Below are 115343 nucleotides of genomic sequence, written 5' to 3'. Positions count from 1 at the left end.
CGGTACAGCCACGAACGGCGGTTATGCCCGCGCGGTGCGGTGAACGCGGTGCCCGACAGTTGCTCCGCGTACAAGCCATAGGCCGCGCGTTGCGGCGAATTGCGGCCTTCGGGCAACGCGCCCGGCAAGGCCTCCGTAGCAAATTCGTTCGCAAATCCCGACTGGTAGCCCGGCTCGATTTCGAGCCGCGAGCTGGCGGTATTCGGCGTGCGTGTTTGGGTATCCATGCAAGGTTCTCCGTTGATACTCGATCTTGTCGACGTGATCCGTTCGTCTCAAGCCGTCTGCGGCTCGGATAGGCGGCCGCCATCGCAGCCGCGATGCAATTTACGTATGGTAAAACTAATTACGAATAGTGAAATTAACGTATACCCTGAAAACAAGTCGCGAAAGCGCCGGCAGCCCGTGGCGACAAGCGTTCGGCCGATAACGTTATGAGCATTTTGTTCAAGTGCGCGCGGTGCGGACTGCTACCATCAGTGCATGCGGCAACCGAGTCGCGTTGCCGAGCGCTGAGCGCGCACTTATCGCCATCTACACGCCTACATGATTCCGCCGACCATCCCCAATCTGATTGCACGCGCCGCCGATCACCCATTTCTCGGCGAACATCTGGTGATGGGAACCGGCGTGCATAGCGGGATCGCGCTGGCCCGGTTCGATGGCGTCGAGCTCGGCAGTGCCTATGAGCCGATCTTCGATATCAGCGTGCACGCGCTGGCGCAGTCGTTGTCGTCGGGCGCCGAGGGCGTGGACCGTTTCGGCGATGAGCTTGGGTTTCAGGCAGTCACGCAGCGTCTCGACGGCGCGCCCTTCGATGTCTTCGATCCCTTCGACCGGATCGCCGACGATCAGGAACTGGTCGCGCTTGACCGCATGTCACGCGCGCTGCACGCGATCAATTTCTTCGGTGCGCAACGCCACGGGCTACTGTTTCTGCGCGTGCACGAGCGCCTGCTCAAGAGCGTCAAGTACGACCACGGGCGGCATTTCTCGACCGTGCTGGTGTCGTTCGGACTAAACCCGTCGCGGGTGGTGATCGAGTTGCCGGCGGCAGCGGTCGCGCACAAGACATTCCTCGGCTATCTGACCACGAGCTATCAGCGCTATGGTTTCAAGGTGGCGGGTAATCTGTCGAACGCGGGGCAGATTCTGTCGGTGTCGGAAACGGCGCGGCTCGACTTCATCAAAATGGATGCGGCGGTCGCTTTGCGCGATGCCATGGTGAAGCCGTTAGTCGGCTATGCGAACCGGCTGCGGATTCCGCTGATCTTCAATCGCGTGGTGGATGAGCCGCAGTTCGTCGCGCTGCAGCAGTACGATGTGCGCTTCGTGCAAGGGCCGTTGTTCACCGCGCACTATCATGACCGGACGGTATGATCGGGTTGGCTACCAGGCGCTTAGCCCCTTAGCCGGTATCCCCCAAGCGACGCGCTAGCGCCTTCAGACGCGGCGCCACGGTCTCCCGAAACACCTCCTCCCCCATCGACGACGCCGGCCCGCTGCAACTCAGCACCAGCCAGCGGCCTTCGCGCGGCTCGCGAAACGGCACCGCGACCGCGTTCACGTCGTCATGCCAAGCGCGAAACGAATAGCAGCAACGTTCCTGCGCGAAGGTTTCGATTTCCTTTTCGGCGTCTGCCAGCAACGCAGCGCCCTCCTTGCCCGCAGCCTTCTTAAGCTCGACCAGCAATGCGGTGCGCACGTCCAACGGCTGCACCGCCAGGTACGCGCGCCCCATTGAGCTGGTTAACATCGAGAGTTTCGAACCGGATGCAAGTCCGAGCGTCAGCGCCGTTTCGCTGCGGATTGTCTCCAGGTAAATCATGTCGAGGCCATCGCGACATCCGAGCGACACCGCCGCGCCCACTTCGCGTGCGAAGGTGCGCATGTGCGGACGCGCGAGTTCGAGCGTGTCGGTGCCCGAGAGCAGCGCGAAACCGAGCGAAAGCACGCCCGCGTCCAGCGCATATTTACCCAGGGTTTCGTCGAGCCGCAGATAGCCGAGTACGGTCAGCGTGTAAGCCAGCCGGTTGACGGTCGCCTTCGGTAAACCCGTGCGTTCGACGAAATCGCGATTGCCGAGCATCGTTTCGCCCGGCTTGAACGCGCGCAGCAAATCCAGACCGCGCGCGAGGGCGACAACAAATTTGCGCTCGTCGAGCGGGTCGGAGAGAGTAGATGTAGGCGTCATGGGGTGATACACTCGGGCGTGGTTTGCAAAACATTGTTTCGCATAGCGGAACTTAAGTCAAGCTCAGACACGTTTTAGTCAAGCAGGAAATCAGGAGATACGTCATGGCAGAGGCCGCGCAGTTTCACTGGGAAGACCCGTTGCTGCTGGATCAGCAGCTCACCGAAGACGAGCGCATGGTGCGCGACGCCGCCGCCGCTTACTCGCAAGACAAGCTGCAACCGCGCGTGCTCGAAGCGTTCCGTCACGAGAAGACCGACATCGAAATCTTCCGCGAGATGGGCGAACTCGGCCTGCTTGGCCCGACGATTCCCGAGCAATACGGCGGCCCCGGCCTGAACTACGTGGCGTACGGTCTGATCGCGCGCGAAGTGGAGCGCGTCGATTCCGGCTACCGGTCGATGATGTCGGTGCAGTCGTCGCTGGTCATGGTGCCGATCTACGAATTCGGTTCGGAAGCGCAGAAGCAGAAGTACCTGCCGAAGCTCGTTACCGGCGAGTGGATCGGCTGTTTCGGGCTGACCGAACCGAACCACGGCTCCGATCCGGGCAGCATGATCACGCGGGCGAAGAAGGTCGACGGCGGCTATTCGCTATCGGGCTCGAAGATGTGGATCACCAATTCGCCGATCGCCGACGTGTTCGTCGTGTGGGCGAAACTCGAAGAGGACGGCAAGGATTTGATCCGCGGCTTCATTCTCGAGAAAGGGTGGAAGGGGCTGTCGGCGCCGACCATCCATAGCAAGGTGGGTCTGCGTGCGTCGATCACCGGCGAGATCGTTCTCGACGAAGTGTTCGTGCCGGAAGAAAACCGCTTCCCCGAAGTCAGCGGCTTGCGCGGTCCGTTCACATGCCTGAACTCGGCGCGTTATGGTATTGCCTGGGGCGCGCTCGGCGCGGCTGAAGCGTGCTGGCACACGGCGCGTCAATACGTGCTGGATCGCAAGCAGTTCGGCCGGCCGCTCGCCGCGAACCAGTTGATCCAGAAGAAGCTCGCCGACATGCAAACCGAAATCACGCTCGGCCTGCAAGGCGTGCTGCGCCTCGGCCGGATGAAGGACGAGGGCACTGCCGCCGTCGAGATCACGTCGATCATGAAGCGCAATTCGTGCGGCAAGGCGCTGGACATTGCACGTCTCGCGCGCGACATGCTCGGCGGCAACGGTATCTCGGACGAGTTCGGCATCGCGCGGCATCTGGTCAATCTGGAAGTCGTGAACACGTATGAAGGTACGCACGACATTCACGCGCTGATTCTTGGGCGCGCGCAAACGGGCATTCAGGCGTTTTTCTGATGCGCTGATCGCTTTGACGGCGGCGTTTTGTCCTGGCCGCGGAACAGAAAATTGGAAAGTAGAATTGAAAAAGGCCGGCTCCTTTCGAACCGGCCTTTTTTGTTGCCGCACCGCGTTGAAGCTAACGGCACGCTTCGTAGCGCATCAGCCTCTTACTTGTTCGGCTGTGGCGTCATACGCAAGTACGGACGCAGCGCTTTGTAACCCTTGGGGAATTTCTGCCTGATCACTTCTTCGTCTTTCAACGACGGCACGATCACCACGTCATCGCCCTGCTTCCAGTTGCCAGGCGTGGCGACCGAATGATTGTCGGTGAGTTGCAGCGAGTCGATCACGCGCAGCACTTCATCGAAGTTGCGCCCGGTGCTGGCCGGGTATGTAATGATCAAACGCACCTTCTTCTTCGGATCGATCACGAACAGCGACCGGACCGTGAGCGTTTCATTGGCGTTCGGATGGATCATGTCGTACAACTCAGAGACCTTGCGATCACCGTCAGCAAGAATCGGGAAGCCGACATTGGCGGCTTGCGTCTCGTTGATGTCCTTGATCCATTCCTTGTGCGACTCGGCATTGTCGACCGACAGTGCAATTGTCTTCACATTGCGTTTTTCGAATTCGCCGGCCAGCTTCGCCGTCAAACCCAGCTCGGTCGTGCAGACCGGCGTGAAATCGGCGGGGTGCGAGAACAGCACGCCCCAACTATCGCCCAGCCATTCGTGGAACCTGATGCGGCCGACACTCGACTCCTGTTCGAAATCCGGTGCAATGTCGCCAAGACGTAGACTCATAAAGCAGCTCCTTGATTGTGTTAGTACATTCCGCGTGAGCATTCGCTCGCAACGCCCGCCAAAGCGGGCCTGGCTAAGCGCCCCTGGCAAACCTACAGCATACGGGAGCGACAGTACACAACGAACCAACATTGCGTCACTACCTTATGCGTTTTTGTAATTTTCACCAATTTAGTGGAAACTTTGCGGGACAGATCAACTCCATCTTAGGCAAACTTTGCTGCACGGTGCCGCAAAGGTGGAGTTTTAAGGCTTTGCTTCAACCAGGAACGGTTCATGCGCTCGTTTTCACGAATCGAGCGCTACGCTCGCCAGCGGCCGTTTCTTTGGTTACGATTCACGCGTGGCGTGAGACGAAGGGGAGCTATCAATGTCGGAAGTCAACAAGGAGAGATTGATGTCGGATATCAAAACCGTCCTCGCGGACGCTGAAGATTTGCTGAAACAGGCCGCGAGCGCCACCGGCGAACGCGCTTCGGAACTGCGTGAAACAGCGCTTACGCGCCTTAAGCAGGCTAAGGAAAAGGCGGCTGACGTGCAAGTCGTGGTGGTCGAGAAAGGCAAGAAGGCCGCACGCGCCACCGACGACTACGTGCATGAGCATCCGTGGGCATCCATTGGCATCGCCGCGGGCGCCGGCGTGCTGCTTGGGCTGTTGATCAACCGCAAGTAACACTGGTGACGCTGCCGGGCAAACCACGTCCGGCATACCAGCGAATCGAGTTGACCGGCGCACGTCTGGCCGGTCCGCTTCTCTTGGCGCGCTCGTTTTCACGCGCCGGTTAGGCCTTCACGCGCAACGCCCAAAGCCATGACGATCGAAACACAATCGCAGCACGGCGAACATAGTCCGTTGCGCCGTATCATCGGATCCGTGTTTGCCATGATGCAAACGCGGCTCGAACTGGTCGGCATCGAACTCGCCGAAGAAAAAGACCGTCTGCTCGGCGTGCTGTTCCTCGGCCTCGCGGCCATGATGCTCGCGACGATGGCCTTGATCGCATTGACGGCGCTGATCGCCATCGCGTTCTGGGACACCTACCGGTGGCAAGCGCTCGCCGGCATCACGGTGGTCTATGCAATTGCAGGAATAGCCTGTGCGCTGAAAGCACGCAGCGGTTTGCGCAATGCCCCAATGGTGTTCGAAGCCACCCTTGCCGAGTTCGAAAAAGACCGCGACCTGTTCCGCAAGCCATGACACGGCAGGCGTGACGGGCTCATGGGCGTACCTCAACCGCCCTGCGCCTTTGCAGATACTTCGCAAATACCTCGAGCGATTTGCAGCATAGTTTTAACGCCCCACTTTCACTGCCGCCAACACGCCATGAGCCAGACCCACCCCGACACCGCATTCCGCAACAAACGCTCCCAGCCCAGAGATCTGAGTGCGCCGCATTTGCGAGCGTTGCGCAAGGAATTGCTGCTGGTGCGCGCAGATGTCGAGCGCATGGAACTCGCTCAGGCGACCATCGAATTGCGGCAGGCAGTCACGCACTTCAGTTGGCTCAAATTCATTCTGCCGGGGTTCGGTGGCATGCGCATGGGTAAAGGATCGAAGGCGGGCGTCCTCAATGCTGGGAGCATCGGCGCACTCCTCAAACAGTATCCGCTTATCAGTTCGATCGCTTCGTTGGTATTAGCCAAGCCGCTGCGCGCGACCATTGCAGCGGGTGCAAAACCCGCCCTCAAATGGGGCAGCCTTGCGCTTGCCGGCTGGGAGGCGTATCGAATCTGGAAGCAGATAAAAAGTGATTCCGCCACGTCCACGGGCGACCAGGAAGGGGCTGTTGATAACGGATACTGAAGCGCGGCGCAATGCGGTCTATCTGCATGCCATTGCGTTTCGATTCCCTGGTCGGCGCGCTCCCCAGTAGCACCCTTAGCTCGTATTCCAGCACTCGCCGCTTGCCGGCCCTGTACCGTTTGCAGCGGTTCTATTGCCGCGCAACCCTGTCGCATCCAGAGTGAAGGTGCCGCAAGCATCGTCGCGCATAGGGCCGATTTCGGTCGGCACTGCCTCTACCGAATAGCCACCGTTTGCGTCGTCCGCCGGCAACACTTGCAGCCGGTAGATCGGCCTGCCAAATTGCGGCGCCTGATCCAGACCCGGCGGCAATGTCGCGGTGCCGTCGCTTGCCGCTCCGTCGACGAATTGCGCTGCCCGATAAAGGGCAGACGCCGCGTCGACCCTGTGTGTTCGTGCGACGTGGCTCCGATACGAGGGCACGGCGAACACGACCAGCGTGGCAGCTATTGCCAGCACGATCATCAGTTCCAGTAGCGTAAATGCGGATGCATGGGGCCTCGTCATGATCCTCCCGTCAAAATGGGCGTGCGGCGACGCGACGCCAGTGGCGCTCGATCTGCTCACCTGCGATCACGAGTTCCATCTGCAACCACACCTGCGACTCTTTGGTCTGGCCGAAACCGCGCGAAGTCAGTAGATAGGCTCGGGCATCGGCACGAGTACTCAGACGCCACGGTTCGATCAAACATTGCGGTGCACGCAGCGATCCGGGCCATTGCGCGACAGGCGCGACGGCGCCGGCTTCGAACGCGGCTTCGCGCTTCCATTGCGTCGGCTCGCCGGGTGTGAGCGACGCCACTGGCTGCGGCTCGAAACCTGCGGCGGCGACCACGCTCTGGGCGCATGCGTTCAGCGCCGAATCCGCGGCATGAAATGCCTGCAAATAGTCGCGCACGTTGTTAGCGCCGCGCGCCGCCGCAAGCGATGTTTCGAACCAGCCCGCAGAGGTGGTCAACATCATCGCGGAAATCAGCAGAACGATCGGCAAGACGGTGCCGCTATTGCGAACGCGTGATCTACGACCTGTACGGATAAGACGAGCCAACTGTTTCGATTGCTCGCGGCGCAATGAGTGTTCCTTGCAGATGAAGCGTCGCCAGCACACTCCGTGAGTCAAGCGCACGAGACGGAAGCGTGATTTCGACACCCCTCGGCGTTTTAGTTGCGTGATGTGCTCTCCACGTCCGTCTACTGTCGCGGAACTAACATCTGGATTTCTCCGAGCCGCTCCCGCGCGGATCGTTGCATTGCAAAGTTCTCCGGTCAATGGGAATCCTCCGCGTGATTGCGTATCGCCACCCGTCGCCAGAAGGCCTGCCGCGCCCGCATGTCGGTACCAAGAGCGCTCACGCCGTCGCAATCGATATAGCGCACACGCCGTCCTTGCGGAGCTCCGCGGACGAGCACGCAGAGATCGACGGCGACGATCTTTGCCCATTGACTGGCCGTCACCGCAGTCGCATCTATTGCGGTCACCCCGCCGGCCAGCCAGTACTTGAGCCGCAAGCGCTCGATGCCTTCGACCAGTGGCTGCGCAGAACCCGCCTTGCCATTGCCTTCGCAGTAGAGTTCCGGCTCGCCCGTCGAGCCGCTGACCCTGGCGAAGTATCGGTTGACCACCAGCACGCCCTGCCCGCCGAGTGCCGCACTGTTGTTCGTTACAGCCTGGCCGAGGCAGTCGGTTGATTGGCCGGTCGCCGACGGCCACGTCGAAACGCTGTCCCCGACATAACGAACCACTATGCCGTCCGAGCGGCTCGGCAACGCCTCGCAGATAACGCTGTCATCCGCACCGCTCGGGCGACCACCCGAACAACCGAATAACGGCGACGGACTATTGAACCCCACGACGTCAGCGGGCACGAAGCCGGCCATCTGAAATTGCTGGCCCATCAGCGTAAGCGCGCTCAGGCCGGCTTCGCGGATCCGCATCGCGTCCCCCGCGCGCTCGAACACGCTACGCTGGGTTGTATAGAGCGAGACCGCGCCGGCGATCACGACCAGCCCCAGCACAATGGCGATCACAAACTCGACGAGCGTATGGCCGCGCGCGATAACCATCAGCCGCGTCATTTCGCGAACGCCAGCGCGACGCATGAGGAGCCCGCGGGAACGTCCGCACCACCGCACGACGCGGGCTTATCGATGACATCATCGGCGCCCGGCATGTCACGCAGGGCCGTCCACGTGACACGTGCGGCGGACACCCCGCCGCTCTCCTCTACCGACACTTCGCCGTGCGGCAACAGAACCGTTGCACGCGCGCGCCATTGCCTGATCGCAGAATCGCCTGCCGCGGGCTCGCGCATCGCTTCGGCGACGGAATCGGCTATCCATGCTGCGTATTCGCGCATTGCCATCGCACGCGCTTCGCGCGCAGTCCACAATTGGCCCGCGATCACCCCGAGCGCCGTCACCGCCATCAGGGTAACGGCCAGCATCACTTCAATCAGCGAGCTGCCTCTCTGCCTTGTTGTGCGTGTGGCCGGACAGACGCGCACCCATAGATTCGACGGATGTAGATTCACGACGTCGCTCCACACGCACCTTCGACAATCCGCGCGCGCCCGCCCGCAGCGATGCGGATGCAGCGCCGCCACTTGTCGCCCTGAGTCGCTTTCGACGGCACGCGTGGCGCAATATCAAAGCTGCGAAAGGTGCCGATCAACTGCCCTGCCGGCGGCGTAAACGTGAGATTTGTCTGCATCCCGGTAATGCTGACCGCTGCGAGCAAAGGATGCGCGCGCAGGAGCGAGAGCGTGCCACCGCGTTCGGCCAATACGGCCCAGCCGCACGACCAGTCGGTGACGCCATTGCCGCAAGCTTGCCCTGCGGCAAGACAATGCCGCGCCGCATCGATTCGGCACACCGTGACGCGAGCACCGCGGCGCAACGCTTCGCTGCGCGCATACGCGAGCGTTGAAGCAAGCGCTTTCGCGCGCGCGTCGACCTGGTCCCGCAGGTGCCACGCGACGAACGATGGTGTCGCCATCACCGCGATCACCGCCAGCAGTGCAACAACGGCCAGTGTTTCGACAAGCGTAAAGCCGCGGTGCGACCTCAAACAGACTGCATCCCATTTCATCTGCATCCCTGATCGTTTCAAAGAATGCAGCCAATCTAGCAATGTGCAAACGGGCCAGCAATCGGCCGAATGGCCAGGTGGCACTCAGACGCTATCCGGCGCAAAAATGCACGTGTGACGAACCATAACGGGAGCGGAGATGCAGATGCGCGGACCTACGCAGCGGAAAACGAAAACTGGAGCGCAATTTCCGGCGCGACAGCAATCAGCGCTTACGGGGCGGCTTGGGAGGGGAAGAGGCGCGGCGAAATTCTTCGATCACGTCCTCGAATTCGGAGACGTCTTCGAAGCGCCGGTAGACAGAGGCGAAACGAACATAAGCAATGGTATCGAGCGCACGCAACTCGTTCATCACGAGTTCGCCGAGGCGCTCGCTGCGCACCTCACGCTCGCCGCTGCCGAGCAGTTGATACTCGATGCGGGCGACTGCCGCGTCGATCGCGTCCGCTGCCACCGGGCGCTTACGCAGCGCCAGTTGCATGCTTGCAACGATCTTGCGGCGATCGAATTCCGTGCGACTGCCATCTTTCTTGACGACCGACGGCAACGCCAGCTCGACCCGCTCATACGTCGTGAAACGTTTGTCGCAAGCCGGGCAGCGGCGGCGCCGGCGAATCGTCGCACCGTCTTCGGATACGCGGGAATCCACAACTTGCGTATCGGCGTGACGGCAGAAGGGGCAGTGCATGGCGGCTTAGCGGTAAACCGGGAAGCGCTGGGTCAGCTCGGCGACTTGCGCGCGCACACGTTCGATCGTGGCTGCGTCTTCCGGGTTGTCCAGCACGTCGGCGATCAGGTTACCCACCTGCTCCGCTTCCTTGACACCGAAACCGCGCGTGGTCATGGCCGGCGAGCCGAGACGCACGCCGCTCGTGACGAACGGCTTTTCCGGGTCATTCGGAATCGCGTTCTTGTTGACCGTGATGTGCGCGGCGCCGAGCGCAGCTTCCGCTGCCTTGCCGGTGATCTTCTTCGCGCGCAGGTCAACCAGCATCACGTGGCTTTCGGTGCGGCCCGAGACGATGCGCAGACCACGCTTGACCAGCGTTTCAGCCAGCACGCGCGCATTTTCGACGACTTGCTGCTGGTACGTCTTGAACTCCGGCGACAGTGCTTCCTTGAACGCGACAGCCTTGCCGGCGATCACGTGCATCAGCGGACCACCCTGAATACCCGGGAAAATTGCCGAATTGATCTGCTTCTCGAACTCGGCTTTCATCAGGATCACGCCGCCGCGCGGGCCGCGCAGGCTCTTGTGCGTGGTGGTGGTGACGAAATCGGCGTGCGGCACCGGGTTCGGGTAGACACCCGCGGCGATCAGGCCGGCGTAGTGCGCCATGTCGACCATGAAATACGCGCCGACCGACTTGGCGATTTTCGACATCCGTTCGAAGTCGATGCGCAGCGAAAACGCCGACGCGCCCGCCACGATCAGCTTCGGCTTGTGTTCCTGAGCCAGCTTCTCTGCAGCGTCGTAGTCGATGTCTTCGGCCTCGTTCAGGCCGTAGCTCACCACGTTGAACCACTTGCCCGACATGTTGACCGGCGAACCGTGCGTGAGGTGGCCACCGTGCGCGAGGCTCATGCCCATGATCGTGTCGCCCGGCTTGAGCATGGCGAAGAACACGCCCTGGTTAGCCTGCGAGCCCGAGTTCGGCTGCACGTTGGCAGCCTCAGCGCCGAACAGTTGCTTGACGCGGTCGATCGCCAGCTGCTCGGCGACGTCCACGAACTCGCAGCCACCGTAGTAGCGCTTGCCCGGATACCCTTCGGCGTACTTGTTGGTGAGTTGCGAGCCTTGCGCAGCCATCACGGCCGGGCTCGTGTAGTTTTCCGACGCGATCAGTTCGATGTGCTCTTCCTGACGGCGGTTTTCCTGCTCGATGACCTTCCAGAGTTCAGGATCGACGTTGGCAATGGTGCTTTGGGCTCTGTCAAACATACGGATTCCGTTGAGTGTGTTCAGGTTGACCGGATCGTGCGCCGAATCTTGCGTAGAGGGTACGCAGCGCTGCTGGCGGCTGGGCCAGCCCTGACGTGGCGGATGGAGAATCGCCGCACACGCGAGGCAGGACAGCCACCGTCAGCGCAGATAAATGCGCGCGGATCACGGCTGCCCAGGCGAACGGCAAAACGGCACCCTGCGCTTCACGGTGGGTTGTTCCACCTTGAACCCGATTGCTTGAACCGGTTCTATCGCCAGTCACGCAGGGATGAGCGCGTTAGTTTATTGGAAGAGGATCGAATAGGCAACCGGCTTCCTGACGACCCCTTGGGCGCTCGCGAAGCCGGTTACGGCGCTGCCGCCAGCAGCTTGCAAATGTCTGACGAAAGCGCACCCGGAACCCGCTCCGCCTCCCTGCCACAGCCGCTTGTACGGCTGGTTCATCCTTGCCGCAGCGCCGCATTGGAAGTAGGCTTGGGACCTTTCTCTTTTACCAGCCAGGGAACTGCAATGATCGTGTTCGTCACCGGAGCGTCCGCGGGATTCGGCGCCGCTATTGCTCGTGCTTTCGTCAAGGGTGGCCATCGTGTCGTCGCCACCGCGCGCCGTAAGGACCGCCTGCAGGAACTCGCCGACGAACTCGGCGACGCCCTTCTGCCGTATGAACTCGACGTGCGCGACCGCGCCGCCGTCGAAGCCGTGCCGGCCTCGCTGCCCGCCGATTTCGCCGCGCTCGACGTGCTCGTCAACAATGCCGGGCTCGCGCTCGGCGTCGAGCCGGCGCAAAAGGCGAATCTCGACGAATGGAACACCATGATTGACACCAACTGCACGGGCCTCGTGCAGATTACGCACGCCCTCCTGCCCGGCATGGTGGAGCGCAATCGCGGTCACATCTTCAATCTGGGTTCGGCGGCCGGCAGCTGGCCTTATGCGGGCGGCAACGTCTATGGCGCCACCAAAGCGTTCGTGCACCAGTTCAGTCTGAATCTGCGTGCCGATCTGGCCGGCACGGCATTGCGCGTGACCAACATCGAGCCGGGCCTGTGCGGCGGCACCGAGTTCTCGAACGTGCGTTTCCGCGGCAACGACGAAAAAGCGGCCAAAATGTACGAAAACGTACAACCGCTGACACCCGAAGATATCGCCGACTCGATCTACTGGATCGCCACCCGGCCTGCACACGTCAACATCAACACGATCGAGCTGATGCCGGTGGCCCAATCGTTCTCCGCTTTGTCGGTTCATCGCGGCTGAAATTCCAGCTGAGGGCCGCCGGGCGGGGCGCACATCTTGAAACAGACCTCCGGGTGTGCGTTCCGGTAAAATGCGCCGCATGAATATGTTGACCAGCCAGTCCGGCACGGAAATCAGCTTCACGTGGCCAATCCGCGTGTACTACGAAGATACCGACGCCGGCGGCATCGTGTTTTACGCGAATTACCTGAAGTTTTTTGAGCGGGCGCGCACCGAATGGCTGCGCGCGTGCGGCGTCGGCCAGAACCGGCTGGCAGATGACACGGACGCAATCTTCATCGTGCGCAGCACCGCAGTCGACTATCGGGCGCCGGCCCGGCTCGACGACGTCGTCAAAGTGGTAAGCCGAATCGAGCGTCTTGGCCGCGCATCCGTCGATTTTGCGCAGGAAGCGTGGCGGGACGGTACGCTGCTTGCTACCGGTTCCATCCGGCTTGGCTGCGTCGACCGCATTGCGCTGCGGCCGGCCGCGATTCCGCCACCGGTTCTCGCCGCTTTGCGGCGCGGGCCAAATGTGAACGACCGCGGTATGTCAACGGACAACGACTGAACCCCGTTGTTACGGGGCCAGTGAACTCATATCGATCAAGCAACACAAAGCATGGTTCGGCTTGCAATATCGCCGATGCTTCCGTTTTGCTCACGGCAAGCTTCGAGTGACCTTGCAGCCGGACGCCCCCTTCCGGGACGTTAAAACGAACCTTTATGAACACTACACAAGATCTTTCGATCATTTCTCTCGTACTCAATGCGAGCCTGCTGGCGCAGGCCGTCATGGCGCTGCTGCTTCTGTTGTCGCTGCTGTCGTGGACTTTCATCTTCCGCAAGTGGTTTGCGATCCGCCGGGCGCGCGCGCAAACTGAACGCTTCGAACGCGATTTCTGGTCGGGCGGCGACCTGCAGGCGCTCTATCAGAGCGCCGCGAACAACCGCCACACGATCGGCGCACTGGAACGGATTTTCGAGTCCGGCATGCGCGAATTCCTGAAGGGTAAGGAAAAGCGCCTGAACGATTCAGGCGCGATTCTCGACGGCGCACGCCGTGCCATGCGCGCGGCGTTCCAGCGTGAAATGGACGTGCTCGAGGCAAATCTGGCGTTTCTCGCGTCGGTCGGCTCGGTCAGCCCGTATATCGGTCTGTTCGGCACGGTTTGGGGGATCATGAATGCGTTCCGCGGCCTCGCCAACGTGCAGCAGGCTACGCTTGCGAACGTTGCGCCGGGCATTGCCGAAGCGCTGACCGCCACCGCAATCGGCCTGTTCGCCGCGATTCCGGCCGTGGTCGCCTACAACCGCTACGCGCACGATATCGACCGTCTGGCGATCCGCTTCGAGACGTTTATCGAAGAGTTCTCGAACATTTTGCAGCGTCAGGCACAGTAAGGAGTCCACGATGGCAGGCTCTTCCTCCAGTATGCGCGGCTCCCGTCAGCGCCGCGCGATGGCCGACATCAATGTCGTGCCGTATATCGACGTGATGCTCGTGCTTCTCGTGATCTTCATGGTGACCGCGCCGCTCGTCGCCCCGTCGATCGTCAATCTGCCGACCGTCGGCGGTGCAGCGCCGCAGCAACAGACTCCGCCCGTGATCGTCAATATTCGCGCAGACGGCAATATGAGCGTCAAATACAAGGACGACGCGGGCGCGCAGCAACAGGAAGACATGACCAAGGCCGATCTCCACGGCTTCATCGCCGACCGCGCGCAATCGCACCCTGACCAGCCGGTCGTGATCGCCGCCGACAAGACCGTGAAGTACGAAGTCGTGATGAATGTGATGTCCGAGCTGAAAGCTCAGGGCGTCAAACGCGTTGGACTGCTCGTCAAATCGCAATGATCCGCAAGAATTCCGAATACCCGCTCCAGCCACCGCGTGAACGCGGCACCGGGCGAGCCTTCGCGTTCGCGCTGGTGATGCATGCGCTGCTCGGATTCTTCCTGTACCACGGCATTCAATGGCAGAACAGCACGCCGGCCGGCGCGGAAGCCGAACTGTGGACCGAGGTGCCCGATACGGCCATCCCGCGTCAGCCGCCTCCGCCGCCCGTACCCGTAGCCCCTGCCCCGCCGCTGCCGGACGAACAGGCCGACATCGCGCTACAGGAAAAGAAACGCCAGCAACAGGAAGCGGCCCGCCAGGCGCAACTGGCTGAGCAGCTGCGTCAGCAGAAGCTGCAAGCCCAGCAGGAAGCCGAGGCGAAGCGCCAGCAGCAGTTGGCGGCCGATCAGGCTGCGCAACTTGCCGCGCAAAAAGCAGCGGCTGCCAAGCAGAAACAGGTGCAACAGCAGCAGGCCGCGAACCTGAAGCAGCAGCAATTGGCCGAGCAGCAAAAACAGCAGCAGTTGAAAGAACAACAGCAGCAGGAGCAGCAAAAACAGGCCGAAGCTGACGCGCAGAAGAAGGCCGATGCGCAGAAAGCGGCGAAGGCCAAGGCCCAGGCCCAGGCCGATGCTGCGGCGCAAGCCAAGAAGCTGGATGCGGAACGGCGTGCGCGGCTTGCCCAGATGCAAGGTTCGGCCGGTGGCGAAGGCTCGACCGGCAATGGGCTTGCGAAGAGCGGCACGGGTAGCGGCTCAGGTGGTACGGCGACATCGCCGGGTTACGCGGACAAGGTGCGTCGTGTGGTCCGCCCGAACATCTCGTGGGGTGGCGAAACGGAAGGTCTTGAGACTGTGATCTCCGTACGCTGCTCGCCAACGGGCACGCTGCTGGACGCGCAGATCTCGCGCAGCAGCGGCAACTCGGCGTGGGACGATGCGGCACTGCGGGCTGTCCAGCGCTCCAATCCGATGCCTCAGGACATCGACGGGAAGACGCCGACCAGCTTCAAGATTACGTTGCGCCCGGCAGGATGATTGCAACAGATTGACAGTCAGTTGACAGCAGACGAAGCGCCCCGCCCAGCGTGGCGCGCCCGGGAACGAATTAAATGTTTGCGGGTCTGTCATGCTGTCATGAAGTGTTAGTAAAACCGTTTTTGGGGAAACCATTCAGCATGAGTTTGATGACCAAGCTAGGCCTGCGGACACTTGTAGCGTCGTGCCTGATCGCCGTCGGCGGAGCAGCCAATGCGCAACTCAACGTCCTCGTGACGGGCGTCGGGTCCACCCAGTTTCCGATCGCAACGGCGAATTTCGCCAATGAAGCGAACTCGCCGCAGCAGGTCAGCACGATCGTGCGTCAGGATCTGCAACGCAGCGGGAAATTCACGAATATCGACGCGGGCAGCACGCCGGTCGCAGAAACCGATTCCGTCGACCTCGGCAGCTGGAAGGCCAAGGGCGCCAACGCGTTCGTGTCGGGCAGCGTGAACCGTTTGCCGAACGGCCAGTACGAAGTGCGCTTCAAACTGTACGACACCGTCAAGGGCGAAAGCCTCGGCGGCCTCGTGCTGGTGAGCCCGGAAAGCGGGCTGCGCATGAGCGCGCACAAGGTCGCGGACTATATCTACGCGAAGCTGATGGGCGGCCGCGGCGTGTTCGCCACGCGCCTCTCGTATGTCATCAAGACCGGCGGCCGTTATCAGTTGCAGATTTCCGATTCGGACGGCCAGGACGCGCACATCGCGCTGTCCAGCCCCGAGCCGATCATCTCGCCGGCGTGGTCGCCTGACGGCACCAAGGTCGCTTACGTTTCGTTCGAAAAGAAGAAGCCGATCGTCTATATCCACGACCTGCCTACGGGCCGTCGCGTGGTCGTATCGGACCAGAAAGGTAACAACAGTGCGCCGGCCTGGTCGCCTGATGGCCGCACGCTGGCCGTCGCGCTCTCGCGCACCGGCAACACGCAGATTTTCGCCGTCAATGCTGACGGCAGCGGCCTGCGGCGCCTGACGCAAGGTACCTCGATCGACACTGAACCGTGCTTCTCTCCTGACGGCCAGTCGATCTATTTCACCAGCGACCGCGGCGGCCAACCGCAGATCTACAAGATGTCGGCCCAGGGCGAGAATGCCGGCGCCGCGCAGCGCGTGACCTTCACGGGCAACTACAACACCAGCCCGCGCGTCAGCCCGGACGGCAAGCAGCTCGCCTATATCTCGCGTGTCGGCGGTGGCTTCAGGCTCTATATCCAGGACCTGCAAGGCAATACGGCCACGGGCCTGACGGACACCACACATGACGAATCGCCGAGCTTCGCGGCGAACGGTCAGTACATTCTTTACGCCACACAGGTGAACGGCCGTGGCGTGTTGGCCGCAGTATCGACCGACGGTCGCACTCGGCAGGTCCTGTCCGTTCAGGGCGGCAGCGTACGCGAGCCGTCCTGGGGCCCGTTTATGCAGTAACTGTTGATGCAATAACACAAGGAGAGTAACAAAATGATGTCAAAACTTCGTTTCGCATTTGCCGTATTGATGGTCGGTGCGCTGGCGGCATGTCACTCGGGCGTCAAGCTCGACGAAAACGCTAACAAGGGTGGTGCAGTTTCGACGCAACCGAATCCGACCGATGTCGCTCAGGTCAACGTCGATCCGCTGAACGACCCGAACAGCCCGCTCGCCAAGCGCAGCATCTACTTCGACTTCGACAGCTACTCGGTCAAGGACGACTACCAATCGCTGCTGCAACAACACGCGCAATACCTGAAGAGCCATCCGCAACGTCACGTCCTGATCCAGGGCAACACCGACGAACGCGGCACCAGCGAGTACAACCTGGCACTCGGCCAGAAGCGTGCTGAAGCTGTGCGCCGTTCGCTGTCGCTGATGGGCGTGGCGGACTCGCAAATGGAAGCCGTGAGCCTCGGCAAGGAAAAGCCGCAAGCGACCGGTCATGACGAATCGTCGTGGGCACAAAACCGCCGCGCCGACCTCGTGTACCAACAGTAAGTAACAGGTGATGAGCCGAATGACGCATCGTTTCTCCTGGCTGCGGTTTGCCGCAGCGGCCTGCGTCGCGGGCACGGCCTTCGCGGCTGTGCCCGCGCACGCGGGCATGTTCGACGACGATCAGGCCCGTCAGGCCATTCTCGATCTGCGTTCGAAGACCGATAGCCTGTCGAGCCAACTGTCGGCCGCGCAGCGGACGATCCTCGATCAGTCCAACCGCCTCGATCAGCTGAATCAGCAGGTCGCGACGCTGCGTGGGCAGAACGAAGATATGGGCAACCAACTCACCACGCTGCAAAAACAGCAGAAGGACTACTACACCGATCTGGACACGCGGCTGAAGAAATTCGAGCCGCAGCAACAGACGGTGGACGGCGTCCAGGGCGAGGTGCAGCCGGGTGAAACCGATTCGTTCAATGCGGCTTCGCAGTTGTTCCGCAACGGCGACTTCAAGAATGCAGCGGCGGCGTTCCGCAGCTTCATCTCCAAGTTTCCGAACAGCCCGTATCAGCCGACCGCGCAGTACTGGCTCGGCAACGCGCTGTATGCGTTGCGTGACTACAAGGGCTCGACGGCGACCTGGCAAGGTGTGGTGAAGAACTATCCGCAGCATCCGCGAGCGCCGGAAGCGCTGCTCGCGATTGCAAACAATCAGCTCGAGCAAGGTCAGAAGGCCGCGGCCAAGAAGACGCTGGAGCAGATCGTGGCGCAGTACAGCGGCTCGGACGTCGCGCAGTCAGCTCAGAGCAAGCTGTCGCAGATCAAGTAGTCGTAGAAGGTTTAGCAGTTGGCGTAACGCGCAGTGGCCACGCAGTCTCCAGATCAACAGCCACGCGCGCCTCTCGCTGGAAAGCCCGGGGTAGCGATACCTCGGGCTTTTCACTATCTGAAGTGCGGATGACTCGACTAACCGCCATGGGTTGACAGCCCATAGGTGCTATCGCTATAATCTCGCTTCTCTTTTGGGTCGTTAGCTCAGCTGGTAGAGCAGCGGACTTTTAATCCGTTGGTCACAGGTTCGAATCCCGTACGGCCTACCAAAAGATTCAAGGGCTTGCACGCGTCAGCGTCGCAAGCCCTTTTCTTTTTTGCGGCTCGAATCTACGCGAGGCGTCAGCGAATCACGCCTTCACGGCGCTCCCGCCGCCTGCCCCCGACTGCAGCACAGCCACCGCAAAGAACGCCGCCGCGTCGGATGCTCCATCCAGCCACGCCCACCGCCTCGGGGCGCCTGACCGCGGCGTTCGCGCCCAGGCTTCACGCGCGAGTATCTCGATACCGACGGATATCGCAACGATATCGCCACAGTCCTTCGCATGGGTGTGAAACATTCTCACAACGCAAATCATCATGACCCACGCAACCATGATGACATTCTTACATCGCGCCTCTTCGATACGAAGCAGATACAACGGACTCCGAACATTGATATTTATTGAGATGTAGAGACGTGCAATGATCGCGGCCGGTTCTGCGAATCACGCTGCAATGCTGCGTGAGCAGACGCTTTGGCAACACCGCCGATCCCAGCGCTTTCATTCCGTCAACATGACCAACTTTCTGTTCGACCTCGTCTCGAACCTTGCTTTGCTTGCTATCGTGCTGAGCGCGTGTCACCTGTGCAACCGGCTCGTACCCGGCGCCGCGCTCAACGGCGCGCACATTTTCGTCGCACTGGCGTCGGCAGCCTTGCTGTTCGATGCCGCGCTGACCTTTCTCGTGTTCGCCGATGCGCAGAGCCGCTATGGCAAGTTCAGCACATCGAGCGCATTCCTTGAACGCGCCGCCGCGTATGCGCTGGCAGCCATTTCCGCGTTGGCGTGGCGGTACGCAGCACGCCGCACGCGCCCCGCCAAAGCCAAGAACGAGAACGGGAACACACTGGTCATTCGCACGTCTCCGTATTCCGAATCACATCTGCCGATGTAATCCTACGCGGCCCGCATCCGAGATTTCGTCAGCGACAAACCGACGACACGCGCGCGTGCTAAAGGGCGCCGGAGGCACCCAAGGTCCCCGGGCAACGCACGCTCCATCCCTCGAGAACGCCGCCACATGCTGTCCGTTTTCTCCCGTCACGCAATCCGCATCATCAACAGGAACGGACCTTGCGCCTGCGCGCGCCGTCGCGTATAACTTCCGAAGATCGAGAGTTACCGCTTGCGCCCGCCACCGGGCATTTGCCGCTGTATTGCACTACCGTGGTTCAATCAGTCGAAGGCAACTTACCCAACGAGGGACATCTTGGATCTAGAAACCATACGCGTGTTCATCATGACGCGAGGCATCGACCTCGGCACCAAGGTACTCGGCGCAATTGTCCTGTGGGTCGTCGGCCGCTGGGTCATTGGCATGATCACCGGCCTGCTCCGCAAACTGCTGGCGAAAAACGGCCGCGTCGACCCAACCCTCGCTCACTACCTCGGTTCGATTCTCGGCGCGCTGCTGAACCTGCTGCTGATCCTCGCGATCCTGCAAGTGTTCGGCGTCCAGACTACCTCCTTCGCCGCCTTGCTCGCCGGCCTCGGTCTCGCAATCGGCACCGCGTGGGGCGGCTTGCTCGCCCACTTCGCGGCAGGCATCTTCATGCAGGTACTACGGCCGTTCAAGGTGGGCGATTTTGTCATGGCGGGCGGCGTCACAGGCACGGTCTCGGAGCTGGGGCTGTTCGGCACGACCATCGTGACGCCGGACAATGTGACGACCATCGTTGGCAACAACAAGATCTTTTCGGACACGATCTCGAACTACAGCGCATTGCCGGTGCGGCGCGTCGAGCTGACCGCGAAGATCGCGAACGGCGTCGATCCTACCGATGCGATGAGCCGGCTGAAGGCGGCCGTTACGCAGATTCCTAACGTGGCTGAGAGTCCCGCTCCGGATGTCGAAGTGCTGAGCTTCACGCCGGAAGGACCGTTGCTGTGCGTGCGACCCTACACGAACACCGACCATTACTGGCAGGTCTACTTCGACACCAACCGCGCGATCATCCAGACCTTCAAGGATGCAGGCTATCCGACACCGGAAACACCGATTGCGCCTCGTATCGTCAGTTGAGCGGAATCGGGGTTTAGGCCTCCGGACTAAGGCTCAGCGGACCCAACTCACGGAAACCCAGACCGCAAAACGAAAACGGCGTCGCGAGATTCGCGACGCCGTTTGTTCGTCCAGCTTCGTACTATGTGTAGCGTCAGCGGCTGCCCGACTTGGCCTCGGCGTTCTTACGCATCACTTTCCACAGTGCGCCAAGCACAACCGGCACCACGGCCGCACCAATACCCACCAGCACGATCACATTCAGATATTGACGGATGAACGGGATGTTGCCGAAGAAATAGCCGAGCAACACCAGTAACAGCACCCAAAAAAGCGCGCCGAGGATATTGAAAAGCTGGAACCGGCTCACCGTCATCTCCGAGGCGCCGGCAACGAACGGCGCGAAAGTCCGCACCACCGGAATGAAACGCGCCAGTACGATAGTCTTGCCGCCGTGCTTTTCGTAGAAGTTATGGGTTTTCTGCAGCGCGGCACGATCGAGGAAGCGCTCAAGGAACGGGATGTGCGAATTGAACACCCGTGGCCCGATGGCCCGCCCGATCATGTAGTTGACGGTATTGCCGGCAACCGCCGCGACAAGTAGCAGCACGATCAGCAGACCGAGGTTCATTTCGCCACTGGCGCAGAACGCGCCGCCGATGAACAACAGCGAGTCACCCGGCAGAAAAGGCAGAACGACCAGCCCGGTTTCACAGAACACGATAAGAAACAGCACCGCATAAACCCAGGTGCCGTACACGTGAATGAAGTCGCCCAGAAACTTGTCGATATGCAAGACAAGGTTGACGAAGTGTAGCAACGTGTCCAAAACGCGTCCTTTATTAAGCGAATGTGAGGCGTGGCGGGAACGGCTGCGTCAGCAGCCTTGCGAGCGATGCGCAACGAGCGCATGCCCGCCGCCGGAAATTGACCGCGCCATCATACCGAAAGTGCCCCATTGCGATTAAAAATCTGCGAATCGCTATAATTTCGCCATGTCAGAATTCTCCGAAACGCCTGCCGGCACCGCCGACGCGGCCGCAGTTTCCGCCGCCGCGCCCGTCCCACGCCCGTTGCGGGCGATCCAGCCCCTTCCCGATCAGCTGATCAGTCAGATTGCCGCCGGCGAAGTGGTCGAACGGCCGGCCTCGGTGGTCAAGGAACTGCTGGAAAATGCGCTTGATGCCGGCGCGCAGACGCTGCGCATCCTGCTCGACGAAGGCGGCGTCAAACGCATCTCGATCACCGACGACGGCTGCGGCATCCCCGAAAACGAACTCGCGCTCGCACTGATGCGTCACGCGACCAGCAAGATCCGCTCGCTCGCGGAACTGGAAGCGGTCGCCACGCTGGGGTTTCGCGGCGAAGCGTTGGCGTCGATCGCGTCGGTCGCACAGATGGCGATCACGAGCCGCACCGCTGACGCGCCGCACGCTGTTCGCGTCGACGCGCAAACCGGTGTACTGAGCCCCGCTGCCGGCACCCAGGGCACCACGATCGAAGTCCGCGAGTTGTACTTCAATACGCCCGCGCGCCGCAAATTCCTGAAAAGCGAACAGACCGAACTCGGCCATTGCCTCGAACAGATTCGCCGCGCTGCGTTGGCTCGGCCGGATGTGGCGATTTCGGTCCTGCACAACGGCAAGGCGGTCGAACACTGGAACGCCAGCGAGCCGCCCGCGCGGGTCGCGAAGATTCTTGGCGAAACCTTTGCGACGGCTCATCTGCCGCTCGACGAATCCGCTGGACCGCTCGCCGTCTATGGCTGCGCCGGCCTGCCGACCGCGAGCCGCGGGCGCGCTGACCAGCAGTATTTCTTCGTCAACGGCCGGTTCGTGCGCGACAAGCTGCTCACGCACGCCGTGCGCGCCGCCTACGAAGACGTGCTGCACGGCGACCGCTATCCGTCCTACGTGCTGTTTCTCGATCTGCCGCCAGAAGCGGTCGATGTCAACGTGCATCCGTCGAAAATCGAGGTGCGGTTTCGCGATTCGCGTTCAATTCACCAGTTCGTGTTTCACGCCGTGCAGCGCGCGTTGGCGCGGCACGCGGGCGCATCGCCGGAAACGACTGCCGGTGGGCATGCAGCGCATCTGGAAGCGTCGCCGGGCGGACCGGCATCTTTCGGCGCTACGCCGCTGGGCGGTGCGAGCGTCGGAGGCGGTGGCTTCGGCACCAGCTCGGGCGCAGGCGGCCTCGGTAGTGGAATGGGTAGCGGATTCGGAGCCTCGCAGCCAGGCAATACATGGATGCGCCAGGCGCGCATGACGCAAGGCACGTTGCCGGTCGCCCAACCGCTGGCCTTCTACGACGCCCTCTTCGGCCGCAGAGACACGAACGCCGGCACGGTGGAAGGCGCGACGCTCTTCGAAGCGCGCGACTCGGCTGCGGAAGCACCGTCCCCGTACAACGCCACAGGGCCTTACGCATCACCTGCGTTCAATGCCTCAGACGAACAACCGCTCGGCTTCGCCCTCGGCCAGATTCACGGCATCTATGTGCTCGCGCAGAACGCGCATGGGCTGGTGATTGTCGATATGCACGCCGCGCACGAGCGCATCCTGTACGAGCAGTTCAAGAACGCACTGGCCGATCGCACGATCGCCGTCCAGCCGCTCCTGATCCCGCAGACCATGCAGGCCGATCCGATCGAAATCGGCACAGTCGAAGAAGAGCGCGACACGCTCGACGCACTCGGTTTCGACCTCGCCGTGCTGTCGCCGACCACGCTCGCGATCCGCGCCGTGCCTGCCTTGCTGAAAGATGCCGATCTGCAGGCGCTGGCGCGCGCGGTTCTCTCCGACCTGCATGCCTTCGGCGGTTCACGCGTGTTGACCGAGCGCCAGCACGAACTGCTTGGCACGCTCGCCTGTCATCACGCGGTGCGCGCGAACCGGCGTCTGACGCTCGATGAAATGAACGCGCTGCTGCGCCAGATGGAGGCAACCGAGCGCGCCGACCAGTGCAACCACGGGCGCCCGACGTGGTATCAGTTAACGCTGTCCGATCTGGATCGGCTGTTCATGCGTGGGCAATAACGGTGCGCCTGACACCGCTTATTCGGCGCGCGCCGTCTTGCCCATGACCTCAAGCACTACAAGCACTTCTAGTACGCCCACGCCGGTTCCTTGCCTGCTCGGCCCCACCGCATCCGGCAAAACAGCTGCCGCGTTGGCGCTGGCCGCACGGCGCCCGGTGGAAATCATCAGTGTCGATTCGGCGCTGGTCTATCGCGAGATGGATATCGGTACCGCCAAACCGACGCCGCAAGAACGCGCGGTGGCGCCACATCATCTGATCGATATCGTCGATCCGGCGGACGCCTATTCGGCGGCGGAATTTCGCAGCGATGCGTTGCGTCTGATCGGCGAGATCAGCGCACGCGGACGGCTGCCGTTATTGGTCGGCGGGACCATGCTGTACTACAAGGCGCTCACACAGGGACTGAATGACCTGCCCGCCGCCGATGCCGACGTGCGTGCGACACTCGATGCCGACGCCGCACGTGACGGCTGGCCGGCGATGCATGCGCGGCTTGCCGCTATCGATCCCGTTACGGCTGCGCGCCTGGCACCGAACGATTCGCAGCGAATTCAGCGGGCGCTCGAAGTTTTCATGCTGACCGGGCATGCGATGTCCGCTTTGCTGGCCGCGCCCGCTCGAACGGATGACGCCGCGTTAGCGTGGCGCTTCGTGCCTATTGCGTTGGAGCCTTCCGACCGGAGCGTCCTGCATGCGCGCATCGAAAAGCGCTTCGATGCCATGCTGGCCGACGGCTTTATCGACGAAGTGGTGAAGTTGCGCAAACGCGGGGATTTGTCGCCCGAGATGCCGTCCATGCGCTGCGTGGGATATCGGCAAGTCTGGGAATATCTGGACGGGGCGGTCGATTATTCGACCATGCGGGACAAGGGGGTCTTTGCTACCCGGCAATTGTGCAAGCGGCAACTCACGTGGCTGCGCAGCATGACAGAGCGGGTTGTTGTCGATTGCTGCGATCCCAACGCGACTGCGCAGGTGGTCAGCTTTATCGAAGATTTGATTTGAAAGGGCTTTGCCCGCGCGGCTCCGTCTTTCTGAGCGCCGCGCAGGCAAACCAGCCTTTGGTTAAGCTGGTTGGTTAGATCACTACCGTCTGTGCTTCGCCGGCCGCGCTTTCGCGAATCACGCCGATCTTCCAGACCTGCTCGCCGGCCGCCGACAAAGACGCGATCGCAGCGTCGGCATCAGCCGCGGAAACAACCACCGCCATCCCGATGCCGCAGTTGAACACGCGGTGCATTTCCGCATCCGCCACGCCGCCGTGCTTCTGCAGCCACGAGAACAGCGGCGGCATCGGCCAGTTGCTGTGATCGAGCTCAGCCGTCAGACCTTCGCGCAGAACGCGCGGAATATTCTCGACCAACCCGCCGCCGGTAATGTGCGCCATGCCTTTCACTGCGATCTGTTGCATCAACGCCAGCAAGGGCTTCACATAGATATGCGTCGGCGCCATCAGCGCATCGGCCAACGATCGGCCATCAAAATCCGCGTTCAAATCCGGCTGCGCACGCTCGATGATCTTGCGCACCAGCGAAAAACCGTTCGAATGGATACCGCTGGAAGCCATACCCAGCACCACATCGCCCGGGGCGATTGTGCTGCCGTCGATAATCTTGCTCTTTTCCACTGCGCCGACCGCAAAACCGGCCAGATCGTATTCACCGTCCGGATACATGCCCGGCATTTCAGCCGTCTCGCCGCCGATCAGCGCGCAACCCGACAGTTCGCAGCCATGCGCGATACCCTTCACGACCGTTGCCGCCGTACCGACGTCCAGCTTGCCGCAAGCGAAATAATCGAGGAAGAACAGCGGCTCGGCGCCCTGAACCAGAATGTCGTTGACGCTCATCGCCACCAGATCCTGGCCGACGGTATCGTGTTTGTTCAGTTGAAACGCGAGGCGCAGCTTGGTGCCGACGCCGTCTGTACCCGACACGAGCACCGGTTCCTTGTACTTCTTCGGCACTTCGAACAGCGCGCCAAACCCGCCGATGCCGCCCAGCACGCCGTCGCGCATCGTCTTTTTGGCAAAGGGCTTGATCGCGTCGACAAGGGCGTCGCCCGCGTCGATGTCCACGCCGGCGTCGCGATACGACAAACCTTGGGCCGAATCAGTTGAATGCGGGGCGGATTTCGGTTGATTCATGGGGAAGAGCTCGAAGGTCGGTAAAATGCGATTTTACCCGATGCCGGCCGGCTGGCTGGAATTTGAATCATCCGGTCGCGACGACACCTGAGAAACAATTTTGCAACAAAACCCCTCGATCCTGACACCCGTCCAGCGCCGCGCCTTCATCTGGCTGGCGATCGCGCTGGTCGTCGGCATTCTGCTCTGGCTACTGAGTCCGGTCCTCACGCCGTTCCTTCTCGGCGCCATTCTCGCGTACATTCTGCAACCGGGCGTCGCGTGGATGGTGCGCCGGCGTGTGCCGCGCGGACTCGCCGCCTTGCTGATGATGCTGCTGTTTTCGTTGCTGATGACGATGCTCGTGCTGCTGGTGCTGGCCGTGATTCAGAAAGAAGGTCCGCAGTTGAAGCAGCAGGTGCCGGTACTGTTTGCGCACGTGAGCGCCTGGCTGCAACCCAAGCTTGCCATGATGGGCCTCGCCGACTCGCTCGATTTCGCCAGTATTCGCGATCTCGTGATGGGACAGCTTGAAGGCAGTGCGCAACAGGTCGCGCTCTATGCATGGACCTCGATCCGCACCAGCGGCAACGTGATGATGACCGTGGTCGGCAACCTTGTGATGGTGCCGCTCGTGCTGTTTTATCTGCTGTACGACTGGAACCGCATGCTCGCTCGCATGCAGATCACGGTGCCGCGCCGCTGGCTCGAAAAGACGCTGCAACTCGCGCGCGACATGGACCAGATGCTGTCGCAATACCTGCGCGGCCAGTTGCTCGTGATGGGGGTGCTCGCGGTCTATTATGCGATTGCGCTGACCATCGCCGGCTTCGAGATCGCGTTGCCGGTGGGTATTTTCACGGGTCTCGCCGTGTTCATCCCGTACATCGGTTTTGCAACCGGGCTCGCACTGGCGCTGCTCGCGGCGCTGCTACAGTTCGGCGACTGGTACGGCTTCGGCGCGGTCGCGTTGATTTACGGCGTCGGTCAGATCGTGGAGAGCTTTTATCTGACGCCGCGCCTGGTCGGCGAACGGATCGGTCTGCACCCGCTCGCGGTTATCTTCGCGTTGCTCGCGTTCGGTCAGCTATTCGGCTTTTTCGGCGTGTTGCTGGCGCTGCCGGTCAGCGCCATTCTGTCGGTAGCGATGCGTGAGTTGCGTCAAAGCTATCTGGCGAGCACGCTTTACAACAACTGAGTCACTGACTGCTCATTGACTGTTCCTTGACGTTTCAGGGCCCGAAGTTCGGGCCATTTGCGGCCTAAGCCCCATTTTCGGCATTAACCTACTGTGCTTCGTCAACTGACGCTCGATCTCGGCACCCCGCCGCCATCGACATTCGACAATTTCTTCGCCGGCGCCAACGCCGAGCTGGTCACGCGGCTGCGCGAGCTCGACAATGCGCTCGCGGCCGGGCCAGTGGCCGATCGCACCTTCTACGTCTGGGGCGAAGCCGGCAGCGGCCGCACGCACTTGCTGCAGGCGCTGGTTCACGAAGCGCCACCGGGTCATGCCCGCTTTGCCGGTCCGCAGAGCAGCCTCGCCGCCTTCACGTTCGACCCGCGCGTCGCACTGTATGCGATCGACGATTGCGACGGCCTGTCCGCGGCACAACAGATTGCCGTGTTCAACCTGTTCAACGAAGTACGCGCGCACCCCACCAGCGCCCTTGTCGCCGCCGGCAATGCGCCGCCGATCGGCATGACGGTGCGTGAAGATCTGCGCACGCGCCTCGGCTGGGGCCTCGTGTTCCACCTCGCGCCGCTGCCGGACGAAGGCAAAGCCGCGGTGCTGAAACACGCTGCCCGCGAGCGCGGCATCATGCTCGCCGACGACGTCCCCGCCTACCTGCTCACGCATTTTCGCCGCGATATGCCGAGCCTGATGGCATTGCTCGACGCGCTCGACCGCTTCTCGCTCGAACAGAAACGCGCGGTCACACTACCGCTCCTACGCACCATGCTGGCCTCTCCCGACGCCGACGATCGGCGCTCGGCGCCTGCCTCATCCGCGTCACCCGCCGCTTCATCCGCGTCCCCTGCCGCCGCTTCAAGTAAAATAGGCCCCCATGGCTAACCTCGCACTCTTCGACCTCGACCACACCCTCATCCCCACCGACAGCGACCACGAATGGGGCCGCTTCATGGTGAAACAAGGCATGGTCGACGCCGAAAATTTCGCTCGTGAAAACGACCGCTTTTTCGCCGACTACAAAGCCGGCAAGCTCGACATTCACGCTTATCTGATTGCCATGCTCACGCCGCTCGCAAGATATTCGCGCGCGCAGCTCGCCGACCTTCACGCGCAGTACATGCATGAAGTGATCAAGCCGGCGATCTTTCCGGTCGCGCTGGAACTGGTCAGGGAACACCGTGAAGCCGGCGACCTCTGCTGCGTGGTCACCGCCACCAACGAATTCATCACCCGCCCGATCGCCCAGGCGTTCGGCGTCGATGCGCTGATCGCCTGCGAAGCGGAAACCGTCGACGGCCAGCCGCATTCGCCGTACACCGGCCGCCCCACCGGCACGCCCAGCTACAAGGAAGGCAAGATCGTTCGTACCGAGGCGTGGCTGGCTTCGCTTGGCAAGACCTGGAACGACTTCGAGCACAGCTATTTCTATAGCGACTCGCACAACGACATCCCGCTGCTCGACAAGGTCACCGATCCGATCGCGACCAATCCCGACGACACATTGCGCGCCCATGCGCAGGCCAAAGGCTGGCGCATCCTCGAACTCTTTCAACCCTCGTGATCAAAAAACTTATCCGCAAGCTATTCGGCCAGGACTCGGCGCCCGCTGACGACACCCCGCCCGCCGAAGCCGAAACAGACGAAGCCGGCGAGGCACCGGCACGCAGCGCGTCCGGCGCCAGCAAAACGCGCCGCAAACCGGCACGCCCCGTCGCCAAAGCCGTGCCGGACCCCGACGTGCCCGTCATCATTCCGCACGACGTGCACGGCATCGATCAGTCGCTGATCTCGAGGAACGCCATTCGCGTCACCGAGGGTCTGCAGGAGGCGGGGCATCGCGCGTTTATCGTCGGCGGCGCAGTGCGCGATCTCCTGCTCGGCATCAAGCCGAAAGATTTCGACGTCGCGACCGACGCCACGCCCGAACAGGTGCAGAAGCTGTTCCGCCGCGCCCGCATCATCGGCCGCCGGTTTCAGATCGTGCATGTGCAGTTCGGCCAGGAAATCATCGAAACCTCCACGTTCCGCGCGCTGGTCGATCCGCCCGCGGCCGACGCTGCGCCGCCTCGCCGCCTCAAGCGCGACGAGCTCGACCGCCGCACGCATGCGGTGGACGCCAGCGGCCGCGTGCTGCGCGACAACGTCTGGGGCGAGCAGCACGAAGACGCCACGCGCCGCGACTTCACGATCAACGCGATGTACTACGATCCGGCCACGCAAACCGTGCTGGACTATCACAACGGCATGGCCGACATGCGCGCGCGTCTGTTGCGCATGATCGGCGACCCGGCCACGCGTTATCGCGAAGATCCGGTGCGCATGCTGCGCGTGGTGCGTTTTGCCGCCAAGCTCGAGTTCGAGATCGAAGACACGACCCGCGCGCCGATCGCCAAAATGGCCGATCTGATCAACAACGTGCCGGCCGCGCGTCTGTTCGACGAGATGCTCAAGCTGATGCTGTCGGGCCACGCGCTCGCCTGCTTGAAACGTCTGCGCCAGGAAGGCCTGCATCACGGCCTGCTACCGCTGCTCGACGTGGTGCTGGAGCAGCCGATCGGCGAGAAATTCATCACACTCGCGCTGACCAATACGGACGCCCGCGTGCGTGCCGGCAAGCCGGTTTCGCCTGGCTTCCTGTTCGCCACGTTGCTGTGGCACGACGTCCAGACGCGCTGGCAACAATTTGAGGCGAACGGCGAATACCCGGTGCCGGCACTGCATCGCGCGATGGACGAAGTTCTCGACATGCAAACCGAGAAGCTCGCGATCCACAAGCGCTTTTCGTCGGATATGCGCGAGATCTGGGGCCTGCAGCTGCGCCTCGAGAAACGCTCGGGAAGAAGCGCGCTGAAGCTGCTGGAACACCAAAGATTTAGAGCGGGGTATGATTTCCTCCTGTTGCGCTGCGAATCGGGCGAACTCGATGAGTCGGTCGGTACGTGGTGGACGGAGTTCATCGAAGGAGACGTCGCTGCGCGTGAGACATTGCTCACGCAAGGCGGGAAGGACCGAAGCCCCAGAAAACGACGGCGGCGCAGCAGTGGCGCCAGAAACCGCAAACCGGGCGACGGAATGGAGGGCGGCGCGCCAGCCGAACGCACAGCCAACGACGCGGGCCAAGACGGCTCGCACGAAGACTGACGCGGCGTTGGCTGTTGCCGTCGAACGACAGTTGTAGGAAGTTATGCCATGACGGTTGCCTATCTCGGCCTCGGCGCGAATCTCGGGGACGCGCGCCAGACCCTGAAAGACGCGGTGGTGTGCCTGGCACAACAGCACACCATCTCCGTGCTCGCCAAGTCGAGCCTGTATCGCACTGCCCCGATTGACGCGGGCGGTGACGACTATTTCAACTGCGTCGTGAAGGTCGAAACGACGCTCCCCGTGCGGCATCTGCTAGCGCTGTGCCACAAGATCGAACATCAGTTCGGCCGCGAGCGGCCGTTTCGCAACGCACCGCGCACGCTCGATCTGGACATTCTGCTATACGGCGATCAAGCGATCGACGAGGCCGATCTGATCGTGCCGCATCCGCGTTTGATCGAGCGCGCCTTTGCACTCGTGCCGCTCGTCGAGATCGACGCAGCGCTGATCATCCCGCAGCACGGCCGTGCCGAGGCGCTGCTCGATGGCGTGAGTGATCAACGCATCGAAAAGGTAAAGGGGCCTTGCCACTGCCCTATGCTCAATGCATTGACTGCTGACGCCCCCGCCGGGGACAAGGGTCGTTGCGAATGAATTCGCCACCGCTCACGGTCACCGCGCCGCATCTGCAGCCTCCCTTCGGCTATATCGCAATCGAAGGGCCGATTGGTGTCGGCAAGACCTCCCTCGCACGGCGGCTTGCACAGCGCTGGTCGATGCAGGAACTGTTCGAGCGGCCGCAGAACAATCCCTTTCTCGAACGCTTTTATCGCGACACCGCGCGTTATGCATTGCCCACGCAATTGCACTTCGCGTTGCAGCGCGCGCAGCAAGCCCAGGAAGTGGCGGTCGCGCATGTGGCGGGCACACCGCTCATTGCCGATTTCATGACGCAGAAGAACGACATCTTCGCGCGTCTGACGCTGCAGGAAGACGAGTGGCAGCTTTATCGCGCGCTCGCCGCGCGGATCGACGTGAGCGCGCCTGCGCCGGATTTCGTGGTGTATCTGCAAGCCAGTCCCGAAGTGCTGTTCGCGCGTATCCAGAAGCGCGCCGTGCCAATGGAACTGCAGATTTCCGATGCGTATCTGCACGCGCTGTGCGACGCCTACAACGAGTTTTTCTATCACTACGACGGCGCGCCTGTGCTGACGGTCAACGCTGAACATCTGAATCCGCTCGACTCGGACGCGGACCTTGCGCTACTCGCCGAACGCATCGAAACCATGCGCGGCCGCAAGGAATTCTTTGTCAAAGGCACGTCGCTTTAAGCGGCACGCCCCCTCTTTTCCCAACGGATTTTCCCCATGACCTATTTGCAGGAAGCGAGCCGGAACGCTATCACCGTGCCGAAACTGCAGGCGATGCGCGACGCCGGTGAAAAGATCGCCATGCTGACCTGTTACGACGCGAGCTTCGCCGCGCTGCTGGATCGTGCGGGTGTCGACGTCCTGTTGATCGGCGATTCGCTCGGCAACGTGTTGCAAGGCCAGACCACCACGCTGCCGGTGTCGCTCGCCGACATCGCGTATCACACGGCGAGCGTGGCGCGGGCGCGGCCCTCGGCGCTGATCGTGGCCGACCTGCCGTTCGGCACGTACGGCACGCCGGAGGACGCCTTCAGGAGCTCGGTGGAACTCATGCGTGCCGGCGCGCAGATGGTGAAGCTCGAGGGTGGCGAGTGGCTCGCGGACACGGTGCGCTTTCTGGTCGAACGGGCGATTCCCGTGTGCGCGCACGTCGGTCTGACGCCACAATCGGTGCATGCGTTTGGCGGCTTCAAGGTGCAGGGCAAGACCGAAGCGGGTGCGAACCAACTGCTGCGCGACTCGCTCGCCGTGCAGAATGCGGGCGCCCAACTGATCGTGATGGAAGCGATCCCAACGCTGCTCGCGAGCGAAGTCACCAAACAATTGCGGATTCCGACGATCGGCATCGGCGCGGGTCTGGACTGCTCGGGTCAAGTGCTGGTGCTGCACGACATGCTGGGAATTTTCCCCGGCAAGCGGCCGCGCTTTGTGAAAGATTTCATGCAGGGGCAGCCGAACATCCAGGCTGCAGTGGAAGCGTATGTGCGTGCCGTGAAGGACGGTTCGTTTCCTGGGGCGGAGCACACGTTCTAAGCACCCGGCCTACCAGCAAATCAAATTAGTCGGGTGCATCCACGCCTGTTTTGGGACCCGTCTGATATCGCCTGGAAACCTGGTCGTCTATCTTCGTCTACCTTGTTAACGCGGCTTTGCCGCTTGCCGAAGAGAGATGACCATGAGCCCCTTTTGCCTGATCGACGTAGCGGGAATCCGCAACCACGCCACCGCACCGCACGACACGCGGGAATCCACATGGCTCGCACGCCTGTCCGGATGGATGATCCGCGTACTGCACGTTCGCCACAGTTAAGCCTGCCCTAGGACTCGCGACGTTCAAAGCTGACAACGCGGCTAACCTCAGCCCAACACGTATGCCTGTACCGCGCCTCGCAGCGCGTTACACACCAGAAGCGCTTTAGCATTCTGCACATCGACCCGAGTCAGTACGCGTTCAGCCGCCTGAAGGTCGGTATCCTCTAGCAGCACGCCTCGCATGATCCCGGGCAGCACGCCCGAATTTAATGGTGGTGTCCACCACCGTCCGGCCAGTTTCACAAACACGTTCGACCGGCCACCTTCGGTCAACTCGCCGCGCTCGTTAAAGAACAGTGTGTCGAAAGCACCCTTCTCTTCCGCTTCACGCCAGCCGCGATCGTATTCCGCGCGCCGCGTGGTTTTGTGGCGCAGCAGCGGATCATCGGCGTGAGTCGCCAGGAAGTCATGGTCCGGCCCGAGCAGCACGCCCACAGGCGACTCGGCCAGTGGAGTCAGCACTGCTGCCGTTATCTGCACCGTGCCATTTTTGCTCAACACGAGGCGCATACGGTGTGGGGTTTGCGCTGGCAACGCCGCACATTTCTCTGCGATTTGCGCGTGAATTGCGTTTCCGTCGTCGAGTTTGAAACCGAACGTCGCGGCACTCGCCGAAAGGCGCGCGAGATGGCGCGACAGATGCCGCACGCCCTCTTCGCGCGTCGCATACATCGTTTCGAAGAGCTCGAAACCCGGCTCGGCGCCGGTCAGAAAGCTGGCCTTCAATTGGCACTCCGCATATTCATCGGCCGCGACGCTGTCGAGCACGATGCCCGCGCCGACGCCCATCTTGCCTTGCAGTTCACCCAGTTGCGCGGTCGGACTTAAAGTCAACGTCCGAATCGCGACGGACAGGCAGAAATCGCCGCAGGCGTTTTCGCTTTTGGCCGTCGAGGGCGCATCGAGCCAACCGATCGCGCCGGTGTAGAGTCCCCGCGGCGTGCTCTCGAGCTCTTCGATCAATTGCATCGTGCGATGCTTCGGCGCACCGGTGATCGAGCCGCATGGAAACAGTGCGCGCATGATCTCGGCGAAAGATGTGCCGGCGCGCAACGTCGAATACACCGTGGACGTCATCTGCCAAACCGATGCATACGGTTCGACCGAAAACAGCGCCGGCACATTAACCGACCCAGTCTGCGCCACGCGCGACAGATCGTTGCGCAACAGGTCGACGATCATCACGTTTTCAGCACGATTCTTCGGGTCGTTCGCAAGGAATTCGGCGGCATGACGATCAGCCACGGGGTCGGCTGATCGCGGCGCCGTGCCTTTCATCGGCCGGGCGCGCAACATGGCACCTTGCTTCTCGATGAACAGCTCTGGCGAACACGACAGCACCCAGTTGCCGCCGGGTAACGCGATCAGCGCACCGTACGGTACCGGCTGACGAGCCCGCAGGCGCCGATACAGCGCGGTCGGCGAGCCAAACACATCAAAATCAAGCCGATACGTGTAGTTGACCTGATAGGAGTCGCCCGCGCGCAAGGCGGCATGGATCGCATCGATTGCTTCGTTGAATTGTTTTGGATCGACGCTCGCGCGCACGTTCGCCGTGCCCGCCACCGATGGCTCGGGCGCGCCACCGTCGCGCTCCACGAGCCACGCATCTGCGTCACCGCGCGACAGTTTCTCGCAACGTTCAAACAATAAAAAACGCAGCGTGGCATCGCCACGCTGCGTTTCTTTCAATGCCCGGTGAGAAAGGCCGCCGCCGAGAAGACGCCGTCCAAACTCATAGTCGGCGAGCAAGACGGCATGCAAACCACGCCGAGTGTCCGCGGCCACGGCCTCGCACACGGCTTCGAGTTGCGCGGCGTCCGCGCAAACCCGTTCATGCACAAAACCCGTGTACAGACGGCTCGAACGGCGCGTCGCCGTCGCGCCGCAATCGTCGAGCAACGCGAAAACTGCGTCGCGCTCATCTGCCGTCATGCTTGCCGCCAAATCAAACTGCCATTAATCGAAGAAGCTCTTCACCCGATCAAACCAGCTTTTGCTCTGCGGGCTATGCCGCGCGCCGCCTTCCACGAGCGCCTTCTCGAATTGCTGAAGCAACTCGCGTTGCGGCTCGGTGAGCTTGACCGGCGTTTCGACTTGCACATGCACGTACAGATCGCCGGCAATGCTTGAACGCAGCCCTTTGATGCCCTTGCCACGCAGACGGAACGTCTTGCCCGACTGCGTGCCTTCCGGCACCGTGAAGCTCGCACGGCCCGCGAGGGTCGGGACTTCGATTTCGCCGCCGAGTGCCGCCGTGGTGAACGGAATCGGCATCTGGCAATGCAGGTCGTCGCCGTCGCGCTCGAACACCGAGTGTTGCTTGATGTGAATCTCGACGTACAGATCGCCTGACGGACCACCGTTGATACCCGGCTCACCGTTGCCAGCCGAGCGGATGCGCATGCCGTCGTCGATACCTGCCGGAATCTTCACTTCCAGCGTCTTGGTTTCCTTCACCTTGCCCGCGCCGTGGCAGTGGCCGCACGGTTCAGGGATATAGGTGCCGGTGCCGTGGCACTTCGGGCAAGTCTGCTGGATGCTGAAGAAGCCCTGCGACATCCGAACCGAACCCGAACCGCTACAGGTCGGGCAGGTTTCCGGCTTGGTGCCGGGCTTCGCGCCCGAACCATGACAGATTTCGCACGACACCCAGCTCGGCACGCGAATCTGCGTGTCGTAGCCGTGTGCGGCCTGTTCCAGCGTGATTTCCATGCTGTAGCGCAGATCGGCGCCGCGATACACCTGCGGGCCGGCACGGCCTGCGCCGCCGCGTGCGGCACCGCCGGCCGCCTGGCCGAAAATGTCGCCAAAAATATCGCCGAACGCATCGGCAAAACCGCCGAAACCTTGCGCACCTGCTCCGCCCATGTTCGGATCGACGCCAGCGTGGCCGTACTGATCGTACGCAGCACGCTTTTGCGAGTCCGACAGCATTTCATAGGCTTCCTTCACCTCTTTGAAATGCCCTTCCGCATCCTTGTTGTCCGGATTGCGGTCGGGGTGGTGCTTCATCGCAAGCTTGCGATAAGCCTTCTTGATTTCGTCGTCGCTCGCGTTCTTTGCGACGCCCAGAACCTCGTAGTAATCCCGTTTCGCCATATCGGTTCAACGCCACTCGCGCAATGGGGCGCGGTGGCTCCTCTTGAATGCTGGAGTCTTGCGACTCGTCCGGCCGCTGTTCAAACCGTTTTCTACGCGGCTCAGACAACGTCCTCCATAAAACAAATGTGCCCGGAGAGCCCCAAAAGGCTCACCAGGCGCGATAACCGCTTTGCAGGTTCATGCACCCGGATGGGAGCAAACCGTTTTGCAGCCAGGCCGCACACATTGCTGTGTGCGGCTTTACGGTCAAATTGCGACCCGGCTTTAGTCTTTCTTCACTTCCTTGAACTCGGCGTCGACGACGTCGTCCTGCTGCTGGCTCGCGCCACCCGCCGATGCGCCCGCACCTGCCGCACCCGCTGCCGCAGCTTCGGCACCTTGCGCAGCCTGCATGTCGGCGTACATCTTCTCGCCCATCTTCTGCGAGGCGGTCGCCACCACTTCGATCTTGGCTTCGATCGCGGCCTTGTCGCTCGAACTGCTCTTCAGCGTTTCTTCGAGGTCCTTCAGCGCGGTTTCGATCGCTTCCTTCTCACCAGCGTCCAGCTTGTCGCCGTATTCGGTGAGCGCCTTCTTCGTGCTGTGGACCAGCGCGTCGCCCTGGTTGCGCGCATCGGCCAGCTCACGCAGCTTGTGATCTTCTTCCGCGTTCGCTTCGGCGTCCTTCACCATCTTTTCGATTTCAGCTTCGGAGAGGCCCGAGTTCGCCTTGATCGTGATGCGGTTTTCCTTGCCGGTCGCCTTGTCTTTCGCGCCGACGTGCAGAATGCCGTTCGCGTCGATGTCGAAGCTCACTTCGATCTGCGGCGTGCCGCGCGGTGCAGGCGGAATACCTTCGAGGTTGAACTCGCCCAGCAGCTTGTTGCCCGCTGCCATTTCGCGTTCGCCCTGGAACACCTTGATCGTCACGGCACCCTGATTGTCGTCAGCCGTCGAGTAGACCTGTGCGTGCTTGGTCGGGATCGTGGTGTTCTTGTTGATCATCTTGGTCATCACGCCGCCGAGCGTTTCGATGCCGAGCGACAGCGGGGTCACGTCGAGCAGCAGAACGTCTTTGCGGTCACCCGACAGAACCTGGCCTTGAATCGCGGCGCCCACTGCCACGGCTTCGTCCGGGTTCACGTCACGGCGCGGTTCCTTGCCGAAGAACTCCTTGACCTTGTCCTGCACCTTCGGCATACGCGTCATACCGCCGACCAGAATCACGTCGTCGATCTCGCCGACCTTCACGCCCGCGTCCTTGATCGCTGTGCGGCACGGTTCGATCGTGCGTTCGATCAGCTCTTCAACCAGCGCTTCCAGCTTCGCACGCGTGATTTTCAGGTTCAAGTGCTTCGGACCCGACGCGTCGGCCGTGATGTACGGCAGGTTGATTTCGGTTTGCTGGCTCGACGACAGTTCGATCTTCGCCTTTTCAGCCGATTCCTTCAGGCGTTGCAGCGCGAGCACGTCTTTCGACAGGTCGACGCCCTGTTCCTTCTTGAACTCGCCGATGATGTAATCGATGATGCGCTGGTCGAAGTCTTCACCGCCGAGGAACGTGTCGCCGTTCGTGGACAGCACTTCGAACTGCATTTCACCGTCAACGTCTGCGATTTCGATGATCGACACGTCGAACGTACCGCCACCCAGGTCATACACGGCGATCTTGCGGTCGCCCTTTTCGGCCTTGTCCAGACCGAATGCCAAAGCGGCTGCGGTCGGTTCGTTGATGATCCGCTTCACTTCCAGACCGGCGATGCGGCCTGCGTCTTTGGTCGCCTGACGCTGGCTGTCGTTGAAGTACGCGGGAACCGTAATCACAGCTTCGGTGACCGGCTCGCCGAGGTAGTCTTCAGCGGTCTTCTTCATCTTGCGCAGCGTTTCCGCCGAGATTTGCGGCGGCGCGAGCTTCTGATCGCGCACTTCGATCCATGCGTCGCCGTTATCGGCCTTCATGATCTTGTACGGCATCAGACCGATGTCTTTCTGCACTTCTTTTTCTTCGAAGCGGCGGCCGATCAGGCGCTTGACGGCGTACAGCGTGTTCTTCGGGTTCGTGACCGACTGACGCTTAGCCGGCGCGCCGACGAGAATCTCGCCGTCTTCCATGTAAGCGATGATCGACGGCGTGGTGCGCGCGCCTTCGGAGTTCTCGATCACCTTGACCGAATTGCCTTCCATGATCGCCACGCACGAGTTGGTCGTGCCGAGGTCGATGCCGATGATTTTGCCCATTTTTACTAATCTCCTAACTTTGATCGCTGCGGGAATCGCCTTTTTTGCCCAGTTGGCGGTAAGGCGATCCGCTCTCAATTCCTACCTGCACTCAACATAAGTGCGTCCGCATCGTTTTCAAGACCTCTTTTACGATGCGGTCTTTATTTTTTTCAATCGGCCGAACTTTTGCCGCTTTTTTCACCATTGGTCACGCTGCCGGCCGCATTGGCCACCCAGCGCCGAATGACTCGGCGCTGAGCGCCGCCATGCCGAAGACGGCGAACGCGGCAGCATCGACGGGAATGTTGGCCACGGCGGCGTCTGTCAGGCCGAACGCCTGACAGCGGGCTTCTGAAACGGCTTCTGATGCTTACTTCGGCGCCGCGACGGTCACGAGGGCCGGACGCAGCACGCGGTCGGCGATCACGAAGCCTTTTTGCAGCACGGCAACGACGGTGTTCGGCTCCTGATCGGCCGGCACCATTGAAATGGCCTGGTGACGGTGCGGGTCGAATTTCTCGCCAACCGGACTCAGGGCGACGACGCGGCCCTTCTCCAGCGCGCCGGTGAGTTGGCGCAGCGTGAGTTCGACACCTTCGCGGACTTTTTGCAGGTCGTCGGACGAGTGAGCGACCGCCGCTTCGAGGCTGTCGATCACCGGCAGCAAATGCTCGGCGAAGCTTTCGATCGCGAACTTGTGGGCCTTGGCGATATCGTCCTGAGCGCGGCGGCGCACGTTCTCGGTCTCAGCCTTTGCCCGCAGGAAGCTTTCCTGCAGCTCGGCAATCTTCGCCTCAGCTTCGGCCAACGCGGCTTCCACGCCGGCTGCCGGCGCTTCAGGAGCAGCGTTTGCAGCCACGTCCTGAGGGATTGCTGCGGCCTCGGCGGCCTGGCGCGCGGTTTCGTCGGCGGGCGTGGGATTCTGGCTCGTCGGGTTCTCTTGCGTGTTTTCCATGTCGCTGAAAGTCGTTAAAAAGTTAAAGCTAACGGTGGCGGCAACGCGTCAAAGCTAGCGCAATTTGTGCGTTGCAAAATTGCGACAGACAACTTGGTGCGTTAACGCGTATCGAAACGGCAGATGGGGCCGGAAAGACCCATTTCAAGCGCCTCTCCCGGAACTTTTCGTACCACCGACGCGCGGCCGAAATGCTCGGTTACAACCATTATTGTGTCGCAATCAGATTGAGATTGAGTGCGTCGGCCAAGTGGCCTATCCTCCAATAAAGCATCGGAAAAGACACGTTAACCCTAATCTAACGTAAGCCTTACCGAGTTTTTGCAATTCCACCCTATTTGCCTGTTTCCATCCTGAATCTTCCCAAGGGGAGTACCGTGAAACTGACCTTTGCAATATCGGTGGTCGCATTGGTACTGATCGCGGGCACCACGACCATCTGCATGTCCGGGGCCGTCAACGATCACACCACCGAGTACGGCGGTGTGCACGCGACGATGGAACAGTTGTTCAATCCCCACCTGAAAGTTTGTCGATAGTGCGCCGGTCGCGCTTGGTCGGCCTGCCGTGTAAAGCGGCGGCCGGTTCGCGGTACGTCTTGCGCCGCTCCTGCTCGACCAGCCGCTTCGTCTTGCTCTCTTCGGTTTCCGCATAAAGCGTCTGCGCGATGCTGGCTGGGCCGCGCACGTCGCACACGCCCAGCACTTCCACCTGCCACACAATCCGCTCTATTTCGATCTCGACCAGGTCGCCGACCCGCACGTCTTTGGCCGGCTTGATGCTGGCGCCGCCAATGCGCACGTGCCCTTTGTCGACGGCATCAGCCGCGAGCGAGCGGGTCTTGAAGAACCGCGCCGCCCAAAGCCATTTGTCGATGCGCAGCTTCGCGCCCGGTTCGGTTGCAATCCTGTAATTCATGAGCCTGCTTAAGCCCCGGTGGTGTGCGGCACCGGCACCGCTTGCACGGGCCAGCCCTGAAGATTCTGCGCAACGATTTCGCCAAGCGCGGCGATCCACGGCTGCGAGGCGTTCACACACGGAATCCGATGAAACTCCTTGCCGCCCGCCTGCAGGAACTCGTCACGCACTTCCATGCCGATTTCTTCAATCGTTTCAAGGCAGTCGGCGGTAAAGCCCGGACAGAACACGTCGGCACGCCGCACGCCCGCCGAGCCTAATTCTTTCAGCGTGGGCGCGGTGTAAGGCTGCAGCCATTCGGCCTTGCCGAACCGCGATTGAAACGTGATGCGGCATTCCACCTGCGTCAATCCCAGCGCCTGAGTCAACAACGCCCCGGTCTGCTGGCATTGTTCGTGGTACGGATCGCCGAGATCCATCGTGCGTTTGGGCACGCCGTGAAAGCTCAACACCAGCTTGTCGCCCGCCGCGAAGTCCGGCCGGCCGTGCTGATGCCAATAATGATGCACCTGGGCAGCGAGCGCGGCGATATAAGCAGGATGATCCGCGTACTGGCGCACCGTGCGCACTTCCGGCTGATTGCGCATGCGCTTGAGGGCTGAAAAGGCCTCGTCGAAAGCCGTGGCCGTGGTCGACGAAGAGTATTGCGGATACATGGGCATCAGCAGCACGCGCTCGGCGCCCGCCAGCTTGAGCTGGTTCAGCATGGCCGGAATACCTGGGGTGCCGTAGCGCATGGCGTAGTCGACCAGTACCGTGTAATCGTTCAATTGCAGCAGATGGCGCAAACCTTCTACCTGCTTCTCCGTGAAAACACGCAGCGGCGAGCCTTCCGGCATCCACACGGCCGCGTACTTCTTCGCTGACGCAGGGCCCCGGAACGGCAAAATCAACACACGCAGGATCACCTGCCAGAGCAGCGCCGGAATTTCGACCACGCGAGGATCGGACAAAAACTGCGCAAGATAGCGACGGACCGCACGCGGCGTCGGCGCGTCGGGCGTGCCGAGATTGATCAGCAACACGGCGACACGGTGTGACGTGGCGTTCTGTGATGGCCGCTCGAGGTCGAAGCGCATAGGCAGCAGGGATAACCGCTTTAGGCGGGGAGTCGGTTCAGGTGGGGTTCATTATAGCGGCGCGGTCCATTGCAAGGTCCGCCAGGCACCCCTGGCCATTCGGCCAATTGGCAAGCCGCGCGCCGTCGCGCATCATTTGCAGCATGAGGTGCCGCAGCCTGCGGATACCGCAGGTTACTGCTGATCACTGTTGACTAAGCGTCAGTGAAAGCAGCCGCGCGGTAATGTCAACAATCGGAATCACGCGGTTGTAGGCCATGCGAGTCGGCCCGATCACGCCGAGCGTGCCGACGATCTTGCCGTTGACTTCATAAGGCGCGGTCACCACGCTCATTTCCTCGATCGGCACGAGATTCGACTCGCCGCCGATGAAAATCTGCACGCCCGCGGCGTGACTCGACACGTCGAGCAACTGAAGGAGACTGGTCTTTTGGTCGAACACATCGAACAGCTTGCGCAAGCGCGCCATGTCCGACGAAAGGTCGGCGACTTCGAGCAGATTGCGCTCGCCGGAAATCAGCACCGTCTCGCCGGTGTCGGATTCATCTGTGCTGGCCGTGACCGCGGCGTGCATCAGCGTGGTCATATCACCGCGCAGTTCGTCGATTTCTTCGCGCAGGCGGCGGCGCACGTCGTCGAACGAAAGGCCCGCGAAGTGCGCGTTGATGTAATTGGAGGCTTCCACCAGCTGCGACGGCGAAAAGTCGCGCTGGGTGGCCATGATGCGGTTCTGCACGTCGCCCTCGGGCGTCACGATGATCAGCAGGATGCGCTTGTCCGACAAGCGCATGAATTCGATCTGCTTGAACACGTGGCTACGGCGCGGCGTGAGCACCACGCCGGCGAACTGCGACAGATTGGACAACACGCTGGCCGCCGCGGCGACGACTTTCTGCGGTTCGCCCGCCTGCAGCGTAGTCTTGACGATACGCATCACCGCTTCTTCGTCCGCGGCGGATTCCACCGTCAGCATGGTATCGACGAACAGCCGGTAGCCGCGCGGCGTCGGAATGCGGCCCGCTGAAGTATGCGGACTGATCACGAGCCCCAGGTCCTCGAGATCGGACATCACGTTGCGGATCGTTGCCGGGCTCAGTTCGAGGCCGGAATAGCGTGACAACGTGCGCGAGCCGACCGGCTGACCTTCGGCGATGTAGCGCTCGATCAGCGTTTTGAGGAGGGTTTGTGCGCGGGGATCTAGCATGACGGAAAATTTTAGCTCAATGACGCGTCTACAGCGAGCGCTAACGGCGCCAACCCCTGACTATCGTGCCGCCCGCTGGCGGGGCCGCGCCTGTTTTTCAGTGCGGCGCGTTGACTGGCGCCATGTCCAGCATCTTTGCCGGCGCGTCGCCCAGGCTCATGCCCGGCGCCTCGTCTGCCACCATTCCGGCGAATCCGCTGGCGGCACGCCGCCGAATTACAACCGGCGCACATGTCATCAAGGTTTCACCATTCTAACGATAATCGCCCGATACGCTGGCAGCCCGCCTGCACGAGCCTGCTACCGGGTCTGTCTGCGGTTCTTTTCAGGCCCTACCTATGGTGTAATGCCGGCATGCAAGTGACCAGCCAGTTCAAGACCGTCGCGCTCGTCGGGCGCAACAATACGCCGGGCATCGGCGAGCCGCTGACCGCGCTCGCCTCGTGCATCGCGAGGCGCGGCTTCGAGGTCGTGTTCGAAGCCGACACCGCCGCTGAAATCGGCGTCACCGACTATCCGGCGCTGCGTCCCGCCGAGATCGGCGCGCGTGCCGACGTTGCCGTGGTGCTGGGCGGCGACGGCACGATGCTAGGTATTGGCCGCCAGCTTGCGCCCTATCGCACGCCGCTGATTGGCATCAACCACGGGCGGCTCGGGTTCATCACTGACATCCCGATCTCGGACATGCGCGAGATCGTGCCGCAAATGCTCTCCGGCAACTTCGAGCGCGAAGAACGCATGCTGCTCGAAGCGCGCATCATGCGCGGCGGCACCCCGATCTATCACGCGCTGGCTTTCAACGACGTGGTGGTCAACCGTAGCGGTTTCTCGGGGATGGCGGAACTGCATGTGTCGGTGGACGGGCGCTTCATGTACAACCAACGCTCGGACGGCCTGATCGTCGCCACGCCTACGGGTTCGACCGCCTACGCGCTGTCCTCGCAGGGGCCGATCCTGCATCCGCAATTACAAGGCATCGTGCTGGTGCCGATCGCGCCGCATGCGTTATCGAACCGGCCAATCGTGCTGCCGGACGACTCGAAAGTGAGCATCCAGATAGTCTCGGGCCGCGAAGTGAACGTCAATTTCGACATGCAGTCGTTCACCTCGCTGGAATTGGGCGACACGATCGAAGTGCGCCGCTCGCGTCATACGGTGCCGATGCTGCACCCGGTCGGCTACAGCCATTTCGCGACGCTGCGCAAGAAGCTGCACTGGAACGAATACCCGTCGCACGAAGAAGATACCAAGCCCTGAGCGGCCGGGCCGCCGGAACGCCGGCCCCCGGACCGCGAACGCCGCCGCTGCCGAACCCTGAATATCAAGCTCATCAGACGACCTCCATGCTTCGCCACCTCTCGATACGCGACTTCGTCATCGTCGCCGCGCTCGATCTCGAATTCGACAGCGGCTTTACCGTTTTTTCAGGCGAAACAGGCGCCGGCAAGTCGATCCTGATCGACGCGCTGGCACTCGCGCTTGGCGCCCGCGCCGACGCGAACGTCGTGCGCACCGGCGAGAGCCGTGCCGATATCACCGCCGAGTTCGAGACGCATGCGCAAGTCGAGCAATGGCTCGACGACCAGGCGCTCGGCACCACCGCCGACGACGGCCATCACGGCAGCACCGTCATGCTGCGTCGCGTACTGGATGCGAACGGCCGCTCGCGGGCGTTCATCAACGGCACGGCCGCAACACTCGCGCAGTTGCGTGAAGTCGGCGAGATGCTGGTGGATATTCACGGGCAGCATGCGCACCAGTTGCTGATGCGCCCGGACGCGCAACGCGAACTGTTCGACACCCACGCCGGCCTCACGGAAACGGCAGCAGCCGTTACCCGTGCATGGCGGTCGTGGCGCGAAAAGGTCCAGGCCGTCGAGCACGCGCAAACGCGCGACCGCGAGCTGCAACTGGAACGCGAGCGCCTCGCCTGGCAACTCACTGAACTGGACAAGCTTTCGCCGCAATCGGGCGAATGGGAAGAGGTCAACACCGAGCACCGGCGCCTGTCGCACTCAGCCAATCTGATTGACGGCGTTCAGGGGGCACTCGGCGCGCTCTCCGAATCGGATGAGGCGATGATCACGCATCTTGCCTCGATCGTGTCGAAGGTGCGCGACCTCGCTGAGATCGATCCGGCATTGAACGACGTGCTGGCGGCGCTGGAACCGGCCGAGATCCAGCTGCAGGAAGCAGCCTATTCGCTCAGCCACTACGCGCAGAAACTTGAACTGGATCCTGACCGGCTCGCCCAGGTCGAAAAGCGTCTCGACGCGCTGCACTCGGCCGCGCGCAAATTCCGCCTGCAGCCGGAGACGCTGCCGGAAGAACATGAAGCGCGTCGCGCGCAACTTGCCGCGCTCGACGCCGCAGCCGACCTCGACAGTCTGCACGCGGCCGTTGCCCAGGCTAAAGAAGCTTTCCTCACCGAAGCAAAAAAACTGTCGAAGGCGCGCGCCAAGGCCGGTAAGGCTTTGGGCGCGGCAGTGACCACAGGCATGCAGGAACTGTCGATGAAAGGCGGCAGCTTCGAAGTAGCGCTGGTGCCGTTGCCGGAAGGCGGCGCGCATGGGCTCGAGCAGGTCGAATTCCGCGTCGCCGGTCACGCCGGCGTGCCGCTGCGGCCGCTCGCGAAGGTCGCCTCAGGCGGCGAACTGGCGCGGATCAGTCTCGCATTGGCCGTCATTGCGAGCGCCGCGAGCCCGACCCCAACCCTGATCTTCGACGAAGTGGATACAGGCATTGGCGGCGGCGTCGCTGAAGTGGTTGGACGACTGCTGCATCAACTGGGACAGGCGCGTCAGGTGTTGTGCGTCACGCACTTGCCGCAGGTCGCCGCGCGCGGCGACCATCATTTCCAGGTGGCGAAGGCGGGCAACGGCAAGGGTGGCACGGTTAGCAGCGTGACCTCGCTGGACCGCGCGAGCCGCGTCGAAGAAGTTGCGCGGATGCTCGGCGGACTGGAGATCACCGCGACTACCCGCAAGCATGCAAAGGAAATGCTGGCGGCTTAGTTATCGCGTGGCCAGGCCATGTGCAAATACGCGAAGGCAGCACCGGCTGGCTTCGCGTAACGAAAGCGGCGAAACGGCTCAACCCTCGACTAACGTATAAAGCCGCTGCGGACCTGGCGGCGCAACTTGCCGCCCAGATCACGCCCTGGCACCCGGCGGCCGTTCGCCGAATACCCGCTCCCAAAGCCGCAACACGGCTTCGCACTCAGTCACCACCAGTGCCGGATCGACCCGCGCCTTCTCCATCCCGTCCAGTCGCAGCTTGTGCTGCAACTTCCGGTAGATCCGATAAGCCGCGCCGACCGTCTCCGCTTCCGTCTCGCTCATCAAGCCAAAGCGCGACACTTCACGCAGCAACGCGATATTGCCGGTATTGCGGATCAGTTCAGGATCGCCCGCTGCATGCAGCAGCACCCAGTACTGCACGGTGAATTCGATATCGACCATACCGCCGCGATCGTGCTTCAGGTCGAACAGCGCCGTATGGTTCGGATGCCCCGCCTCGACGCGCTCGCGCATCTCGACGATTTCCTTCGCGAGCGGCGCGGCTTCGCGCGGCGTGGTCAGCACCTGTTCGCGAATCTGCTCGAATTTCGCGCCGATTTCTGCGTCGCCCGCGCAGTAGCGCGCGCGGCTCAAGGCCTGATGCTCCCACACCCACGCTGTATTGGCGGCATCGCCTTCGCGCAGTTGGTAACGGCGGAACGCGTCCAGATCGGTGACGAGCAGGCCCGACTCGCCGTTCGGCCGCAGCCGCAAGTCGACATCGAACAAGGTACCTGCACCGGTCGCCGTCGTCAGCCAGGTGATGAGGCGGCGGGTGTAGGTGGCGTAGACGTCGGCGGCGGCATCGTCCGGATCGTCGTAGAGGAAGATCACGTCGAGGTCGGACGCGTAACCGAGCTCCTTGCCGCCCAGCTTGCCATACGCGATCACCGCAAACTTCGGCACCTCGCGGTGGCGTTTGGCCAACTGCTTCCAGACCGCCTCGAGCGTGACGTCGAGCACGGCGTCGGCGAGCTCGGACAGGCGGTCGCTCACATGCTCGACACTCAGCCTGCCGGCCAGATCGATCAGCAGGATGCGGAACACCTCGGCCTGGTGCGCGTGGCGCAGCAGGTCCATCTGTTGCTCGATGCCGTCCGCCGCGGCCAGACGCAAGCGCAGCGTGCGCTTGAATTCAGGCCAGTCGAACGGACTGTCCATCGCCTCGTCGTCGAGGAGTTCGTCGAGCAATTGCGGGTGGCGAATCAGATAGCCGGCGGCCCAGCGCGAACCACCCAGCACTGAGAGCACCCGGTGCAGCGCTTGCGGATATTCGGTCAGCAGCGCGAGGTACGCGCCGCGCCGGCTCACGGCTTCAAGCAGGTCGAAGAAACGCGCCACCGTATCGCCGCGCCGTTCGGGCGGCTCCAACGTCCGCGCGGCCTCCAGCGCACGCTGCGCGACGATATCGAACCGTTGGCGGCTGCGCTCGGCGAGCCCCGCGTAACGCGACGACTGCCACACCGCGCGCAGGCGCGCCAGCAACTCGTCCGGCTCGGGCACGCCCAGTTCGATCAGGCGCGCGCGAAGCGCTTCGTCGGCGCTGTCGTCGGCGAGGGCGCTGCTCCAGACCCACGCCGCCGCGCCGTCTTCCGGTGCGCCGCAACCGTCGCGGCCGCTCACCTTGTCGGCAAAGATCTGGTCGAACTGCTGCTCGACGAACTCGCGGTGCACGTCGAGTTTGAGCATCAGCGCGGCATAGTCGTCGCAACCCATTGCGTGCGCGAGCGCCACCCGTTCCTCAGGATCGACCGGCATCGCGTGGGTTTGCGCGTCGTTGCGGTATTGCAGACGGTGCTCGAGTTCTCGCAAGAAGCGATACGCCTGCGAGAGCTTCACGCAGACCGAGGTATCGATCAGCCCGTGCGTAGCCGCGTGCCGCAAAACGGCGAGCGTCGGGCGCACCCGGAAGCCGGCGTCCTGGCCACCCCGGATCAGTTGAAATACCTGAGCGCTGAATTCGATTTCGCGGATGCCGCCGCGGCCCAGCTTGATGTCGTCAGCCTTGTCGGGGCGCATCGAGGCGCGGCGCTGCGCTTCCTGGCGAATCTGCAGATGCAGCGCGCGAATCGCACTGATCACCCCGAAGTCGAGATACCGCCGGTAGACGAACGGCGTGACGATCGCGTCGAGCTGCTTCTGCAGCCGCTCCGCCGCCTCGCTCGCACCTTCGGACACGAGCCGACCCTTGATCCACGCATAGCGCTCCCATTCGCGGCCCTGCACGTAGAAATACTCTTCGAGCATGCCGAGGCTGCACACGAGCGGCCCCGAATCGCCGTTCGGCCGCAAACGCATATCGACCCGGAACACGTAACCGTCCGCGGTCACCTCGGCCAATGCGCCGATCAGGCGCTTACCCAGACGCGTAAAAAAGTCCTGCGTCGCGATTGGCGAACGCTGACCGCCGGCGGTCTCACCGTCCTCTTCATAGACGAAGATCAGGTCGATATCCGACGACACATTCAGCTCGCGGCCACCCAGCTTGCCCATCCCGACCACGCCGAGCGTAAGTCGCTCGCCCTGCGGTCCGCGCGGTTCACCATAGAGCAGTTCGAGTTCGGCGGACACGACCGCGAGAGCGCGCTGGATCGTCGTCTCCGCGAGATCGGTCATCGCGCCAGTGACTTCGGCGACATCCGCCTCGCCCGCCAGGTCGCGCTCCATGACGGCGCAAAATACCTCGGTGCGCAATTGGCGCAAGGCCCGTTTGAGTGCATCCTCGCTCAATGGGCCACCGCCCGCGCCGGCTGCCTCGGCGCACAGCGCGTCAAAGCGCGCGTCGATCCGTTTGCGTGTGAGGGGTGCGGACGCAAGCGCCGCCACCTGCGCCACGATTTGCGGACGAGCCGCCGCGGCGCGCGCCGCGTAATGTGAATAGCTGGAACTCAGGAGAGTGGCGTCAGTCATCAAGGGTCTGGCTCGCTCGTTGCTTTATCAGCGTTGTTCAATTCGCTGCAACACACAGGCCCAAGCGGGGTCCGGCACCCTCGCGCAGGTCGCAAGACGGCATTGAGAAAGGGTTTCCCGGAGGTCCGCCGACGCTTTCCCGTGTGTTACATTTCGTCGTTAATTCGCAAAACTACCATACGCCCACCCGCCGCAGCATGTCCGAGCGAAACGAATCCGCCGACCCGCACGAAACCGGGCAGGTCCGGCCCGCGAGCGGAAGCGCCCACGTGGTGCTGCATCGGACGTCGCACGTGTTGATGGCGCTCGCACTCGCCTTCTACTTCATCGCGGCGGCCCTGTTTCTCGGTTTGCGTTACGTGCTGCTGCCGCAGATCGACTCGTTCCGGCCGCGCATCGAAGCCACGGTCTCCGAGAAGCTGCACACGCAATTCACCATCGGTAAGCTGGCACCGCATTGGAGCGGCTTTCAGCCGGGCCTCGACGTCACCGATATCGTCATTCGCGACCCAGAGGGCAAAGCGGCGCTGACCATTCCGCACGCCACCGCCGCGCTCTCCTGGAAGTCGCTGTGGCAGTTCCATCCCGCGCTTTCCAGCCTGATCGTCGATCAGCCCGACGTGCTGGTGTCGCGCAGCAGCGACGGCGTCATTTCGGTGGCGGGCGTGCCGGTGCCGACCCGGCACAGCGGCAACGACACCCTGTCCACGTGGCTATTGCGCCAACAGGCGATCGTGGTGCGCGGCGGCGTACTGCGCTGGCGCGATGCGCAGCATAACGCGTCGGAGCTTGCCCTGCGCGACATCCGGATCGCCATTCTCAACGACGGCTACGATCACCGGCTCGCGTTGCAGGCGCCCGCCGACGGCCATGTCCTGCACGGACCGATCGACTTCCGCACGCATTTCAAACACGCCCGCCTGTCCGCGATCGGCAAGCCGATCAACTGGGCCGGACAGGTCTATATGTCGACCGGCCCGGTCGATCTGCCGACCCTCGCGGACTACATCAATTTCCCGATCGAGATGTTCGCCGGCCGCATCGACAATGCGATCTGGGCCGATTTCGCCGATGGCCGGATGACGTCCGCGAGCGGGCAACTGGCCGGCACCGATGTCTCCATGCGGGTGCGTCCGACCCAGCCCAAGCTGGTCGTGCCGATCGCCAATTTCTCGTGGCGTCTGGACGTCGGCCAGGGCGACTACAGGCTGCAACTGAGCAACCTGCGAGCCGAACTCGGCCAGCCGCCGCTCGACGACGGCACGCCGCTCACCCGCACGCTTTCGCTATCCACGCTGAACGGCCACTACCGGACCGCCTCGCTGCAGTATGGGCAACTCGTCAGTGTCAGCGGCGACCGCGTCGACCTGGGCATCCTCGCCGAATTTAGCCGCGCGCTGCCGTTTCCGCGGCCCCTGCTGAACAATCTGTTGCGCTTCAATCCGCGTGGCATGATGGCGAACTATGTGATCGAAGTCGAACGCGGCAAACCCGAATCCGGCGAAGCGGGCGGCGACCGCCGGCCGGGCGGCGCCGAGCCGATCGAGCGCTACCGTTTCAAGGGCGACCTGCAGGGCATCAGCGTCGCCGCGCAGGAACCGCCGCCGGGGCTCACCGCACTCAATCACCCACGCGCGGGCATCCCCGGGATCGAAAACCTTTGGGGCAGCGTCGACGCCGACGAAAGGCGCGGCACCGCGGTGCTCGACACCTCCAATGTTGCAATTACGCTGCCCGGGGTGTTCGACGACCCGCGCCTGAAACTCGACCGTCTGCATGGCCGGGCAGACTGGACCATTTCACCGAAAGCGCCAGGCGAAAATCACCGGGCCTTCTCCGTCAAACTGGCCGACTTCGGCGTCTCGAACGCGGATGCTGACGCCACCGCCACTGCCGATTACAGCAACCCTGGCCACGGCCGCGGCTCGCTTGACCTGAAGGCCGACTTTCAGCGCGCGCAGGTCACGGCCATCGCCCGCTATCTGCCGACCAGCATCAGCGAAAAGCTGCGCATCTACCTGGGCCATGGGTTGCAAGCCGGCATGTCGCGTGGCGCGTTGATCGAAATACACGGCGATCTGACCAAATTCCCCTACAACCGCGCCCCGGAGGCCGGGATCTTCCATATCGTCGCGCCGTTCAAGGGCGGCAAGTTCGATCCGTCGCCGTATCCGCCGCGCAAGATGAAGAACGGCACGCCGAACGTGTGGCCGTCGCTGGATGGCATCGACGGCGTGTTCGAACTCAAGCAGAACGTGCTGCGCTTCGATATCGACCGCGCCCATTACAAGCGGGTCGCTTTACACAAGGTAAACGGCAGGATCGACGATCTTGGCACCAAGGCGTCCGACCTCATCATCACGGGCAACGGCCGTGGGCCGCTTGCCGACATGCTTGACTACGTCGACGCAAGCTCACTCGGCATCATGGCCAAACATGCAACCGAGAAAGTGCACGCGGACGGGCCGGCCGCGCTGGCGCTCAAACTGACCGTGCCGCGCACGCCGAAGCCGCATATCGCGGTGGAAGGCGCGGTGGGCTTCCAGAATGATCGATTGACTATCGATAACGTGCCGCCTTTGTCGCAACTAAACGGCAAAGTGCGCTTTACCGAACATACGGCGCAGATCGACCGGCTCTCAGGTCAGTTCCTCGGCGGTGATGTGCATGCGAATGGCGGCCTGACGAAGGACGGCACGTATGCGCTCGATCTCGGTGGCCACATTGCCGTCGATGCCGCGCGCGGCCTGAATCTGCATGGCCCGGCCGCGCAGGTTTTGACGCGCATGAGTGGCAGCGCGCCCTACGCGCTCAACGTGCGCGGCACCAAGGGGCGGTTGCCGGAAGTCACGGCGAAGTCCGATCTGACCGGCCTTGCGCTCGACTTCCCTGCGCCGTTCAACAAACCGGTCGGCACGCCGATGCCGCTGCGCTTCGCGGTCAGCCCCTCCAACAGCACGGGCGAAGCCGGTCTGGAACGCGTCGACCTCACCTTCGGCCCAATTGCCGCCGCTTACGTGCTGCGCTACCAGCCGAAAACGCCGCCGACGGTCGTACGCGGCGCAATCGGCGTCAACAAGCCCGCCGACTTGCCGTCCGATGGCGTGATCGCCGCCGTGGACGTCGAAGCGTTCGACGCCGACGCCTGGCGCGCGCTCGTCACGCAAATGCGTGAAAAGGAAGCACCAACGCCTGCGCCAGCTGCGCCGAATCCGACCCTTGCGCAGTTCCTGCCGAGCCGCTTCGCGCTGCACATCGACACGCTCACGCTGCTCAAGCGGCACTGGGACAGCGTCATCGTCGGCGCATCGCATGCGGACGGCAAATGGCAGGCCAACATCGCGTCGAACCAGGTGTCGGGCCATGTTTCGTGGTTGCCGGGCGCCAATAAGGAATCGCCGGGCACGCTGCAGGCGCGCTTTGCCCGCGTGGTGATTCCCTCGGCCACCGACAAAGACCTGCTCGGCCAGGCCATGTCGGCGCCGGCGCAGAACATGCCGTCGATCGATCTGGTGGTCAATGAGTTGATCGTGCGCGATCGCAACATAGGCAGGCTCGAAGTCGACGCGCACAACTTCGACGAAGACGGTGTGCCAGTCTGGCAACTCGACAAGCTCGACATCACCAACCCCGCCGCCACACTGACCGCCACCGCGAACTGGCGCACCTCGACTGGCCTCGGCAACACCGCCGATGAAGCGACGCCGCGCCGTACGGTGTTCGATTTCAAACTTGACATCAAGGACACCGGCGCGCTGCTGGAGCGCTTCGGCCAGCCGCATACGATTAAGGCCGGCAACGGCACGCTGTCGGGCAAGGTGGTGTGGCGCGGCGGCCCGACCACGATCGACTATCCGACGCTCAACGGCAATCTGGCCGTCGATCTGCGCCATGGGCAGATTCTCAAGGTCGATCCGGGCGTCGCGAAACTGCTGGGCGTGCTCAGCCTGCAAAGCCTCGCGCGCTTCGCCACGCTCAATTTCCGCGACGTGATCGGTGAAGGGCTGCCGTTCGAGCGCGTCACCGGCACGGGCCAGATCCACAATGGCATTGGCCGCACTGAGAACTTCGAGATGGTGACGGCGCCGGCCCGGGCTGAAATGAAAGGCTCGGTGGATCTGGCGCAGGAGACCCAGGATCTGCACGTGCTGATCGTACCGACCGTCAGCGCCGGCGCCGCCGTGATCGCCGCGACCGTGATCAATCCGCTGCTCGGACTGGGCGCGCTGGTGGCCGATCTGGCGTTCAGCAAATCAGTCTCCACGGCGTTCGCACGCGAGTACGCGATCACCGGTTCGTGGTCGAAACCGCACATCGAGCGGGTGACGAGCGATCGCGGTAAGATGGACGCTCCGGCTTCGGCCGTGGAAGCGCACTGAGCCCGATCCGATCCTTTGTTTGATCAGAAGAGCGCCGTGCCGCGCCACCGGCCCCAGCCAGCCTTGAACGACGTACGCGGCGCCAGCGGTTCGCGCCGCCGCCTTGCCGGGAGTTTTTCGAAACGCTCATGAGCGAAACACACGTCTCTTCATTTTCGTCCCCCGCTTCGTCCACTGCCTCGCCCACCGCGGCGTCCGGCGGATCTTCCGAAAGCGCCTTCCGCGTTGCCGCGTTGCAAATGGTGAGCACGCCGGATCGCGAGCGAAACCTTGCCGAAGCGGAACACCTGATCGCCGAAGCCGCCGCCAACGGCGCGCAACTCGTCCTGCTGCCTGAGTACTTCTGCTTCATGGGTTTCAAGGACACGGACAAGCTCGCCGTGCGCGAGCCCTATCAGGACGGCCCGATCCAGCGCTTTCTCGCCGACGCCGCGCGCCGCCACAAGGTCTGGGTGATCGGCGGCACCTTGCCGTTGATGTCGCAGGAACCCTCGCGCGTGCTGAACACCACGCTGGTGTTCGACCCGCACGGCAACGAGGCCGCGCGCTACGACAAGATCCACCTGTTCAACTTCGAAAAAGGCGAAGAATCGTTCGACGAGGCACGCACCATCTGCCCCGGCGGCGAGGTCCGCACCTTCGAGGCGCCGTTCGGCCGGGTCGGCCTGTCGGTCTGCTACGATCTGCGCTTTCCGGAGCTGTACCGGCGCATGGGCGACTGCGCGCTGATCGTGGTGCCGTCGGCGTTCACTTACACTACCGGCCGCGCGCATTGGGAAATGCTGCTGCGCGCCCGGGCGGTCGAAAACCAGTGTTACGTGCTGGCCGCCGCGCAAGGAGGCAAACATGAAAATGGCCGCCGGACATGGGGCCACAGCATGCTGATCGACCCGTGGGGCGAAATCGTCGCGGTGCGCGACGAAGGCGCCGGCGTGGTGGCCGGCAATCTCGAGCGTGCGCGCATCGACGAAGTGCGGCAAAGCCTGCCCGCCTGGCGCCACCGCGTGCTGAGTTGCTGATGTGTTACCTGACATTGAAAGTGCGGCGCCCGTCACTCATATAGCGGTGATGCAGGCGCTAACCGAATCCTTCGTATCGAGCAGAACATACTTCGCATGAACATCATCGAACCTGGTATCCGCAATCTCGCCACCGCCAAGGACATCCTCCTGACGCCCTACGGTCTCGACGAATCCCTGCTCACCCGCACGCTCGCCGAAATCTTCACGCACAAGATCGATTACGCCGACCTGTACTTCCAGTACACGCGCAGCGAAGCGTGGAGTCTCGAGGAAGGCATCGTGAAGTCGGGCAGCTTCAGCATCGATCAAGGTGTTGGCGTGCGCGCCGTGTCGGGTGACCGCACGGCCTTCGCCTATTCGGACGACCTGTCGCCCGAAGCGATCCGTCAGGCGGCGCTCGCCACCCGTTCGATTGCCAAGGCGGGCGGCGGCAAGCAGAAGATCAAGGCGGCATCGTCGCTGACCGGCATCGCCGGGCGCGACCTGTACCTGCCGTCCGATCCGCTGCACTCCCTCGACGCAACCGCCAAGGTCAAGCTGCTCGAGCGTATCGAAAAGATGGCGAGCAGCCGCGACCCGCGCATTCAGCAAGTGATGGCTGGCCTCGCCGGTGAATACGACGTGGTGCTGGTCGCGCGCAGCGACGGCGGCTTTGCGGCCGATATCCGGCCGCTCGTGCGCGTGTCGGTCACGGTCATCGCCGAGCAGAACGGCCGCCGCGAAATCGGCAGCGGCGGCGGCGGTGGCCGCTTCGACTATGGCTATTTCACTGACGACGTACTGTCGAGCTATGTCGACGACGCCGTGCATGCGGCGTTGGTGAACCTCGACGCCCGCCCGGCTCCGGCCGGCGCGATGTCCGTGGTCCTCGGACCGGGCTGGCCCGGCGTGCTGCTGCACGAAGCGATCGGCCACGGCCTCGAAGGCGACTTCAACCGCAAGGGATCGTCGGCGTTCGCGGGTCAAATCGGCGAGCGGGTTGCGGCGAAGGGCGTAACGGTGGTCGACGACGGCACGCTGCCGAATCGCCGCGGCTCGCTGAATATCGACGACGAGGGCAATCCGACCCAGTGCACGACGCTGATCGAAGACGGCATCCTGAAAGGCTACATCCAGGACACACTGAATGCGCGCCTGATGAAAATGCCGGTCACCGGCAATGCGCGCCGCGAATCGTACGCCGCACTGCCGATGCCGCGCATGACCAACACGTACATGCTCAATGGCGACAAGGACCCGCAGGAAATCATCGCTTCCGTGAAGAACGGTTTGTACGCGGTGAATTTCGGCGGCGGCCAGGTCGACATCACAAACGGCAAGTTCGTGTTCTCGGCCTCCGAGGCGTACATGATCGAAAACGGCAAGGTCACCTACCCGGTCAAGGGTGCGACGCTGATCGGCAGCGGCCCGGAATCGCTTAAGTACGTCAGTATGATCGGCAACGACATGAAGCTCGACTCGGGCGTCGGCGTGTGCGGCAAGGAAGGCCAGAGCGTGCCGGTCGGCGTCGGTCAGCCGACGCTGCGTATTGACCGGATGACGGTTGGCGGCACCGCCTGATTTTGATGTAGACGCATACTTCGTGCACGCAATGCGCGAAGTATGCGGATTTACCGCATTTTTATACCCTGCAGCTTGTCAGCCGAGCCTGCACGGGTTATAAAGTCACTCACCCTTTTTGACCAGCGACCTATTTCGCCATGTCCGCCAAGTTTTACTTTTACTTTTTTTGGCATCTCAGACCGCTGGCGGATCGAGAGGGGTGTTAGTGCACGCAAGACACCCAGAATTCACGAAAACCGCCAGCTAGCCTGGCGGTTTTTTTTTCGCCTCACGCCTTTGAAACTTTTGCCGTTGAAATCTTTTTGATTGTTGTCCGCCCTGGCATCGCTGCCTGATCGCTGTCTGATCGCAGACTTCGTTGCCCGCGCGAACACGCTACGACCCGATTCAGGAGAACAAGCATGCCCCCGCACAACACCGACGATGTCCGCATCCGCGAATTGAAAGAACTCACGCCGCCCGCTCACCTGATCCGCGAATTCGCGTGCGACGAAACGGTGTCCGACGTGATCTACAACTCGCGCAACGCAATGCATCGCATTCTGCACGGTATGGAAGACCGTCTGATCGTCATCATCGGACCGTGCTCGATTCACGATACGAAGGCCGCGATGGAATACGCCGGGCGCCTGGCCGAGCAGCGCAAGCGCTTCGCCGGCGAGCTCGAAATCGTGATGCGGGTGTACTTCGAAAAGCCGCGTACGACGGTGGGCTGGAAGGGTCTCATCAACGACCCGCACATGGACAACAGCTTCAAGATCAACGACGGCCTGCGCACCGCGCGTGAACTGCTGCTGCGTATCAACGAACTCGGCCTGCCGGCCGGCACCGAATACCTCGACATGATCAGCCCGCAGTACATCGCCGATCTGATCTCCTGGGGTGCGATTGGCGCGCGGACTACCGAATCGCAAGTGCATCGCGAACTGGCCTCGGGACTGTCGTGCCCGGTCGGTTTCAAGAACGGCACGGACGGCAACGTCAAAATCGCCGTCGACGCGATCAAGGCCGCCTCGCAGCCGCACCATTTCCTGTCCGTCACGAAGGGCGGCCACTCGGCGATCGTCTCGACCGCCGGCAATGAGGACTGCCACATCATCCTGCGCGGCGGCAAAACGCCGAACTACGATGCGGACAGTGTCAATGCGGCATGCGCCGACATCGGCAAGGCCGGTCTCGCGGCGCGTCTGATGATCGACGCGAGCCACGCGAACAGCTCCAAGAAACACGAAAACCAGATTCCGGTGTGCGCAGACATCGGTCGCCAGATTGCTTCGGGTGACGAACGGATTGTCGGCGTGATGGTGGAATCGCATCTGATCGCGGGCCGTCAGGATCTGCAGGAAGGCTGCACGCTGACCTACGGCCAGAGCATCACCGATGCGTGCATCGGCTGGGACGAAAGCGTCGCCGTGCTGGAAGGTCTTGCCGAAGCGGTGAAGCAACGGCGTGTGGCGCGCGGCAGCGGCAATTAAACGCCGCTTCGCGCACCAGCGCGAATGCTGTAGTGGCTTCATCGAAAACCCGGCTCGTCGAGCCGGGTTTTTTGTTAGCCAAACGGACGAATGGTGCTCTATGAACCGCCTCTGTACCGTAACAACTCGCTGCCGGGTCGGATACGACTTGACCAGGCTGAGTGTTGCGTATAAGATTTTGTACATGAAAGGCGGCTATGGAGTACGAAAAAGAAATTCGCTGGATGGGCTCCAGCTATCACGATTTACTCACCTTTCCCGAAGAGCCGCGTCGCCGGGCCGGATTTCAGCTTGGCAAGATTCAGGCAGGACTGGACCCCGACGATTGGAAGCCGTTTGATTCGATCGGCGCCGGAACGCGCGAGATTCGCATCAGGGAAGCTGACGGTATTTACCGCGTGATGTATGTCACCAAGTTTGTGGAAGCGCTGTACGTTCTGCATTGCTTCCAGAAGAAGACGCAGAAGCTGGCGCCGCAGGATAGAAAGATCGCCGAGATGCGGTACCGCGCCATCATCAATGATAGGAAAACTTAACAATGACGATCGATACCAAAATCCGTCACGTAACAAAGCCCGGCGCAAACCTGTTTCTCGAACTCGGCTTCTCCGCCGAAGAAGCGAAACGCTTGCACGCCGCGTCGCAAAAACAGATCAACGACACGCGGCTGCTCAAGGAGCAGTTGATGACCGAACTGTCCAGCTGGATCGAACAGCATCACCTGAAGCAAGCCGAGGCGGCCGAGATTCTGATGGTGTCGCGTCCGCGCGTGTCAGACGTGGTCAACAAGAAGACCACCAAGTTCACGATCGACACCCTGGTCGAAATGATGAGCCGGATCGGCAAGCCGGTCACACTGGCGGTTGGGTAGGGCGCACGGCACACCTCCGCGTGCTTTCACACTCGGCTTGCCATGCGCCGCCGCTTCATTGCACCACGCCTGAACCGAACACTTCGGTGTGAATCCGTGCCGCATCCACACCGCGCGCGGCCAATGCCTCGCATTGCGCGCGCATGAACTGCACCGGCCCGCAGATGTAGTAGTCCGCATCAGGAACGATCACCTTGTCGGAAATTTTCTCGAGGTCGAGACGACCTTCGAAATCGTAGTCAATACCGGCGCGATCGGACGCTTCAATGGCTTCGTAGAACACCGCACGCGTGACGTTAGAATGCGCTGCGACCGTATCGTTAAGCCACTGCCGGAACGCATGCACGCGGCCATTGCGGCAGGCATGCACGAAGGTCACGCTGCGCTCACTCCGATCGGCGAGTAACGTGGACAACATCGAGGCCATCGGGGTCACGCCCACGCCGCCGCTCATCAGCACCACAGGCGTCGTCTTCTTGCGATCCAGCGTGAAATCGCCGGCTGGCGCGCTGGCGTGTACCACCGCACCCACTTCCACACCGTCGTGCAAGAGGTTCGATACATGGCCCGGCGCCGCATCTTCGTGGCCGGCCTCGCGCTTCACCGAAATACGCAGCCAGTTGCCGTTCGGCGCATCCGACAAACTGTACTGCCGCGGCTGATCGACGCCGAGTTCATCCACAAAACGTTTCACGGTCAGAAACTGACCGGGTTCGAACCCGCAGGCCGGCGAGCCGTCGGCCGGCGTCAGATAAAACGACGTGATTTCATCGCTCTCCACTTCCTTGCGCGCAACCTTGAACGGCCGGAAGCCGCTCCACGCCGCACCTTCGTAGAGCTTTGCCTCCGTGCCGACGAAGATATCCGCGAGCTGCTTATAAGCGACTTCCCATGCGCCGAGCGTCTCCTGATCGACCGCGTCGCCTAGTACATCGACGATTGCGCCCAACAGGTGGCGTCCCACGATCGGATACTGTTCCGGCCGGATATTCAGACTTACGTGCTTATGCGCGATTCGCGAGACGGTCGGCCCCAACGCGCCGAGGTTATCGATATTGGCGGCATACGCATACACCGCCTTCGCCAGCGTTTCCGGCTGATTGCCGCTCTTCTGGTGAGTCTGGTTGAACACGTTCTTCAGCTCGGGATGGTGCGCGAACATGCGCTTGTAGAAGTGTTTGGTGATGGTCGTGCCGTGTACAGCGAGCACGGGAACGGTGGCTTTGACGCGGGCGATCTGGTCGGCGGTGAGAGCGGGCATAACGACTTCTCCTTAAAGATGCATTTACAATACATCTTTAAGGAGAAGCTTTGCACCGGACAGATTGTCACAGTGCATAAAGGGACTAAGGCGCGGTGTTAGCCGGCGCTACGATCGTGTTGCCATAACACGTCGCTGCCGCCGTCCGCGCGATTGAGCACGCGCGCGAGTACGAACAGCAGGTCAGACAGCCGGTTCACATACTGGCGCGGCGCCTCATTGATCGCCTCGCCTTCACCCAGGGCGACGATCGACCGTTCGGCGCGCCGGCACACCGTACGGCAAACGTGCGCAAGCGCAGCCGCGCGCGAGCCGCCCGGCAGAATGAATTCCTTCAATGGCGGCAAGGTCGCGTTGTAGTCCGCCAGCCAGTCGTCGAGTTGGCCAAGATGCTTGTCGGTAATCATCGTATGGCCGGGAATGCAGAGCTCACCGCCAAGATCGAACAGGTCGTGCTGAATCGCTACCAGCGCGGCTCGCACCTTGTCGGGCAGCGTTTCGCACAGCAATACGCCGAGATTCGAATTGAGTTCATCGACGTCGCCGATTGCGGCAATGCGCGCGCTGTCTTTGCGCACGCGGCGGCCGTCGCCGAGACCTGTGGTGCCGTCATCGCCCGTGCGGGTGGCGATCTTGCTCAAGCGGTTGCCCATGATGTCTCCCATGCATTCATTCAGTGACGATGCGTTAGCGCGGCGCCGGCGAGTCCATCCGGCGAATCCGGTAAGTCAGCCACCAGGTTGGTCACCGCGTTAGCTACCGCGTTTATCCATATTGCGCGCATCGTGAGGTCGCCGCCATTATAGGAGCGGCAGCCGCTCCCGACGCCGGTCCACGGGTGATCGGCGTAAAATGAAGCACAAGCTGTAGAACAGCTCCGCCCCAATATCAGGAGACATGCGTGAATCATCCCGTGCCGCCGGCCCCCCTGCGCCGGCCGTTTCCCGCCGAGTTACTGACTGCACTCAAAGCCGCTTTCGGCGAACGCGTGTCCACTGCAGAAGCCGTTCGCACCCACCATGGCCGCGACGAATCGCCGTTCGATCCCCAACTGCCCGACGCCGTCGTATTCGCGCGCAATACGGAGGACGTGCAAACCATCGTCAGGCTGTGCGGCCAGTACAACGTACCGATCATCCCTTACGGCAACGGTTCGTCGCTCGAAGGGCATCTGCTGGCCGTGCAAGGGGGCGTGTCGATCGACCTGTCGGAAATGAACCGCGTGTTGTCGATCAACGCCGAAGATCTGACCGTTACGGTCGAGCCCGGCATCTCGCGCAAGCAGTTGAATGAAGCACTGCGCGACACCGGCCTGTTTTTTCCGATCGACCCGGGCGCTGACGCGAGCATCGGCGGCATGTCGGCCACGCGCGCGTCGGGCACCAATGCCGTGCGCTACGGCACGATGCGCGAAAACGTGCTCGGGCTGACGGTGGTGCTCGCCGACGGCCGCGTAATCAAAACCGGCACGCGCGCGCGCAAGTCGTCGGCAGGTTACGACCTCACGCGCCTGTTCGTCGGCTCCGAAGGCACGCTCGGCGTCATTACCGAAATCACCGTTCGGCTGTATCCGCAGCCGGAGGCGGTTTCGGCTGCGGTCTGCACGTTCCCGTCGATGGGCGATGCAGTGCGCGCGGTCATCGAAACGATTCAGATGGGCGTGCCGGTTGCGCGTGTTGAGTTCGTCGACTCGCTCGCAATTCGCTCGATCAATCGCCATTCGAATCTGACGTTGCGTGAGGCGCCCACGCTCTTCTTCGAATTCCACGGCACCGAAGCCGGTGTGAAAGAGCAAGCCGAACTGGTGCAGGAGATCGCCGCGCAGAATGCCGGCGAAGGCTTCGAATGGGCGACCCGCCCGGAAGATCGCAGCCGTCTGTGGAACGCGCGCCACAACGCCTATTTCGCGATGCTGCAACTGAAGCCCGGCTGCCGCGCCGTCACGACCGATGTGTGCGTGCCGATCTCGCGTCTCGCGGAATGCGTGGTGGAAACCGAGCAGGATCTGAAAGCGTCGCCGCTGCCCTGCCCGATCGTCGGCCATGTCGGCGACGGCAACTTCCACGTCGCCATCCTGATTGATCCGAACAAGCCGGAAGAGCTTGTCGAAGCCGAGCGCCTGAACCATCGCATCGTGCAACGCGCGTTGCGCATGGACGGCACCTGCACGGGCGAACACGGTGTCGGCCTGCACAAGATGAACTTTCTGCTCGAAGAACACGGCGAAGTCGCCGTCGACACGATGCGCTCGATCAAGCACGCGCTTGATCCGCGCAATCTGATGAACCCGGGCAAGATCTTTTCCTGGGCGGCTTGAGGCCTAATCAACGCTCAACGCTGCTTAGCTCAGTTGCGGCAGCGGCAGCGGCAGCGGCAACGTCCGCTGCCGCACAACTAGGCTTGACCCGGCATGCACGCTGAAAGACACGAGGAGACAAGTCATATGAACGCACCCGTCGAACTGACGGCCGAAGTTCTCGCCCAGCGTCAGCGCGAAGTTGTGCAGGCGCTGATGGCCGTGCTGCCAACCCACTGTCTGCTGTATCGCGAAGAAGACACCGTCGCCTACGAGTGCGACGGCCTCGCTGCCTACAGGCGTCTGCCGCTTGCGGTTGCATTGCCCGAGACGGAATCGCAGGTCCAGCGCATCGTGCAGATCTGTCACCGGCTCGACGTGCCGATCGTGCCACGCGGCGCGGGCACCGGTTTGTCCGGCGGGGCGATGCCGATTCGTCACGGCGTGGTGGTATCGCTTGCGCGCTTCCGGAAGATCGTCGAAGTCGACTCGTATGCCCGGACCGCGACGGTCCAGCCGGGGGTGCGCAATCTGTCGATTTCCGAAGCCGCCGCGCCGTATGGCCTTTACTACGCACCCGATCCGTCGTCGCAGATCGCCTGCACGATCGGCGGCAATGTCTCCGAGAATTCGGGCGGCGTGCACTGTCTCAAATACGGCCTGACCGTACACAACGTACTGCGTGTGCGCGCCGTAACGATGGAAGGCGAAATCGTCGAATTCGGTTCGCTCGGGCCGGACGCGCCAGGGCTCGATCTGCTCGCGGTGTTGATCGGCAGCGAAGGCATGTTCGCTATCGTCACCGAAGTCACCGTCAAGTTGATCCCGAAGCCGCAAACGGCGCAGGTCATCATGGCCAGTTTCGACGACGTCGTGAAAGGCGGCGACGCGGTCGCCGGCATCATTGCAGCGGGCATCATCCCGGCGGGCCTGGAGATGATGGACAAACCGGCCACGCGCGCCGTCGAAGAGTTCGTCAACGCGGGTTACGACCTCGACGCCGCGGCGATCCTGCTGTGCGAATCGGACGGCACGCCGGAAGAAGTCGCCGACGAAATCGTGCGCATGACCGCGGTGCTGCGCGAACAGGGCGCCACCCGTATCCAGATTTCACGTTCGGAAAACGAACGCCTGCGCTTCTGGTCCGGGCGCAAGAACGCGTTTCCGGCGGCAGGCCGCATTTCGCCCGACTACTACTGCATGGACGGCACCGTGCCGCGCCGCAGTATCGGACCGCTGCTGGCGCGCATCGAAGTGATGGAGAAGAAATACGGCCTGCGCTGCATCAACGTGTTTCACGCCGGAGACGGCAACATGCATCCGTTGATCCTGTTCAACGGCAACGATATGGACGAGTGGCATCGGGCTGAAGCGTTCGGTTGCGATATTCTCGAAACTTGCGTCGAACTGGGCGGCACGGTAACGGGCGAGCATGGCGTCGGCATCGAGAAAATCAATTCAATGTGCGTGCAGTTCTCGCCTGAAGAGCGCGACGCGTTTCACGCGGTCAAGCGCGCCTTCGACCCGCCCGGTTTACTGAACCCCGACAAGGGTATTCCCACCCGCGCGCGTTGCGCCGAGTACGGCAAGATGCATGTGCGCGGCGGCCTGTTGCCACATCCGGATCTGCCGCGGTTTTAAGGCGAGCGTCGGGCTGGCCGGCGCGCCTCGCGACTGTGGGGGCATATGACGCGAACGTCGGCTCGCGCCGCTCGTTCACGCCTGCCTTTCGCCGTTCCCTCGCCGCTGTCCACTCTCCTCCGACGCGCCGCGCATATCCCGTCCCGGTGCTCCCCCCCAGATCCCACCCTGATTACCCGATGCGGGTCCGCTCCGGGTTGCCAGCGAGCCGCCGCCCGGTACAATCGATCGAAACACAACGAAGCAGGGCACCATGGAAGAGGACGACATCGTCGCCGTTTGGTCCGAACGCGTGCGTTCGGCCAGCGCCGAAGGGCGCACATTGCGCATCCGTGGCGGCGGCACCAAAGACTGGTACGGTCAGACACTGGAAGGTGACATCCTCGACACGCGCGCTTATCGCGGCATCATCGCCTACGATCCGGCCGAACTGGTCATTACCGCGCGCGCGGGCACACCCCTGCTGGAGATCGAGGCGGCGCTCGCCGAACACGATCAGATGCTCGCCTTCGAACCGCCGCACTTCGGGCCCCAGGCCACCTTCGGCGGCTGCGTCGCTGCGGGCATCGCCGGTCCGCGCCGGCCGTCCGCCGGTGCAGCGCGCGACTTCGTGCTCGGCGCGGTGATCATGAACGGCCATGGCCAGACGCTGCATTTCGGCGGCCAGGTGGTGAAGAACGTCGCCGGTTACGACGTCTCGCGTTTGATGGCGGGCTCGCTGGGCACCCTTGGGCTGATCCTCGAGCTGTCGGTCAAAGTCCTGCCGCTGCCGCAGGCCGAAACCACGCTCAAATTCGAAATGAACGGCACAGACGCAGTCCGCAAGCTCAACGAATGGGGCGGCCGGCCGCTGCCGATCACGGCAAGCGCATGGCGTCACGGCACGCTGGCCGTGCGCATGGCCGGCGCGGAAGCCGCGGTCAAAGCGGCGCGCACGGCGCTCGGTGGTGAAGTCGTCGATGCGGTCGAGGCGGAACGCTTCTGGGCAGGCCTGCGCGAACAGACCGACTCGTTCTTTGCGGCGATCCCGCCGAAGGCCGCGCTGTGGCGTCTCGCGCTGCCGTCGATCACCGAGCCGCTGCAATTGCCCGGCGCGCAACTGATGGAATGGGGCGGCGGCCAGCGCTGGTGGATCACCGACACCGACGCGCAAACCGTCCGCATGAGCGCGAAACAGGCCGGCGGCCACGCCACCATCTTCCGCACCGGCCATGGCTACGACCGCAGCGCCGGTGTCTTCACGCCGCTGCCCGCACCGTTGATGAAAATCCATCGCGGCCTGAAAGCCGCCTTCGACCCCGCGCGCATTTTCAATCGCGGCCGTCTCTACCCCGACTTCTGAGCGACGCGATGCAAACCAACCTCGCGGACTTCATTCGCAACACGCCCGATGGCGACGAAGCCGACGCCATCCTGCGCAATTGCGTGCATTGCGGTTTCTGCACCGCGACCTGCCCGACCTATCAGATACTCGGCGACGAACTCGACGGCCCGCGCGGTCGCATCTACCTGATCAAACAGATGGTGGAAGGTGCGGCTGTCACGCGCAGCACGCAGGTCCACCTCGACCGCTGCCTCACCTGCCGCAATTGCGAAACCACCTGCCCATCCGGCGTGCAATACGGCCGGCTGGTCGAGATCGGCCGCAAGATCACCGAGGAGAAAGTCACGCGCCCGCTCAGGCAGCGGATGGTGCGACGGCTGCTCGCGAGCTTCGTGCCGAACAGCGCGCTGTTCACACCGGTCATGCGCCTCGGTCAGCACTTCCGCCCGCTCCTGCCCAGAAAATTGCGCGACAAAGTGCCCGCGCGGCAGCGTCCGCTCGAATGGCCGACCGCGAAACATCCGCGCAAGATGTTGATGCTCGCAGGCTGCGTGCAACCGTCGATGATGCCGAACGTCAACGTCGCGACGGCGCGGGTGCTCGACGCGCTCGGCGTGGAAACGTTGATCGCGCCCGAAGCAGGCTGTTGCGGTGCGATCCGTCTGCATCTGGGCTACAACGACGAAGCGCTCGACGACTTGCGCGCCAACATCGACGCGTGGTGGCCATTTATCGAAGAAGGTGCGGAAGCGATCGTGATGAACGCTTCTGGCTGCGGGGCGACGGTCAAAGAATATGCGCATCTGCTGCGCAACGATCCCGCGTACGCGGAGAAGGCGCGCCGTGTAACCGAACTGACGCGCGACATCGCGGAGATCCTGCCGGAGTTCGAAGAGGCGCTCGTCGCCGTGAGCCGCCGCCGCGCGATCCATACGGTGGCGTTCCATCCGCCGTGCACGTTGCAACACGGTCAGCAGGTGCGCGGCAAAGTCGAACATCTGCTGGCGGCGCTCGGCGTCGAAGTGCGTCTGCCCGCCGACAGTCATCTCTGCTGCGGCTCGGCCGGTACCTATTCGCTGACGCAGCCCAAGCTCTCGTACGCACTGCGCGATCAGAAGCTCGATCGGCTACAGGCGCAGGAGCCGCAAGTGATCGTGTCGGCGAACGTCGGCTGCATTGCGCATCTGCAAAGCGGCACGTCGACGCCGGTCGCGCATTGGATCGAACTGGTCGAGCACATGCTGTCCGTATAATCCGGACCATCGCCTTTCGCTCGACTTCCGGATCCGTTCCATGCCCGATCTGATTCACAACCTCGAAGCGGTGCAACAGCGCATCGCCCTCGCCGCGCAGGTGGCCGGACGCGACGCACGTTCGATCACCCTGCTCGCGGTCTCGAAGACATTTCCCGCCGAAGACGTGCGCGCCGCCTACGCGGCCGGTCAACGCGCGTTCGGTGAGAACTACGTGCAGGAAGCCATCACCAAAGTCACAGCGCTGGCCGATCTGCGCGCGGCGCTCGAATGGCACTTCATCGGACCATTGCAATCGAACAAGACGCGGCCGGTTGCCGAGAATTTCGACTGGGTGCATTCGGTCGATCGGCTGAAGATCGCGCAGCGGTTGTCGGAGCAGCGTCCGGACAACCTGCCGCCGCTGAACGTGTGCCTGCAGGTCAATGTCAGCGGCGAAGCGTCGAAAAGCGGCGTGAGTATTCCCGAGGCAGTGGAAGTCGCGCAGGAAATCGCGGCGCTGCCGAAGCTGAATCTGCGCGGCCTGATGGCGATTCCGGAACCCGCCGGCAGCGTCGAAGAGCAACGCGCGCCGCACCGGCAACTACGTGAACTGTTCGAGCGTCTGCGTAACGACGGCCTCGAACTCGATACGCTCTCGATGGGCATGTCAAGCGACCTCGAAGCCGCCGTGCTGGAAGGCGCGACGATCGTACGCGTCGGCACTGCGATCTTCGGCGCACGAGATTACTCTAACTAACCGTTGCGGGCCTTTCCGGGCGCCGCACGGGACCTCTTTCGGAACATCATGAAAATTGCTTTTATCGGCGGTGGCAACATGGCCGCCGCGTTGATCGGCGGCCTCATCAAGCGCGGTGTCGCGCCCGCCGACCTGTACGCGATCGACCCCAACGAAGAGGCGCGCAAGCGCAATGAGCAGCAATTCGGCATCAAGACTGGCGCGGCCGCGGACGCCGCGCTCGCGTCATACGACGCGATCGTACTGGCGGTGAAGCCGCAGATCCTGAAGAGCGTCGCCGAGGCGCTGGCGCCGCATCTGCAGGCGACGCAACTGGCGATCAGCATCGTCGCGGGCATTCGCATGGACGACATGTCGCGCTGGCTGAATGGCCACGCCCGCATCGTGCGCGTGATGCCGAATACGCCGGCGCTGATCGGCATGGGCGTGACGGGCCTCGTCGCGACCGGCAGCGTCGACGAAACCGGCCGCGCGCTCGCGTCGCAGGTGCTGGGCGCGGTAGGCGAAACCGTCTGGTTCGACGACGAAGCGAAAATCGACGCCGTGACGGCGATCTCGGGCAGCGGTCCGGCGTATGTGTTCTATTTCATCGAAGCGTTGCAGGAAGCTGCGCGCCAACTCGGCATGGATGAAGCGCAAGGCCGCGCGCTGGCTGTCGCGACCTTCACTGGTGCTGCACAACTGGCGGCGAACTCCGACGAGCCGCCGAGCCTGTTGCGCGAACGCGTGACGTCGAAGGGCGGTACCACGGCGGCCGCGCTGGCGTCGTTCGACGCAAGTGGGATCAAGGATGCAATCGTGCGCGGCGTGCTCGCCGCCGATGCGCGCGCCAAGGAAATGGGCGACGAGTTCGGCAAGCTGTAGCGCGATGTGCGTTGGCGGGTGGCCGTTCACCCGTCGCGAATGACCTACGCCGCAGGACGCTGCGCCGCGGATCAATCCGGGGCAGCGTCACCGGCGCAAACAGGGCCAGCGCGCGGCACAGATCGATTCGAAGCGGCGCCCAGGACTGAGGTGCAAAGCAGCCGCGGAAGAATTAAAACGAAGCCGCCGCGTAATGCGCAGCAATGCCGACAAACAGCGCGCCACCCAGCCAGTTGTTATGACGGAACGCCGCAAAGCACGCCATCCGCTCTCGATTGCGGATCAGCGTGTAGTGATAGATCGCGCACCCCACCGCTGCCGCCCATCCCAGCCAGTACAGCACGCCAAATCCCAGCATCATGCCGATGCCGACGTAAATCCCCAGCGTTGCCGCATAACAGAGCATGATCGCCGCCACGTCGAAGCGGCCGAAGGTCAGCGCGGAGGTGCGGATGCCGATCTTGATATCGTCGTCGCGATCGACCATTGCGTATTCGGTGTCGTACGCCACCGACCAGAACACGTTAGCCAGCAGCATGACCCAGGCGAGCATCGGCACGTGATCCTGAATCGCGGCGAACGCCATCGGAATGCCGAAGCCGAACGCGATGCCGAGGTAAGCCTGTGGAATCGCAAAGAAGCGCTTCGTGAACGGATACGACCCGGCGACGAAGAGCGCCGCCACCGACAGTTCCTTGGTCAGCGTATTCAGCGGCAAGATCAGCAGAAATGCCAGCAGAGACAAACCGGCTGCCAGCGCCACCGCTTCCCATGCCTTGATCTTGCCCGACGTGATCGGCCGGTTTTCCGTGCGCTTCACATAGCGATCGAAGTCGCGGTCCGCGTAGTCGTTGATCGCGCAGCCGGCCGAGCGCATCAGCACCGTGCCCACCGTGAAGATCACCAGCAGCGGCCACGAAGGATGGCCTTCGGACGCAATCCACAGCGCGTTGAGCGTCGGCCACAGCAGCAGCAGGCTGCCGATCGGTTTATCCATGCGGACGAGGCGCAGATACAGAGGAAGTCGGGCGAACATGGGCGGATTCGGTGAAGTGCAGACGGTGCGCCTATTTTACGGGATGCGGGTGACAGGCGGCCTGCAGGCCCGCGAAGCTGAATTGCGGAGCACCGAACCGGGGGCCGCAACCGCGGCCGGGTCCTGAGCCAAAGCCAAGTCCGAATCCGGTGCCGCAAAAAACAAAGCCTCCCGAAAAGGGAGGCCTTGCAGGTATTCAGTTCAACGCCGGCACTGAAGCATGGCGCGGAAATCCGGACTCAGCGCCCGGAACATTCAAGCCGTTCAAGCCGTTCAAGCCAGCATCGAGCGCAGCATCCATGCAGTCTTTTCATGCGTTTGCATGCGTTGCGTCAGCAGGTCGGCGGTCGGCTCGTCGTTGGCGGCTTCCGTCGACGGGAAAATCGCGCGTGCGGTGCGCACCACGGCTTCCTGGCCTTCCACCAGCTGGCGGATCATGTCTTCTGCGGCCGGCACGCCGTCCGCTTCCGGAATCGACGACAGCTTCGCGAATTCCTTGTAGCTGCCCGGCGCATGCACGCCCAGCGCGCGAATACGTTCAGCGATCGAATCCACCGCAAGCGCCAGTTCGTTGTACTGCGTTTCGAACATCAGATGCAGCGTGTTGAACATCGGACCCGTCACATTCCAATGGAAGTTGTGGGTCTTCAGGTACAGCGTGTAGGTGTCGGCGAGCAGTCGCGACAGACCTTCCGCAATCTTCTTGCGATCCTTGTCACTGATCCCGATATTGACGTGTTGTACGGCTTCTTTCTTGGCCATGATGACTCCTTTGAAGAGTGATACGAACCGGTCGGTAAGGTGACGGTGTGCGGGTAGCAGACTCGGCACATCGAGCGCTCGACAGTTTATCTTAGAAAGCAACTGCGTTCGTGTGACGCGTGGTCGCTTGCCGCACTCACGGCCTTGTGCTCAATCACGCGCCGAACGCGTGTTGCAGGGCGTGCGCAACGATCACTGCGAGTCCGCTCGAGACCATTGCGAATCCCACAAACTTGCGCAGCATCAATGCCTGCCGCTGCACGCCGCGTGTGGCCGACGAGCCGCCGATGGTGGACATCATCATCTGGATCATGATCGAGCTCCCTTGATTCGTATCTGTACCGGCGGGGCGCCGATGCGCCCCGCTTTGCTGCATCAATTCACTTCGACTGCTTACTTCTTGCTGCCTTCCGCGAGGTTCGCCATCGCGGCGATCACACCTTCCGCATAAGCCGGATCGGCACGGCGGAAATGTTCGATCTGACGCGCGACGATCTCTTGCGGCACACCGTTGATATGGCGTGCGATGTTGCCGAACAGACGCTCGCGTTGTGCGGCGTCGAAGAGCGCAAACAACATACCCGGCTGCGTGTAGTAGTCGTCATCCAGACGATGATCGTAACGATCGACCGTACCCGCTGCGAGCGGCGGCTCCGCCGCGTTGTTGTCCTGCGCGAAGTCACCGAAGCGGTTCGGCTCGTAGTTCACGTTGCCGCCAAGATTACCGTCCGTGCGCATCGCACCGTCGCGATGGAACGAATGGTGCACCGGGCAGCGCGGTGCGTTCACCGGAATCTGATGGTGATTGGTGCCAAGACGGTAGCGCTGCGTGTCGCCATACGAGAACAAACGGCCTTGCAGCAGACGGTCCGGCGAGAAGCCGATACCCGGCACCACGTTGGCCGGCGTGAACGCTGCCTGCTCCACATCCGCGAAATAGTTCGCCGCGTTGCGATTCAACTCGATCGTGCCGACGTCGATCAACGGGTAATCCTTCTGCGACCACACTTTCGTGATGTCGAACGGATTGAAGCGATAGTTCGCTGCTTCCACCTCCGGCATTACCTGGATGGCAAAACGCCATTTTGGGAAGTTGCCTGCATCGATGCTCGTGAGCAGATCGTGTTGAGCGCTTTCACGATTCTGGGCCACTACTTGCGCCGCTTCAGCATCGGTAAAGTTCTCGACACCTTGCATCGACTTGAAGTGGAACTTCACCCAGAAGCGTTCGTTGTTCGCGTTGATGAACGAGTACGTGTGCGAGCCGAAGCCGTGCATCTGGCGGAAGTTCTGCGGAATGCCGCGATCGCTCATCAGGATGGTGACCTGATGCAAAGATTCCGGATGACGCGACCAGAAATCCCACGCAGCGACATTGCTGCGCATGTTGGTGTACGGGTCGCGCTTTTGCGTATGGATGAAGTCCGGGAACTTCAGCGGATCGCGGATGAAGAACACCGGCGTGTTGTTGCCGACCACGTCCCAGTTGCCTTCTTCCGTGTAGAACTTAATCGAAAAACCGCGCACGTCGCGTTCCGCATCGGCGGCGCCACGCTCGCCCGCCACCGTCGAAAATCGCATGAAGAGCGGCGTGTCCTTGCCAACCTGGTCGAACACTTTCGCCTTCGTGAAACGCGAGATGTCGTGCGTGACCTTCAGCGTGCCGAATGCGCCCGAACCCTTGGCATGAACGCGGCGTTCCGGAATCACTTCACGGTCGAAATGGGCGAGTTTTTCCAGCAGCCAGACGTCTTGCAGGACGACCGGACCACGCGCGCCGGCGGTCATCGAATTCTGGTTGTCGGCGATGGGTGCGCCGGCTGCATTGGTGAGCTTACGTTCGGACATGCGTGACTCCTGAGTGACTTTTATCGGAAACGGAATGTGGGGAGAGGCGCGGCGCGCCGATGCCTGGGGCTCATGCGGACAAGGCCCGATCGACCAGCAAGGACAATGCGACGGTGCGCATGCTCTGCATCGAGGCAGCAAAGGAACCGGTGATAACGCGAGCGGATTGAGCGGCGACGAGTTGGACTTGCTGCGAGTTCGATTGCGTCATGATTTCCTCCGGGTCTTATGGGATCGGGCGATCCATGGAGGAAACTATAACAACGCTATCTAATTAGCGTGTTTGATTAATTTTATCTATTCGATAGGGATGGCGACGATGAGCCCGTGGGCGGTCGCGCGACCGGCCGCCGAGGTGCGCGGTGGCCGGTCAGGGGGAGCGTGCCGCTTAGTTGACGGCGACAGGCAGATCGAGCTTTTTGACGCCTGTCAGATCACAGGCATTGATGGCGTCGCAGATGGCCTCGATGGCAGGCATGCGCGTGAAGCTCTTGCGCCAGGCGAGTACGACGCGACGATCCGGCACCGGCTCACCAAAGGCGACATAGCTGAGCAGGCCCGCGTCGATACCTCCGGCGTGCGGCTTGACCTCTTGCACCGACATGCGCGGCAGCACGGTAATCCCGACGCCGCTCGCCACCATATGGCGAATGGTTTCCAGCGAAGAACCTTCGAAGGTCTTCTGGATGCCGTCCGCATTTTGCGAGAAACGCATCAGTTCAGGGCAGACGCCCAGCACATGGTCGCGGAAGCAGTGGCCGCTGCCGAGCAGCAGCATGGTTTCCTGCTTCAGATCTTCGGCGTCGATCTTCGCGCGGTTTTCCCACTCGTGACCGGACGGCAGCGCGACGACAAACGGTTCGTCATAGAGCGGGCGCTGCATCAGGCCCGTTTCCGGGAACGGCAGCGCCATGATGGCGACGTCGATTTCGCCTTGCTTGAGCAGTTCGATCAGCTTGATCGTGTAGTTTTCCTGCAGCATCAGAGGCATCTGCGGGACGCGCTTGATCATCTGTTTGACGAGCGTAGGCAGCAGATACGGCCCGATCGTATAGATGACGCCGAGGCGCAGCGGCCCGACCAGCGGATCTTTGCCCTGCTTGGCAATTTCCTTGATGGCGAGCGTTTGTTCGAGAACGCGTTGAGCTTGCGTGACGATCTGTTCGCCGATCGGCGTAACGCTGACTTCGCTGGTGCCGCGCTCGAAGATCTGGACGTTGAGCTCGTCTTCGAGCTTTTTGATGGCCACCGATAGGGTCGGCTGGCTGACGAAACACGCCTCGGCGGCCCGGCCGAAGTGCCGTTCGCGCGCTACCGCGACGATGTATTTCAATTCGGTGAGCGTCATTGGGGGACCAATCAGAGCAATGGTATCGATAGGTTCTAGTTATACACCTATAGGGTCGGTTCGCCAACCTTTTGGTTTTCCTGGTGGCGCACGCCCAGCAGGAAGTCCCTTCGGGGACAAAACCTCAAGCCTTCAAATAGTGCTCCCGAGCCCCCAGCCACCGGGCGAGGTGCTGCATCACCACCTCGGGATACTGCTCGAGCAAAGCTGCGGCTGCCTCTCTGGCAGGCTCGATGAGCCATTGATCCTGCTCGAGGTCGGCAAACCGCAACATGGCCGCGCCCGACTGCCTCGCACCCAGAAACTCCCCCGGACCACGAATTTCAAGGTCCCGGCGCGCGATTTCAAACCCGTCAGTCGTCTCCCGCATGGTCTGCAACCGCGCCCGGGCAGTCATCGACAAGGGCCCGGTATAAAGCAACACACAAACCGAAGCCGCACTTCCGCGCCCCACCCGCCCCCGCAACTGGTGCAACTGCGCCAACCCGAACCGTTCCGCGTGTTCGATCACCATCAACGATGCATTCGGCACGTCGACGCCCACTTCGATCACCGTCGTCGCCACCAGCAATTGCACCTCGTTGCGCGTGAATGCATCCATGACCGCCGCCTTCTCCGCCGGCGCGAGACGCCCGTGCACCAGTCCGACTTTCAACTCCGGCAACGCGGCCACCAGCGTTTCATACGTCTCCACCGCCGTCTGCAACTGCAAGGTCTCGCTCTCCTCGATCAGCGGACACACCCAGTACACCTGCCGTCCCGTCAGCGCCGCCTCACGCACTCGCCCGATTACCTCTTCGCGCCGCGCGTCGGAGACCAGCTTGGTCAGAATCGGCGTGCGCCCGGGCGGCAATTCATCGATGGTCGAGACGTCGAGGTCGGCGTAATAGGTCATCGCGAGCGTGCGCGGAATCGGCGTTGCCGACATCATCAATTGATGCGGCTGGAAATCGCGCGCGCCGTCGCCGGCGTTTCGCGCCTTGGCGCGCAAAGCGAGCCGTTGCGCGACGCCAAAGCGATGCTGTTCGTCGACGATCACCAGCCCCAGTCGCGCAAACTCGACCGCGTCCTGGATGATCGCGTGCGTGCCGATCACGAGTTGCGCGGTGCCGAGCGCGGCGGCTTCGATCGCGGCGCGCTTTTCCTTCGTCTTCAAACTGCCCGCCAGCCACGCGACGCTTACACCCAGCGGCTCCAGCCAGCCGCGCAATTTGCGAGCGTGCTGTTCGGCAAGGATTTCGGTCGGCGCCATCAGCGCGGCCTGATAGCCGGCGTCGATCGCTTGTGCGGCGGCCAGCGCGGCCACGATCGTCTTGCCGCTGCCGACGTCGCCCTGCAGCAGCCGCTGCATCGGATGCGGCTGCGTGAGGTCGAGCGCGATCTCGCCGCCCACGCGCTCCTGCGCCGCCGTCAGCGAAAACGGCAGCGCCTTCAGCAAACGCGCCACCAGCGCCGACTCATCGCCTTCCTTGCGACGCTGCATGGCAGGGGCAGCACGCGTGCGGCGCTCTTCGTGCGCCCGCTTTAACGACATCTGCTGCGCCAGCAGTTCCTCGAACTTGATCCGCACCCACGCCGGATGCGTGCCGTCGATCAGCGCGGTCTCGTCGGATTGCACGCCCGGATGATGCAGCGTGCGTACCGCATCCATCAGCGTCGGCACGCCGAGCGGCTGCATATACGCTTGCGCAATCGGCTGAGGCAGCAACTCCGGCAACGACGTACGCGACAACGCGTTGTCGATCGATTTGCGCAGATACGCCTGCGTCACGCCCGCGGTGCTTGGATACACCGGCGTCAGCGCTTGCGGCAGCGGCGTGTCTTCGTCGACTACGCGTACCGCCGGATGCACCATCTCCATGCCGAAGAAACCGCCGCGCACGTCGCCGCGCACCCGCAAGCGCGCGCCGATCGCCATCTGCTTGACCTGCGAGCCGTAGAAATTCAGAAAACGCAGCACGAGTTCATCGCCGGCGTCATCGCGTAGCTTCACCAGCAACTGGCGGCGCGGGCGATAGGCGATCTCATTGTCGAACACCACGCCTTCCGTCTGCGCAATGCCACCCGGCAGCAGATGCCCGATCGGCGTGAGGGACGTTTCGTCCTCGTAGCGCATCGGCAGATGCAGAACCAGATCGATGTCGCGCGTGAGACCGAGCTTGGCGAGCTTGTCGACCGGCTTGGCTGCGGGTTTTGCGGCGGCCTTGTCAGCAGGCTTCCCAGTGGCTTTGCCCACGGATTTGCCGGCGGGCTTGTCACCGAATGGGTCCACAATTTCACCTTCACGCGCGGCCTTGTCGCCCTCCAGCGCGACACCCGCGCCGAGGTCGTTCAAGTCCGCCTCCGCTGCTTTGCCCCGCGAGACGCGGCGCTTGGGCTCGGCGCTCACTTCATCGGTAGCAGAGGGCAATCGGCGTTCGGACAAAGGCATGGGTTGCTTCGCAAGTACAATATCGGCTGTCAAAGGTGTCGCCGCCATACAGCGCGCGGGCTCGCGGGCCGCTCTGGCGTCCCGCAATCATAGCCGCCCGGCTCCGGCTTCGGCTCAATTCCGTCCCAATTCGCTTCCAGTCGTCCGCATGTTTACGCTTTCCGATTTCGATTTCGATCTGCCACCCGAGCTGATCGCGCAAGTGGCGCTGCCCGAGCGCAGCGCCAGCCGCCTGCTTGAAGTAGCCAACCCGGCCGATGCCGCCGACGCCGCGCGCCTGATCGACCGCCGTTTTGCCGAGCTGCCCGAGTGCATCGCGGCCGGCGATCTGCTGGTCTTCAACGATACCAAAGTCCTGAAAGCACGTTTCCTCGGCCAGAAGGCCAGTGGCGGCAAGATCGAAGTGCTGGTAGAGCGCCTCGTCGGCGAGCGCACCGCGCTTGCGCAGATCCGCGCGAGCAAGAGCCCGCAGCCGGGCACCACGATCCGTCTGGCCGACGCGTTCGACGTGACGGTCGGGGAACGCGTCGAGCCGTTCTACACGCTGCATTTTCCGGACGACTGCCTGACGCTGATCGAGCAATTCGGCCGCCTGCCGCTGCCGCCGTACATCGAGCACGATCCCGACTCGACTGACGAAACCCGCTACCAGACGGTGTTCGCGCAAAACCCGGGCGCGGTGGCTGCGCCCACCGCCGGCCTGCACTTCGACGACGCGCTGCTCGCCCGGCTCGACGCCCGCGGCGTGGAGCGCGCGACGCTGACGTTGCACGTCGGCGCGGGCACCTTCCAGCCGGTGCGGGTGGAGAATCTGGCCGAACACAAGATGCACAGCGAGTGGTATCACCTGCCGCAATCGCTCGCCGACAAGATCGCGGCGACGCGTGCGCGCGGCAACCGCGTCATCGCAGTGGGCACGACGTCGATGCGCGCGCTCGAAGCCGCCGCGCGCGATGCCGAGGCCGCCGGACGCCCGCTCGGCGCGGCCAGCACGGAAACCGATATCTTCATCACGCCGGGCTACAAGTTCCGTGTGGTCGACCGGCTCGTCACCAATTTTCATTTGCCGAAGTCGACACTGCTGATGCTGGTGTCAGCGTTCGCGGGCGTCGAAACGATTCGCGAGGCGTATCGCCACGCGATCGAACAGCGTTACCGCTTCTTCAGCTACGGTGACGCGATGTTGCTGACGCGCCGCGACGCCTGAACCGTTTCGCGTCGCATGGCGATATCCCGTGCGATAGCGTTGCGCGCCGGCAGCGCGCGCGGTAGTCTGCCGCTCCTTGCTGCGTTGATGTAGTGGCACTCGTTGCGGCCCTCCTGCACCTGCGTGCAGCGGCAGATCTGTGCTGCATCTTGCGTTTTCTTTACCCAGTCGCCGTGGCTTACCCGGCGGCGTTCATTATTTGCGCCGGACTGTTTTCCGGTGGCACAGGAGTCCCCCAATGACCGATGGTCATACACACGATACAAGCCGTACCTGCAACACCTGCGCGAGCACCGGCGAACGCCCTGACAATGGCCTCAAATTCGAACTGCTCGGCACCGACGGCCAGGCCCGCCGCGGCCGCGTCACGCTGAACCACGGCGTGGTCGAAACGCCGATCTTCATGCCGGTCGGCACCTACGGCACTGTGAAGGCGGTTCAGCCGCGCGAACTCGAGGAAATGCACGCGCAGATCATCCTCGGCAACACGTTCCACCTGTGGCTGCGCCCGGGCCTCGAAACCATCGAGGCGCACGGCGGCCTGCACAGCTTCATGGGCTGGAAGAAACCGATCCTGACCGACTCGGGTGGTTTTCAGGTGTTTTCGCTCGGCGATCTGCGCAAAATCACCGAAGATGGCGTCACGTTCGCTTCGCCGATCAACGGCGACAAGCTCTTCCTGTCGCCCGAAGTCTCGATGCAGATCCAGAAGGTGCTGAACTCGGACATCGTCATGCAGTTCGACGAATGCACGCCGTACGCGACCAACAACGTGCCGACCTCGCACCAGGAAGCCGCCGATTCCATGCGCATGTCGATGCGTTGGGCTCAGCGCTCCATCGACGAGTTCAACCGCCTCGGCAATCCGAACGCGTTGTTCGGCATCGTCCAGGGCGGCATGTTCGAGGATCTGCGCGACGAGTCACTGGCGGGTCTCGCAGAGATGGATTTCCATGGTCTCGCGATCGGCGGCCTCTCGGTCGGTGAGCCGAAAGAAGACATGATGCGCGTGCTGAACCACATCGGCCCGAAGCTCCCGGCCGACAAGCCGCACTACCTGATGGGCGTCGGCACGCCGGAAGACCTGGTCGCGGGCGTCGCCGCCGGCGTCGACATGTTCGACTGCGTGATGCCGACCCGCAACGCGCGCAACGGCTGGCTCTTCACCCGTTTCGGCGACATCAAGATCCGCAACGCCGCGCACAAGAACTCGCTGCGCCCGCTCGACGAGCAATGCGGTTGCTACACCTGCCGAAATTTCACCCGCGGCTACCTGCACCATCTGCATCGTGTAGGGGAAATCCTCGGTGCGCAGTTGAACACAATCCACAACCTGCACTACTACCTTGAATTGATGCAGGAAATGCGCGACGCGATCGACGCAAAGCTGTTCGAGCCTTTCCGCAAGCGCTTCCACGAGAACCGCGCACGCGGCATCGACTAGCCGGCAATCGGGAATCAGCAGACGAATTTGCCGGAGGAATCCGTCGGCTTCGCGCGGAAAACCTTACAATTAACTTTCACGCATGGCAGAAAAGGCTTTAAACGGTTGATCGGAAAGCCGATTCGCCGCGCCGACCCCCGTCAGGCCAGTGGTAGAATAACCGGCTGATTTTTTTGATTGTTTCGATTTATAACGGAGAGACCAACGTGTCGTTCATTACCGATGCCTTCGCCCAAGGCACAGCAACAGGTGGCATTGAATCGAACCTGATGAGCTTCTTGCCGCTGATCCTGATGTTCGGCGTGCTGTACTTCATCATGATTCGCCCGCAAATGAAGCGCCAGAAGGAACATCGCAACATGCTCTCCGCCATGGCCAAGGGCGATGAAGTGGTGACGAATGGCGGCATCGTCGGCAAGGTCACCAAGGTGGGTGAAGCTTACGTCGGCGTCGAAATCTCGGAAGGCACGGAAATCACCGTGCAAAAAGCGTCGGTCACGACGATTCTCCCGAAGGGCACGATCAAGTCGCTGTAAGGCCTGCTCTCTCGCGTCCGGCGCGGCCTCGCCGGCGGTTCTCGCAGAACAACGCTGAACGGCCCGCGCTCATCGCCGGACGCATCGCTTCCAAGCCAACCTTCCCGTTGGACCACTCATGAATCGCTACCCCCTCTGGAAATACGCCGTGATGCTGGTGGCTCTGGTCATCGGCCTCGTGTACACGCTGCCCAATCTGTTCGGCGAAGCGCCGGCGGTGCAGGTGTCGAGCGGCAAGGCAACGGTCAAGCTCGACTCGACCACGCTGTCGGCAGTCGAAGCCGCACTCGCAGCCAATCAGATCAAGCCTGACGAAGTCACGTTCGACAATTCGTCGACCAACGCGAACATTCGCGTGCGTCTGCTGGACACCGACACGCAACTGCGCGTGAAGGACCTGCTGCAAAAATCGCTGAACGCCGACCCGACCGATCCGCAATTCATCGTGGCGCTGAACCTGCAAAGCGCATCGCCGCGCTGGCTGACCGCCCTGCACGCGCTGCCGATGTACCTCGGCCTCGATCTGCGCGGCGGCGTGCACTTCCTGCTGCAGGTCGACATGGCCGGCGCGCTCAACAAGAAGCTCGACTCCGACGCCTCGGATGCACGCACCATGCTGCGTGACAACAACATCCGCGACGGCGGCGTGAACCGCGTCAACCAGACGGTGGTGATCAATTTCGCCGACCAGGCTACGGCGGACGCGGCAACCAAGCAGCTGGGCCGCAGCATCGGCGAACTCCAGTGGGCTTCGCAAGCGAACCCGGACGGCGGTGTGCAGCTGGTCGGCACGTTCACGCCGGCCGTGCAGAAAGCCGTGCAGGACGCCGCGCTCAAGCAGAACATCACCACGCTGCATAACCGCGTGAACGAACTCGGCGTGGCCGAGCCGGTGATCCAGCAGCAAGGCTCGGACCGGATCGTCGTCGAGCTGCCGGGTGTGCAGGACACGGCGAAGGCGAAGGACATCATCGGCCGCACGGCAACGCTCGAAGCGCGCCTCGCCGATCCGGTGAACACGCATCCGAATCCGTCCGATCCGGTGCCGCCGGGTGACGAACTGTTCACCCAAGGCAATCAGACGCCGGTGCTGCTGCGCAAGCAGATCATCTTCACGGGTGACCGCATCATCGACGCGTCGGCCGGCTTCGACGAACATCAACGTCCGTCGGTCAACATCCGCCTGGATTCGGCGGGTGGCCGCGCAGTGCGCAGCGTCTCGCGCGACAACATCGGCAAGCCGATGGCGATGGTGCTGTTCGAAAAGGGCAAGGGCGAAGTGCTGACCGTGGCGACCATCCAGTCGGAATTGGGTGACCGCTTCCAGATCACCGGCCAGCCGAACCCGCAAGCTGCCGCCGACCTCGCGCTGCTGCTGCGCGCCGGTTCGCTCGCCGCGCCGATGGACATCATCGAAGAACGCACGATTGGCCCGAGCCTCGGCGCGGACAACATCAACAAGGGCTTCCACTCGGTGGTGTGGGGCTTCGTCGCGATCGCCGTCTTCATGATGGCGTACTACATGCTGTTCGGCGTGATCTCGATGATCGGCCTGTCGGTCAACCTGTTGCTGCTGATCGCCGTGCTGTCCATGTTGCAGGCCACGCTCACCTTGCCGGGTATTGCCGCTATCGCGCTTGCGCTCGGTATGGCGATCGACGCGAACGTGCTGATCAACGAACGCGTGCGCGAAGAACTGCGCCACGGCGCGCCGCCGCAACTGGCGATCCAGAACGGCTACGCACATGCATGGGCGACGATTCTCGACTCGAACGTCACCACGCTGATCGCCGGCCTCGCCCTGCTCACGTTCGGCTCTGGCCCGGTGCGCGGCTTCGCGATCGTGCACTGTATCGGCATTCTGACGTCGATGTTCTCGGCCGTGTTCTTCTCGCGCGGCTTGGTCAACTTCTGGTACGGCGGCAAGAAGAAGCTCAAGACGCTGGCGATTGGCCAGGTGTGGCGTCCGCAACCGGAAGGTATTGATGGTGCGGCAGCCTACCTCGGTAACGACGACGCTGCGACCGATACAGCACGAGCCGTCGCCGCGGCGAGCGCCAAGCCGAAGGCAAAAGCTGCTGCGCAGGCACGTGCCGGCAAACCGACCGTGCGCCGCCGCGACGCGGCCAATACGCCGCAGAAACCGGGTTCATCCCGCTGAGTCCCGGAGAACAAGACCATGGAATTTTTCCGTTTTCGCAAAGACATTCCGTTCATGCGGCATGCGTTGATCTTCAACGCAATCTCGCTCCTGACGTTTGTCGCTGCTGTGTTTTTCCTGCTGCATCGCGGGCTGCATCTGTCGGTGGAATTCACCGGCGGTACCGTCATCGAAGTGCAGTATCCGGGTGCCGCGCCGCTTGAACCGGTGCGCGGCACGCTCAACAAGCTCGGCTATCCCGACGCGCAAGTGCAGAATTTCGGCACCTCGCGCGACGTGCTGATCCGTCTGCCGCTCAAGCAGGGTTACACGTCGGCGCAACAGAGCGACCAGGTGATGGGCGCGCTGAAGAACCAGGACGCGCAGGTGCAGTTGCAACGCGTCGAGTTCGTCGGCCCGCAGGTCGGCAAGGAACTCGCTACCGACGGCCTGATGGCGCTGGCCTGCGTGGTGGTCGGCATCGTGATCTACCTGTCGTTCCGCTTCGAATGGAAGTACGCGGTCGCCGGCGTGATCGCGAACTTGCACGACGTGATCATCATTCTCGGCTTCTTCGCGTTCTTCCAGTGGGAGTTCTCGCTGTCGGTGCTGGCCGCCGTGCTCGCGGTGCTCGGCTACTCGGTGAACGAATCCGTCGTTATCTTCGACCGGATTCGCGAGACCTTCCGCCGCGAACGCAAGATGACCGTGATCGAAGTGATCAACCACGCGATCACCAGCACGATGTCGCGCACGATCATCACCCACGGCTGTACGCAGATGATGGTGCTGTCGATGTTCCTGTTCGGCGGCCCGACGCTGCACTACTTCGCTCTGGCGCTGACCGTCGGTATTCTGTTCGGTATCTACTCATCGGTGTTCGTTGCCGCTGCGCTCGCCATGTGGCTCGGCGTGAAGCGCGAAGATCTGGTGAAGGACAAGAAGGAACGCACCGATCCGGACGATCCAAACGCAGGCGCGCAAGTCTGAGCTTGCCGTAGGTAGACCTTGCAATAGAAAAGGCCGGTTCTCACGAACCGGCCTTTTACGTTTACCGCCTTTGCCACGCTGCTCTGTTTCGCAGTCCGCGCGCCCTACACGCTCGCCAAGCCCATTCGCGCAGCAGGACGACGCGGCAACGTGCTAACGGAACCCAAGCTTGCGCCGCGCCGCCATCAATGCCACGAGGCTCACGACCGCGGCAAAAATCAAGTAGTAGCTCGGCGCGGCCTTCGATCCCGTGAAGCTGATTAGCCATGCGATGATGAACGGCCCGAAGCCGCCGAAGATCGTCACCGCGATGTTATAAGCCAGCGACATGCCGGTTGTACGCGTCTGCACCGGGAACATCTCCGAAAGCAAACCCGGCAACGCTGCGAAGTACCCTGTCATCAAAAAGCCGAACACGACTTGCAGTGCGATCAGCGTGCCGAAGGTCGGATGCGCGACCAGATACACGAAGGCCGGATTGATCAGGATGAGCAGCAGCAGCGCCGAGATCAGCATGATCGTGGTGCGCCCGTGGCGGTCCGACAGATGGCCGACCAGCGGCGAGAACACCATCTGAATCACACCGGTCAGTGCGATCGCGGCGAACGCGACCGACGGCGCCAGCCCCAATTGCTTCACACCGTAAGTCGGCATGAACAGCACAAGATAGGTCGACACCGTACCGAGCACCACCACGCCAATCGCAATGACGAGGCGCAGCTTCTGGCTGGTGAAGGTATCGCGCAGCGGTGTGGTGGTCGTTTCCGCCGCGAGAAACTCAGGCGTTTCGTCGAGTTTGGTGCGGATGTACCACGCGACCGGGCCGATCAGAAGACCAAAGAAGAACGGCACACGCCAGCCCCATGAGGCCATCTGCTCCGGCGAAAGCTTGCCGGTCAGCAGCACGCCGAAACCGGCGGCGAGCAGCGTGGTGAGCCCCTGGCTCGCGACCTGCCAACTCGCGAAGAAACCACGCCGCCCCGGTACGTGTTCCGCGAGAAACGCCGTGGCACTGCCGAACTCGCCGCCCGCCGAAAAGCCTTGCATCAGACGCGCCGCCACAAGAATCACGGGCGCGGCAATGCCGATGCTCTGATACGTCGGCAGAAGCGCGATGATCAGCGTGCCGCACATCATGAGCAGGATGGACAGCGTGAGCGCCGCTTTGCGTCCGGCGCGGTCGGCGTAAGCGCCAATCACGATCGCGCCGAGCGGCCGCATGAAGAACGACACGCCGAAGGTGCCGAGCGTGAGCAGCAGCGAGACCGTGTCGTTACCCGCCGGGAAAAACAGCTTCGCGATGATCACCGCGAAAAATCCGTACACCACCAGGTCGAACCATTCCAGCGCGTTGCCGATCGAGGCGGCGACCACCGCGCGCCACGAATTGCGCCGGCTCCCCGCCAGGTTTGCCGCTGTCGTTGCATTCATGCAGATCTCCAATGCGCGCGAAATATTATTAATGTAGGCTTTGCGCCCCGATATTGCCGAACTGGATGCGCGCACAACCAATATGGCGTCAGCGCTCTATGTACCTGAAAAATTAAAAGCAGGCGAGCGGCAAATAGGCGACGACCACGGCACAGGGCTTCCCGCGCTTCAAACAGGCAATAAAAAACCGCTTCATCGCAAAAGCGAACGAAGCGGTTTTTTGTTGCGACGCAACGGCGGCGCCACGAGCGGCATGAAATACGAATACGCAAAAGGCTCGTTAACGCGCCTATTGCTTGATGCCTTCGGCTTGAATATGCAGCTTGGTATCCATGCTGAAGCCGTACTTCGCGCCGAAATCCATGCCGTAGTCGCTGCGGTCGAAATGGGCGCTCGCCTCCACGCCGCATACTTCGCGCTTGAGCGCCGGGTGCTGCATGCATTTGAACGATTCGATCTTCAGATTCAGCGGCTTGGTCACGCCGCGGATCGTCAGGTTGCCGATCACTTCGACCGGCTTATCGCCGTCGAACTTGATATCGGTACCTTTGTAGGTCACCGACGGATACTTCGTCACGTCGAAGAACGTGTCCGTCTTCAGATGATCGTCGAGCTTGCTATTGCCGGTCATGACCGAAGCCGGGTCAACCGTGACGTCCACCGTGCCGGTCTTCGCGGCACGGTCGAGCGTGACCGTGCCCGAGCTCTTGGCGAACTTGCCGCGCCACACCGAGAGGCCGCCGAGGTGATCGGCCTCGAAGCTCGGATACGTGTGGGTCGGGTCGAGCTGATAGGTGTCCGTTGCGGCAAACGCGCCGAGCGAGAAAGAAGAAACCAATGCGCCGGCGGCGATCAACAGGGATGTTTTCAATTCATGCTCCTTATGTTTCTGCAATTCCTGAAGGAAAGCGGCTGCGCTCAAGGAGCGCAGCGAACCTCACTTGCGTGCTGCAACGATATGAAACTTGATCACCACGTCGTCGGCGACCACCGAGGTGTCTTTCCATTCGCCGGTGCCGATGTCGAATTGCGAACGCTTGATCGGCAACGAGCCGTCGAACGTCTGCGTCGCGCCCTGCTGGGCGACGGTGACCGGCACCACGACCGTCTGCGATTTACCCTTGATGGTCAGCTTGCCAGTGACCTTGAACTGATTGCCGCCAGCCGGCGCAATCGCGCTCGACACGAAGGTTGCAGTCGGATAGGTCTTCGCGTCAAACCAGTCCTTGCCGCGCACCTGGTCGTTGTAGCTTTCGTCGCCGAGGTCATAACTGCCGACATCGATGCTGAACTGCGCACTGCCGTCGGCCGGTTTTGCCGGATCGAACTTTACGTCTGCGGTGAATTTACCGAATTTGCCTTCCACCGGCACGTTCATCTGCTTCGACGTTGCCGTCACCGAACTCTTCGCGACGTCGACCTGGGCGAGCGCACTGCCGGCCGCGGTCAGCGAGGCCGCTGCGAACGCAGCGAGCATGTAACGATAGAACGAAACTTTCATGGTTATCCTTATTTGATGAAAGGGAGCATGCGCGACAGCAGGCCGTCGCGGTCCAGCCATTGATGCTTGAGCGCCGCCGCGACATGCAGCGCGACCAGCACGAGCAAGGTGTAATTCAGCGCGATATGCACATTCTTCAGCAGCTCCTTGAGATGCGGGTCTGGTGCGATCAGGCGCGGCAGCGGAATCAAGCCGAGGTACACCACCGGCACGTTGGCTGCGGAGCTATACAGATAGCCCGAGGCGGGAATCACGATCATCAGCGCGTAGAGCAGCAGATGGGTGAGATGCGCGGCGCCGCGCTGCCAGGCCGGCATGCGGCGCGGCATCGGCGGAGCCGCGTGGGTGGCGCGCCACAGAATGCGCAGCACGGCGAGCGCGAACACCGTCACGCCGATCCACTTGTGGTACGAAAAGTAGCGCAGCTTGGTAGGCGTGAAGCCGGGAATGTCGGTCATCACCCAACCGAGCGCGAAGCCGCATACGATCAGCAGCGCGATCAGCCAGTGAAAGGCGATGGCAATCCGCGTGTACGACTCCCGGTTGCCGAAAGAAGGATTGAGTGCCATGACAAGTCAACGCAAGCTAAGAGAGGTTAACGGCGCAGCCGGCCCTGCTATTCCACTCTGCCAATGCATGTTGCATCGTGCGACTCGATAGAAAGCGTGGTGGCCGCGGCACACACCAAGGCCGCCATGCTACCGCAAGCGGAAAAAGCTGGCTTCGGCAGCCCGGAATGCACCAGTGGAAAATTTTCCCATGTGCAGAAGGGTATTGAACAATTGGGGACGGAGGGTGTCAGTAGTAAGCATTTTTGTGTAAGACTAGTCCTGTTTCCGACGCTGCTTGGTTCACCGGTTGCACCAGGTTCAATGGCCGGCCCAGCGCCGAAGCGCGTTTGGTACTATTGCTCCACGCTTTTTCTGGCCCTGCTCTAAACCCGGCATTGCACGCCCCCTCACGTCGCTAGCCCTTCTGCCGTATGGAACATGACAACCTGATCGCGTGCCATGAGTGCGATGCGCTGTTCAGCAAGCCCCGGCTTGTCGGGCGGATGGTCGCGTGCTGTCCGCGCTGCGGCGCAACGCTCTATCGCGGCGTTTCCCGCAAGCTCGACAGTATCTGTGCGATGACGCTGGCCGCGCTGATCACCTTCGTGATCGCCCAGGCCTTTCCGATCGTCGAACTCGAAACCAGCGGCATCACCTCGCAAACCACGCTGTTCGGCGCGCTCATCGCGCTGTGGGGCGAGGACATGCAGATCGTCGCAGTCATGGTGTTCTGTTCGACCATCCTGTTCCCGCTGACCGAGCTGGTCGCGCTGCTCTACGTGCTGATCCCGCTGCGCGCGGGCTACGTACCGCCCGCTTTCAACCGCGTGTTGCGCGCCATTCAATTCGTGCGGCCGTGGGGCATGATCGAAGTGTTCATGCTCGGCGTGCTGATCACCATCGTGAAGATGGTGAGTCTCGCGCGTGTGATTCCCGAAGCGGCGTTATTCGCGTTCGGCGTGCTGACGCTGATGATCGCGGTAGTCCTCACGTTCGATCCGCGCGTGCTGTGGGACCTCGCTGACGAAATGGGCGAGCGCAACCGGAGACCGCTGCCGCGCACCTCCGCGGACAGTGCGGCGACTGCCGTCAGTTCGCTTGCCGGGCCGCCTGCGCAGCCCAAGGTGCAAGACGCGGCTCAATCCGCATTACCGCCGGGCGTGCCGCCGGCGCCGCATCAGGGATGAGCGCACGATGAAATACGTGACCGCGAAGCGCGCGGGTCTGGTCGCTTGTCATGCGTGCGGACGCGTCGAGCCGCGAATCCGCTCCGTCACGCCGCAGCACTGCGGACGCTGCGGCGCGACCCTCCACTCGCGCAACCCCGATAGCCTGACGCGCACCTGGGCGCTGCTGATCGCCGCTGCCTTGCTGTATATTCCCGCGAATCTGCTGCCGGTGATGCATACGTCGTCGCTGCTCGGTTCGGAAGACGACACCATCATGAGCGGTGTCGTGTACTTCTGGACCTCGGGCGATTGGCCATTGGCCGTGATTGTGTTCATCGCCAGCATCATGGTGCCGATGCTCAAGCTCAGTGTGCTGGTGCTGCTCACCGCCACCGCGCAGCGCCGCTCGCACTGGCGGCCGGATCAGCGCACCACGCTGTACCGGATGGTCGAAAAGATCGGGCGCTGGTCGATGCTCGACGTGTTCGTCGTCACGCTGACGGTCGCGCTGGTCCGTTTCAAGTCGCTTGCTGTGATTACAGCCGGGCCGGGCGCAATCGCCTTCGGCTCGGTGGTGATTCTGACGATGATGGCATCCATGCAATTCGATCCACGGCTCATCTGGGACAACGTGGAAAGCAGTACTCAAAAACCTCAGGACCTCGACCATGACTAGCCCGCAAGGACCGACGCCCGCCTCCGATGCGCCGCGCAACGATTCGAACGGACCGAAGCTACCGCCCCAACTGCCAGACCCCGACATCGAGCCGCGCAGCCGCTGGCTGCCCTCGCTCGTCTGGGTGATTCCGCTGATCGCCGCACTGATCGGCCTCGCGCTCGTGATCAAGTCGGTGACCGAAAAAGGCCCGACGATCACCATCACGTTCGTCAGCGCCGAAGGCCTCGAACCTGGCAAGACCAAGGTCAAGTACAAGGACGTCGATGTCGGCTCGGTGAAGACCATCATGCTGTCGAAGGATCTGTCGCACGTGCTGGTCCAGGTGCAGCTCACCAAGGAAGGCGAAAATTTCGCGGTCAAGGATTCGCGCTTCTGGGTGGTACGCCCACGCGTCGGCGCGAGCGGCGTGTCCGGATTGACCACGTTGCTCTCGGGTGCGTACATCGGCGCGGACGCCGGCCATTCGCCGGACAGCGAGAAGGACTTTGTCGGCCTCGAAACGCCGCCGCCCATTACGGGTGACCAGAAGGGCCACCAGTTCATCCTGCATGGCGATTCGCTCGGCTCGATCGACATCGGCTCGCCGATTTTCTACCGCCGCGTGCAGGTTGGCCAGGTGGTCGGCTTTTCGCTCGACAAGGACGGCACCGGCGTGACGATGCAGGTATTCGTGTCCGCACCGTTCGACCAGTACGTCGGCACCAATTCGCGCTGGTGGCATGCGAGCGGCGTCGATCTGCGGCTCGACTCGAGCGGCTTCAAGCTGAATACGCAGTCGCTTGCGACGGTGATTGTCGGCGGTTTGTCGTTCCAGTCTCCGCCGGGCCAGGGCGTGGGCGCGCAGGCGCCGAACAACATGACGTTCCGCCTCGGCTCTGACGAACAGGACGCGATGCGCGAGCCGGACGGCGTGCCATTGCGCGTGGTGATGAATTTCAATCAATCGCTGCGCGGGCTGTCGGTCGGCGCGACGGTCGATTTCCGCGGCATCGTGCTGGGCCAGGTGACCAATATCAGCATCGACTACGATCCGAAGACGCGTAGCTTCACGATGCCGGTGACGATGAACCTGTACCCGGACCGCCTTGGTAAGCGCTTCCGCGAAACCGCGCCGACGCCGGGCACCCTCGCGGGTCAAACCTTGCTGCAACAGCTCGTCAAGCATGGTCTGCGCGGCCAGCTGCGCACTGGCAATCTGATTACGAGCCAGTTGTATGTGGCGCTCGATATCTTCCCGAAAGCGCCGCCGGCCACGGTTGACGTCAACAGCGATCCGCTCGAGTTGCCGACCATTCCGAACTCGCTCGACGAACTGCAGGTGCAGGTTGCCGACATTGCGAAGAAGCTCGACAAGGTGCCGTTCGACCAGATCGGTTCGAACCTTAACAGCGCATTGAAGAATGCCGACCAGCTGTTCGCGCGACTCGACAAGGAAGTCGTGCCGGAGGCGCGCGACACCCTGGCCGCGGCGAAGCAGACCTTCGGTTCGGCCCAGGCGACATTGCAGCAGGACTCGCCGTTGCAGTCGGATGTTCATCAGGCGTTGCAGGAACTGACTCGCACGTTGCAGTCGCTGAATGCGCTGTCGGATTATCTGGAGCGTCATCCGGAATCGCTGTTGCGCGGTAAAACAGGAGATAAACCATGATGTTTGCCCGGCTCCCCCGCCCGCCGCGCGGGCTTGTGCGCGGCGCTGTTTATGTCGGCGCTCTGGCCGGACTGGTGGCGATGGCGGCGTGTTCGTCGCCGAGCAGCCGCTTTTATACGCTCGGCGCGGATGGTGCGCCTGCTGGTTCCGCGGCGCCGGTTAGCGCCCGGACGTCGACAGCGCCGGCGTGGTTGATCGAAGTCGCGCCGATCGATGTACCGCCGCAAGTGGCGAAGAATCAACTTGTGGTGCAGACGGGGCCGACGCAGGTTCAGGTGCTCGAGCAGGAGCGTTGGGCTTCGTTGCCTGGCGACGAGATTCGTCGGGCTTTGTCGACCAGTCTTACGCAACAGCTGGGCACGATCGATGTGTATGGCACTGCGTATCCCGATACGACGCCGGTGTATCGGGTCAGCATGAATGTGCAGCGGTTCGAGTCATGGCCGGGATCGCATACGTTGATCGATGCGGTTTGGAGTGTGAGGGCTGTACGTGGTACTGGTGTGATGACCTGCCGGAGTGTGGTGAGTGAGCCGGTTAGCGGCGGCTATGACGCTCTTGTTAATGGGCATCGCGTAGCGTTGCAGCAGATTGCGCTGCAGGTTGCTGCTGCTGTGCAGGCTATGGCTGCTGTTGCACCTAAGGGTGGCTCCGCCGGTAAAGGGGTTGGTTTTGCCGTGCCGGCGTGTCCTGCTGCTGTTGCGGCGGCTGCCGCGAGTAGTTGAAGGGGTTTTTGTCTGCGTGCGCATCGTTGATTTTGATCGCCTCGCGGGGGTGATGGTTTGGTGGTGGGCTTTCGGTGGTGGCCTCGTGGTGTTGGCCTTTCCTTGCTTTGTTAGTGGTCTATTAGCGTTGCCCCTGTGCGGGGCGGCACTTACTTTCTTTGCCGCCGCAAAGAAAGATAAGCAAAGAAAGCGGCTCACACCGCCAGCTCTTAAGCGGGGCCCCCGCACAGTCGCGATAGTGGTGCATCTGGAATCCGTGCCCCCGCACATTCGGCGTTAGCGACAAAGGATTCATCAGCGCCCTCTCCGCACTGCGTGCGTCGCGGATGGGTCTGCGAGGGAAACCAGGGGCTTCGGTTGGGTGTGGTGGGGGCCATTGGCTTCGCCTCGGTGTCTTGTAGCGCGATCTGTTGCGGAGGTCGGCCAAGCGTCGAATTGACGGCGAGAGCGAGAAAAAGCGATGGTTTGGTGAAGGGCGCTTCGGCGCGCGTAGCGCCGCCGGAAGTATGACGGCCTTGTCACTCACGCCGAATGTGCGAGAACACAGATTCCAGATGCACCACTACCGAGGCTGTGCGGGGGCCTCGCTTAAGAGCTGGCGGTGTGAGCCGCTTTCTTTGCTTATCTTTCTTTGCGGCGGCAAAGAAAGTAAGTGCCGCCCCGCACAGGGGCAACGCTAATAGACCACTAAGACAGCAAGGAAAGGCCAACACCACGAGGCAAACCGACAAAAGCACCGCAGGCAACAACCCCGTAGAGTAAAAACCAAAATGTTCACCTCCATCAAACGATTCATAAAGAAATGGCGCGCCTCCCGCGACGGCGGCCACCAACTGGACGCGCTGCTAGCGATTGCCGACAAGACGGCGCCTTATCCAGACCGCAGTGAATGGCTGATCGAACTCGCCCACTGGATCCACCGCGGCCGCGCAGTCCAACCCGAGCAAATCGGCACCACCGTCGAAGACGCTGCATCACGCTCAACCCCAGCGCACACAAGAATCCGCTATCTCCTCCACGTGCTGGACCGTAACCCGGCCTGGAAGGCCAACGTCGCGGGCATTCTCCGCGCGCTCCTGCGCGAAAGCGACGGCCTCTCGCTTCTCTGCGATGCAGGCATGCCCGTGCATTCAGGCTTCTTCGGCGCACTCTTCGAGCGTCTCGAAGCCTCACTGATTCCTCCCGCACCGAACCGGCGCGATCTGCGCGCAATCGTCACGCTGATGTTCAGCCAGGAACGCGACGCCGAATGGATCGCCAATCTGCCAACGGATCTGCTCACCCGCATCCGCGCCCTCTTCGACTACGAAGAGGAAGACAACGAACAACTCGACACCACCCCGTTCTCGCTCGACCTGCTGGCCGCTCTGCACAACCTCACCTGCCAGATCAGTTCGACCGGTCTCTCGCAAACGGTCCGCAGCCGTCTCGGCGAAGTGGACGCCGGCGATGCCGGCGGTGTACGCATCGCCATGGAAAAGCAGCCGTTCTACCGGCTCACGCGCGCCATGCTCGCCGTCGAAGCAGCCCATCAGGCAGTCAGTGAAGGCGGCCCGCAAGACAAGCTGCTGCATGAGGTCAACTATCTGCGCCTGCTGCTCGACGAATGCCGCAGCGCCACCGACAACGTCTTCGCCCATCTCTACCGTAACGGCGTCAGTGTCGATATCGTGTTCCAGGTCGAACGGATGCGCATGCGCATCGTGCGCGCGGAGCATCTGCTGAACGCCTGGATGACGCAGGACGATCCGCACGCCGGCGCGCGTCTCGCCGCCGAACTGGTGAACGCGAATCACGCGAGTCAGAGCGTCGCGCATCTCGTACGCAGCAATTTCTCGTTGCTGGCGCGCAAAGTCGTCGAGTACAGCGCCGATACCGGCGAGCACTACATCGCACGCGATCGCGCCGAATACCTGAAGATGCTACGCATGGCGGCCGGCGGCGGCCTCGTGACCGTCGTCACGGTCTGCGTGAAATTCGCCATCACCGGCGTGCATCTGCAATCAATGTTCGAAGGCCTGCTCGCCGGCATCAACTACGCGGCCAGTTTCCTGCTGATGCACTTCCTGCACTTCTCGCTCGCCACCAAGCAACCGGCGATGACCGCGCCCACCCTCGCCCGTGAATTGGACGGCGTCGGCACGCCCGCAGGCGTCGACAGCTTTGTGAGTTCGGTGACCGCGCTGATGCGCACCCAGGCAGCCGCGGTGCTCGGCAACGTGCTGCTGGTGTTTCCCGTGTGCTTCGGCGTGCAATTGTTGTGGCATGCGCTGTTCAACGCCAACATCATTTCGCCAGAGAAAGCCCACGCCACGCTGCACTCGTTCTCGCTGTTGGGACCGACGCCGTTCTATGCGGCGCTGACCGGCGTTTTGCTGTGGTCGTCGAGTTTGCTGTCAGGTTGGGCGGACAACTGGTTCGTCCTGCATCGCGTGGCGGATGCGCTCGCCTACAACCGGCGCTTGCGCATGACGCTCGGCGCATCCGGCGCCGCCCGGCTCGCAGCGTTTTGCCGCTCGAATGTGGCGGGCGTCGTGGGCAATATCACGCTCGGCCTGATGCTCGGGCTCGTGCCGGCGATCCTCACCGCCTTCGCGTTCGCTTTTGAAGTGCGCCACGTAACGCTGAGCGCCGGCTCGATCGGTATCGCGATCGGGGTGCTCGGCAAGGGTGCCTTGAAGCTGCCGGAACTGTGGTGGGCGGTCGCAGGGGTCGGCAGCATGGCAATACTCAACGTGGCCGTGAGCTTCGCGCTCGCCTTCTACATGGCCGTGAAATCGCGCGACTTGCGGCGCAATGCGGTTCGCTCGCTGCGTGGCGCGATCTGGCAGCGGGTGTTCAGGCATCCGCTCGAGCTGGTATGGCCGGCCAAAACGGCCCGTCATCCCGACCGCGTACAATAGCGCCTTATCTAACGCCTTCCGGCAACCTCAATGTCCTTCGATTTCTTCCTTCCCTGTCCGCGCGGCCTTGAAGCCTCGCTCGCCACCGAGCTCGCCGAAATTGCCGCGAAGCACCTGAACGGCGCGCCGTTCACGGCCGGCGCGCAAGTGCCCGGCGGCGTGCATTTCCGCGGAGGCTGGGCCGCCGGCATGGCCGCCAACCTGCACTCGCGCCTCGCGAGCCGCGTACTGCTGAAAATCGCGCATCGGCCGTATCGCAGCGAACAGGACATTTACGCGCTCGCCGTCGAGCAGCGTTGGGAACAGTGGTTCTCGGCGAACGAAACGCTGCGGGTGGACGTCACCGCGATCAAGTCGCCGCTGCGCAGCCTCGAATTCACGACGCTGCGTGTCAAGGACGCGATCTGCGACCGTCTGCGTGAAGTCAGCGGCGCGCGCCCGAACATCGACACCGCCATGCCCGATGTGCGCGTGTTCGCGTTCCTCACCGCCACCGATTGCACGCTCTACCTCGACACCTCCGGTGATCCGCTCTTCAAGCGCGGCTGGCGGCTGGACAAGGGCGCGGCGCCGCTGCGCGAGAATCTCGCGGCGGGCATCCTGCGCCTGACCGGCTGGACCGCCGGCACGCCGCTGTACGACCCGATGTGCGGCAGCGGCACCTTCCTCGCAGAAGCGGCGCAAGTGGCGCTGAATATCGCGCCAGGCGCGGAACGCCGCTTCGGCTTCGAGAGGCTCAAGCAATTCGACGCCAAGACCTGGCAAACGCTGAAGGCCGCGGCGCTCGACGCCAAGCACGCCGCCCGCAACTCGCGCGCCGATCTGCAGATCTTCGGCAGCGATATTTCTGGCGACATGCTCGACAAGGCGCGTGCCAACTTCCAGCGCGCCGGTCTGCCGTCGATTCCGCTCAAGCAGGTTGACGCGCGCGGCATGACGCCGCCGTCGTCGGATGCAGGCATCCTCGTCGCCAATCCGCCGTATGGCGAGCGGATCGAAGTGCGTGGCCGCAACGCGCGCGGCGAAATCCGCGAAGGCCGCGCCACGCGTGAAGGCCGCGAAGACGACAGCTTCCGCCGCGCCCAGGAAGAAACGCCGGACAGCGAGTTTTTCCAGTCGCTCGGCGATGCGCTGAAGCAGCGTTTCACCGGCTGGCACGCGTTTATTCTCACTTCGGATCGCAAACTGCCGGGTCAACTGCGTCTGCGTGAATCGACCAAGACGCCGCTCTTCAACGGCGCGCTCGAATGCCGGCTGTTCCGTTTCGATTTGATCGCGGGCAGTGTGCGGCAACGGCCGCAGAACAACGACACACCGGCAGCGTAAGCCGGAGCAAAGCAGCATCGAAAAAAGCCGCGGATCCAGGTCCGCGGTTTTTTTCGCCGGTACCGTAGCGATCGGCCGTTCGGTTCACACCTTCCGCCACGCCGACCTCCCCGTCCCTCTGTTCCCGCCCGACACATCACCGTGCCATTGCTGCCAACGCCCTCGCGCGCTCATTGTCCGTCACGTGCTTTTGCCGCACCCGCCGCTCCCTACTGACACTACGCTGTCAGTAGCACCCCGGCACACTCCTTCTCACGCCATCCGGCGCTTTGCACGGCTTACCGCCATTCACAGGAGAGTGTCATGTCCGCATCATCCAAAGTTGTCGCATGGTTTGAGATTCCGTCCGTCGATTTCGATCGTGCTGTTCGTTTTTACGAAACCGCGCTCGACGTCAAACTGAATCGCCAGGAAATCGGCGGCCAGCCGATCGCCATCTTCGGCTACGAGGAGCCCGCGACCGGCGGCGCAATCGTCCACAGCCCGTCGATGAAGCCAACCAACGACGGTGTGCTCGTCTATCTGAACGCACAACCCAACGTGGACGCCGTGCTCGCCCGCGTCGAGCAGGCCGGCGGCAAGACCGATGGTCCGGTGATCAAGCTGCCGCAGGACATCGGTTACATCGCGTTCTTCACCGACACGGAGGGCAACCGCCTCGGCCTGCATTCGCTGACCAACGGCTAACACCCAACGCGGCGCACAAGCGCGGCGGCCAGCAGGCACCGCGCAGAACGCCGACCGGAGCGCGGCATGCGGCGCTATCATCGCGGGACTGTTCCTGTCCTTTTCTACAAGACGCCCACGATGACGCGCCGCGCCGACCGCCTGTTCCAGATCGCCGAACTGTTGCGCGGACGGCGTCTGACCACCGCGCAACAACTCGCCGACTGGCTGAATATCTCGCTGCGCACGGTCTATCGCGACGTACGCGATCTGCAACTGTCAGGCGTGCCAATCGAAGGCGAAGCGGGCATTGGCTATCGGCTGAGCCGCGCGGCGAGCCTGCCGCCCCTCACCTTCACCGCCGATGAACTGGCCGCGCTCGCAGCGGGCGCACGGATGCTCGAATCGTGGGGCGGCGCCGGTTTCGCGAGCGGCGCACGCGGGGCGTTGGCGAAGATCGCCTCGGCGATGCCCGCCGACAAGCGCGCAACGCTCGAACGTCTGGCAATCTTCGCGCCGTCGTTTCACATCAAGGCGGATTTTTCAGCGAAGGTGGACGCGCTGCATCGGGCGATCGACGCACGTCAGGTGGTGAGCTTTGCCTATACCGATGCGAACGGCGCAGCGACCGAGCGGCGCGTGTGGCCGCTGGCGATGGCTTATTGGGGTGCGCGCTGGACACTCGGCGCGTGGTGCGAATTGCGAAGCGATTTCCGCAATTTCGGGTTGGAGAGGATCCAGAGTCTTCAGGCGCTCGAACCGTATCCGGATCAGGAAGGCAAACGGCTGGCGGACTGGCTACGGCACGTGAATGCGAAGTCGAGGTAAGAATGCAGATCAGGCCAGGGTTCGGTGCGACGCGACGCGACGCGACGCGACGCGACGCGAGCACATATTCCAGGCGGCGAATCATGAAGCGCCCTGCATCGGCTAGATTTCGTGCACGCATCCCAGCTACATGACCGGCGGTTCGCCGCCCGCCGCGAGGCAAGCCGCGAACCGCCAGCACGCTTTACTCGACCGACTTCACCATATCTTCGATCACCTTCTTGGCATCGCCGAACACCATCATCGTCTTGTCCATGTAGAACAGGTCGTTGTCCAGACCGGCGTAACCCGCGGCCATCGAACGTTTGTTCACGATGACCGTGCGCGCCTTGTACGCCTCGATGATCGGCATGCCCGCGATCGGCGACTTTGGATCGTTCTTCGCCGCCGGGTTCACCACGTCGTTCGCACCGAGTACCAGTACGACGTCGACCTGGCCGAACTCGCCGTTGATGTCGTCCATTTCGTAGACCATGTCGTAGGGCACTTCGGCTTCGGCGAGCAGCACGTTCATGTGGCCCGGCATCCGTCCGGCCACCGGGTGAATCGCGTACTTCACCTCGATGCCCTTCTCGACCAGCTTGTCGGTGAGTTCCTTCAACGCATGCTGGGCACGCGCCACCGCCAGTCCATACCCCGGCACAATCACCACGGTTTCAGCATTGCCAAGCATGAACGAAGCATCGTCAGCAGAGCCGGATTTCACCGGACGCTGCTCCGCCGAGCCCCCTGCCACCGCTGCGCCCGCCTCATTACCGAAGCCACCAAGAATCACGTTGAAGAACGAGCGGTTCATCGCGCGGCACATGATGTACGAGAGGATCGCACCCGATGAGCCGACCAGCGAGCCCGCGATGATCAGCATCGGATTGTTCAGCGAGAAACCGATGCCCGCCGCCGCCCAGCCCGAATACGAGTTAAGCATCGACACGACCACCGGCATATCCGCGCCGCCGATCGGAATAATGATCAGCACCCCAAGCACGAACGCGATCAGCGTCATGATGATGAACGGCAGCCACGATTGCGTGAGAAAGAAGATCACACCGAAGCCGAGCATCCCCAGCGCGAGGAACAGGTTGATCAGATGCTGCCCCGCATACACAACCGGTGCGCCCTGGAACAACCTGAACTTGTACTTGCCCGACAGCTTGCCGAACGCGATCACCGAACCGGAGAACGTAATCGCCCCGACAAACGTGCCGATGAACAGCTCGACGCGATTGCCGTACGGCAGGAAGCCCGGAACCGCATTGTCCGGATCGACGAGACCGAAGGCCGACGGTTCCGACACCACCGCATACGCAATGCAGACAGCCGCAAGACCGATCAGCGAGTGCATCGCGGCGACCAGTTCCGGCATCTTGGTCATCTCGACGCGCGCCGCGACGAACGCGCCGATCGCGCCGCCGACAATCAGCGCGGCAAACAGCAGGCCGAGCCCTAACCCGAGATTCGAGCCGAGCGCGTTAGCCTGTTTGACGATGAGCGCGATGGTGGTGAGGATCGCAATCGCCATCCCGACCATGCCGAAGGTATTGCCGGTGCGCGCCGTCTTCGGATTCGACAGCCCCTTGAGCGCCTGGATGAAGCAGACCGACGCGACCAGATAAAGCAGCGTGACGACGTTCAGACTCATTACGCGTTCTCCTTGGCTGCTGCGGGAAGCTTCTTCGGTTCTTTCTTCCTGAACATCTCCAGCATTCGCCTCGTTACGAGAAATCCGCCGAACACGTTGACCGCCGCGAGCGCGACAGCAAGCGTGCCGAAGAACTTGCCGGTGTCGCCCACGGTGAGGCCTGCTGCCAGCATCGCGCCGACGATCACAATCGCCGAGATCGCGTTGGTTACGGCCATCAGCGGTGTGTGCAGCGCGGGGGTGACGTTCCAGACGACGTGGTAGCCGACGTAAATCGCCAGCACGAAAATGATCAGGTTGATGACGGTGTGATTAATGACTTCCATCGCCGCTCTCCTTTATGCCTTGCGTGTGACTTCGCCGTCACGGGCCAGCAGCGTGGCCGCGACGATGTCGTCTGCGAGATCGATGTTCAGGGCGCCTTCCTTCGTAATGATCAGCTTGAGGAAGTCGAGCAGGTTGCGTGCGTATAAGGACGATGCGTCGGCGGGCACCATCGAGGCCAGATTCGTATAGCCGACGATCTGCACGCCGTTTTTCGTGACGACCTGGTCCGCTTCGGTCAGCGGGCAGTTGCCGCCGCGCCGGCCTTCGTACTCGGGGCCACGGCCCGCGGCGAGATCGATCAGCACGGAGCCGGGTTTCATCGCCTGCACGGTTTCTACCGAGATCAGCGTCGGTGCGGCCCGACCGGGGATCAAGGCGGTGGAGATGACGATATCCGCCTGCTTCGCCCGTTCGTGGACCAGTGCCGACTGGCGTGTCAGCCACGAAGGCGGCATCGGCCGCGCATAGCCACCGACGCCCTGCGCGGCTTCGCGCTCCTCATCGGTTTCATAGGGGACATCGAGAAACTTGGCGCCGAGCGATTCGATCTGCTCCTTGACCGCCGGACGCACGTCGGACGCTTCGATCACCGCGCCGAGGCGCTTGGCGGTCGCAATCGCCTGCAAACCGGCCACACCTGCGCCGAGAATCAGCACGCGGGCCGCTTTCACGGTGCCCGCGGCGGTCATCAGCATCGGCATGAAGCGCGGATAGAGGGTGGCGGCCAATAAAACCGCCTTGTACCCGGCGATGTTCGCCTGCGACGACAGCACGTCGAGGCTCTGCGCGCGGGTGGTGCGCGGCGCGGCTTCGAGCGCGAACGCGGTAACACCAGCCGCGGCAAGTTTCAGCGCGTTTTCGGCATTAAAGGGATCGAGCATGCCGACCAGCGTCGCGCCGCGCTTGAGCAGCGGCAACTCGGCATCGGTCGGGGACTGGACCTTGAGAACGAGATCCGCGCCGAAAGCGGTGGCCGCGTCGACGATTTCCGCGCCGGCGGCTGTAAAGGCTTCGTCAGGAAAGCTCGCGCCGGTACCGGCGCCGCTCTGGATGGTGACCCGATGGCCCTGGGTCACGTACTTCTTGACCGTTTCGGGCGTCGCGGCGACGCGGGTTTCGTGCGCGCGCGTCTCAGCTGGCACTCCGATGTGCATCTTCATTCCTCCTCGACTTCCTGTTTTACGACAGAGCTGCCGACGAGGCACGCCGGCTTGCAAGTGCAACGGCTAACGGCGTCACTTTAACCGAAACCTGGGGGTGCGCCGAAATCGGGGACAATCCGGGGGTGCGCGGCGAGCGGGGCGGCTCGTCGGCTGGGGCTGAAGGCCCACTCCGCTGGGGTGCCCGCGCGCCGCCCGGCCCGACGCCACCCGCCCGCTGCCGGTCGCCCGCTTCCCGGCAGCCCAGGCTCATAAACGGTAAAATGCGCACCCATGAAACCAGAAACCTGGCTGCCGCACGTCACCGTTGCGGCCATCGTCGAGCGTGACGGGCGTTTTCTCGTGGTCGAGGAACATACCGCCGACGGTCTGCGCCTGAATCAGCCCGCCGGCCATCTGGAAGCGGGCGAAACGCTTCTGGAAGCGGTGGTCCGCGAAACGCTCGAAGAAACCGCGCATCCGTTCACGCCCGAAGCGCTGGTCGGCATGTATATGACGCATTTCGGACGGCCCGGCAGTGAGGGCGTGACGTATCTGCGCTTCACCTATTGCGGCACGAGCGGCAAAGCGGATGCAGAGCGCGCGCTCGACCCCGACATCGTCCGCACGCTGTGGATGAGCGCCGACGAATTACGCGCCTGCCCCGAACGGCATCGCACGCCGCTCGTCATGCAATGTCTCGACGATTACCTCGCAGGCCGGCGTTTCCCGCTCGATTTCGTGCACACGCATTCGGTCGGGCAGAAACAGGCACAAGCAGATGCAAGCGGGCTCAGCCAGGCCTAACCTGTCATACACGAGCCTGAACCGTCACGAGCGGCCAACCAGGCGACCGGGCAACACGGTCAACCCACGATCAACGAAGTCACGCAGTACCCAGTGAGCACCTTATGAGCAAGCAGAAAGTCGTAGTAGGCATGTCGGGCGGCGTCGATTCGTCGGTTACCGCGTGGCTGCTGAAGGAACAGGGCTACGACGTGGTCGGCCTGTTCATGAAAAACTGGGAAGACGACGACGACAGCGAGTACTGCTCGACGCGGCAGGATTGGATCGACGTCGTCTCGGTGGCGGACCTGATCGGCATCGACGTCGAAGCGGTCAATTTCGCCGCCGAATACAAAGACCGCGTATTTGCCGAATTCCTGCGCGAATACTCGGCCGGCCGCACGCCGAATCCTGACGTCCTGTGCAACGCCGAAATCAAGTTCAAGGCCTTCCTCGATCACGCGATGTCGCTCGGCGCGGAAACCATCGCGACCGGCCACTATGCGCGCGTGCGTGAGAACAACGGCCGCTTCGAACTGCTGAAGGCCTTCGATCATACGAAGGACCAGTCGTACTTTCTGCATCGGCTGAATCAGGCGCAGTTGTCGAAAACGCTGTTTCCTTTGGGCGAGATTCCGAAAACCAAAGTGCGCGAGATCGCCGAACAGATCGCGCTGCCGAATGCGAAGAAGAAAGATTCGACCGGCATCTGCTTTATCGGCGAACGGCCGTTCCGCGACTTCCTGAATCGCTATCTGCCGACCAAACCCGGCCCGATGAAAACCACCGACGGCAAAGTGGTCGGTGAACATATCGGCCTCGCGTTCTATACGTTCGGGCAGCGCAAGGGCATCGGCCTCGGCGGCAGCAAGGACGGTAGCGGCGAACCGTGGTTCGTCGCCGGCAAGGATATTGCATCGAACACGCTGTATGTCGCGCAAGGCCACGACCATTCGTGGCTGCTGAGCCATACGCTTTCGGCAGGCAATACGAGCTGGGTGGCGGGCGAACCGCCGGCCGACGGTTTCGCCTGCGGCGCGAAAACCCGTTACCGGCAGGCGGATGCACCGTGCACGTTCGGCGCGGCGGCAAGCGCGGCGGCCGGCGCGGCAGATGATGGCGAAGGCCTCTTCGAACTGAATTTCGACGCCGCCCAGTGGGCTGTCACACCGGGGCAATCCGCGGTGCTCTACGATGGCGACGTGTGTCTCGGCGGTGGCATCATCGAACACGCGGTGACCGGGCAGCCAACGGCGCGCGAGCCGCAAAAGGCAGCGTTGCTAACCGCCCGTTGAGCGATGAGTTTTATCGTGCGGCAACGCCTTGGCGCCGCCGCACGCGCTTCACCTGTATGCATCAACTTCAAGCTTCAGACTTCACGCCTCACCCGCACGTTTCACCTTCAAGCCGCAGCTAGCTTCACCATAAAAAGCAGTTGTTCGTTCCATTCGCGGCGGACGCCGTCCGCGCCGACAGCGTCGACGATCCCTCCGCGACGATCTTCACTGCACTGGAGTCCCCATGTTTTCTCGACGTTATCTGGCGATGTGGTGCGCAGTCGTTCTGCTCGCAGCCTGTGCGGTGCTCGCCGCGACGCATCACCTTTCGTGGTTCTGGATCATCGTGCCGGTGGCGCTCGTCGCGCTCGGTCTGTTCGACCTGACGCAGGATCGCCACGCGATTCTGCGTAACTATCCGCTGTGGGGTCACTTCCGCTTCCTGTTCGAATTCATCCGCCCGGAAATCCGCCAGTATTTCGTCGAGGACGATACCGACGAGAAACCGTTCTCGCGCGCCCAACGCAGCATCGTCTATCAGCGCGCGAAGAACGACGTGGATAGCCGCCCGTACGGCACCGAACTCGACGTCAAAGCTGTCGCGCACGAATGGATCAGCCACTCGCTCGCGCCGACCAAAGTCGACAGCCACGACTTCCGTGTCGTCGTCGGGCCCGACCGCGCGCAACCTTATTCGATGTCGATCTTCAACGTCTCCGCGATGAGCTTCGGCTCGTTGTCCGCGAACGCGATCATGGCGCTGAACCTCGGCGCGAAGAAAGGCAACTTCGCGCACGACACGGGCGAAGGCTCGATGTCGAAATACCACCGCGAGCATGGCGGCGACATCATCTGGGAAATCGCTTCGGGTTACTTCGGCTGCCGTAACGACGACGGTACCTTCAGCGCGGAGAAGTTCGCCAAACAGGCCGCCGAGCCGCAAGTGAAGATGATCGAGGTGAAGCTCTCGCAAGGCGCGAAGCCCGGTCACGGCGGCGTGCTGCCGGCCGCGAAGATCACGCCCGAGATTGCGGAGACGCGCGGCGTGCCGATGGGCCGCGATTGCATCTCACCGGCTACCCATTCCGAGTTTTCGACGCCGCGCGGCCTGCTCGAATTCGTCGACCGTTTGCGTACGCTGTCCGGCGGCAAGCCGACCGGGTTCAAGCTGTGCATCGGGCATCCATGGGAATTCTTCGGCATTGCAAAGGCGATGCTGGAGACGGGGATTTTGCCGGACTTTATCGTGGTCGACGGTGCGGAGGGCGGCACGGGCGCAGCGCCGCTGGAGTTCACCGATCACGTCGGCGTGCCGTTGCAGGAAGGGCTGCTACTGGTGCACAACACGCTGGTCGGCATCGGCTTGCGTCAACGCATCCGCATCGGCGCGAGCGGCAAGATGATTACCGCATTCGACATCACGAAGACGCTTGCCATCGGCGCGGACTGGGTCAACGCGGCGCGTGGCTTCATGTTCGCCGTCGGTTGCATTCAGGCGCAGACCTGCCACACCGGACGCTGCCCGACGGGCGTCGCGACGCAGGACCCTGTGCGTCAACGCGCTTTGGTGGTTCCGGACAAGGCCGAACGTGTATTCAACTTCCATCACAACACGCTGCATGCGCTGAAGGAAATCATCCAGGCCACGGGGCTCAAGCATCCGGCGGAACTGCGCGCGCACCACATCGTGCGGCGTGTATCGTCGCATGAGGTGCGCTTGATGTCCGAACTGTTGAAGTATCTCGAGCCGAACGATCTGCTGAACGGCAACTATCGCTACACGCTGTACGAGAAATATTGGCCTATTGCGCAAAGCGATTCCTTTGCGCCGAAGGTCGAACTGGCCGCGACGTAATCTGGCTGCGATGACGATCGGCTGATGGGCCGATCGTCTGGGAGTCTTAGGTTTTGACGGCGAGTTTTTGCAGAAAAATAAGAATCCTTAAGAGCTCGTCTCATATACAAGGACAGCGGCGAACCGTACATTTGCGTGGTCTTTTTCCCGCTCAACGTCCATGGTTACACCCTCTTCTGTTTCGGTGCCGCTCGGCGAGCACACGCAACTCGTCCAGACCCGTCATGGCTGGATGCTCGCCAATCCAAACGACTTCTATCTCGGTCGCGCACTTATCGAATACGGTGAATGCAGCGAACTCGAATCTGCCGTGTTGCGACAGTTGCTGGTGCAGCCGGGCATCGTCGTGGAAGTCGGCGCGAATATCGGCGTGCATACGATCATGCTGGCGCGTGAGGCGCAGCTGCGTCGCCAGGTGCTCGTCGCGTTCGAGCCGCAGCCGGTGATCTTTCAGAACCTCTGTGCGAATCTCGCGGCCAATGGAGTGCGTAACGTGCTCGCCTGGCCGTATGCGTGTGGGGCGACTGCGGGGACGCTGCATTTTGCGCGGCCGGACTATGACGCGCCGGGTAACTTCGGCGGCGTATCGATGCAAACGGAGGCTGCGGCGAATACGCTCCCGGTTCCGTGCGTGCGGCTGGACGATGTGCTGCGCTCGCATACCGTGGGGATGCTGAAACTCGACGTGGAAGGGTTCGAGTTGAACGCGCTGCTAGGCGCGGAGGAAACCATCGCCCGCTCGCGGCCGGTGATTTACGTGGAGAACGACCGGCTCGATCGCTCGCAGGCGTTGATCGAGTGGTTGTGGTCGAAGGAATACCGGATGTGGTGGCATTTGCCGCCTTTGTTTAATCCGGGCAATTTCTTTGAACGCGAGGAGAATATCTACGGCAGGTTGCTGTCGTGCAATATGCTCGCGCTGCCGCGGGAACTGGAAATGGAGATTGATGGGTTTGTCGAGGTGACGGATTCGGATTCTGCCACGCATGCGTTGATGAGTTTGAGCAGTTAGCCGACCGAACACCTCCCGAGAAGACGAACGACGACCGGCCGCCTGAAGCGGCCTTTTTTCGTTTGAAGATCGCCTCAAGTCCCCTCCGACCCCGCAAAACGGACACCCCCCTCCCTTTCCGTTAAAATCTACAGTTTAGCACTTCGCTCCACGGCCAGCTCGCGCGCTCCGGCGTTTGCGGCGCGGCCCTATGCCCGAAAGGCACTTCATGCTCACGTTTCAGCAAATCATCCTGACACTGCAGTCCTACTGGGATAAGCAGGGTTGCGCGTTGCTCCAGCCGATCGACATGGAAGTCGGCGCGGGCACGTCCCACGTCCACACTTTCCTGCGCGCGATCGGCCCGGAACCGTGGCGAGCCGCCTATGTGCAGCCGTCGCGCCGCCCGAAAGACGGCCGCTACGGCGAGAACCCGAACCGCCTGCAGCATTACTATCAGTACCAGGTCGTGCTGAAGCCGGCGCCGGAAAACATTCTCGACCTGTACCTCGGCTCGCTCGAAGCCCTCGGCTTCGATCTGAAGCAGAACGACGTACGCTTTGTCGAAGACGACTGGGAAAACCCGACGCTCGGCGCTTGGGGTCTCGGCTGGGAAGTGTGGCTGAACGGCATGGAAGTGACCCAGTTCACCTACTTCCAGCAAGTCGGCGGTCTGGATTGCAAGCCGGTGCTAGGCGAAATCACTTATGGTCTCGAACGTCTGGCCATGTATCTGCAGAAGGTCGAGAACGTCTACGACCTGGTCTGGACCGAGTGGGAAGAGCAAGGCCCGAACGGCCCCGAACTCCGCCGCCTGACTTACGGCGACGTGTACCACCAGAACGAAGTCGAACAGTCGACCTACAACTTCGAGCACGCGAACGTCGATCTGCTGTTCACGTTCTTCAACAGTTACGAAGCGGAAGCCAAGCGCATGATCGATGCGCAGATCGCGCTGCCCGCTTATGAACTGGTGCTGAAGGCCGGCCACACGTTCAACCTGCTGGACGCCCGCGGTGCGATTTCCGTCACGGAACGCGCGGCCTACATCGGCCGGATTCGCGCGCTGTCGCGTCTGGTCGCACAGGCTTACTACGACTCGCGCGAAAAGCTCGGTTTCCCGATGCTCGGCAATCCAGTGCACGGCGTGCCCGGACTGACGACCGACGAGCAGGATGCCGCCATGCCCGCGTGGGCGCCGCCGCTGAAAATCGAACGCAAGATCGATCCGGACTGACGAGACGAGAACACCAAGAAATGACTCAACCCCATCAAGCTACCCTGCTCGTCGAGCTGCTGACCGAAGAACTGCCGCCGAAAGCGCTCGCGCGTCTCGGCGACGCGTTCGCCGAAGGCATTGCGCAGCGCCTCGCGGCGCGCGACCTGGTCGAAGGCGAACTGTCGTTCGAACGTTATGCCACGCCGCGCCGCCTCGCTGTCACGATCAAGAACGTGCGTGCGGTCGCGCCGGAAAAACACGTGCGCGAAAAAGTGCTGCCGGTTTCCGTCGCGCTCGATAAAGACGGCCAGCCCACCGCGCCGCTCGCCAAGAAACTGGCCGCGCTCGGCTTCCCCGATTTTTCGGTGAACGACCTGGAACGTGCGCAAGACGGCAAGGCTGAAGCCTTCTTCCTGCGTTACGCCGCGCCGGGCGCCACGCTCGCCGAAGGCCTGCAAACCGCGCTCGACGAAACGCTTGCCAAGCTGCCGATTCCGAAGCCGATGACGTATCAGCGCCCGGACGGCACCAGTGTGCAATTCGTGCGCCCGGCGCATCGCCTGACCACTTTGCACGGCGAACAGGTCGTGCCGGTCACCGCGCTGGGCGTCGACGCCGACGACACCACGCTCGGCCATCGCTTCCTGTCCGAAGGCTTCGTGCAGATCCAGCATGCGGATACGTACGCCGATACGCTGATGCACAAGGGCCGCGTGGTCGCGAATTTTGCCGATCGCAAGGAAACCATCCGCACGCATCTGCTCGCGCAAGCCGAAGGCGACCAGGTCGTGATGCCGGAATCGCTGCTGGATGAAGTGAATTCGCTGGTCGAATGGCCCGTGGTCTACGCCTGCCGGTTCGAAGACGAATTCCTGCAAGTGCCGCAGGAATGCCTGATCCTGACCATGCAGACGAACCAGAAATACTTTGCGTTGACGGATGCGAACGGCAAGCTGCGCTCGCGCTTCCTGATCGTGTCGAACATCGAAACGGCGACGCCGGGCGATATCGTCGAAGGCAATGAGCGCGTGGTGCGTCCGCGTCTGGCCGATGCGAAGTTCTTCTTCGAGCAGGACAAGAAGAAGCCGCTCGCCGATCGCGTGCCGCTCCTCGCCAACGTCGTGTATCACAACAAGCTGGGTTCGGCGCTGCAACGCGTCGAGCGCGTCGAAGCGCTGGCAGGTGCAATTGCCTCGCTGATCGGCGCAGATGTCGCGCTCGCGAAGCGCGCTGCACGTCTGGCCAAGGCCGACCTGATCACCGACATGGTCGGCGAGTTCCCAGAGCTGCAAGGCACGATGGGCACGTACTACGCGCGGCACGACGGCGAGCCGGAAGAAGTCGCGCTGGCATGCTCGGAACACTATCAGCCGCGTTTCTCCGGCGATGCGTTGCCGACCACGGCAACCGGCACCGTCGTCGCGCTCGCCGACAAGCTCGAAACGCTGGTCGGCATCTGGGGCATCGGTCTGCAACCGACCGGCGAAAAAGACCCGTTCGCGCTGCGCCGTCATGCGCTCGGCGTGCTGCGGATTCTGGTCGAGAAGCAACTGCCGGTCGATCTGATCGAACTGCTGCGCACCGCTTACGCGCAATTCGCCGCTGTGCCGGGCGTCGCCGATTCGACGGAAGCGATCTACGAATTCAGCATGGACCGCCTGCGCGGTCTGCTGCGTGAGCGCGGCTACGCGCCAGGTGAAATCGACGCGGTGCTGGCGCTGAACCCGACGCGCCTCGACGACATCGTCGCGCGCCTAGATGCAGTGCGCGAATTCGCGGCGCTGCCGGAAGCGGCCTCGCTCGCGGCAGCCAACAAGCGCATTTCGAACATCCTGAAGAAGTCGGAAAGCGCGACGAACGGCGGCGTGCAGGTCACGTTACTGACCGAAGCGGCGGAAAAAGCCTTGCATGCGCAACTGGAACAGGTTGCACCGCGCGTGCAATCGCAACTCGCCGCACGCGACTACACGGGCGCACTGACCGCGCTCGCCGCGTTGCGCGAACCGGTCGACACGTTCTTCAACGACGTGATGGTCAATGCCGAAGATCCGGCGTTGCGCGCCAACCGTCTGGCTTTGCTCGGCGCGCTTCATCAGCAGATGAATTGCGTCGCCGACATTTCCCGACTCGCCGCCTGAGCCCCGCGCCATGCCGACCAGAAAAGTGGTGATCCTCGACCGCGACGGCGTGATCAACGTCGATTCCGACGCGTTTATCAAGTCGCCGGACGAATGGGTCGCCCTGCCCGGTTCGCTCGAAGCGATCGCGCGGCTGAACCAGGCGGGTTATCGCGTTGCTGTCGCGACGAACCAGTCGGGCATCGGCCGCGGTCTCTTCGACATGAACGCGCTCAACGCAATGCATCTGAAAATGCATCGCATGGCGGCCGCGGTCGGCGGCCGCATCGACGCGGTATTCTTCTGCCCGCACACGGCGCAAGATCACTGCGAATGCCGCAAACCGAAGCCCGGCATGCTGAAGATGATCGCCGAACGTTTCGAAGTCGATCCGCACCACACGCCGGTGGTCGGCGACGCGATGCGCGACCTGCAAGCGGGCGCTTCGCTCGGCCACCCGACTCATCTGGTGCTGACCGGCAAGGGTCGCAAGACGCTCGCAACCGGCGGCCTGCCCGAAGGCACGCGCGTGCACGACGACCTGCGCGCATTCGCACTCGACTTCCTTTCCGACGCTCACGAGTGACGCGCGCCACGCGCGCCCCCAACCCTCACTGACCACGCCGATGCGCTTCATTCGCTCGTTACTGCTGCTGATCTACCTCGTGCTCTTCACGGTGCCGTACGCGATCGCGTGCTTCATCGCGTTCCCCTTCATGCGCGCCGACAATCGCTACTGGATGGCGGCCGGCTGGTGCCGCGCCACGCTCTACACAGTGCGCTGGCTGAACGGCATCCGCTACCAGGTCGAGGGCTATGAGAACCTGCCCGATGGTCCGGCCGTGCTGCTGTCGAAGCATCAATCGGCGTGGGAAACGCTGGCGTTTCCGGCGCTGATGCCGCGGCCGATGTGCTACGTGTTCAAGCGCGAGCTGCTGTTCGTGCCGTTTTTTGGCTGGGCGCTGGGCTTGTTGAAGATGGTTCACATCGATCGCAAGGAAGGCAAGTACGCGTTCGAGTCGGTGATCAAGCAAGGCAAGGCGCGCATGGACGAAGGCGCGTGGGTCATCATGTTTCCGGAAGGCACGCGTACGCCGACCGGCAAGCAGGGCAAGTACAAAACAGGCGGTGCGCGTTTTGCAATTGCCACTGGCGCGCCAGTCGTGCCGATCGCGCACAACGCAGGACGACTGTGGCCGCGCAACTCGTTTCTCAAATATGCGGGTATAGTCACAGTGTCGATCGGCAAGCCGATCGAGACGACGGGGCTCACGCCCGATGAAGTGAACACGCGCGTCGAAACGTGGATCGAAGCTGAAATGCGTCGCATCGATCCTACCGCGTACCGCGCGGCGGATAGCAGCTCCGCCGCCGCACCAATCTGACGCGCCCGCGCCCTCGAAGGCGCATTTGCGCGAAGCCGAATCCGATGCAGAAGTCTCCTACGTCGCAGCCCGCTGCGGCGCTCGATAACCGGCAACTCGATCTCCCGCTCTTCGCCGAGCCGGGGTCGACGTCGTCGTCCCCATCACCGTCCGTGCCGTCGTCCGGCTCGCAAAGCGGGCAGCAAACGGCCGTGCCGCTTGCACCGGACGGCAGCAAGCTGCGCAGCCTCACCATCGGCTCGCGCACGCTGCACTACGTGCTCAAGCGTTCGGCACGCCGCTCGATCGGCTTTGCGATCGACAGCACAGGCCTGATGATTACCGCACCACGCTGGGTCACGCTCGCCGATATCGAAACCGCCATCACCGAAAAGCAGCGCTGGATTTTCACGAAGCTGATCGAATGGCAAACGCGCGTCGAACAGCGTGCGTTACCCAAGGTTGACTGGAAAGATGGTGCGGAAGTGCCGTATCTCGGCCAGCCGGTGCGCGTGAAGCTCGGCTCGCCGCAAGGCACGCTGGCCTTCAACGCGGATGAAGCTGCACTGCAAGTGCCGCTGCCGTTGCAAGCGGACCCGCAGCAGATCAAGGATCGTGTGCAAGGCTGGCTGCAAGGCGAAGCAAAACGCCTGTTCGGCGAGCGGCTCGCGATCTACGCGGAGAAACTGGGCGTCAACTATCGCGCCTATGCACTCTCTTCGGCCGCCACGCGTTGGGGTAGCTGTTCGAGCGACGGCAAAATCCGCCTGAACTGGCGGCTGATCCACTTCCCGCTGTCGATCATCGATTACGTCGTGGCGCACGAGCTCGCGCATCTGCGCGAGATGAATCACAGCCCGCGCTTCTGGCAAACGGTTGAATCGATTTTTCCGGAATTCCGCGAAGCGCGGCAGACGTTGAAGTCGCATCCGCCGGAATTGCTGCCGACGCTTTGACGCCTTCGGGCCTTTTTCGGCTCTTCAAGACTTCGATCGTCAACCATGAAGCCTTGAAGCCGGCGCCTCGACTCGAAGCGCCGGCCTTCTGAAACCCACCGCTCATTCCGCGCAGAAGGTTTCCTGCAGGTGACGCCACGTCACCTTGCCGTGCGCGTCCAGATCCATTACCGCTGTCGAGCGCCGCACGTTCGCATTGCCCGCGTTGTCGCGCTGATACTCACGATACTTCACTACCGCGCCCAACGCATACTCGGACACGATCTCCATATCGCGAATTGTGATCTGCGAGCCAGGACGCGCGCCGTTCAGCTTCGCGAAAATCTCACGCAGGCCCGCGTAATCCAGTGCGAGACCGGACGGCATGACCAGCGTGAATTGCGGAGCGAAACGCGCCATGATGCGATCCAGCGCGCCGTGATCCGCGGAGCCGTCGAACAAAGCCTGGATTTCGACGTGGATGTCGCCAAGTTCTTTGAAGTAGGGATTGCTGTCGTTCATTGCGTGTCCTCGCCCCGCCGCTTACGTCACTTTTTCTTCTGGATAAATTCGATCTTGTAGCCGTCCGGATCCGTCACGAAAGCGATCACGGTGGTGCCGTGTTTCATCGGACCGGCTTCGCGCACGACCGTGCCGCCTTGCGCCTTGATTTTGTCGCAAGCCGCATAGGCATCTTCGACTTCGACAGCAAGGTGCCCGAAGCCGGTGCCGAGGTCATACGACGGCGTGTCCCAGTTGTGCGTAAGTTCAAGGACGGTGCCGTTGCGCTCGTCTTCATAGCCGACGAACGCAAGCGTGAACTTGCCGTCCGGATAGTCATCCCGGCGCAGCAATTTCATACCGAGCAAGTCGGTGTAGAAGGCAATCGAGCGGTCCAGGTCGCCGACCCGGAGCATGGTGTGAAGCAGGCGCATCGTGTACTCCCTAGTGCGTGATGTCGAGAGCGTAAATGTACCCGGAATCGCGCCACGCTGCAGAGCGTGCCACACGCGGCGAGGCGCATGGCACGCCCGTTTTTAGCCCGCGCTCTTCACCTCGTCGCGCAATGCGCGCCGCAGAATCTTGCCGACGTTGGTCTTCGGCAGTTCGCTGCGGAATTCGATGATCTTGGGGCGCTTATAACCCGTCAGTTGCTCCTTACAGAACGAAAAAATATCCGCATCAGTGAGCGCCGGATCTTTCTTCACCACGTAGAGCTTGACGACCTCGCCCGCCTCCGCGTCCGGCACGCCGACTGCCACCACTTCGAACACGCCCGGGTGCTTCGCCACGACGTCCTCGATTTCGTTCGGATAGACATTGAAACCCGACACCAGAATCATGTCTTTCTTGCGATCGACGATCTTCACGAAGCCCTCTTCCGTCATCACGCCGATATCGCCGGATTTGAAGAAACCGTCCGGCGTCATCACCTTCGCGGTTTCATCGGGACGGTTCCAGTAGCCGGCCATCACCTGCGGTCCGCGAATACAGATTTCGCCACGCTCGCCGAGCGGCACTTCGTGGCCGCCGTCGTCGCGAATCGAAATATCCGTGGACGGCAACGGCAAGCCGACCGTCCCGGTGAACGCAGTCGACGTCGGCAGATTGGTGGTGGCGCACGGCGACGTTTCCGAGAGCCCATAACCTTCGACAATCGGCACGCCAGTCAGCGCTTGCCAGCGTTGCGCGACGGCTTGCTGCACAGCCATGCCGCCGCCGTTCGATTGCACCAGCTTTGAGAAGTCGAGCGTTTTAAAATCAGGCTCGTTCAGCAGCGCGTTAAACATGGTGTTCACACCGGGGAACGAGTTGATCGCGTAGCCTTGCAAGGCTTTGATCAACCCCGGCAAATCGCGCGGATTCGGAATCAGGATGCCCATGCCGCCGCAGCGCATTGTCAGCAAACCGCAGACCGTCAAGCCGAAGATGTGATACAGCGGCAGCGCGACGACCGTGATGTACTGCTTGATGTCGGTGCGCTCGCGATAAACCGGCTCGCGCCACAACTCCGATTGCAGGACGTTGGCGATCAGATTGCCGTGCAGCAAAGTGGCGCCCTTCGAGACGCCGGTGGTGCCACCGGTGTATTGGAGCACCGCGACGTCGGTCTGCGTGAGCGTGACAGGTGTGAAGCCCGCGTCCGAACCACGCGCGATCGCATCGTTCAATGTAATTTGCGAAGTCGGCGGCACATTGGCCGCAATGTCCGGACTACCCGCGCCGAGCATCTCGCCGATCGACGTCAGCACGATATGCTTGATCGACGTACGCGCCTGTACGGCCTCGAGCGTCTTCGCGAACGTATCGAACAGCACGATCGCTTCCGCGCCGCTGTCGTTCAACTGATGCTCCAGTTCACGCGGCGTGTACAGCGGATTGACGTTCACGACCACGTAACCGGCGCGCAGGATGGCCGCCATGACCACCGGATACTGCAGCACATTCGGCAGCATCACGGCAATGCGTGCGCCGCGCGCGAGACCTAGCCATTGAAACCACGCCGCAAGATGGCGCGACTTCGCATCGAGTTCGCCGTAGGTCAATTTGCGGCCCATGCAGACGAACGCGCATTCTGCGGCGTGCGTCTGGAAACTTTGTTCCAACAGATCGCCGACGGAACTGAACTGCGTACTATCGATCTCGGACGGCACGCCCGGCGGATAGGACTTCAACCAGATTTTTTCCATGTCTCCTCCTTGGGTTTCGCATCGCGATGCGCCAATGCACGATGTGCCACTGCGCCAACGCCCCGATGCGAGCCGCGCTGCTTCTATCGCGTAGTAAGCGCGGGCATACGCCGCGCGGGCTGGTCGAAACAATCGAAGAATCGGCGCAACTGCTCGACCGTGCCACGCTCCAACTTTACTGTGCCGCTCTCGAGGCACTTCGGCAACTGCGTTGCCATGTCGCGCAGTGTGCCGTACAAGGTGCTGGTTTCCAGCGCGAGTTGAACGTCGATCGCCGACGGTGTGCGCTCGTGAATCTGCAACACGCCACGCCGTAATTCGAGCGCATGCGTTTCATTGCGATCCGTCACGCGAAACGCGAGTGTCATCTGCACGTCCGCGCACCGTTCCGGATCGACGTTCACACTGAAGCGCTGGAACACATTGCGCAACGGTTGAGCGCGCAACACATCCGCCGAAGCGAGACTCGAACTGCCGCCAAACGGCAGTTCGTCGTAGGCGTGTTCGAGTTCGCGCGCCGCGCTTAGATACCAGTTACGCCAGTTGGTGTTCACCGTGCGGTAGCCCAACTCGCGCAACGCGCCTGCCTTGATGCTGCGGGCGTCGGCGTCGGTTGTATCCAGGCGCACCAGCAGCGTGGCCAGTTCCGCGGCCCAACGCCAATCGCCTTCACCCAGTGCGATACGCGCAGCGGCGCGCACTGCCTCCACGCCGCCCATCATCTTGACCATGCGTTGCGAACGCTCAGCGCGCGGCAGCGGATCGAGCGATGCCGGATCGCCATCGAACCAGCCTAGTTGCCCGCTATACACCTGCCGTACCGAATGTTTGACCGTGCCGTAGTACTCGCCGAGCCACGCATGCTCAGCGAGGTGCGGCGGCAGCGCGGGAATGGCCTCGACGAGTTCGTCCGGGCTCAGGCCGAAGTTCATGTGGCGGATGGTCTGGTCGTGGATGAACTGGATGGCGTCGCGATACACGCACAGCACCTCGGCGACAGACTGCGCGCCCGATACCGGACGGCCATGCGCCGGCACCATATGCGCCGCGTTGAAGCCGCGCATCATGTCGATGGTCTGATACCAGCGCACCGGATCGCGGTAACGCGTGCCGCGCAGCGTGTGCACGTTCGCGAGACACTCGCCCTGGATCACTTCCGCCGACAGCAACACGCCGAGATCCGGCAGCCACATCACGATTTCGTCGTCAGCCTCCGAGGGCGCGTAGCGGAACTCAAAACGCACGCCTGCCAGCACGATGTCGAGCTTGTCGTCGAACACACGGGTCGGCGCGAAGAAGCTCGCCGGTTCGGCGATCAGCACCGGTCCGATGCCTGCATTGACCTTGCCGGTCGCGCCAGCCGGCAGCAGCGTGCCGAAGCTGTAAGCCGAACGCGTGGCGAGAATCGGCGCCACAAGGTTCGCGTTGTTGATGACGGTGTCCATCAACGAGCGGTGCGCGATGATCTCGACGCGGCCCGCCTCGAGCGCGGCCTCGTCGACAAAGGCCCGCACGCCGCCGGTGTGGTCCGTGTGGTTGTGCGTGTAGACGACAGCCTTGACCGGCAGCGCGGCGTGCCGCGGATCGATCGCGCAGAAGTCCTCATAGATGCGTTTCGCAGCGGACACTGCCTCGGTCGCGTCAATCACCACGATACCGTCGTCGCCGACCACGAAGATGATGTTCGCGATCGCGTAACCGACCGCGCAATACACGCGCTCGGCTACGCGATAGATGCGCTGTGCCATCCGCCGCGAGTGTTCGGTCAGGCGCGGCGGCACGGTCGGCGCGGCAATGGCGAAGGCGAGATTCACGCCGGCGTCGAACGCGACATCGAGCGGTTCGCCGATGTGTGGTGCGTCGAAGGCCGGATTACGGACCAGTTCTGGACAACATGAGCTCATGCGGTGTCTCCTTGAATATTCCACTGCGCGTTACGGGAAGCCACGCTGCATCTGGATCGGCTTTCTATTAATGGAATCGGAATTCTGATTCCTATTTTTAGGTAAAAAAATCAGCCGTCCGGCAAACCGAGACAGCGTCGCAAACGAACTTGCAGCCATGACCGCAGTTGCCGGCTGGTGAGCGACAAAGGACCCGGGTCGTTCAACACGCTGTTGACCAGCATGCCGAGGATCATTTGCAGGGTGGCGCGTACTTCGAATTCGAGCGACTGGGTCGCGTTGTCCTCGGCCTTGATGCCGCGCGACTGTGCCAACGCCCCGACGAGACGCGGCACGATCATCGCCAGAACCTCGTGATTGGTCGACTTCACGGCGTCCCAGCTGGCTTTGCGCTGCGACGCCCGCAGCAACGACGCGTGATACAGCCCACGATTGCGCCGGAACGTCATGACGTAAAACGAAATGACCGCATCGGCAAGCGTACCCGCGTCGTTCGAATGCCAGGCCGGATCACGTTCGACGGTCTCGCGCACGTGCGCGAGCCCCTCTTCCATTGCCGCGTCCTGAAGGACTTCAAAGAAGCTGTCCTTGTTGTCGAAGCGCCGATAAAACGCGCCGATCGACGTACCCGCACGCTCGACGATGTCGTTGATGGACAGATCATCGAGATTGCCGCTCGCTTCGAGCAGCTCGCGCCCGGCTTGCAGCATGCGAACGAGACCCTGCTGGCTGCGCGTCTGACGCGGCGCCGCGATGGCGCTGGGTTGTGCTTCGCGGCTGCGTGGGGAAGTCGTCATGCGGTGTTCAGTCTTGGTTCGCTGCGCTGAGAAAATGAAGACTCACGGCAAACCGGAATCTGGATTTCGGATCGTCCGCGATTGGGGTCGCTGTGTCAACCGCATCCAGGGTAATCACGGGGGGCGGTCATGCGATCACAGAGTCTGCCGTTCAGCGGCTCATTCAGGTTGCCAATGAGTCGGGATGCAGCAGGCCCTGCGCGGCGCGGTTCGCGTCCTCCATCACCTGTTCGGCCAGTCCCAGCGCGGAATCCGCGGCGGGCGAAAGCGTGCGCTCGGCCAGATACACCAGCGCGAATTCAAGCGCGAGACGCGGCGGATTGACGAGCGGAATGCGCGCCAATCGCCGCATCTCCAGATCGCGCCGCACCGCGGACGCCGTGGAGAACAGCACGGCATCGGTCCGCGCAACGACGTCCTTCAGTACCGCCACGTCGTTGCATTCGATCTGCAACGGAATCTGCTCGTGCGCACGGTATTTGAGCAGGCGATGCAGGGCATCCTTCATGAACGCTGGCAAGGTCACCGACACCAGCGGAAACTCGCGCAACGCCGCGAGTTGCACCGTGTCGCGCGCAAATAAAGGATGGTCCGGCCGCGCGAACCAGCCGCCCTCGTGACGCGGCAGACGCCGCAACGTGACATCCGGCGTCACGGGCGGCACACGGCGGTCGCCGACCAGAAAGTCGATCTGTTCGGCGTGCAGCTTGGCAAGCAACGCATCGCCTTCACCAAGTTCGATCCGCACCTTGATCTTCGGAAAGCGCCGCGCGAACTCCACCAGCAGGTCCGGCAGCAGCACGACCGCCGCATAGGGCCCGAGGCCGATGCGCACCTCGCCGAGTTCGTGTGTCTTCAGCAGTTCGACGTCGCGGAACAGACAGCGCGTTTCGAACAGCACGCGCCGGGCGCGCTCGACCAGCAGCCGCCCGGCCGCCGTCATCGCGACGCCGCGTGCCGCGCGGTCGAACAGTTTCATGCCGACTTCCTCTTCGAGCGCCTGAATGCTGCGGCTCAATGCCGGCTGGCTCAGATGAACCCGCTCGGCCGCGCGCGCAAAGCTGCCTTCCTCGGCGAGCGCGATAAGATGGGTAAGGCGGCGGGAATTGACCTCATGCATAGTTTGCAAGCTCCCGATAACGAGAATGCACTTGAACAATTCATTTATACCACCTCAAATGGGCGAAAACCCAGCGCCCCGCGCGAGAAATGGAGACACGCTTTGCCCACCATCCTGAGCAGCACGAAGCGCTGCACAGCGCTTGCCGCCGACACGGCCACAGCGTCGGCTCACCCCGCCCACACACGCGAAGCCCTGCAGGGCCACCGCTGGGTGATCGTCGCCTCGCTGTTCCTGTTCATGCTGATCAATTTCGCCGACAAAGCTGTGCTCGGTCTGGTCGCGATCCCATTGATGCATGACATGCAGTTGACGCACGGTCAGTTCGGCCTCGTCGGCAGCGCGTTTTTTGTGTTGTTCTCGATCTCCGGCGTCGCGGTCGGACTGATCGCAGACCGCGTCAACATGAAATGGCTGCTCGCCGCGCTCGCGCTGATCTGGGCGGTAGCGCAGTTGCCGCTCGCATGGCCGACCAGCTTTGCCGTGTTGCTGCTGTGCCGCGTCTTGCTAGGCGCAGGTGAAGGGCCGGCCTCGGCGCTTGCGCTGCACGTGGTTTACACCTGGTTCGACGACCACGAACGCAACCTGCCTACCGCCATCGTTCAACAAGGGGCGACCGCAGGCGTCATCATCGCGGGACCGCTGCTCACCTATATCTCGCAGCGGTGGCACTGGCACGCGACGTTTCTCACGCTCGGCGCGGTCGGCATCGGCTGGACCGTCTTGTGGCTGTGCCTGGGCAAGACGGGGAATCGTCAGCACAACGCATCATCCGCGTTTTCCGCGGCAGTTGCCGGCCCGCGTGCTGCGCCATTACGCTTTCGGCGCATGCTCAGCGACCGTACCGTCATCGGCGTGATGCTGCAATGCTTTGTCGGCTACGCGGTGGTCGCAATCGGTTTCACCTGGGTGCCCGCGTATTTCCGGCTCGGTCTCGGCTTTGACGCAACCCGGGCCGGTTGGTTGTTCGCGCTGCAAGTCGCGGCGCAGATCCCGCTCGGCATCGCGCTCGCAATAGTTTCGCATCGTATGCTCAAGCGCGGCGTGTCGTCGAAGGTGGCGCGCGGCAAACTGATCAGCGCGGCGTGCGTGGTAAGCGGGTTGGCGTACTGCTCACTGTTGTTCGGTGCGCCGCCGTTGGTCAAGATCGCGTTGATGGGGCTCGCCAGCGCATTGGCGATTCAGACTTTCACCTTCGGCCCGATGCTGGTCGCCGAAGTCGCGCCGGTGGCGCGGCGCGGAGCGCTGCTCGCGATCACCAATGCGATTGTCACCACTGCCGGGCTGATCGGACCCGTCGCGATGGGCAAGCTGCTCGGCGTGGCAGGCGACGTGAGGGGCTATGAGATTGGCTTCGGGATAACGGGCGTGTTGCTGCTGATCGTCGGTGCGGCGGGATTCGCGTTGATCGATCCACGACGGTCGAAGCGGCGCATGGAAGGCACACCTGAGTGAGACTCGCGGCCGCGCTTTTACATGGCCTATGCGTGGTTGTTGCATCGCCTTTCGTGCAGCGTTTCCCGTGATCGTTCGTAGCGCCTTTTCGCGGCTTTCGTGAGGCGCTCGAGTGGCCTTTGCGCACCACCCAAGCAGCCTCCTTCACGCGCGGTCCTACGACTTGTCGTTGCCATCCTACGTCATCCGAATCGTTGACTAAATTCGTCTGACGGTACATTCTTTCGCACACCGTCCAGCCGCGGCATCCCAAGAGACGGCGCAGCACCCAGAGCGAACCCAGCAGGAACTG

At 62.5% G+C, this 115343-nt stretch carries 105 protein-coding genes, 1 tRNA gene and 1 riboswitch (1 of these 107 only partly in view); of the genes, 64 read left to right on the top strand and 42 right to left on the bottom strand.

The features are described from left to right. Nucleotides 1–227 carry the beginning of a homogentisate 1,2-dioxygenase gene (hmgA, locus tag KHO31_RS21325; RefSeq protein ID WP_201086276.1) on the bottom strand. It extends 1120 nt beyond the left edge of the window, so 227 of the gene's 1347 nt are visible here — the first part of the coding sequence; its start codon is at nucleotides 225–227; the stop codon falls past the left edge of the window. Nucleotides 228–546: 319 nt separating this feature from the next. On the opposite strand from hmgA, the gene KHO31_RS21320 reads away from it, so the two are divergent. Next, a complete protein-coding gene (locus tag KHO31_RS21320) occupies nucleotides 547–1380 on the top strand; it encodes an EAL domain-containing protein (RefSeq protein ID WP_201080292.1) in 834 nt (277 codons plus the stop codon). A 28-nt stretch (nucleotides 1381–1408) separates the two neighbouring features. On the opposite strand, the gene KHO31_RS21315 is transcribed toward KHO31_RS21320, so the two are convergent. After that, complete coding sequence (locus KHO31_RS21315) at nucleotides 1409–2194, bottom strand: IclR family transcriptional regulator (protein ID WP_201080290.1); 786 nt, start codon at nucleotides 2192–2194, stop codon at nucleotides 1409–1411. A 104-nt stretch (nucleotides 2195–2298) separates the two neighbouring features. Between KHO31_RS21315 and KHO31_RS21310 the strand changes: the two genes are divergently transcribed. Further along, nucleotides 2299–3489, top strand: coding sequence for an acyl-CoA dehydrogenase (locus tag KHO31_RS21310; RefSeq protein WP_201080288.1), 1191 nt, complete (start codon nucleotides 2299–2301; stop codon nucleotides 3487–3489). A 152-nt stretch (nucleotides 3490–3641) separates the two neighbouring features. Here the strand turns inward: KHO31_RS21310 and KHO31_RS21305 are convergent, their stop codons facing one another. After that, nucleotides 3642–4280 (bottom strand): peroxiredoxin, encoded by a 639-nt coding sequence (locus KHO31_RS21305; protein ID WP_201080286.1) that lies wholly within the window; start codon nucleotides 4278–4280, stop codon nucleotides 3642–3644. 370 nt (nucleotides 4281–4650) lie between these two features. Between KHO31_RS21305 and KHO31_RS21300 the strand changes: the two genes are divergently transcribed. From KHO31_RS21300 to KHO31_RS21290, 3 genes are all read left to right on the top strand, one after another. After that, on the top strand, nucleotides 4651–4953 hold the full coding sequence (locus KHO31_RS21300) for a DUF883 family protein (protein WP_028198798.1): 303 nt from the start codon (nucleotides 4651–4653) through the stop codon (nucleotides 4951–4953). A gap of 138 nt (nucleotides 4954–5091) precedes the next feature. Beyond that, entirely contained in the window at nucleotides 5092–5478 is a 387-nt protein-coding gene (locus tag KHO31_RS21295) for a phage holin family protein (protein WP_201086275.1), read from the top strand. 126 nt (nucleotides 5479–5604) lie between these two features. Then, nucleotides 5605–6084 (top strand): DUF3318 domain-containing protein, encoded by a 480-nt coding sequence (locus tag KHO31_RS21290; protein WP_201086274.1) that lies wholly within the window; start codon nucleotides 5605–5607, stop codon nucleotides 6082–6084. 75 nt (nucleotides 6085–6159) lie between these two features. Here the strand turns inward: KHO31_RS21290 and KHO31_RS21285 are convergent, their stop codons facing one another. The 7 genes from KHO31_RS21285 to glyA form a co-directional block, all read right to left on the bottom strand. Next, entirely contained in the window at nucleotides 6160–6591 is a 432-nt protein-coding gene (locus KHO31_RS21285) for a type IV pilin protein (RefSeq protein ID WP_201080280.1), read from the bottom strand. Nucleotides 6592–6601: 10 nt separating this feature from the next. Then, nucleotides 6602–7075: a pilus assembly PilX family protein gene (locus KHO31_RS21280; RefSeq protein WP_407945950.1), complete on the bottom strand. Its 474-nt coding sequence runs from the start codon at nucleotides 7073–7075 to the stop codon at nucleotides 6602–6604. Between the two features lie 275 nt (nucleotides 7076–7350). Next, nucleotides 7351–8160, bottom strand: a complete 810-nt coding sequence (locus KHO31_RS21275; RefSeq protein ID WP_201080278.1) for a PilW family protein — start codon at nucleotides 8158–8160, stop codon at nucleotides 7351–7353. After that, nucleotides 8157–8588, bottom strand: coding sequence for a type IV pilus modification PilV family protein (locus KHO31_RS21270; RefSeq protein WP_201080350.1), 432 nt, complete (start codon nucleotides 8586–8588; stop codon nucleotides 8157–8159). Before KHO31_RS21270 ends, KHO31_RS21275 begins: the two co-directional genes overlap by 4 nt. A gap of 23 nt (nucleotides 8589–8611) precedes the next feature. Further along, nucleotides 8612–9178, bottom strand: coding sequence for a GspH/FimT family pseudopilin (locus KHO31_RS21265; protein WP_407945949.1), 567 nt, complete (start codon nucleotides 9176–9178; stop codon nucleotides 8612–8614). Nucleotides 9179–9377: 199 nt separating this feature from the next. Continuing rightward, nucleotides 9378–9860 (bottom strand): transcriptional regulator NrdR, encoded by a 483-nt coding sequence (nrdR, locus tag KHO31_RS21260; RefSeq protein ID WP_091796645.1) that lies wholly within the window; start codon nucleotides 9858–9860, stop codon nucleotides 9378–9380. A 6-nt stretch (nucleotides 9861–9866) separates the two neighbouring features. Then, nucleotides 9867–11114 (bottom strand): serine hydroxymethyltransferase, encoded by a 1248-nt coding sequence (gene glyA, locus KHO31_RS21255; protein WP_201080274.1) that lies wholly within the window; start codon nucleotides 11112–11114, stop codon nucleotides 9867–9869. A gap of 166 nt (nucleotides 11115–11280) precedes the next feature. Next, nucleotides 11281–11389, bottom strand: a riboswitch (ZMP/ZTP riboswitch). A 238-nt stretch (nucleotides 11390–11627) separates the two neighbouring features. Between glyA and ydfG the strand changes: the two genes are divergently transcribed. From ydfG to KHO31_RS21200, 11 genes are all read left to right on the top strand, one after another. Continuing rightward, complete coding sequence (gene ydfG, locus KHO31_RS21250; protein ID WP_201080272.1) at nucleotides 11628–12374, top strand: bifunctional NADP-dependent 3-hydroxy acid dehydrogenase/3-hydroxypropionate dehydrogenase YdfG; 747 nt, start codon at nucleotides 11628–11630, stop codon at nucleotides 12372–12374. Nucleotides 12375–12444: 70 nt separating this feature from the next. Further along, nucleotides 12445–12924, top strand: a complete 480-nt coding sequence (gene ybgC / locus KHO31_RS21245) for a tol-pal system-associated acyl-CoA thioesterase (protein WP_201086287.1) — start codon at nucleotides 12445–12447, stop codon at nucleotides 12922–12924. A gap of 155 nt (nucleotides 12925–13079) precedes the next feature. Beyond that, nucleotides 13080–13757, top strand: coding sequence for a protein TolQ (tolQ, locus tag KHO31_RS21240; RefSeq protein WP_074285341.1), 678 nt, complete (start codon nucleotides 13080–13082; stop codon nucleotides 13755–13757). A 10-nt stretch (nucleotides 13758–13767) separates the two neighbouring features. Further along, nucleotides 13768–14211, top strand: coding sequence for a protein TolR (gene tolR / locus KHO31_RS21235; RefSeq protein ID WP_175052153.1), 444 nt, complete (start codon nucleotides 13768–13770; stop codon nucleotides 14209–14211). Further along, complete coding sequence (gene tolA / locus KHO31_RS21230) at nucleotides 14208–15230, top strand: cell envelope integrity protein TolA (protein ID WP_201086272.1); 1023 nt, start codon at nucleotides 14208–14210, stop codon at nucleotides 15228–15230. The genes tolR and tolA overlap by 4 nt, the downstream gene beginning before the upstream one ends. Nucleotides 15231–15370: 140 nt before the next feature. Next, nucleotides 15371–16663, top strand: coding sequence for a Tol-Pal system beta propeller repeat protein TolB (gene tolB, locus KHO31_RS21225; protein WP_201086271.1), 1293 nt, complete (start codon nucleotides 15371–15373; stop codon nucleotides 16661–16663). Between the two features lie 33 nt (nucleotides 16664–16696). Then, nucleotides 16697–17206: a peptidoglycan-associated lipoprotein Pal gene (pal, locus tag KHO31_RS21220; RefSeq protein WP_028198812.1), complete on the top strand. Its 510-nt coding sequence runs from the start codon at nucleotides 16697–16699 to the stop codon at nucleotides 17204–17206. A 19-nt stretch (nucleotides 17207–17225) separates the two neighbouring features. Next, nucleotides 17226–17975, top strand: coding sequence for a tol-pal system protein YbgF (ybgF, locus tag KHO31_RS21215; protein ID WP_201086270.1), 750 nt, complete (start codon nucleotides 17226–17228; stop codon nucleotides 17973–17975). 195 nt (nucleotides 17976–18170) lie between these two features. Continuing rightward, nucleotides 18171–18246, top strand: a tRNA-Lys gene (locus tag KHO31_RS21210). A 508-nt stretch (nucleotides 18247–18754) separates the two neighbouring features. Further along, nucleotides 18755–19135 carry a hypothetical protein gene (locus KHO31_RS21205; RefSeq protein ID WP_201080349.1) on the top strand — a complete coding sequence of 127 codons (381 nt, stop codon included), beginning with the start codon at nucleotides 18755–18757 and terminating at the stop codon, nucleotides 19133–19135. A 315-nt stretch (nucleotides 19136–19450) separates the two neighbouring features. Continuing rightward, the gene (locus KHO31_RS21200; protein ID WP_201080261.1) at nucleotides 19451–20263 is read left to right on the top strand and encodes a mechanosensitive ion channel family protein; all 813 of its coding nucleotides are present in this window, start codon (nucleotides 19451–19453) and stop codon (nucleotides 20261–20263) included. Between the two features lie 133 nt (nucleotides 20264–20396). Here the strand turns inward: KHO31_RS21200 and KHO31_RS21195 are convergent, their stop codons facing one another. After that, complete coding sequence (locus KHO31_RS21195) at nucleotides 20397–21071, bottom strand: DedA family protein (RefSeq protein WP_201080259.1); 675 nt, start codon at nucleotides 21069–21071, stop codon at nucleotides 20397–20399. A 166-nt stretch (nucleotides 21072–21237) separates the two neighbouring features. Between KHO31_RS21195 and mutL the strand changes: the two genes are divergently transcribed. Together mutL and miaA are read left to right on the top strand one after the other, a co-directional pair. After that, nucleotides 21238–23280, top strand: coding sequence for a DNA mismatch repair endonuclease MutL (gene mutL, locus KHO31_RS21190; RefSeq protein ID WP_201108227.1), 2043 nt, complete (start codon nucleotides 21238–21240; stop codon nucleotides 23278–23280). A gap of 43 nt (nucleotides 23281–23323) precedes the next feature. Then, complete coding sequence (gene miaA / locus KHO31_RS21185) at nucleotides 23324–24289, top strand: tRNA (adenosine(37)-N6)-dimethylallyltransferase MiaA (protein WP_201086268.1); 966 nt, start codon at nucleotides 23324–23326, stop codon at nucleotides 24287–24289. 73 nt (nucleotides 24290–24362) lie between these two features. On the opposite strand, the gene purM is transcribed toward miaA, so the two are convergent. Next, nucleotides 24363–25430, bottom strand: a complete 1068-nt coding sequence (gene purM / locus KHO31_RS21180) for a phosphoribosylformylglycinamidine cyclo-ligase (RefSeq protein ID WP_201080254.1) — start codon at nucleotides 25428–25430, stop codon at nucleotides 24363–24365. 100 nt (nucleotides 25431–25530) lie between these two features. Between purM and KHO31_RS21175 the strand changes: the two genes are divergently transcribed. The 8 genes from KHO31_RS21175 to KHO31_RS39735 all read left to right on the top strand — a co-directional run bounded on the left by KHO31_RS21175 (nucleotide 25531) and on the right by KHO31_RS39735 (nucleotide 32148). Further along, the gene (locus tag KHO31_RS21175; protein WP_201080252.1) at nucleotides 25531–26607 is read left to right on the top strand and encodes an AI-2E family transporter; all 1077 of its coding nucleotides are present in this window, start codon (nucleotides 25531–25533) and stop codon (nucleotides 26605–26607) included. A gap of 93 nt (nucleotides 26608–26700) precedes the next feature. Beyond that, complete coding sequence (gene hda / locus KHO31_RS21170) at nucleotides 26701–27486, top strand: DnaA regulatory inactivator Hda (RefSeq protein ID WP_201080250.1); 786 nt, start codon at nucleotides 26701–26703, stop codon at nucleotides 27484–27486. Then, nucleotides 27479–28165 carry a histidinol-phosphatase gene (locus tag KHO31_RS21165; protein ID WP_201080248.1) on the top strand — a complete coding sequence of 229 codons (687 nt, stop codon included), beginning with the start codon at nucleotides 27479–27481 and terminating at the stop codon, nucleotides 28163–28165. The genes hda and KHO31_RS21165 overlap by 8 nt, the downstream gene beginning before the upstream one ends. Beyond that, nucleotides 28162–29745 (top strand): polynucleotide adenylyltransferase PcnB, encoded by a 1584-nt coding sequence (pcnB, locus tag KHO31_RS21160; RefSeq protein WP_201080246.1) that lies wholly within the window; start codon nucleotides 28162–28164, stop codon nucleotides 29743–29745. Before KHO31_RS21165 ends, pcnB begins: the two co-directional genes overlap by 4 nt. Nucleotides 29746–29793: 48 nt before the next feature. Then, nucleotides 29794–30342, top strand: coding sequence for a 2-amino-4-hydroxy-6-hydroxymethyldihydropteridine diphosphokinase (folK, locus tag KHO31_RS21155; RefSeq protein WP_201080244.1), 549 nt, complete (start codon nucleotides 29794–29796; stop codon nucleotides 30340–30342). Further along, nucleotides 30339–31019, top strand: coding sequence for a deoxynucleoside kinase (locus KHO31_RS21150; protein WP_201080242.1), 681 nt, complete (start codon nucleotides 30339–30341; stop codon nucleotides 31017–31019). The genes folK and KHO31_RS21150 overlap by 4 nt, the downstream gene beginning before the upstream one ends. A gap of 36 nt (nucleotides 31020–31055) precedes the next feature. Beyond that, nucleotides 31056–31871, top strand: coding sequence for a 3-methyl-2-oxobutanoate hydroxymethyltransferase (panB, locus tag KHO31_RS21145; protein WP_201080240.1), 816 nt, complete (start codon nucleotides 31056–31058; stop codon nucleotides 31869–31871). A gap of 142 nt (nucleotides 31872–32013) precedes the next feature. Beyond that, complete coding sequence (locus KHO31_RS39735) at nucleotides 32014–32148, top strand: hypothetical protein (RefSeq protein ID WP_268961923.1); 135 nt, start codon at nucleotides 32014–32016, stop codon at nucleotides 32146–32148. 47 nt (nucleotides 32149–32195) lie between these two features. Here the strand turns inward: KHO31_RS39735 and pabB are convergent, their stop codons facing one another. The 4 genes from pabB to grpE all read right to left on the bottom strand — a co-directional run bounded on the left by pabB (nucleotide 32196) and on the right by grpE (nucleotide 38409). Beyond that, a complete protein-coding gene (pabB, locus tag KHO31_RS21140; RefSeq protein WP_201080238.1) occupies nucleotides 32196–34085 on the bottom strand; it encodes an aminodeoxychorismate synthase component I in 1890 nt (629 codons plus the stop codon). A gap of 24 nt (nucleotides 34086–34109) precedes the next feature. Beyond that, a complete protein-coding gene (dnaJ, locus tag KHO31_RS21135; protein ID WP_201080236.1) occupies nucleotides 34110–35252 on the bottom strand; it encodes a molecular chaperone DnaJ in 1143 nt (380 codons plus the stop codon). A 267-nt stretch (nucleotides 35253–35519) separates the two neighbouring features. Beyond that, entirely contained in the window at nucleotides 35520–37472 is a 1953-nt protein-coding gene (gene dnaK / locus KHO31_RS21130; protein WP_201080234.1) for a molecular chaperone DnaK, read from the bottom strand. A 352-nt stretch (nucleotides 37473–37824) separates the two neighbouring features. Further along, nucleotides 37825–38409, bottom strand: a complete 585-nt coding sequence (grpE, locus tag KHO31_RS21125) for a nucleotide exchange factor GrpE (RefSeq protein ID WP_201080232.1) — start codon at nucleotides 38407–38409, stop codon at nucleotides 37825–37827. A gap of 377 nt (nucleotides 38410–38786) precedes the next feature. On the opposite strand from grpE, the gene KHO31_RS21120 reads away from it, so the two are divergent. After that, complete coding sequence (locus KHO31_RS21120; protein WP_012431795.1) at nucleotides 38787–38948, top strand: hypothetical protein; 162 nt, start codon at nucleotides 38787–38789, stop codon at nucleotides 38946–38948. Here KHO31_RS21120 and KHO31_RS21115 read toward each other — a convergent pair. From KHO31_RS21115 to hrcA, 3 genes are all read right to left on the bottom strand, one after another. Then, the gene (locus KHO31_RS21115; RefSeq protein ID WP_201080230.1) at nucleotides 38920–39327 is read right to left on the bottom strand and encodes an RNA-binding S4 domain-containing protein; all 408 of its coding nucleotides are present in this window, start codon (nucleotides 39325–39327) and stop codon (nucleotides 38920–38922) included. The genes KHO31_RS21120 and KHO31_RS21115 overlap by 29 nt on opposite strands. Before the next feature lie 8 nt (nucleotides 39328–39335). After that, a complete protein-coding gene (gene hemH / locus KHO31_RS21110; protein ID WP_201080228.1) occupies nucleotides 39336–40406 on the bottom strand; it encodes a ferrochelatase in 1071 nt (356 codons plus the stop codon). Nucleotides 40407–40590: 184 nt separating this feature from the next. Then, nucleotides 40591–41610 (bottom strand): heat-inducible transcriptional repressor HrcA, encoded by a 1020-nt coding sequence (hrcA, locus tag KHO31_RS21105; RefSeq protein ID WP_054040981.1) that lies wholly within the window; start codon nucleotides 41608–41610, stop codon nucleotides 40591–40593. A gap of 354 nt (nucleotides 41611–41964) precedes the next feature. Here hrcA and KHO31_RS21100 point away from each other — a divergent pair, with 354 nt between their 5' ends. Both KHO31_RS21100 and recN read left to right on the top strand, forming a co-directional pair. Continuing rightward, nucleotides 41965–42867, top strand: a complete 903-nt coding sequence (locus KHO31_RS21100; RefSeq protein WP_201080226.1) for an NAD kinase — start codon at nucleotides 41965–41967, stop codon at nucleotides 42865–42867. A gap of 86 nt (nucleotides 42868–42953) precedes the next feature. Continuing rightward, a complete protein-coding gene (recN, locus tag KHO31_RS21095) occupies nucleotides 42954–44624 on the top strand; it encodes a DNA repair protein RecN (RefSeq protein WP_201080224.1) in 1671 nt (556 codons plus the stop codon). A gap of 138 nt (nucleotides 44625–44762) precedes the next feature. On the opposite strand, the gene glnE is transcribed toward recN, so the two are convergent. Further along, on the bottom strand, nucleotides 44763–47579 hold the full coding sequence (gene glnE, locus KHO31_RS21090) for a bifunctional [glutamate--ammonia ligase]-adenylyl-L-tyrosine phosphorylase/[glutamate--ammonia-ligase] adenylyltransferase (RefSeq protein ID WP_211620449.1): 2817 nt from the start codon (nucleotides 47577–47579) through the stop codon (nucleotides 44763–44765). Between the two features lie 197 nt (nucleotides 47580–47776). On the opposite strand from glnE, the gene KHO31_RS21085 reads away from it, so the two are divergent. From KHO31_RS21085 to KHO31_RS21060, 6 genes are all read left to right on the top strand, one after another. Continuing rightward, the gene (locus tag KHO31_RS21085; RefSeq protein WP_211624106.1) at nucleotides 47777–51958 is read left to right on the top strand and encodes a YhdP family protein; all 4182 of its coding nucleotides are present in this window, start codon (nucleotides 47777–47779) and stop codon (nucleotides 51956–51958) included. A gap of 128 nt (nucleotides 51959–52086) precedes the next feature. Continuing rightward, a complete protein-coding gene (locus KHO31_RS21080) occupies nucleotides 52087–52977 on the top strand; it encodes a carbon-nitrogen hydrolase family protein (RefSeq protein WP_201080218.1) in 891 nt (296 codons plus the stop codon). 96 nt (nucleotides 52978–53073) lie between these two features. Next, complete coding sequence (gene tldD / locus KHO31_RS21075; RefSeq protein WP_211624104.1) at nucleotides 53074–54540, top strand: metalloprotease TldD; 1467 nt, start codon at nucleotides 53074–53076, stop codon at nucleotides 54538–54540. Nucleotides 54541–54944: 404 nt separating this feature from the next. Next, entirely contained in the window at nucleotides 54945–56018 is a 1074-nt protein-coding gene (aroG, locus tag KHO31_RS21070; protein WP_201080216.1) for a 3-deoxy-7-phosphoheptulonate synthase AroG, read from the top strand. Nucleotides 56019–56215: 197 nt separating this feature from the next. Further along, complete coding sequence (locus KHO31_RS21065) at nucleotides 56216–56554, top strand: type II toxin-antitoxin system RelE/ParE family toxin (protein WP_201108222.1); 339 nt, start codon at nucleotides 56216–56218, stop codon at nucleotides 56552–56554. A 2-nt stretch (nucleotides 56555–56556) separates the two neighbouring features. After that, nucleotides 56557–56889 (top strand): helix-turn-helix domain-containing protein, encoded by a 333-nt coding sequence (locus KHO31_RS21060; protein WP_063494819.1) that lies wholly within the window; start codon nucleotides 56557–56559, stop codon nucleotides 56887–56889. 55 nt (nucleotides 56890–56944) lie between these two features. On the opposite strand, the gene hmpA is transcribed toward KHO31_RS21060, so the two are convergent. Then, on the bottom strand, nucleotides 56945–58150 hold the full coding sequence (gene hmpA / locus KHO31_RS21055) for an NO-inducible flavohemoprotein (protein WP_201080214.1): 1206 nt from the start codon (nucleotides 58148–58150) through the stop codon (nucleotides 56945–56947). A gap of 98 nt (nucleotides 58151–58248) precedes the next feature. Then, nucleotides 58249–58803, bottom strand: a complete 555-nt coding sequence (locus KHO31_RS21050) for a cob(I)yrinic acid a,c-diamide adenosyltransferase (protein ID WP_201080213.1) — start codon at nucleotides 58801–58803, stop codon at nucleotides 58249–58251. Between the two features lie 248 nt (nucleotides 58804–59051). Here KHO31_RS21050 and KHO31_RS21045 point away from each other — a divergent pair, with 248 nt between their 5' ends. From KHO31_RS21045 to proC, 6 genes are all read left to right on the top strand, one after another. Continuing rightward, the gene (locus KHO31_RS21045) at nucleotides 59052–60467 is read left to right on the top strand and encodes an FAD-linked oxidase C-terminal domain-containing protein (RefSeq protein ID WP_211624102.1); all 1416 of its coding nucleotides are present in this window, start codon (nucleotides 59052–59054) and stop codon (nucleotides 60465–60467) included. A 126-nt stretch (nucleotides 60468–60593) separates the two neighbouring features. Further along, complete coding sequence (locus KHO31_RS21040; RefSeq protein WP_201080211.1) at nucleotides 60594–62087, top strand: FAD-linked oxidase C-terminal domain-containing protein; 1494 nt, start codon at nucleotides 60594–60596, stop codon at nucleotides 62085–62087. 253 nt (nucleotides 62088–62340) lie between these two features. Beyond that, nucleotides 62341–63429 carry a glycolate oxidase subunit GlcE gene (glcE, locus tag KHO31_RS21035; RefSeq protein ID WP_211624100.1) on the top strand — a complete coding sequence of 363 codons (1089 nt, stop codon included), beginning with the start codon at nucleotides 62341–62343 and terminating at the stop codon, nucleotides 63427–63429. Nucleotides 63430–63437: 8 nt separating this feature from the next. Then, nucleotides 63438–64664, top strand: a complete 1227-nt coding sequence (gene glcF, locus KHO31_RS21030) for a glycolate oxidase subunit GlcF (RefSeq protein ID WP_211624098.1) — start codon at nucleotides 63438–63440, stop codon at nucleotides 64662–64664. A gap of 40 nt (nucleotides 64665–64704) precedes the next feature. After that, nucleotides 64705–65403, top strand: a complete 699-nt coding sequence (locus KHO31_RS21025) for a YggS family pyridoxal phosphate-dependent enzyme (RefSeq protein WP_201080208.1) — start codon at nucleotides 64705–64707, stop codon at nucleotides 65401–65403. 48 nt (nucleotides 65404–65451) lie between these two features. Beyond that, nucleotides 65452–66267, top strand: a complete 816-nt coding sequence (gene proC / locus KHO31_RS21020) for a pyrroline-5-carboxylate reductase (protein WP_201080207.1) — start codon at nucleotides 65452–65454, stop codon at nucleotides 66265–66267. Nucleotides 66268–66439: 172 nt separating this feature from the next. Here proC and ubiA read toward each other — a convergent pair whose 3' ends face one another. From ubiA to recG, 7 genes are all read right to left on the bottom strand, one after another. After that, nucleotides 66440–67303, bottom strand: coding sequence for a 4-hydroxybenzoate octaprenyltransferase (ubiA, locus tag KHO31_RS21015; RefSeq protein WP_201080206.1), 864 nt, complete (start codon nucleotides 67301–67303; stop codon nucleotides 66440–66442). Nucleotides 67304–67576: 273 nt separating this feature from the next. Continuing rightward, entirely contained in the window at nucleotides 67577–68065 is a 489-nt protein-coding gene (locus tag KHO31_RS21010; protein ID WP_054037764.1) for a Dps family protein, read from the bottom strand. A 154-nt stretch (nucleotides 68066–68219) separates the two neighbouring features. Next, on the bottom strand, nucleotides 68220–68378 hold the full coding sequence (locus KHO31_RS21005) for a hypothetical protein (RefSeq protein WP_211624096.1): 159 nt from the start codon (nucleotides 68376–68378) through the stop codon (nucleotides 68220–68222). Nucleotides 68379–68458: 80 nt separating this feature from the next. Further along, the gene (locus tag KHO31_RS21000) at nucleotides 68459–69913 is read right to left on the bottom strand and encodes a catalase (protein ID WP_201080204.1); all 1455 of its coding nucleotides are present in this window, start codon (nucleotides 69911–69913) and stop codon (nucleotides 68459–68461) included. 70 nt (nucleotides 69914–69983) lie between these two features. After that, a complete protein-coding gene (locus KHO31_RS20995; protein ID WP_201080202.1) occupies nucleotides 69984–70124 on the bottom strand; it encodes a hypothetical protein in 141 nt (46 codons plus the stop codon). Nucleotides 70125–70301: 177 nt separating this feature from the next. Then, nucleotides 70302–71261 carry a hydrogen peroxide-inducible genes activator gene (locus tag KHO31_RS20990; RefSeq protein ID WP_201086263.1) on the bottom strand — a complete coding sequence of 320 codons (960 nt, stop codon included), beginning with the start codon at nucleotides 71259–71261 and terminating at the stop codon, nucleotides 70302–70304. Between the two features lie 124 nt (nucleotides 71262–71385). Beyond that, nucleotides 71386–73692: an ATP-dependent DNA helicase RecG gene (gene recG, locus KHO31_RS20985; protein WP_201080198.1), complete on the bottom strand. Its 2307-nt coding sequence runs from the start codon at nucleotides 73690–73692 to the stop codon at nucleotides 71386–71388. Nucleotides 73693–73840: 148 nt separating this feature from the next. Between recG and queA the strand changes: the two genes are divergently transcribed. From queA to secF, 5 genes are all read left to right on the top strand, one after another. After that, nucleotides 73841–74899 (top strand): tRNA preQ1(34) S-adenosylmethionine ribosyltransferase-isomerase QueA, encoded by a 1059-nt coding sequence (queA, locus tag KHO31_RS20980; RefSeq protein WP_201123997.1) that lies wholly within the window; start codon nucleotides 73841–73843, stop codon nucleotides 74897–74899. Between the two features lie 238 nt (nucleotides 74900–75137). Further along, entirely contained in the window at nucleotides 75138–76343 is a 1206-nt protein-coding gene (tgt, locus tag KHO31_RS20975; protein WP_201080194.1) for a tRNA guanosine(34) transglycosylase Tgt, read from the top strand. Between the two features lie 206 nt (nucleotides 76344–76549). Then, on the top strand, nucleotides 76550–76879 hold the full coding sequence (yajC, locus tag KHO31_RS20970; protein ID WP_169486259.1) for a preprotein translocase subunit YajC: 330 nt from the start codon (nucleotides 76550–76552) through the stop codon (nucleotides 76877–76879). A gap of 118 nt (nucleotides 76880–76997) precedes the next feature. Next, complete coding sequence (secD, locus tag KHO31_RS20965; protein WP_201080192.1) at nucleotides 76998–79040, top strand: protein translocase subunit SecD; 2043 nt, start codon at nucleotides 76998–77000, stop codon at nucleotides 79038–79040. An 18-nt stretch (nucleotides 79041–79058) separates the two neighbouring features. Then, the gene (secF, locus tag KHO31_RS20960) at nucleotides 79059–80009 is read left to right on the top strand and encodes a protein translocase subunit SecF (RefSeq protein ID WP_201080190.1); all 951 of its coding nucleotides are present in this window, start codon (nucleotides 79059–79061) and stop codon (nucleotides 80007–80009) included. Between the two features lie 153 nt (nucleotides 80010–80162). On the opposite strand, the gene KHO31_RS20955 is transcribed toward secF, so the two are convergent. From KHO31_RS20955 to KHO31_RS20940, 4 genes are all read right to left on the bottom strand, one after another. Then, nucleotides 80163–81440: an MFS transporter gene (locus tag KHO31_RS20955; RefSeq protein WP_201086258.1), complete on the bottom strand. Its 1278-nt coding sequence runs from the start codon at nucleotides 81438–81440 to the stop codon at nucleotides 80163–80165. A 289-nt stretch (nucleotides 81441–81729) separates the two neighbouring features. Further along, on the bottom strand, nucleotides 81730–82299 hold the full coding sequence (locus KHO31_RS20950; RefSeq protein WP_201080347.1) for a YceI family protein: 570 nt from the start codon (nucleotides 82297–82299) through the stop codon (nucleotides 81730–81732). Between the two features lie 78 nt (nucleotides 82300–82377). Further along, nucleotides 82378–82941 carry a YceI family protein gene (locus tag KHO31_RS20945; RefSeq protein WP_201086257.1) on the bottom strand — a complete coding sequence of 188 codons (564 nt, stop codon included), beginning with the start codon at nucleotides 82939–82941 and terminating at the stop codon, nucleotides 82378–82380. Between the two features lie 8 nt (nucleotides 82942–82949). Beyond that, a complete protein-coding gene (locus KHO31_RS20940; protein ID WP_211624094.1) occupies nucleotides 82950–83510 on the bottom strand; it encodes a cytochrome b in 561 nt (186 codons plus the stop codon). Between the two features lie 413 nt (nucleotides 83511–83923). Between KHO31_RS20940 and KHO31_RS20935 the strand changes: the two genes are divergently transcribed. The 8 genes from KHO31_RS20935 (at nucleotide 83924) to KHO31_RS20900 (ending at nucleotide 93436) form a co-directional block, all read left to right on the top strand. Continuing rightward, on the top strand, nucleotides 83924–84679 hold the full coding sequence (locus tag KHO31_RS20935; RefSeq protein ID WP_201080183.1) for a paraquat-inducible protein A: 756 nt from the start codon (nucleotides 83924–83926) through the stop codon (nucleotides 84677–84679). Between the two features lie 7 nt (nucleotides 84680–84686). Then, on the top strand, nucleotides 84687–85337 hold the full coding sequence (locus KHO31_RS20930; protein ID WP_201108218.1) for a paraquat-inducible protein A: 651 nt from the start codon (nucleotides 84687–84689) through the stop codon (nucleotides 85335–85337). Then, nucleotides 85330–86988 carry a PqiB family protein gene (locus KHO31_RS20925; protein WP_201080179.1) on the top strand — a complete coding sequence of 553 codons (1659 nt, stop codon included), beginning with the start codon at nucleotides 85330–85332 and terminating at the stop codon, nucleotides 86986–86988. Before KHO31_RS20930 ends, KHO31_RS20925 begins: the two co-directional genes overlap by 8 nt. Continuing rightward, nucleotides 86985–87713, top strand: coding sequence for a PqiC family protein (locus KHO31_RS20920; protein ID WP_201080177.1), 729 nt, complete (start codon nucleotides 86985–86987; stop codon nucleotides 87711–87713). Before KHO31_RS20925 ends, KHO31_RS20920 begins: the two co-directional genes overlap by 4 nt. A 770-nt stretch (nucleotides 87714–88483) precedes the next feature. Further along, on the top strand, nucleotides 88484–90616 hold the full coding sequence (locus KHO31_RS20915; protein WP_201080175.1) for a site-specific recombinase: 2133 nt from the start codon (nucleotides 88484–88486) through the stop codon (nucleotides 90614–90616). Between the two features lie 30 nt (nucleotides 90617–90646). After that, nucleotides 90647–91942, top strand: coding sequence for a THUMP domain-containing class I SAM-dependent RNA methyltransferase (locus tag KHO31_RS20910; protein ID WP_201080173.1), 1296 nt, complete (start codon nucleotides 90647–90649; stop codon nucleotides 91940–91942). A 303-nt stretch (nucleotides 91943–92245) separates the two neighbouring features. Continuing rightward, entirely contained in the window at nucleotides 92246–92629 is a 384-nt protein-coding gene (locus tag KHO31_RS20905) for a VOC family protein (protein ID WP_201080170.1), read from the top strand. A 66-nt stretch (nucleotides 92630–92695) separates the two neighbouring features. After that, nucleotides 92696–93436: a helix-turn-helix transcriptional regulator gene (locus KHO31_RS20900; protein ID WP_201080168.1), complete on the top strand. Its 741-nt coding sequence runs from the start codon at nucleotides 92696–92698 to the stop codon at nucleotides 93434–93436. A gap of 184 nt (nucleotides 93437–93620) precedes the next feature. Here KHO31_RS20900 and KHO31_RS20895 read toward each other — a convergent pair whose 3' ends face one another. The 3 genes from KHO31_RS20895 to KHO31_RS20885 are packed head-to-tail and all read right to left on the bottom strand — an operon-like array spanning nucleotide 93621 to nucleotide 96556. Then, nucleotides 93621–95075, bottom strand: a complete 1455-nt coding sequence (locus KHO31_RS20895; RefSeq protein WP_211624092.1) for an NAD(P)(+) transhydrogenase (Re/Si-specific) subunit beta — start codon at nucleotides 95073–95075, stop codon at nucleotides 93621–93623. Then, entirely contained in the window at nucleotides 95075–95401 is a 327-nt protein-coding gene (locus tag KHO31_RS20890) for an NAD(P) transhydrogenase subunit alpha (RefSeq protein ID WP_097391320.1), read from the bottom strand. Before KHO31_RS20890 ends, KHO31_RS20895 begins: the two co-directional genes overlap by 1 nt. Nucleotides 95402–95413: 12 nt before the next feature. After that, nucleotides 95414–96556, bottom strand: coding sequence for a Re/Si-specific NAD(P)(+) transhydrogenase subunit alpha (locus KHO31_RS20885; RefSeq protein WP_211624090.1), 1143 nt, complete (start codon nucleotides 96554–96556; stop codon nucleotides 95414–95416). Nucleotides 96557–96835: 279 nt separating this feature from the next. On the opposite strand from KHO31_RS20885, the gene KHO31_RS20880 reads away from it, so the two are divergent. The 9 genes from KHO31_RS20880 (at nucleotide 96836) to KHO31_RS20840 (ending at nucleotide 107106) form a co-directional block, all read left to right on the top strand. Then, nucleotides 96836–97348, top strand: a complete 513-nt coding sequence (locus KHO31_RS20880) for an NUDIX hydrolase (RefSeq protein WP_201082947.1) — start codon at nucleotides 96836–96838, stop codon at nucleotides 97346–97348. 104 nt (nucleotides 97349–97452) lie between these two features. Continuing rightward, a complete protein-coding gene (mnmA, locus tag KHO31_RS20875) occupies nucleotides 97453–98622 on the top strand; it encodes a tRNA 2-thiouridine(34) synthase MnmA (protein WP_201082945.1) in 1170 nt (389 codons plus the stop codon). 226 nt (nucleotides 98623–98848) lie between these two features. Beyond that, nucleotides 98849–100459 (top strand): FMN-binding glutamate synthase family protein, encoded by a 1611-nt coding sequence (locus KHO31_RS20870; RefSeq protein ID WP_201086641.1) that lies wholly within the window; start codon nucleotides 98849–98851, stop codon nucleotides 100457–100459. A gap of 160 nt (nucleotides 100460–100619) precedes the next feature. Next, a complete protein-coding gene (locus tag KHO31_RS20865) occupies nucleotides 100620–101471 on the top strand; it encodes an FkbM family methyltransferase (RefSeq protein WP_201086642.1) in 852 nt (283 codons plus the stop codon). Between the two features lie 208 nt (nucleotides 101472–101679). Further along, nucleotides 101680–102687, top strand: a complete 1008-nt coding sequence (glyQ, locus tag KHO31_RS20860; protein WP_200563843.1) for a glycine--tRNA ligase subunit alpha — start codon at nucleotides 101680–101682, stop codon at nucleotides 102685–102687. Nucleotides 102688–102707: 20 nt separating this feature from the next. Then, nucleotides 102708–104807 (top strand): glycine--tRNA ligase subunit beta, encoded by a 2100-nt coding sequence (gene glyS / locus KHO31_RS20855; RefSeq protein ID WP_201086643.1) that lies wholly within the window; start codon nucleotides 102708–102710, stop codon nucleotides 104805–104807. Nucleotides 104808–104817: 10 nt separating this feature from the next. Then, on the top strand, nucleotides 104818–105372 hold the full coding sequence (gene gmhB / locus KHO31_RS20850) for a D-glycero-beta-D-manno-heptose 1,7-bisphosphate 7-phosphatase (RefSeq protein WP_201082937.1): 555 nt from the start codon (nucleotides 104818–104820) through the stop codon (nucleotides 105370–105372). Between the two features lie 40 nt (nucleotides 105373–105412). Then, complete coding sequence (locus KHO31_RS20845) at nucleotides 105413–106171, top strand: lysophospholipid acyltransferase family protein (protein ID WP_201082935.1); 759 nt, start codon at nucleotides 105413–105415, stop codon at nucleotides 106169–106171. 44 nt (nucleotides 106172–106215) lie between these two features. Continuing rightward, nucleotides 106216–107106, top strand: a complete 891-nt coding sequence (locus tag KHO31_RS20840) for a M48 family metallopeptidase (protein ID WP_201082933.1) — start codon at nucleotides 106216–106218, stop codon at nucleotides 107104–107106. A 102-nt stretch (nucleotides 107107–107208) separates the two neighbouring features. Here KHO31_RS20840 and KHO31_RS20835 read toward each other — a convergent pair whose 3' ends face one another. The 6 genes from KHO31_RS20835 to KHO31_RS20810 all read right to left on the bottom strand — a co-directional run bounded on the left by KHO31_RS20835 (nucleotide 107209) and on the right by KHO31_RS20810 (nucleotide 113596). Continuing rightward, on the bottom strand, nucleotides 107209–107607 hold the full coding sequence (locus KHO31_RS20835) for a hypothetical protein (protein WP_201082931.1): 399 nt from the start codon (nucleotides 107605–107607) through the stop codon (nucleotides 107209–107211). A 26-nt stretch (nucleotides 107608–107633) separates the two neighbouring features. Then, the gene (gene gloA / locus KHO31_RS20830; RefSeq protein WP_201082929.1) at nucleotides 107634–108020 is read right to left on the bottom strand and encodes a lactoylglutathione lyase; all 387 of its coding nucleotides are present in this window, start codon (nucleotides 108018–108020) and stop codon (nucleotides 107634–107636) included. A 102-nt stretch (nucleotides 108021–108122) separates the two neighbouring features. After that, on the bottom strand, nucleotides 108123–109775 hold the full coding sequence (locus tag KHO31_RS20825) for a long-chain-fatty-acid--CoA ligase (protein WP_201086644.1): 1653 nt from the start codon (nucleotides 109773–109775) through the stop codon (nucleotides 108123–108125). Between the two features lie 83 nt (nucleotides 109776–109858). Further along, entirely contained in the window at nucleotides 109859–111679 is a 1821-nt protein-coding gene (locus tag KHO31_RS20820) for an alkyl sulfatase dimerization domain-containing protein (RefSeq protein WP_211624088.1), read from the bottom strand. 110 nt (nucleotides 111680–111789) lie between these two features. Continuing rightward, entirely contained in the window at nucleotides 111790–112476 is a 687-nt protein-coding gene (locus KHO31_RS20815; RefSeq protein WP_211624086.1) for a TetR/AcrR family transcriptional regulator, read from the bottom strand. Nucleotides 112477–112639: 163 nt separating this feature from the next. Next, nucleotides 112640–113596: a LysR family transcriptional regulator gene (locus KHO31_RS20810; protein WP_201082916.1), complete on the bottom strand. Its 957-nt coding sequence runs from the start codon at nucleotides 113594–113596 to the stop codon at nucleotides 112640–112642. A 102-nt stretch (nucleotides 113597–113698) separates the two neighbouring features. On the opposite strand from KHO31_RS20810, the gene KHO31_RS20805 reads away from it, so the two are divergent. Beyond that, entirely contained in the window at nucleotides 113699–115051 is a 1353-nt protein-coding gene (locus KHO31_RS20805; RefSeq protein WP_201082914.1) for an MFS transporter, read from the top strand. Nucleotides 115052–115343 lie beyond the last annotated feature (292 nt).

The organism is Paraburkholderia domus, assembly GCF_905220705.1.
Taxonomy (GTDB): Bacteria; Pseudomonadota; Gammaproteobacteria; order Burkholderiales; family Burkholderiaceae; genus Paraburkholderia; species Paraburkholderia domus.
This window is presented reverse-complemented; position numbering and strand designations above follow the sequence as displayed.

Coding starts and splice junctions, on each gene's coding strand:
- KHO31_RS21300 (WP_028198798.1), top strand. CDS start 4,651: ATGTCGGAAGTCAACAAGGAGAGATTGATGTCGGATATCAAAACCGTC.
- aroG (WP_201080216.1), top strand. CDS start 54,945: ATGCCCCCGCACAACACCGACGATGTCCGCATCCGCGAATTGAAAGAA.
- KHO31_RS20905 (WP_201080170.1), top strand. CDS start 92,246: ATGTCCGCATCATCCAAAGTTGTCGCATGGTTTGAGATTCCGTCCGTC.
- dnaK (WP_201080234.1), bottom strand. CDS start 37,472: ATGGGCAAAATCATCGGCATCGACCTCGGCACGACCAACTCGTGCGTG.
- KHO31_RS20945 (WP_201086257.1), bottom strand. CDS start 82,941: ATGAAAGTTTCGTTCTATCGTTACATGCTCGCTGCGTTCGCAGCGGCC.
- secD (WP_201080192.1), top strand. CDS start 76,998: ATGAATCGCTACCCCCTCTGGAAATACGCCGTGATGCTGGTGGCTCTG.
- KHO31_RS20840 (WP_201082933.1), top strand. CDS start 106,216: ATGCAGAAGTCTCCTACGTCGCAGCCCGCTGCGGCGCTCGATAACCGG.
- mutL (WP_201108227.1), top strand. CDS start 21,238: ATGTCAGAATTCTCCGAAACGCCTGCCGGCACCGCCGACGCGGCCGCA.
- KHO31_RS21310 (WP_201080288.1), top strand. CDS start 2,299: ATGGCAGAGGCCGCGCAGTTTCACTGGGAAGACCCGTTGCTGCTGGAT.
- glcE (WP_211624100.1), top strand. CDS start 62,341: ATGGAAGAGGACGACATCGTCGCCGTTTGGTCCGAACGCGTGCGTTCG.
- KHO31_RS20815 (WP_211624086.1), bottom strand. CDS start 112,476: ATGACGACTTCCCCACGCAGCCGCGAAGCACAACCCAGCGCCATCGCG.
- hmpA (WP_201080214.1), bottom strand. CDS start 58,150: ATGCCCGCTCTCACCGCCGACCAGATCGCCCGCGTCAAAGCCACCGTT.
- KHO31_RS21115 (WP_201080230.1), bottom strand. CDS start 39,327: ATGAATTACAGGATTGCAACCGAACCGGGCGCGAAGCTGCGCATCGAC.
- tgt (WP_201080194.1), top strand. CDS start 75,138: ATGACCGATGGTCATACACACGATACAAGCCGTACCTGCAACACCTGC.
- grpE (WP_201080232.1), bottom strand. CDS start 38,409: ATGGAAAACACGCAAGAGAACCCGACGAGCCAGAATCCCACGCCCGCC.
- KHO31_RS21320 (WP_201080292.1), top strand. CDS start 547: ATGATTCCGCCGACCATCCCCAATCTGATTGCACGCGCCGCCGATCAC.
- KHO31_RS20895 (WP_211624092.1), bottom strand. CDS start 95,075: ATGAGTCTGAACGTCGTCACGCTGCTTTATCTGGTCGCGTCGGTCTGC.
- KHO31_RS20845 (WP_201082935.1), top strand. CDS start 105,413: ATGCGCTTCATTCGCTCGTTACTGCTGCTGATCTACCTCGTGCTCTTC.
- panB (WP_201080240.1), top strand. CDS start 31,056: ATGACCTATTTGCAGGAAGCGAGCCGGAACGCTATCACCGTGCCGAAA.
- tldD (WP_211624104.1), top strand. CDS start 53,074: ATGAACATCATCGAACCTGGTATCCGCAATCTCGCCACCGCCAAGGAC.
- ybgC (WP_201086287.1), top strand. CDS start 12,445: ATGCGCCGCATGAATATGTTGACCAGCCAGTCCGGCACGGAAATCAGC.
- tolB (WP_201086271.1), top strand. CDS start 15,371: ATGAGTTTGATGACCAAGCTAGGCCTGCGGACACTTGTAGCGTCGTGC.
- KHO31_RS21165 (WP_201080248.1), top strand. CDS start 27,479: ATGGCTAACCTCGCACTCTTCGACCTCGACCACACCCTCATCCCCACC.
- KHO31_RS20825 (WP_201086644.1), bottom strand. CDS start 109,775: ATGGAAAAAATCTGGTTGAAGTCCTATCCGCCGGGCGTGCCGTCCGAG.
- KHO31_RS20885 (WP_211624090.1), bottom strand. CDS start 96,556: ATGCACATCGGAGTGCCAGCTGAGACGCGCGCGCACGAAACCCGCGTC.
- KHO31_RS21100 (WP_201080226.1), top strand. CDS start 41,965: ATGCAAGTGACCAGCCAGTTCAAGACCGTCGCGCTCGTCGGGCGCAAC.
- KHO31_RS21290 (WP_201086274.1), top strand. CDS start 5,605: ATGAGCCAGACCCACCCCGACACCGCATTCCGCAACAAACGCTCCCAG.
- KHO31_RS20940 (WP_211624094.1), bottom strand. CDS start 83,510: ATGGCACTCAATCCTTCTTTCGGCAACCGGGAGTCGTACACGCGGATT.
- KHO31_RS20910 (WP_201080173.1), top strand. CDS start 90,647: ATGTCCTTCGATTTCTTCCTTCCCTGTCCGCGCGGCCTTGAAGCCTCG.
- mnmA (WP_201082945.1), top strand. CDS start 97,453: ATGAGCAAGCAGAAAGTCGTAGTAGGCATGTCGGGCGGCGTCGATTCG.
- KHO31_RS20930 (WP_201108218.1), top strand. CDS start 84,687: ATGAAATACGTGACCGCGAAGCGCGCGGGTCTGGTCGCTTGTCATGCG.
- KHO31_RS21305 (WP_201080286.1), bottom strand. CDS start 4,280: ATGAGTCTACGTCTTGGCGACATTGCACCGGATTTCGAACAGGAGTCG.
- tolQ (WP_074285341.1), top strand. CDS start 13,080: ATGAACACTACACAAGATCTTTCGATCATTTCTCTCGTACTCAATGCG.
- KHO31_RS20810 (WP_201082916.1), bottom strand. CDS start 113,596: ATGCATGAGGTCAATTCCCGCCGCCTTACCCATCTTATCGCGCTCGCC.
- KHO31_RS20935 (WP_201080183.1), top strand. CDS start 83,924: ATGGAACATGACAACCTGATCGCGTGCCATGAGTGCGATGCGCTGTTC.
- KHO31_RS21010 (WP_054037764.1), bottom strand. CDS start 68,065: ATGGCCAAGAAAGAAGCCGTACAACACGTCAATATCGGGATCAGTGAC.
- KHO31_RS20835 (WP_201082931.1), bottom strand. CDS start 107,607: ATGAACGACAGCAATCCCTACTTCAAAGAACTTGGCGACATCCACGTC.
- KHO31_RS20880 (WP_201082947.1), top strand. CDS start 96,836: ATGAAACCAGAAACCTGGCTGCCGCACGTCACCGTTGCGGCCATCGTC.
- tolA (WP_201086272.1), top strand. CDS start 14,208: ATGATCCGCAAGAATTCCGAATACCCGCTCCAGCCACCGCGTGAACGC.
- KHO31_RS21000 (WP_201080204.1), bottom strand. CDS start 69,913: ATGTCCGAACGTAAGCTCACCAATGCAGCCGGCGCACCCATCGCCGAC.
- ubiA (WP_201080206.1), bottom strand. CDS start 67,303: ATGTTCGCCCGACTTCCTCTGTATCTGCGCCTCGTCCGCATGGATAAA.
- glcF (WP_211624098.1), top strand. CDS start 63,438: ATGCAAACCAACCTCGCGGACTTCATTCGCAACACGCCCGATGGCGAC.
- KHO31_RS20890 (WP_097391320.1), bottom strand. CDS start 95,401: ATGGAAGTCATTAATCACACCGTCATCAACCTGATCATTTTCGTGCTG.
- glyQ (WP_200563843.1), top strand. CDS start 101,680: ATGCTCACGTTTCAGCAAATCATCCTGACACTGCAGTCCTACTGGGAT.
- KHO31_RS21150 (WP_201080242.1), top strand. CDS start 30,339: ATGAATTCGCCACCGCTCACGGTCACCGCGCCGCATCTGCAGCCTCCC.
- KHO31_RS21085 (WP_211624106.1), top strand. CDS start 47,777: ATGTCCGAGCGAAACGAATCCGCCGACCCGCACGAAACCGGGCAGGTC.
- gloA (WP_201082929.1), bottom strand. CDS start 108,020: ATGCGCCTGCTTCACACCATGCTCCGGGTCGGCGACCTGGACCGCTCG.
- pal (WP_028198812.1), top strand. CDS start 16,697: ATGATGTCAAAACTTCGTTTCGCATTTGCCGTATTGATGGTCGGTGCG.
- KHO31_RS20900 (WP_201080168.1), top strand. CDS start 92,696: ATGCGGCGCTATCATCGCGGGACTGTTCCTGTCCTTTTCTACAAGACG.
- folK (WP_201080244.1), top strand. CDS start 29,794: ATGACGGTTGCCTATCTCGGCCTCGGCGCGAATCTCGGGGACGCGCGC.
- ydfG (WP_201080272.1), top strand. CDS start 11,628: ATGATCGTGTTCGTCACCGGAGCGTCCGCGGGATTCGGCGCCGCTATT.
- dnaJ (WP_201080236.1), bottom strand. CDS start 35,252: ATGGCGAAACGGGATTACTACGAGGTTCTGGGCGTCGCAAAGAACGCG.
- miaA (WP_201086268.1), top strand. CDS start 23,324: ATGACCTCAAGCACTACAAGCACTTCTAGTACGCCCACGCCGGTTCCT.
- KHO31_RS39735 (WP_268961923.1), top strand. CDS start 32,014: ATGAGCCCCTTTTGCCTGATCGACGTAGCGGGAATCCGCAACCACGCC.
- recG (WP_201080198.1), bottom strand. CDS start 73,692: ATGCCTTTGTCCGAACGCCGATTGCCCTCTGCTACCGATGAAGTGAGC.
- KHO31_RS21080 (WP_201080218.1), top strand. CDS start 52,087: ATGAGCGAAACACACGTCTCTTCATTTTCGTCCCCCGCTTCGTCCACT.
- glyA (WP_201080274.1), bottom strand. CDS start 11,114: ATGTTTGACAGAGCCCAAAGCACCATTGCCAACGTCGATCCTGAACTC.
- KHO31_RS20995 (WP_201080202.1), bottom strand. CDS start 70,124: ATGACGCAATCGAACTCGCAGCAAGTCCAACTCGTCGCCGCTCAATCC.
- ybgF (WP_201086270.1), top strand. CDS start 17,226: ATGACGCATCGTTTCTCCTGGCTGCGGTTTGCCGCAGCGGCCTGCGTC.
- KHO31_RS21285 (WP_201080280.1), bottom strand. CDS start 6,591: ATGACGAGGCCCCATGCATCCGCATTTACGCTACTGGAACTGATGATC.
- purM (WP_201080254.1), bottom strand. CDS start 25,430: ATGAATCAACCGAAATCCGCCCCGCATTCAACTGATTCGGCCCAAGGT.
- KHO31_RS20920 (WP_201080177.1), top strand. CDS start 86,985: ATGATGTTTGCCCGGCTCCCCCGCCCGCCGCGCGGGCTTGTGCGCGGC.
- KHO31_RS20820 (WP_211624088.1), bottom strand. CDS start 111,679: ATGAGCTCATGTTGTCCAGAACTGGTCCGTAATCCGGCCTTCGACGCA.
- KHO31_RS20955 (WP_201086258.1), bottom strand. CDS start 81,440: ATGAATGCAACGACAGCGGCAAACCTGGCGGGGAGCCGGCGCAATTCG.
- nrdR (WP_091796645.1), bottom strand. CDS start 9,860: ATGCACTGCCCCTTCTGCCGTCACGCCGATACGCAAGTTGTGGATTCC.
- pabB (WP_201080238.1), bottom strand. CDS start 34,085: ATGACGGCAGATGAGCGCGACGCAGTTTTCGCGTTGCTCGACGATTGC.
- KHO31_RS20925 (WP_201080179.1), top strand. CDS start 85,330: ATGACTAGCCCGCAAGGACCGACGCCCGCCTCCGATGCGCCGCGCAAC.
- KHO31_RS21025 (WP_201080208.1), top strand. CDS start 64,705: ATGCCCGATCTGATTCACAACCTCGAAGCGGTGCAACAGCGCATCGCC.
- KHO31_RS21315 (WP_201080290.1), bottom strand. CDS start 2,194: ATGACGCCTACATCTACTCTCTCCGACCCGCTCGACGAGCGCAAATTT.
- glyS (WP_201086643.1), top strand. CDS start 102,708: ATGACTCAACCCCATCAAGCTACCCTGCTCGTCGAGCTGCTGACCGAA.
- KHO31_RS21265 (WP_407945949.1), bottom strand. CDS start 9,178: ATGCAGATGAAATGGGATGCAGTCTGTTTGAGGTCGCACCGCGGCTTT.
- KHO31_RS21040 (WP_201080211.1), top strand. CDS start 60,594: ATGAACGCACCCGTCGAACTGACGGCCGAAGTTCTCGCCCAGCGTCAG.
- secF (WP_201080190.1), top strand. CDS start 79,059: ATGGAATTTTTCCGTTTTCGCAAAGACATTCCGTTCATGCGGCATGCG.
- KHO31_RS21065 (WP_201108222.1), top strand. CDS start 56,216: ATGGAGTACGAAAAAGAAATTCGCTGGATGGGCTCCAGCTATCACGAT.
- proC (WP_201080207.1), top strand. CDS start 65,452: ATGAAAATTGCTTTTATCGGCGGTGGCAACATGGCCGCCGCGTTGATC.
- KHO31_RS21275 (WP_201080278.1), bottom strand. CDS start 8,160: ATGACGCGGCTGATGGTTATCGCGCGCGGCCATACGCTCGTCGAGTTT.
- KHO31_RS21295 (WP_201086275.1), top strand. CDS start 5,092: ATGACGATCGAAACACAATCGCAGCACGGCGAACATAGTCCGTTGCGC.
- hemH (WP_201080228.1), bottom strand. CDS start 40,406: ATGCGCTTCGACCTCGAGCGGCCATCACAGAACGCCACGTCACACCGT.
- KHO31_RS21005 (WP_211624096.1), bottom strand. CDS start 68,378: ATGATCCAGATGATGATGTCCACCATCGGCGGCTCGTCGGCCACACGC.
- gmhB (WP_201082937.1), top strand. CDS start 104,818: ATGCCGACCAGAAAAGTGGTGATCCTCGACCGCGACGGCGTGATCAAC.
- KHO31_RS20915 (WP_201080175.1), top strand. CDS start 88,484: ATGTTCACCTCCATCAAACGATTCATAAAGAAATGGCGCGCCTCCCGC.
- KHO31_RS21050 (WP_201080213.1), bottom strand. CDS start 58,803: ATGGGCAACCGCTTGAGCAAGATCGCCACCCGCACGGGCGATGACGGC.
- glnE (WP_211620449.1), bottom strand. CDS start 47,579: ATGACTGACGCCACTCTCCTGAGTTCCAGCTATTCACATTACGCGGCG.
- tolR (WP_175052153.1), top strand. CDS start 13,768: ATGGCAGGCTCTTCCTCCAGTATGCGCGGCTCCCGTCAGCGCCGCGCG.
- KHO31_RS20870 (WP_201086641.1), top strand. CDS start 98,849: ATGTTTTCTCGACGTTATCTGGCGATGTGGTGCGCAGTCGTTCTGCTC.
- queA (WP_201123997.1), top strand. CDS start 73,841: ATGTTTACGCTTTCCGATTTCGATTTCGATCTGCCACCCGAGCTGATC.
- hrcA (WP_054040981.1), bottom strand. CDS start 41,610: ATGCTAGATCCCCGCGCACAAACCCTCCTCAAAACGCTGATCGAGCGC.
- KHO31_RS20990 (WP_201086263.1), bottom strand. CDS start 71,261: ATGACGCTCACCGAATTGAAATACATCGTCGCGGTAGCGCGCGAACGG.
- KHO31_RS21205 (WP_201080349.1), top strand. CDS start 18,755: ATGACCAACTTTCTGTTCGACCTCGTCTCGAACCTTGCTTTGCTTGCT.
- recN (WP_201080224.1), top strand. CDS start 42,954: ATGCTTCGCCACCTCTCGATACGCGACTTCGTCATCGTCGCCGCGCTC.
- KHO31_RS21060 (WP_063494819.1), top strand. CDS start 56,557: ATGACGATCGATACCAAAATCCGTCACGTAACAAAGCCCGGCGCAAAC.
- KHO31_RS20865 (WP_201086642.1), top strand. CDS start 100,620: ATGGTTACACCCTCTTCTGTTTCGGTGCCGCTCGGCGAGCACACGCAA.